This is a genomic window from Streptomyces sp. NPDC107528 (assembly GCF_055639295.1).
In genome coordinates this window covers 685813-801155 of sequence record NZ_JBVKAV010000003.1, presented here as the reverse complement: position 1 = coordinate 801155, position 115343 = coordinate 685813, and the positions used below count along the sequence as shown (strand labels likewise).

The window sequence follows — 115343 nt, the reverse complement described above, 5'->3', positions numbered from 1 at the left end:
CAACGGTCAGCGCCTGCCACTCGTCCCCCTCCTCGGTGCCTTGACTTCGAGAGCTCTCCAAGTGATGGACTCCCCTGCGTCCGAACTGCACACAGAACGTCACACGGAACGACACACAGGGGGATCACCATGACCGACTCACCCGTCGCGCTCATCACCGGCGGTGGCAGCGGCATCGGCGCCGCGGTCGCACGGCAGCTGCTGGAGGCCGGACACCGGGTCACCGTCACCGGCCGGGGCGAGGCGCGGCTTCGTGACTTCGCGGAGGGGCTCGGGAATCCGGAGGGTCTGCTGACGGTCGTCGGGAACGCGGCCGACTACGGCGACGTCCAGGCGGCCGTCGAGGCCACGCTCAAGGCGTTCGGCCGACTGGACACCGTCGTCGCCAACGCCGGTTTCGCGACCCACGACTCGGTCGCCGAGGGGGACCCGGCCGGCTGGACCGAGATGGTGCTGACCAACGTCCTCGGCCCGGCCCTGCTGATCCGCGCCGCCGTCGACGCCCTCAAGGAGACTCGCGGCCGGATCGTCCTCATCGGCAGCGTCGCCGGGTTCGTGCCCGGGCCGGGGAACATCTACGGGGCGACGAAGTGGGCGGTCACCGGGCTCGCCGAGAACACCCGGCGGCAGGTCACCGACTGGGGCATCGGCGTGACCCACATCGCGCCGGGCCGGGTGGAGACGCCTTTCTGGGACGCCCACGGCAGTCTGCCGCCCGGGCATCTGCTGACCGCCGACCAGATCGCCGACTCGGTGGTGTGGGCCGTCCGGCAGCCCGACGGCGTGGACGTCAACACCGTCGTCGTACGGCCGCTCGGACAGCCCAACTGACCTGACGCCCGGCTCGGTCACCGGCCATCAGCCGCCCCCGACGAACTCCTTCGCCAGCTCCTCGCCCAGCGAGGCCGCCGCACTGCGGCTCTCGATGGGCGAGACCTGCGAGTTCTTGAAGAGGATGTACGTCACGCCGGAGGCGGCCCCGCCGGCCGCCGGGTCGGGGTCGATGCCGAGGGCCTCGGCGGCGGCGTAGGAGGCCTCGCCGATGATCTGCTGCGGGCCGGTGTCGCCGACCACGGCGTACAGCACCTGGTCGTCGTGGATGACCGCTGCCACGCTGCCGCCCTTGATGCCGGCGGTGCGATAGTCCCAGGTGGCGCTGGGGCTGGGCACGACGACGTACGGCAGGGTGTCGGACCGCAGGGGCTTGCCGTCGGACTGGTGGAAGGCCGTGTCCGGGAGGAACCAGGGGTCGGTGGTCTCGTTGCAGTCGTCGGTGCGCCGGCCGTCGCAGTCGATGTCCATGTCGGCCGTCCAGAACACGACACGCTTCGTGCCGCAGACGGGCACGGTGGCCGAGGCCGTCTGGTCGGTGCGGTACTTGCTCTTCGAGATCTGTGAGCAGGACGTCACCTTCGCGAGCAGGTCGGCCGCGCTCACGCCGGCTTCTTCGGGTTCCGCCGGCCGGGCACCGGCGGGGAGCGCCGCGGTGGCGAGCAGCGCGGCTCCGGCGGCCGCGGCGAGGATCAGTCTTCGGGTGCGCACTGTGGGGGTGGCCCTTCCGTCGGAAAAGTCCTGGCTGATGGGTGATGGCTGATGGCTGATTGCGACGCCATGCCCCCAGTAGAAGACTGGACGTAGATAAAAGTCCGTATATGCCCCGATCTCCGGGAGGTGTCATGTTCGTACGCGCCGTGTATACGACCGGTGATCCCGCGAAGATCGACATGGCCATCAGGGCGATGAACACCCAGGGGCGCGACCTGCTGGAGGACCGTCCGGGATACCGGGGAGCGAGTGTCTTCGTGGACCGGGTCCTCGGGAAGCTGCTCGCCGCGAGCTGGTGGGAGTCGGAGCGGGCCCGGCGCAACAGCGACGAGGTGTTGCGCGAGCGCCGGTCGGCGATGCTGGAGCCGTTCGCGGGGACCGTTGCGGTCGACAACTACGAGGCGCTGGTCTTCCATCAGGTCCGGCAGCCACAGGCGGGCGGCGGACTGCGGCTCACCAGGCTGGAGTTCGACCCGATGGACACGGACCTGCTCGCCGACACGTTCCGGTCGACGGTGGTGCCCAGGCTGGAGACGCTCCCCGGACTCGCCAGGGCGTCCCTGATGGTCGACCGGGAGCGCGGGCGAGGAATGGCCGCAGCGGTCTTCGTCGACCAGACGTCCCTGGCGGCCTCCCGTGCGGGTCAGGCGGGGGCCAGGCACGAGGGCGCGGCCAAGGCGCACGTGTCCGTGATCGGGCTGGAGGAGTTCGAGGTCGTCCACACCGACGTGCGCGGTGAGTGACGTTGCTGACTGCGATCGGTGACCGGGGCGAGGCGTACGCGTCCGCCCGCCGCTCATACAGCTGAGCGGCGGGCGGAGTGCCGTACGGAAACGGGCGTCAGGCGTCGAACGTCGCCGGGTCGGGACCGAGTCGCCGGTCCTCGTTCAGCGCGCTGATCGCCGCGAGGTCCTCGTCGTCCAGGCTGAAGTCGAAGACTCCGATGTTCTCCTTGATCCGCGCCGGCGTCACGGACTTCGGGATCACGACGTTGTCCAGCTGCAGGTGCCAGCGCAGCACGACCTGCGCCGGGGTGCGGCCGTGCTTCTGCGCGATGGCGACGATCGCGGGAACCTCCAGCAGACCCTTGCCCTGGCCGAGCGGAGACCAGGCCTCGGTGGCGATGCCCTGCCCGGCGTGGAACTCACGGGAGGCGTGCTGCTGCAGATGCGGGTGCAGCTCGATCTGGTTGACCGCGGGGACGACCGACGTCTCGTCGATCAGGCGCTGAAGGTGCTCCGGAAGGAAGTTGGAGACACCGATCGCCCGGACGCGGCCGTCGGCGTGGAGCTTCTCGAACGCCTTGTAGGTGTCGACGTAGGTGCCCCGTGCCGGCAGCGGCCAGTGGATGAGGTACAGGTCGACGTAGTCCAGGCCGAGCTTCTCCAGCGACACGTCGAAGGCGCGCAGCGTGGCGTCGTAACCCTGGTCGCCGTTCCAGAGCTTGGTGGTGACGAAGATGTCCTCGCGGGGGAGGCCGGAGCCGGCGATGGCCTTGCCGGTGCCCTCCTCGTTGCCGTAGATCGCCGCTGTGTCGATGCTGCGGTACCCGGCCTCAAGTGCCGTCGCGACCGCCTGCTCGGCCTCGTCGTCCGGCACCTGCCAGACGCCGAAGCCCAGCTGGGGCATCTCGACGCCGTTGTTGAGGATGATCGGGGGGACCTTGCTGCTCACGAGCTCTTGATCCTTACGGTTGTCGTCAGGTGGTACTCACCATCGTCAACGATCACGGGCCCCCATGCATTCCGGACCGGAGAAAAAGGCGGGACTCACGCCTGATACAGCGCGTCGACCTCGCCCGCGTAAGCGTTCTCGATCGCCTTGCGCTTCAACTTCAGCGACGGCGTGAGCAGTCCGTGCTCCTCGGTGAACGGCTGCGCGAGGATACGGAACGTACGGATCGACTCGGCCTGCGAGACAAGGGTGTTGGCGGCGACGACCGCGCGCCGCACCTCGGTCTCCAGGTCGGCGTCGCGGACCAACTGGGCCGGGGTCATCTGGGGTTTGTCGCGCATCATCAGCCAGTGCTCGACGGCCTCCTGGTCGAGGGTGACCAGGGCCGCGATGTACGGGCGGTCGTTGCCGACGACGATGCACTGGGAGACCAGCGGATGGTCGCGGACGCGCTCCTCCAGCACGCCCGGCGAGACACTCTTGCCGCCGGACGTGACCAGGATCTCCTTCTTACGGCCGGTGATGGTGAGGTAGCCGTCCTCGTCGAGGGATCCCAGGTCACCGGTGGCCAGCCAGCCGTCGTGCAGGGCCTCGTCGGTGGCCTTCTGGTTGTTGAGGTAGCCCTGGAAGACGTTGCCGCCGTGCAGCCAGACCTCGCCGTCGTCCGCGATGTGCACGGTCGTGCCCGGGATGGGCTGCCCGACGGTGCCGTAGCGGGTGCGATAGGGCGGGTTGGCGGTCGCGGCCGCCGTGGACTCGGTGAGGCCGTACCCCTCGTAGACGTGGACGCCGGCGCCCGCGAAGAACAGGCCGAGCCGTCGGTCCATCGCCGAGCCGCCGGTCATCGCCTGCTTGATCCGGCCGCCCATCGCGGCCCGCATCTTGGAGTAGACGAGCTTGTCGAAGAGCTGGTGCTGCATGCGCAGGCCGGCCGACGGGCCGGGGCCGATGCCCCACGCCTTGGCCTCCACGGCGTCCGCGTACTTCACGGCGACCTCGACGGCCTTCTCGAAGGGGCCGGACTTGCCTTCCTTCTCGGCCTTGCGGCGGGAGGCGTTGAAGACCTTCTCGAAGATGTACGGCACGGCGAGGAAGAACGTCGGCTTGAACGCGGCGAGGTCCGGCAGCAGCGCGGCCGCGTTCATCTGCGGCTGGTGGCCGAAGCGGACCTTGCCGCGGATCGCGGCGACCTGCACCATCCGCCCGAAGACGTGCGCGAGCGGCAGGAAGAGCAAGGTCGCCGCCTCGTCGCCCTTCTTGGAGTGGAACACCGGCTCCCAGCGCTCGATGACCGTGTCCGTCTCGTACATGAAGTTGCCGTGCGAGATGACACAGCCCTTGGGGCGGCCGGTCGTGCCCGAGGTGTAGATGATCGTGGCGACCGAGTCAGGCGTGACCGCCTGCCGGTGGCGGTGGACCACCTCGTCGTCGAGGTGGGCGCCGGCGTCGTACAGCTCCTGCACGGCGCCCGAGTCCAGCTGCCACAGCTGGTGCAGCCGCGGCAGCCGGTCGATGACCGTGGCGATCGTCATCGCGTGGTCCTCGTGCTCCACGACCGCCGCCGACACCTCGGCGTCGTACAGCGTCCAGAAGCACTGCTCGGCCGAGGAGGTCGGGTAGATCGGCACCACCTGGGCGCCGATCGCCCACAGGGCGAAGTCGAAGAGCGTCCACTCGTACCGGGTACGGGACATGATCGCGACCCGGTCGCCGAACCGGATGCCGCGGGCGAGGAGGCCCTTGGCGAGGGCGAGCACCTCGTCCCGGAACTCGGCGGCGGTGACGTCCCGCCAGTTCCCGTGGTCGTCCTTGCGGCCGAGGGCGACATGGAGCGGGTCCTCCTGGGCATGCTGGAAGACGACGTCGGCCAGGCCGCCCACCGGCGGTGCCAACGCCAACGGAGGGTTGGTGAACTCGCGCAAACCCCGCTCCCCGCTCCGAATGGCCTCGGCTGACGCTCCGCGCAGCGCCGTGAAAGCTACCCCACCCGCGTTTCGGACGGGAGGGGGCCGGAAATCGACGGGCGCTCGGGTATGCACTGGTCAGGGCCGGAAAATGCGCTCACATAGGGAAGGGTCGGACAGAAAACTGACGGTTGAGTAAGTTTCGGGCCCGTAATCTCCACCGAATCTGTACGACCCGATTACCCGGTACGGGCCCTGTTGATCATGTCATCCCCTGCGAGCCGCCGTCTCCTCCGCCGTCTGTGCCGCCGTCTCCTCCGCCGCCTCCTCTGTCAGCGTGCGAGTGGCCGGAGGTGTCACCCCGGCCTTGGTCGCGGTCGGCCTCCTGACCAGCGCGAGGACCAGCACTCCGGCCACGGCGGCCGTCGAGCCCGCCACCACGGCCACCGAGTCCAGCCCGTCGGCGAATGCGGCGCGCAGGACGCCCTCCCCGAACGCGTCCCGCAGCGCACCGGCGCCGCCGCCCGCGAGGGTGTGGGCCGCATCCGCGGGCAGCGTGTCCTGCATCCGCGAGGTCAGCACCGTGCCGAACAGGGCGATGCCCAGGGCGTACCCGAGTTGCCGGAAGGTGTTCACCGCACCGCCCGCCATACCGGCCCGCTCCGGCGGTACGGCGGCCAGCGCGGCACCCGCGAGACCGGGCGACACCAGCCCCGTACCGGCACCCACCAGCACCAGCCCCGGTATCAGGGCGTTCGCCGTCGACCCGGCGTCCAGGACCGCCATGCAGTACTGGCCCGCCCCGATCAGCAGCAGCCCACCGCCGATGGTGAGCCGCACCGACACCCCGTGCAGCAGCCGCCCGCCGGCCGCCGCGACCACGAACGACGCCAGCGACAGCCACAGGAAGACGACCCCGCCGCGCACCGCGCTCATCCCGAGCAGGGTCTGCAACCAGATCGAGGTGTACGCCATGGCACCGAACGCCGCCGCGTTGAAGGCGAGAGCGCCCGCCATCACTCCGGAGAACGCCGGCCGCAGGAACAGCCGCGGATCCAGCAGCGGATCGGCGACCCGCCGCTCCACCACGAGGAAGCAGGCCAGCGCCAACGCCGCCCCGGCGAACCACACGAGCGTCCCCGTCGCGCCCCACCCCTGGCTTCCGGCCCGCACGGCCCCGTACGTCAGGGCCCCCGCGAACGCCACGAACGTCACCGTGCCCGCCCAGTCGATACGACGACCGCGCGCACCCCGCGACTCCGGCACCACCCGCAGCGTCAGCCACACCGCGGCCACACTGACCGGCAGATTGACGTAGAAGATCCACCGCCAGCCCGGCCCGTCGGTGAGCAGTCCGCCGGCGATCGGCCCCACCGCGGCCGCCGCCCCGCTGACCGCGCCCCATACACCGAGCGCGACCGATCGCCGCTTGCCCTGGTAGACGGAGCCGAGCAGCGGCAGCGTCGTGGCGAACATGGCAGCAGCGCCGATGCCCTGCAGTCCCCGGGCGGCGACCAGCATCCCCGGGCCGGTGGCGAGCCCGCACAGCAGCGACGCCACCGCGAAGACGACGACACCCGCGACATGCACGCGCCGCCGCCCCAGCACGTCGGCCGCGGCCCCCACACCCAGCAGCAGCGCGGCCAGAGCCAGCGCGTACCCGTCCATCACCCATTGCAGATCGCTCAGCGACGCGTCCAGTGCCCGCGCCATGTCCGGCAGCGCGACGATCGCGATCGTCACGTCCAGCAGCAACATGAACGTGCCCAGGCACACTGCCGTGAGCGGCCCCCAAGTACGCATGTCCTCATCTCCTCCTGCGTGCGTCTGTGTGAGTTGCGTATGCCTTCGTACGATGGGCCGCGAGCGGCCGATCGCGGCCATGTGAGGCGTTCAGGCGCCGGAACCCGACAGGAGATGCTGCCGTGAAGATGGAATCCGACATCTTCGACGAGCTCGATCTGCGACTGCTCGACGCGCTGGAGGTGAACGCGCGGGCCTCGTTCGCCCGCCTCGGCGAGGTGCTCGGCGTCTCCGACCAGACCGTCGCTCGCCGCTACCGCCGGCTGTGCGCCGAGGGCGGCCTCAGAGTGGTCGCCGTGCGCGACGCCGTGCGCCTCGGCCAGGACCAGTGGACGCTCCGGCTGCGCTGTGTCCCGGACAGTGCCCAGGCCATCGCGGACGCCCTCGCCAAGCGGCCCGACACCAGCTGGATCGGCATCGCCTCCGGCGGCACCGAGGTCATCTTCGGCACCCGTCCGCGCAGCCCGGGTGACCGGGACGACCTCCTGCTCGGCAAGCTGCCGCGCACGCCACGCGTCCTGGAGATCAGGGCCTACCAGATACTGCACCGCTTCTACGGCGGTCCCACCGGCTGGCTCAGCAAGTTCAGGATGCTCACCGACGACCAGAAGGCCGCGTTGCGGTCCGGCCCCGTCGCCGCCGGACCGGCCCGCATCGACGCGGAGGACGAGCCTCTCGTGGCCGCCCTGGAACACGACGGACGCGCCGGCCACCTCGAACTCCAGCGCGCCACCGGCCGCTCGGAGTCCGCGGTCAAGCGCCGCCTCACGGCGCTGCTGGCGTCCGGGGCGGTGTACGTCGACGTGGAGTACAACTCCGAGACCATCGGCTATCCGGTCGGCGCCGTCCTGTGGATCACCACCACCCCGGCCGCCCTGACCGCGGTGGGCGAGGCCCTCGCCACCCACGACGAGATCGCCCACGCCGCGGCGACGGCGGGGCCGTGCAGCATCGTGGCGACGGCGGTGGTGCGGAACACGGCCGACCTGTACGCGTATCTGAGCGGGCCACTCGGGCGGCTGGAAGGCGTGCAGCACGTGGAGTCGTCGGTGTTTCTGCGGCGTGTGAAGCAGCTGACGTATCAGCGCCCGCCGCGCTGAAGCGCCCCTCGCCCTAACGCCGGTGCAACCGGTCCCCGCCCGTCAGGATCGCCCCCGCCAACGCATCCGCGGCCCCCTGAGCCGCCGTCCGGCGCCGGCCGTGCACCAGCACGAAGTCGACCCGCCCCAGTTCCGGCAGCCCCGATCGTTCGGGCACCCGCACCAGGCCCGGCGGAATCAGGCCACGGGAGTGCGCCATCACGCCGAGCCCGGCCCGTGCCGCCGCGATCAGTCCGTTGAGGCTGCCGCTCGTGCACACGATCCGCCAGTCACGCCCCTGCCGTTCCAGCGCCTCCAGCGCGAGCGACCTGGTGATGCCCGGGGGCGGATAGACGATCAGCGGCACCGGACGGTCCGGTTCCAGGCGCAGCCGTTCCGCGCCGATCCACACCAGCCGGTCGTGCCAGACCAGGTCGCCCCGTCGGTCCTCGGGGCGCCGCTTGGCGAGCACCAGGTCCAGCTTTCCGGCCTCCAACTGCTCGTGCAGGGTGCCGGAGAGCTCGACCGTCAGCTCCAGGTCGACCTCGGGATGGTCGTAGCGGAAGCTCTCCAGGATTTCCGGCAGGCGGGTCAGCACGAAGTCCTCGGACGCGCCGAAGCGGAGCCGGCCGCGCAGCCGGGTGCCGGTGAAGAACGCCGTCGCCTGCTCGTGCACCTCCAGGATCCGGCGGGCGAAGCCGAGCATCGCCTCGCCGTCCTCGGTCAGCTCCACGGAGTGCGTGTCCCGGGTGAACAGCGGCCGCCCCGTGACGTCCTCCAGGCGGCGTACGTGCTGGCTGACGGTCGACTGGCGCAGGCCGAGGCGGCGGGCGGCCTGAGTAAAGCTCAGGGTCTGCGCCACCGCGAGGAACGTGCGCAGATGGGACGGGTCGTACATGCGCCGAGCCTAGCGCGGCTTATCGCGGAACGTGATGGCAGTCAGAGTGGTATGCCGGATTCCCGATCGCTGATCGTCGGAGGACGATGGGGAGGGCACGTCCGTGCCGGGAACCCGAAGTTCAGCGAAGCGACAGCCAGCACGACAGCGAAGTAGTGGAGCACAGTGAAACGCCTGCAATGGCCGCGTTGGATGCCGATAGACCCGTACATCCTGCTGCTGCTCGGAACCGTGGGCCTCGCGGCCCTCTTCCCGGCGCGCGGGACGGCCTCCGATGTGGCGTCCGGTGCCTCCACGGCCGCGATCGCCTTCCTCTTCTTCCTCTACGGCGCCCGGCTGTCCACCCGTGAGGCGATGGACGGCCTGAAGCACTGGCGACTCCATGTCACCGTCCTGGTCTGCACCTTCGTCGTCTTCCCGCTGTTGGGGCTGGCGGCGCGCGGGCTCGTCCCGGTGCTGCTGACGCACCCCCTCTACCAAGGGCTGCTCTTCCTCACCCTGGTCCCGTCGACCATCCAGTCGTCGATCGCCTTCACCTCGATGGCCCGTGGCAACGTGCCCGCCGCGATCTGCGCGGGCTCCTTCTCCTCACTGGTGGGCATCGTCATCACCCCGCTGCTCGCGGCGGCCGTGCTCGGCGGCAGCGGGGGCGGCTTCTCCGCCGACTCGGCGGTCAAGATCGTGCTGCAGCTGCTGGTGCCCTTCGTCGCCGGGCAGTTGCTGCGCCGCTGGATCGGCGGCTTCGTCACCCGGCACAAGAAGGTCCTCGGGCTCGTCGACCGCGGCTCGATCCTGCTGGTCGTCTACACCGCGTTCAGCGCGGGCATGGTCCAGGGCATCTGGCACCAGGTGAGCGCGGTACGGCTGGGCGGGCTGCTCGCCGTCGAGGCGGTGCTGCTGGCCGTGATGCTGCTGCTGACCTGGTACGGCGCCAAGGCGCTGCGCTTCGACCGCGAGGACCGCATCGCGATCCAGTTCGCCGGTTCGAAGAAGTCCCTCGCCGCCGGGCTGCCCATGGCGAGCGTCCTGTTCGGCGCGCACGCGTCGCTGGCGGTGCTGCCCCTGATGCTGTTCCACCAGATGCAGCTGATGGTGTGCGCGGTCATCGCCAAGCGCCGGGCCCGCGACGCCGAGGCCCGCGACGCCGAAGCCCGCGAAACCGAGGGCGCCGCACCCGGCCCCGTCACCGCGTCCGTGCCAGCCGCAGAGTCACGAACCGCGGTCGGTACAGGGACACGTTCCGGTTGAGCTGCGCCGCGGCGCCGCCCGTCTCCAGCCAGTTGACGTCGTAACTCAGGACGAGGCGTCCGTCGTCGCTCAACTCGGGGTGCGTCTGCGGGTTGTAGGCGGCGACCTGGCCGCCCTGCGGCAGCGCCGGGCTGAAATCCTTCGTCGGCCCGTGCCAAGGGCCGGCGGGGGAGCACGCCCAGTACGACGCGACGGTCGTCAGCCCCTTCGTGCCCGCGGCCATCGTGAACAGGACGTACGTCCCCCGCACCCGCACCACCGAGAAGGCGCTCCCCACCCCCGTGCGCTGCCCGTCCCCGAGCACCGCACGCGGCCGGGCACCCGCCCCGGCCCACTCGGAGCCGTTCCAGTACTGCCAGGCACCCGGCTCGCCGAGCCTGCCCTCGGGCACGCGCGCCACGTACGCCTGCGAGGCCGGCCGGGACGCGGCCTGACCGTCGTCGCCGCCGAAGACGTACGTCCAGCCGTCCTCCTCGGCCAGCGTCGTCCCGAACAGCACACGCCGGGAGGGATCCGGCACCAGCTGCTGGTCGAGAACCTTCACCATCGACTCGACCCGCAGGTCGGGCAGCGTGAGCGTGGCGACCTCGGTGGCGGTGGGCACACCGAAGATCCAGGGCGGCTGCCCGGCCGTGCGCACCCACAGCAGCACCCGCAGCACCTGCTCCGACGAGCCGGGGGAGCGGGGCTCGACGCGGGCCGCGACCGGCCAGCGCCACTGGTTCGGGGCGGGGTCGGGGAAGAGCGGCGTGGCCAGCGTGCTCTCCAGGCGTCCGTCGCGCATGACGACCGCCGAGTTCCGCACCAGGGGAGCGGTGGCCTCCCGCCAGGTGTGGGACTCGCCGAACGGGTTGGGCGGCGAGTACACCTGGCCGAGGTAGGTGTCCGAGAACAGCCACAGCACGCGACCGTCCGGCAGCCGCACCGAGTGCGTACCGTCGCCGCCGGTCCAGTCGTCGGTGCGGGACGGGTTGTCGCCGTACCGGGAGAACTCGCCGGTGAGTCTGTCGTCGGCCGACCAGGCCGCGACCGAATGCGGTGCACACGCGCCACCGCCCTCCCGTTCGCCGTCGTCCGGGAGGGCGGTGAGCAGCACGGCCGCGAGAACCAGGGCCAGCAGTACTCCCAGGCCGGTTCCCATGCGCTGCCGTGCTCGTGCGTCGTCGGGCACGCCCGGGACGTTAGTGGCCTCAGCGCACTTGGTCCATGGGCAGCCACAGGACGGTGTCGGAAGTGGCCGAAGACCTACCGCTCGTGCGGGCACGTGCCGCGGCCGTGAGCTCCGAGTCACCGAGCGCCCGGTTCCACACATGGACGTCGTCGATCGCGCCGGTCAGGAACGCCCTGCTGTCCATGCGCTGCCCGACATGCACGCCGAACGGCGAGTTACGGCTGACCGAACCGGCCACGTCCGTGGTGCTGATCGCCCTGCCGTCGACGAACAGCGTCAGCCGGCCCCCGCCGCGCCGCAGCGCGAGATGGTGCCACTCCCCGTCGTTGTGGGCGTCCCCGGCCCACACGGACGCCGTACGCACCGTCCCGAAGCCCTCCCGGGTGGTGATCAGGCCCCGCACCCGGTCGCTGTCCGGCTCGCCGCGCAGCCAGATCTGGGGCTGGGTGCTGCCGATCCCGCCCATCCACAGGAACGGCTGTTCGCCGGAGGCCGCGGAGTAGCGGAAGAACAGCGAGACCGTGAACTCACCGGTGCCGAGCGGGAGCCTGGACCGGTACGGCAGCCGTACGGCGTCGTTGTCGCCGTCGAACTCGAAGGCGTTGCCCAGCACGCCGTCCGTCACCTCGGGGCCGCCGAGCACCGTCGCGCGGGGTGCGCTCGGGGCGAGGTCCAAGGTGGTCGGATCGGCGCCGCGCCGCGGTCCCAGCCAGTCCTCGTTGAAGCGGGCGAAGCGGATCTCGTCGCGCGCGTCCACGGCGCCGCCCTCGTACATCAGGCCCACCGTGGACGCGTCCACGTCCACCATGTCGGAGTAGCCCGACCAGTCCTTGGTGACGACCTTGCCGCGGTCCGCGCTGTCCCAGGTGGCGCCGCCGTCGTAGGAGGACCTGACCATCATGGTCCGCCGGCGGTCGGGGTCGCCGGGGGCGGACAGCAGCATCCGGTTGCCCAGTTGGAGCGTGGCGCCCTGGACCTGGGGCGTGTAGAGGTCCGGAAGGTCGCGGAACGGGCCGGTGAAGGTGGAGCCGCCGTCCTTGCTGTACGTCTGGCTGCGATGGCCGAGATCGGTGCCGTCCTGTTCCCTGCCGCTGATCAGGATCGTGCCGTCCGTGCGCTCGGTGAGGGTCACCTCGGACGGCTTCTGCCGGAAGGTGCCGTCGGCCGCGGAGATGGGCCAGGAGTCGGTGGCGCCGACCTTCCAGGTGTTGCCGCCGTCGTCGCTGACGATGAGCGCGGCGTGGTTGGCGCTGACCCGACTGCCGTCCCAGGTCTCGGTGTTGACGCCGAAGACGAGACGGCCGGCGTGTGTGCCCTTGGTGAGCTGGATGCCGTGCACGGGGCCGGTGGCGTACCAGGAGTTCCACTCCTCCGGCAGTATCTGGTCGCTCAGATCGCGCGGCGCGGACCAGGTCGCGCCGTCGTCGTCGCTGTACTGCAGATGAGGGATGCGATCACACGGCACGGTGCAGCTGCCGCTGTCCGTGCGGCCCGTGTTGTACGTTTCCGCCAGCAGGATGCGGCCGGTCTCGCGGTCCACGATCGGTGCCGGGTTGCCGTGCGTGTCGCCGCCGCCCTTGGTGACGACCTGGAGCGGCCCCCAGGTGCGGCCGCCGTCCGTCGACCGCTTGAGCACGATGTCGATGTCTGCGGCGTCGCCGCAGTTGAGCACCCGCCCCTCGGCGAACGCCAGCAGGGTGCCGTCCTTGGACTTCACGATCGCCGGAATGCGGAAGCAGGCGTACCCGGGATCCTGGGACGCCTTGAAGAGAACCTGTTGCTCGAACGACGGTGTCTTGGTGGCCGGTTGGGACTCGGCCGGACTTAAGGTCGCGGCCGTCGCGAGGGTGGCGACGGCCGCGACCAGGGCAGCTCTGAGACGTGCGCGAACTCTTGAAGGCATGGTGCGGCCCGCCCCTTCATCGTCTGGTCATGCGTCCAGGCATCCGAACATTCGGACATCCCACGTCCAAAGTGCGCATCACAGACGTTAGTTGGGCTATCGCACACATCACAAGAACCGTGCACGTGTCACTCCCGTATGGAGTACTACTTTCCCTCGGTTGGCCCGCGTCTCGACCGCCACATGGGCCTCGAGGGCCTCCTCCAGAGTGAACTCCCCGTGCACGGCAGGCTTGACGGCGCCTGACTCGAACAGCTCCCACAGCTCCCGTCGCCACCGCTCGTACAACTCCGGCTCACCCTGAGCGATCCGGGCCATCTGGAATCCGACGACGGACTTGGCGCCTACAAGAAGGTCGTATGCCTGAATTGTCCCGCCGCCCGAACTGTAGGCCACGAGTCGCCCGCCCGGCGTGATTGCCGCGAGGGCGGGGCTCAGCAGGTCGCCGCCGACGGCATCGAGGACGTAGTCGACGGGGTCCCCCCAGTCCTCGTCCCGGTACGTGACCACCTCGTCGGCGCCGAGGGAGCGCACGAAGTCCGCCTTCGCCGGATCGGAGACGGCGCCCACGACCCGTCCCGCGCCCCGCACCCGCGCCAACTGCACGGCCAGGTGTCCGACCCCGCTCGCCGCCGCGGTGATCAGTGCCGCCTCCCCGCGCTGCGGCCGGGCGGCCTCCAGTGCGCCGAGCGCCACCAGGCCGCTGCGGACGAGGGCGACCGCGTCGACGGCGGTGGCGGTGTCGGGAATGGGGGAGGCCATATTCTCGCGCAGGACCGCGTAGTCGGCGTAACCGTGTCCGAAGCACAGTCCGGTCACGCGGTCGCCGGTGCGGAAGCGGCCGGCTCCGGCACCCACGGCCACGATCTCGCCCGCGACCTCGCCGCCCAGTGGGACGGGCCCGGTCGCCTCGGCGACCTTGCGGACCACGGGCAGCGTGACGCCGACGGCCTCGCAGCGGACGAGCAGCTCGCCGGGGCCCGGTTCCGGGACGGGGGTCTCCTCCAGGAACAGGGGGCCGCCGGTGGATTCGTAGCGGACGCGGCGCATCGCACCTCCAGAAGTCATTGGGAACACCAACGGTTTGGCGGTGCTGACGCTAACTCTCGGTCATGGGGAAGTCCAATGAATTCCAGATAGGCTGGCGGCATGCCCGAAGCGCCTCTCCCCGCGATCCGCTCCCTCCCCAGCTGGCTGCTCGGCCGAGCGGCGGCCCGGGGGCGTGCCCTGGTGGCCGAGGCGCTCGCGGCCGAGGGGATGAAGATGTGGCAGCACGTGGTGCTCTCGGCCGTCCGCGACCTCGCCCCCGTGGCGCAGGCGGATCTCGGCCGCAGCGTCCAGCTCGACCCCAAGGACCTGGTCGGGATCCTCAACGACCTGCAATCCGCCGGTCTCGTCCTGCGCGAGCCGGACCCGAACGACCGCCGCAAGAACGCGGTGTCCCTCACCGACACGGGTGCGCGCCTGCTGGAGCGTTGTGAGAAAGCGGCCCGCGAGGCCAATGACGCGCTCCTCGCCCCGCTGTCACGTGCCGAACGCGACCGGTTCATGGACCTGTTGATCCGGATCTCCGGCACGCGGAGCTGAGCGGGTGTCGTGCGCGAGTTCGGGCTGAGACGGGGCCCCTGTACGGCGCAGGGGGCGCTCCCCGCCGGTCGGGGCCCCGCCGCCGTGTCGCGGGGAACCTGTCAGGCCTGGGCGGCCGCGGTCCGCAGGGCCAGCCGGTGTTCGCCCGCGTACACGTTCATGGAGCTGCCCCGCAGGAAGCCCACCAGCGTCAGGCCCGTCTCCGCGGCCAGGTCCACCGCGAGCGACGAGGGCGCCGAGACCGCCGCGAGCACCGGGATCCCCGCCATCACTGCTTTCTGCGCCAGCTCGAAACTGGCCCGCCCGGAGACCAGCAGGATCGTCCGGGACAGCGGCAGGTCCCCGTTCTGCAGGGCGCGCCCGACCAGCTTGTCGACCGCGTTGTGCCGGCCCACGTCCTCACGGATGTCCAGCAGCTCGCCGTCCTCCGAGAACAGGGCCGCCGCGTGCAGGCCCCCGGTCCGGTCGAAGACCCGCTGGGCCGCGCGGAGCCGGTCGGGGAGGCTCGCCAGCAGTTCGGGTTCGACCCGGACCGGGGGAGTGTCGGCTATCGGCCAGCGCGCCGTCGTGCGGACCGCGTCGAGGCTCGCCTTGCCGCACAGGCCGCAGGACGAGGTCGTGTAGACGTTCCGCTCCAGCGTGATGTCCGGGATCTTCACACCCGGCGCGGTCCTCACGTCCACCACGTTGTACGTGTTGGAGCCGTCCACCGTGGCTCCCGCGCAGTACACGATGTTCTGCAGATCGTCCTGCTCGGCGAGGACGCCCTCGCTGACCAGGAAACCTGCCGCCAGTGCGAAGTCGTCGCCGGGGGTGCGCATGGTGATCGCGAGCGGCTTGCCGTTCAGTCTGATCTCCAGCGGTTCCTCGGCGACGAGCGTGTCCGGGCGCGTGGAGACGGCCCCGTCCCGGATGCGGATCACCTTGCGTCGTTCCGTGACTCGTCCCATGTCGTGTCTCAGCCCCGGTTCTGTACGTGCTGGTAGCCGAAGCGGCCCTTGATGCAGAGGTTGCCGTGGGTCACCGGGTTGTCGTGCGGTGAGGTGACCTTCACGATTTCATTGTCCTGCACGTGGAGAGTGAGGTTGCAGCCCACTCCGCAGTAAGCGCACACGGTGGTCGTCTCCGTCTGCGCCGACTCGTCCCAGGTGCCGGCCGCCCGCATGTCGAACTCCGACTTGAAGGACAGGGCCCCCGTCGGGCACACCTCGATGCAGTTCCCGCAGTACACGCACGCCGAGTCGGTCAGCGGGGCGTCGTGCTCGACCGCGATCCGGGCGTCGAAGCCGCGGCCGGCGACGGAGATCGCGAAGCTGTTCTGCCACTGGTCGCCGCACGTGTCCACGCACTTGTAGCAGAGGATGCACTTGTCGTAGTCACGCACGTACAGATCGTTGTCGACCCTGGGTTCCTCGCCCAGGCGGGCCGCGTCCGGGCCGAAGCGGTCCGGCTTCGCCTCGTACTCCTTGATCCAATCGGCGACTTGTGGAGTCGTCGACAAGTCGACCGAGGACGCGAGGAGTTCGAGGACGACCTTACGGCTGTGGCGGGCCCGTTCCGTGTCGGTCCGCACCTCCATGCCGGGCTCGGCCCTGCGGGAGCAGGCCGGGACCAGGGTGCGGGAGCCCGCCACCTCGACGACGCACACCCGGCAGGCGTTCTTGGGCGTGAGCGTGTCGCCCTGGCAGAGGGTCGGCACGTCCTTTCCGGCGGCCCGGCAGGCGTCGAGGATCGTCGAACCCTCGGGAGCGCGCACCGACTCCCCGTCGATCGTGAACTCCAGCAGCCGGCGCGGGATCCCCAGCGGTATCGCGGTCATTCGTACGCCCCCAGTCGGTCGATGGCGGATTCCACGGCGTTCCACGCGGTCTGCCCCAGACCGCAGATCGAGGCGTCCCGCATCGCGCGGCCGACCTCCCTGAGCAGGGCGATGTCAGCGGCGGCCGCCGCACCCGTGCGCTCCACGATCCGGTGCAGCGCCTCCTCCTGCCGAACGGTCCCGACCCGGCACGGCACGCACTGCCCGCACGACTCGTCGCGGAAGAACTCGGCGATCCGCAGCAGCAGCCGCGGCAGCGGGACCGTGTCGTCGAAGGCCATGACCACACCCGAACCGAGCGTCGTGCCCGCCTCCCGCGTGCCCTCGAAGGTCAGCGGGATGTCCAGCTCGTCGGCCCGTACGAAGCCGCCCGCCGCCCCGCCCAGCAGCACCGCCCGCAGCCCGTCCCGCGCCCCGGCCAGCTTCAGCAGGTCGCCGAGCGTCGCGCCGAAGGGGAGCTCGTAGATGCCCGGCCGCGCGACACTCCCCGACACGCAGAACAGCTTCGGGCCGGTGGACTTCCCCGTCCCGATCGCCGCGTACGCCGGTGCGCCCATGGTCAGGATCGGCAGGACGTTGACCAGCGTCTCCACGTTGTTCTCGACCGTCGGCTTGCCGAAGAGGCCCTTCTCCACCGGGAACGGCGGCTTCGAGCGCGGCTCGCCGCGGTAGCCCTCGATGGAGTTGAACAGGGCGGTCTCCTCGCCGCAGATGTACGCCCCCGCCCCCCGGCGGATCTCGATGTCGAAGGCGTACCCCTGGCCGAGGATGTCGTCCCCGAGCAGTCCCCGCGCGCGTGCCTGCGCGAGGGCGTGTTCCAGGCGGTGCAGGGCCCGTGGGTACTCGCCGCGCAGGTACAGGTAGCCCTGGTGCGCGCCGGTGGCGTACGCCGCGATCGTCATGGCCTCGACCAGCGCGTACGGGTCGCCCTCCATCAGCACGCGGTCCTTGAAGGTACCCGGTTCGGATTCGTCGGCGTTGCAGACGACGTAGTGGGGATGGTCGGGCTGCGACGCCGTGGCCTGCCATTTGCGGCCGGTGGGGAAGGCGGCGCCGCCGCGTCCGACCAGGCCGGAGTCGGTGACCTCGCGGATGACTCCGGCGGGGCCCAGCTCGAAGGCACGGCGCAGGGCGGTGTAGCCGCCGTGGGCGCGGTAGTCGTCCAGCGACGACGGGTCGACGACTCCGACGCGGCGCAGCAGGATCAGCTCGTCGCCGGCCGCCTGGGGAACCGCCAGCGCCGCGGACGGCTCCTCGGGCGCCGAGTCCGGAGCGCTCGCGGCGAGGACGGCGTCGTGCACGGTCGCCGGCGCCGAGACCGCCGTACGCACCGGGTCCCCGGCCTTGATCGCGAGCGCCGCCGGAGCCCGTTCGCACAGGCCCAGACACGGGCTGCGCTGCACGCTCACTCCGCTGCCGAGGCCGAGCCGCGCCTCGATCCCGGCGCACAGCTCGCTCGCGCCGGCCGCCGCGCACGCGAGGTCCGTGCAGACGTGGAGCACGGTGGCGGGGCGCGGCTTGACCGAGAACATGGCGTAGAAGGTGGCGACTCCGTACGCCTCCGCCGGGGGCACGGTCAGTCGCCGGCACAGGTAGTCGAGGGCGCCGTCGCTGATCCACCCGATCCGGTCGTTGATCGCGTGCAGCCCCGGCAACAGCAGGTCGCGGCGGTCCCGGGCCTCGCGGCCGCCCTTGGCCCACCTCAGGTCAGCGTCGGAGCGGTCGGCGCCCTCCCAGGAGGACTCCGGCGGGCCGAGCAGGGCGTCGACGGCGGCCCGTTCGTCGTCCGTCGGTTTGCTGTCGCCGAAGTGCAGGTCCACTTATGTCACCTCACGATGGTCGCGACGGGGAGCTTCTCGATCCGGATCGCCGACGCCTTGAACTCCGCCGTACCCGCGATCGGGCAGTTCGCCTCGATCGTCAGCTGGTTGGTGTCCACCTCGTCGGGAAAGTGCATGGTCATGAAGGCGAGCCCGGGCCGCAGCGCGGTGTCGATCCACACCGGCGCGACGACCGAACCCCGCCGCGAGCTCACCCGGACCTCCTCGCCGACCACCACCCCGTACCGCTCGGCGTCCTCCGGGCACAGCTCGACGAACTCGCCGCGCCGCAACGGCGAGGCGAAACTCCCGCTCTGCACGCCGGTGTTGTACGAGTCGAGCCGCCGCCCGGTGGTGAGCCGGATCGGGAACTCCTCGTCGGTGAGGTCGACCGGCGGATTGTGCTGGACGATCCCGAACGGCGCCGGCATCCCGCGCCGGACCGGGTCCGGCTCCCACAACCGGCCGTGCAGATAGGTCGGTTCGAGCTGCTCCGTGCTCGGGCACGGCCACTGGATGCCCTGGTGCTCCGCCAGGCGTTCGTACGTCATCCCGTAGTGGTCCGGCGACACCGACCTCAGCTCGTTCCAGACGGCCTCGGCGTCGGCGTACTTCCACTCGTGTCCGAGTCGCGCCGCCAGCTCGCAGATGATGTCGATGTCCTCGCGTGCCTCCCCGGGCGGGGTGACCGCCCGACGCACCCGCTGAACCCGCCGCTCGCTGTTGGTGGTTGTGCCGTCGGTCTCGGCCCACCCGGCGGTGGCCGGGAGGATGACGTCCGCCAGCTCGGCCGTCTTCGTCAGGAAGATGTCCTGGACGACGAGGAAGTCCAGCTGCCGCATCCGCCGTACGGCCTGCTCGCTGTCCGCCTCCGACTGCGCCGGGTTCTCGCCGATGCAGTAGACGGCCTTGAGCGTGCCCTCCTCCATCGCCTCGAACATCTCGGTGAGGTTCAGGCCGTAGTGGGGCTGGATCACGGTGTCCCAGGCCGACTCGAACTTCAGACGGGTGTCCGGGTCGAGGATGTCCTGGAAGCCGGGGAGGCGGTTGGGGATGGCGCCCATGTCGCCGCCGCCCTGGACGTTGTTCTGCCCGCGCAGGGGCTGGAGCCCGCTGCCGTAGCGGCCGACGTGCCCGGTCAGCAGCGACAGGTTGATCAGCGCGCGGACGTTGTCGGTGCCGTTGTGGTGCTCGGTGATGCCGAGGGTCCAGCACAGCTGGGCGCGTTCGGCGCGGGCGTAGGCGTGGGCCAGCTCCCGGATGGCGGCGGCCGGTACGCCCGTGACCTTCTCGGCGAGGGACAGCGTCCACGGCTCGACGAGCGCCTTGTACTCCTCGAAGCCGCTGGTCGCCCGCTCGATGAACGCCTCGTTGGCCAGTCCCGCGTGGATGATCTCGCGGCCGATCGCGTGCGCCATCGGGATGTCGGTGCCGACGTTCAGGCCGAGCCAGCTCTCCGCCCACTCGGCGGTGGAGGTGCGGCGCGGGTCGACGGCGTACATGCGGGCGCCGTTCCTGATGCCCTTGAGCGCGTGCTGGAAGAAGATCGGGTGCGCGAAGCGGGCGTTGGAGCCCCACATCACGATGACGTCGGTGTGCTCGATCTCCTCGTACGAGGAGGTGCCCCCGCCCGAGCCGAAGGCCGCCGACAGTCCTGCCACGCTGGGCGCGTGGCAGGTGCGGTTGCAGGAGTCGACGTTGTTCGTGCCCATCACGACCCGGGCGAACTTCTGGGCGACGTAGTTCATCTCGTTGGTGGCTCGGGCGCAGGAGAACATGCCGAACGCACCCCGCGCCGCCGCAAGGCCGCGGGCCGCCCGCTCCAGTGCCTCTTCCCAGGTCGCCTGCCGGAGCGGCTCGTCGCGGGAGTCCCGGACGAGCGGGTGCGTCAGCCGGGTGTACGTCTTCGGAGTACGGTCGCGTTTCCTCATACGGCGCTCCTCATGCGGCGCTCCTCAGCGCGAGCAGGTCCGAGATGGCGTGCACGGTGCGCAGGGTGGGCACCTGAACGCCGGTGATCTCCGCCAACTCGACGACCGCCGCGAGGAGTACGTCGAGTTCGAGCGGCTTGCCGCGCTCCAGGTCCTGGAGCGTGGAGGTGCGGTGATCGCCGACCCGTTCCGCACCCGCGAGACGGCGCTCGATGGAGATGCCGACCTCGCAGCCGAGGGCCTCGGCGACCGAGAGCGTCTCGGTCATCATGATCTCGATGACCTTGCGGGTGCCGCCGTGCAGGCACATCTGCCGCATGGTGGCGCGGGCCAGCGCGCTGATCGGGTTGAAGGAGATGTTGCCGAGCAGTTTGAGCCAGATGTCGTTGCGCAGGTCCGGCTCCACCGGGCACTTCAGGCCACCGGCGATCATGGCCTCGCCGAGGTCCAGACAGCGCCTGGACACGCTGCGGTCGGGCTCGCCGACGGAGAACCGGGTGCCTTCCAAGTGCCGTACGACACCGGGGCCTTCGAGCTCGGTCGCGGCGTACACGACACAGCCGACGGCCCGTTCGGGCGCGAGCACCGCACTGACCGCGCCGTCCGGGTCCACACTTTCGATGCGGTGGCCGTCGTAGGGGCCGCCGTGGCGGTGGAAGTACCACCAGGGGATGCCGTTCTGGGCGGCGACGACCGCTGTGGTGTCGTGCAGAAGGGGCTCCATGAGCGGCCCGCACGCCGCGTACGAGTTGGCCTTCAGGCCCAGAAAGACGTAGTCGACCGGGCCGACTTCGGCCGGGTCGTCGGTCGCGTGGGCGCGGGCGGTGAAGTCGCCGCGCGGACTGAGCACCCGCACTCCGTGCTGCCTCATGGCCGCCAAATGCGGTCCACGGGCGATGAGGTGCACGTCGGCGCCCGCGCGATGGAGCGCGGCTCCGACGTAGGCGCCGATGGCACCGGCGCCGAGGACTGCAACTTTCACTTCGGAACGCTCCGTTCGGTCGAGGGAGTACCGCGGAGGTGGCTGAGAAAGGTCCGACAGCAGTGGAACTCTCAAATCCTGTCGACGGAATATTGTCTACAGTATGGATAAGGGGTCAGCAAGGGTTCGCGCACGTTCCCGCACGCTCCGTGCCTCCCCGGACGGTGTTCGACCGTTCGTCGCTTGCTGCATACCGCTCACCGCATACGGTCGACGTGCCGCCTTCTCAAGTTCCCTCCCACTGCCTACCGTTCGGGATCATGAGTCCACCGGTCGCACCCCCGGGATGGAGCCGCTGGCTGGTTCCGCCCGCTGCTCTGTCGGTCCATCTGTCCATCGGCCAGGCCTACGCCTGGAGCGTGTTCAAGCCGCCGCTCGAATCCGCCCTCGGCCTCAGCGGCACGCAGAGCGCGCTGCCGTTCCAGCTCGGCATCGTCATGCTCGGACTGTCGGCCGCCTTCGGCGGCACGCTGGTGGAGCGCAACGGACCGCGCTGGGCGATGACGGTCGCCCTGATCTGCTTCTCGTCCGGCTTCCTGCTCTCCGCGCTGGGCGCGGCCACCGAGCAGTACTGGCTGATCGTTTTCGGCTACGGCTTCGTCGGCGGGATCGGCCTCGGCATCGGCTACATCTCCCCGGTCTCGACGCTGATCAAGTGGTTCCCGGACCGGCCCGGCATGGCCACCGGCATCGCCATCATGGGCTTCGGCGGCGGCGCGCTCATCGCCTCGCCCTGGTCGGCGCAGATGCTGGAGTCGTTCGGCAGCGACAGCTCCGGGATCGCGATGGCCTTTCTGGTGCACGGGCTGTCGTACTCCGTGTTCATGCTGCTGGGCGTGCTGCTGGTCAGGGTGCCGCGCTCCGAGAAGCCGGTCGGGGACGGGCCCGGCGTCTTCGACGGACCGCAGGTGTCCGCCCGTAACGCGGTGCGCACTCCGCAGTTCTGGTGTCTGTGGGTCGTGCTCTGCATGAACGTGACCGCGGGCATCGGCATCCTGGAGAAGGCCGCCCCGATGATCACGGACTTCTTCGCCAACACCTCCACACCGGTGTCGGTGTCGGCCGCCGCTGGCTTCGTCGCCCTGCTGTCCGCCGCCAACATGGCGGGCCGCATCGGCTGGTCGTCGACCTCCGACCTGATCGGACGCAAGAACATCTACCGCCTCTACCTGGGTGTGGGCGCGCTGATGTACGGGCTGATCGCGCTGGCCGGCGACTCGTCGAAGCCGCTGTTCATCCTGTGCGCGCTGGTGATCCTCTCCTTCTACGGCGGCGGCTTCGCGACGGTCCCCGCCTATCTGAAGGACCTCTTCGGCACCTACCAGGTGGGCGCCATCCACGGGCGGCTGCTCACCGCCTGGTCCACGGCCGGCGTCCTCGGACCACTGATCGTCAACTGGATCGCGGACCGGCAGGAGGAGGCGGGCAAGGACGGCTCGTCCCTGTACACGATGTCCCTGTTCATCATGATCGGGCTGCTCGCCGTCGGCTTCGTCGCCAACGAGCTGGTCCGCCCCGTCCACCCCCGCCATCACGTCCCGTCCCCCACCTCCGCCCCGGCGTCGAAGGAGGCCGCAGATGTCCAGCGACAGCAGTCCGCCTAGCCGGCGGGGTCTGATCGCCCTCGCCTGGGTGTGGGTGGGCGTACCGCTCGCGTACGGGCTCTACGAACTCGTACAAAAGGCGACGCAGCTGTTCACCGGGTAGGTGTTCGAGAAGTGTTCGGGCGTCCGATGGTCTGATGGAAGCCGACAACACGGGCGCCCGATTCCTGTGGCATCACTTGCAGTCGTACCCGCGAGTCACTGATCAGACTGGTGAATCCCGCTACCCGATGTTCGAGGGGACCACCATCGATGAACGGCTCGCGCATTGCCGCAGTCGGCCACTATCAGCCCGCCAGGGTGCTCACCAACGAGGAACTGGCGGGCATGGTCGACACCAGTGACGAGTGGATCACATCCCGGGTGGGCATCCGTACGCGCCACATCGCCGGGCCCGACGAGCCCGTCGACGAGCTGGCCGCGCACGCCGCCGCCAAGGCGCTCGCGGCTGCGGGCCTCGCGCCCGCCGACATCGACCTGGTTCTGGTCGCCACCTCCACCGCCATCGACCGCTCCCCGAACATGGCCGCCCGCGTCGCGGCCCGCATCGGCGTCCCGTCGCCCGCCGCGATAGACATCAACGTCGTCTGCGCCGGGTTCACCCACGCCCTGGCCACCGCCGACCACGCCGTACGGGCGGGGGCCGCGACCCGCGCCCTGGTGATCGGCGCCGACAAGATGTCCGACGTGACCGACTGGAGCGACCGCACGACCTGTGTGCTGGTCGGCGACGGTGCCGGCGCGGCCGTCGTGGAGGCGTCCGGAGAGGCTCACATCGGGCCGGTGCTGTGGGGTTCGGTGCCCGAAATGGGGCACGCGGTGCGCATCGAGGGGCAGCCCCCGCGGTTCGCGCAGGAGGGCCAGAGCGTCTACCGCTGGGCGACGACGCAGCTGCCGGCCATCGCCCGCCGGGCCTGCGAGCGGGCGGGCCTGGCACCCGAGGACCTCGCCGGCGTCGTCCTGCACCAGGCCAACCTGCGCATCATCGAGCCCCTCGCCGCGAAGCTCGGCGCGGTCAATGCCGTGGTCGCGCGGGATGTGTCCGAGTCCGGCAACACCTCGGCGGCGAGCATTCCGCTGGCACTGTCCAAGCTCGTGGAACAGGGGCGGATCACGACCGGGGATCCGGTGCTGCTCTTCGGGTTCGGCGGCAACCTGTCGTACGCCGGGCAGGTCGTGCGCTGCCCCTGACGCCGGTGTGATGTGGCCAACTCCCCGGTTCCCTTGGTCTTGTGCGCCGTAGACTGTAGACGAAAGACAATTGATACTGGCTTTCCGTGACGGTCGGCTACGCGACGCAGTCGCCCGGTGTTCGCCCAGGAGGGGACCGATGTTGTCGACAGGACTGCCGCAGGGTGCGGTGCCCAAGCTCGAACGGCCCGGCCCACTGCGCGACCGCGTGTACGAGGCGCTGCTCGAACTCATCACGACCCGCGCCCTCCAGCCCGGCCAGCATCTGGTCGAGAGCGAACTGGCAGGTCACCTCGGTGTGTCCCGGCAACCGGTGCGCGAGGCGCTGCAGCGGCTGAACACCGAGGGCTGGGTCGATCTACGGCCCGCGCAGGGCGCGTTCGTGCACGAGCCGACGGAGGAGGAGGCCGACCAGCTCCTCACCGTCCGCACCCTCCTGGAGGCCGAGGCGGCCCGCCTCGCCGCCGCCCACGCCGACAGCGCCGGCATCGCCGCCCTGGAGCAGCTGTGCGCGGAGGGCGAGAAGGCCGTCGCCGCCGACGACGTGGACGCCGCCGTCGCCCTCAACGCCCGCTTCCACGCGAAGATCATGGAGCTCGCGGGCAACGCGGTCCTCGCCGAGCTGGCGGCCCAGGTCGACCGGCGCGTGCGCTGGTACTACACGCCCGTCGCCCGCCAGCGCGGGCAGCAGTCCTGGATCGAGCACCGGGGCATGATCGCCGCGATCACCGACCGGGACGAACAGGGTGCCACTCAGCTGATGCGGGAGCACACCGAGCACACGCGGCGGTCGTATCACGACAGGGCCAAGTCCTGAGCCCTGCCGCGGAGTTCAGTACTGCGCGTTGTTCCCCGTGGCATCCGTGCGCGGACTCGCGAGCTGCACCCACGTGCCCATCTCCCGCTGCTCGATGCGGGTGACGCTCACGGCGAGGTTACGGTCCCGGGTCCCTGCGTCGGCGTACGGCTCGGCGCCGGTGTAGTAGAGGCGGCGTTCCGCCTCGACCGCCTCGCGGGCCTCGCTGAAGCGCAGATAGTCGTCCTGCCAGTGGAAGACGGAGCGCAGGCCGGTGATCACCACGACGACGCCGCCCAGGACTGCGGGCACCTCGGCGGTCCCGGGCGAGATGACCGCCGACACCGGGATCGCCGCGGAGATGAGCAGCAGCAGGGTCTCGGTGAGCCGGAAGTTGCGGCGTGCCCTGACGGCGGCGTTGTGATACCAGTCGTACGACCCGTTCGCCACCCGCATCGCATAGCCGGGCCCGGTGTCGGGCGACGAACGTCCGGACCTCGGGGGAGTGGCGGGGAAAGGCGCGGGCGCCCTGGCGGGAACAGGTGGTGAGGGCGTGCCGTCCGCGCTGTCCGCGGCCTGTGTCGATGCCGGTTCGTCGGACGAGGTTCCCTGAGCCATTCGCGCTCCCCCCAAAGCACCGCTGCTGGAGGGACAGGGTAGCCAACGGGAGCCCTTTGCACGGCACTTGCGCACCCTCGACGCACAGAGACGAACGGCGGCGGAGGACGTACCGATCTCGCCTTTGTCCTGTGAGTGGAGAAAGTTGATGGCAATCTCTGCGCAACTTCTTCCCAGCCCCGGCGCCCACTGCTACGTTCCCCTCGAAAGCAGGCCGCGGACGTGGCCGAAACCCGGCGCGCACAGGCCGATTGAGGCGGGGAGGGGCTCGTGAGACGTATGACGGCGCGACCCGCGAACGCCCATCAGGCCAAGCTGCTCAGGCTGCTGCGCGACGGCGGGCCCAACTCCCGGGCCCAGCTGGGTGATCAGATCGACCTGTCACGGTCCAAGCTGGCCGTGGAGGTGGACCGCCTGCTGGAGACCGGGCTGGTCGTGGCCGACGGACTCGCCGCCTCGCGCGGTGGGCGCCGTTCGCACAACGTCCGGCTCAATCCAGGGCTGCGGTTCCTCGGTGTCGACATCGGCGCGACCTCGGTCGACGTCGCCGTCACCAACGCCGAGCTGGAAATCCTCGGCCATGTCAACCAGCCCATGGACGTCCGCGAGGGCCCGGTCGCGGTCTTCGAGCAAGTCCTGTCCATGGCAGCGAAGTTGAGGGCCTCCGGGCTCGCGGAAGGGTACGACGGCGCCGGCATCGGCGTCCCCGGACCGGTCCGCTTCCCCGAGGGCGTACCGGTGGCACCGCCGATCATGCCGGGCTGGGACGGCTTCCCCGTCCGGGAGGCGCTCAGCCAGGACCTCGGCTGCCCGGTCATGGTCGACAACGACGTGAACCTCATGGCGATGGGGGAGCAGCACGCCGGGGTCGCACGCTCCGTGGGCGACTTCCTCTGCGTCAAGATCGGCACCGGCATCGGCTGCGGCATCGTCGCGGGGGGCGAGGTCCACCGGGGCGTAACGGGCAGCGCGGGCGACATCGGGCACATCCAGGCCGTGCCCGACGGCCGCCCCTGCGCCTGCGGCAACCGGGGCTGTCTTGAGGCCCACTTCAGCGGGTCGGCCCTCGCCCGGGACGCTGTCGAGGCGGCCCAGCAGGGACGGTCGGAGGAACTCGCCTCGCGGCTTGAGGCGAACGGCACCCTGACCGCCGTCGACGTCGCCGCCGCGGCCGCCGCGGGCGACTCCACCGCCCTCGACCTGATCCGCGAGGGCGGCAACCGCGTCGGCCAGGTCATCGCCGGACTCGTCAGCTTCTTCAACCCCGGCCTGGTGGTGATCGGCGGCGGGGTGACCGGCCTCGGCCACAACCTGCTCGCCGCGATCCGCACCCAGGTCTACCGCCAGTCGCTGCCGCTGGCGACCGGCAACCTCCCCATCGTCCTGGGCGAGTTGGGCCCCACCGCCGGAGTCATCGGCGCGGCCCGGCTCATCAGCGACCACCTGTTCTCACCCGCGTAAGCCACCTACGTCGTACGGCTCACCCGCACAGCGCCCCGCACCGCCCTGCTCTGCCCCGCACCACCCTGCCCCGCACAGCACCGCGCCCAGCTCCGCCCTGCCCTGAACCGGCCCGCACGCCCGCCAAGGGGACCTCATGGCATCAGAACCACCCCTGCTCAGCATGTCCGGCATCACCAAGTCGTTCCCCGGAGTCCGTGCCCTCGATGGCGTCGACCTCGACGTCCAGGCCGGTGAAGTGCACTGTCTGCTCGGCCAGAACGGCGCCGGCAAGTCCACGCTCATCAAGGTCCTGGCCGGCGCCCACCAGCCCGACACCGGCACCATCCGCTGGGGTGGCGAGGAGGTCACCCTCCGCTCGCCGATCGCCGCGATGCGCCTCGGCATCGCCACCATCTACCAGGAACTCGACCTGGTGGAGCACCTGTCGGTGGCCGAGAACGTCCACCTCGGCCATGAACCGACAGCCGCCGGGTTCGTCGTACGCGGCAAGGTCGCGCGGACGTCGACAGCCCAGCTGCTCAAGCGACTCGGGCATCCCGAGATCGACCCCGCCCGCCTGGTCGGGGAGTTGTCGGCGGCCCAGCAGCAGATCGTCTCCATGGCGCGGGCGCTCTCCCACGACGTACGGCTGATCGTGATGGACGAGCCGTCCGCAGCCCTGGACCCGGACGAGGTCGACAACCTCTTCCGCATCGTCGGCGACCTCACCGCCGCCGGAGTCGCCGTCGTCTACATCTCGCACCGGCTGGAGGAGATCCGCCGGATCGGTGACCGGGTGACGGTGCTGAAGGACGGTCGGGCCGTCGCGGGCGGGCTGCCCGCGAAGTCCACGCCGACGCGCGACGTCGTGGCCATGATGACGGGGCGCAATGTCGAGTACGTCTTCCCCGAGCGGCCGGCGAAAGACGTGGCCGCGGCCGGGAAGCCGCTGCTGGAGGTGCGGGGACTCGCCAGGGACGGCGAGTTCGAGCCGCTCGACCTGACGGTGCGGCCCGGGGAGATCGTCGGGCTCGCCGGGCTGGTGGGCTCGGGGCGCTCGGAGATCCTGGAGACGATCTACGGGGCCAGGAAGCCCACCGCCGGTCAAGTCCTCGTGGACGGACGGGCGTTGCGACCCGGAAGCGTGCGGGCCGCCGTGCGCGCCGGGCTCGGACTCGCCCCCGAGGAACGCAAGGCGCAGGCGCTGCTGATGCTGGAGTCCGTCACCCGCAACGTGTCGGTGTCGTCCATGTCCCGCTTCTCGCGCGGCGGCTGGATGGACCGGACGGCCGAACTCGGGGCGGCGAGGGCCGCGACCCGCGAACTGTCGCTGCGGCCCGACAACCCGTCCGTGCCCGTGCGCACGCTCTCCGGCGGCAACCAGCAAAAGGCCGTCCTGGCCCGCTGGCTGCTCCGCGGCTGCCGTGTCCTGCTGCTCGACGAACCCACCCGCGGCGTCGACGTCGGCGCCCGCGCCGAGCTGTACGCCGTGATCCGGCGACTGGCCGACGAAGGCCTCGCCGTGCTCCTGGTCTCCAGTGAAGTGCCCGAAGTGCTGGGCCTCGCCGATCGCGTCCTGGTGCTGCGCGAGGGCCGTGTCGTACACACCGCTCCCGCGCGCGAACTCGACGAACACCGCGTACTCGACCTCGTCATGGAAGGAAGTCCGGCGTCATGACGCAGCACGCCTCACCGCCCCGGGACAGCACCGGCAAGGTGCAGTCGGCCGGAGCACCGCCCGCCTGGCGGGGCCTGATGGCCCGCGCCGACGTGCGGACCCTGTCCCTGCTCGGCGTCCTCGCCGTGCTCATCATCATCGGCGGCATCACCAAGCCGGACGAGTTCCTGGACACCCGCAACCTCCAGCTCGTCCTCACCCAGGCGTCCGTGATCGGCGTCGTCACCGTCGGCATGACCTTCGTCATCATCTCCGGCGGCATCGACCTGTCCGTCGGCGCGATCGTCGCGCTCGCCTCGGTGTGGGCGACGACGGTCGCGACCCAGGAGTACGGCTTCGCCGGCATCCTGTTCACGGCGGTGATCGTCGGCGTGGGCTGCGGGCTCGTCAACGGGATGCTGATCGCGTACGGCGCGATGGTCCCGTTCATCGCCACCCTCGCCATGCTGGCCTCGGCGCGCGGGCTGGCGTTGCAGATCACCGACGGCAAGACGCAGATCGTCACCATTCCCTCGGTACTCGACCTCGGCGAGCGCGACGCCTACGTCCTCGGCATCCCGCCTCTGGTCATGGTGTTCGCGGTCGTGACGATCATCGGCTGGCTGGTCCTGAACCGCACGACCTTCGGGCGGCGCACGGTCGCCGTCGGCGGCAACGCGGAGGCGGCCCGGCTCGCCGGCATCGACGTCCGCCGTCAGCGGCTCTACCTCTATCTGCTGTCCGGACTGTGCTGCGGCATCGCCGCCTTCCTGCTGATCATCCTGTCCGGCTCCGGCCAGAACACCAACGGCAACCTCTACGAACTCGACGCCATCGCCGCCGCGATCATCGGCGGCACCCTGCTCACCGGGGGACGCGGCACCATCGTCGGCTCCGTGCTCGGCGTCCTGATCTTCACCACGATCACCAACATCTTCGCCCTGAACAACCTGCAGAGCGACGTCCAGCAGATCGCCAAGGGCGCGATCATCGTCGCCGCCGTGCTGGTCCAGCGCCGTACCGCAAGCACGACCTGAGGGTCGTACCGCTTCCGCTTCGCACGACCTGAGGAAAGGGTTCACCGCCATGCCAGAGCTCACCAGTCGCAGAGGGCTGCTGTTCGGATCCGCCGCCATAGGAGCCGGTGCCCTCCTCACGGGTTGCACGAGCAACGAGTCCAAGGACGAGCCGGCCGCGAACGACCAGCCGGCCGCCGACGACAAGCCCGGTAAGCAGGTCACCATCGGCTTCGCCGGACCGCAGGCCGACCACGGCTGGCTCAACGCCATCAACGACAACGCCAAGAGCCGGGCGAAGAAGTACTCCGACGTCACCCTGGAGATCACCGAGGGCTCCAACGACACCGCCGCGCAGATCGGCCAGATCGAGACGCTGATCAACAAGAAGGTCGACGTCCTGGTGGTGCTGCCCGCCGACGGCAAGGCGCTCACCCAGGTCGGCCTGAAGGCCATGCGCGCGAACATTCCGGTCATCAACCTCGACCGGATCTTCAACACCCCGCAGGCCTACCGCTGCTGGATCGGCGGCGACAACTACGGCATGGGTCTCAACGCCGGCCACTACATCGGCGAGAAGCTCAAGGGGAAGTCCGGCGCCAAGGTCATCGAACTCGCCGGCCTCGACAACCTGGAACTCACCAAGCAGCGCACCCAGGGCTTCGACGACGCTCTGAAGAACTACCCGAACATCCAGAAGGTGGCCCGCCAGGCCGCCGAGTTCACGGTCGAGTCCGGACAGGCCAAGATGGCCCAGCTCCTGCAGGCCCAGTCGAAGTTCGACGCGCTCTGGAACCACGACGACGACCAGGGCGTGGGCGCGCTGCGGGCCATCGAGCAGGCCGGCCGCGACGACTTCCTGATGGTCGGCGGCGCGGGTGCCCTGTCCGCCTTCCAGGCGATCAAGGAGGACGACGGCGTTCTCAAGGCCACCGTCCTGTACCCGCCGACCATGGCGGCGTCCGCCATCGACCTGGCCCGCGCGCTCGGCCAGGGCAAGGGCGTGGGTGGCATGGCCGAGTTCGAGATCCCGGCCTCGATCACGCTCTACTCGGCGGTCGTCGACAAAGCCAACGTCGGCCAGTACATGCCCACCGGCTTCAAGTGATCCGTTCCGCCCGCACCCCCCACGTGCGCCACCCCGACCAGGACGAGGAGGACACCCACATGGGACAGCCGCAGGAGCAGTCAGAAGGGACCGAGGCAGGTAAGCCGCCCTTGCGCGTCGGAATGGTCGGCTACGCCTTCATGGGCGCCGCACATTCCCAGGGCTGGCGCACCGCGGGCCGTGTCTTCGACCTGCCGCTGAACCCGGTTCAGGCCGTGATCTGCGGCCGGGACGCCGCCGCCGCGCGGGCGGCGGCCGACCGGCACGGCTGGGCGTCCGTCGAGACCGACTGGCGTGCACTCGTCGAACGGGACGACGTCGACCTCGTCGACATCTGCACCCCCGGCGACAGCCACGCCGAGATCGCCCTCGCGGCCCTGGCCGCCGGCAAGCACGTCCTGTGCGAAAAGCCTCTCGCCAACACGGTCGAGGAAGCCACGTCGATGGCGCGGGCGGCCGAAGAGGCCTTCGAGCGCGGCCAGGTGGCGATGGTCGGCTTCAACTACCGGCGGGTGCCGGCCACCGCCCTGGCCCGCAGCATGGTCGCCGAGGGCCGCCTGGGCACACTGCGGCACGTGCGCGTGACGTACCTCCAGGACTGGCTGGTCGACCCCGAGTTCCCGCTGACCTGGCGGCTGCGCAAGGAGCACGCCGGCTCGGGCGCGCTCGGCGACCTGGGCGCCCACATCATCGACCTCGCGCAGTACCTGGCGGGGGAGCGCCTGACCGGGGTGTCGGCCCTGACGGAGACCTTCGTACGGGAGCGCCCGCTGCCCGGCGGAGCCACGAGCGGCCTGTCCGCCGTCTCCGCCAACGGGTCCGGCCAGGTCACCGTCGACGACGCCGCCCTGTTCACCGGCCGTCTCCCGTCGGGCGCACTCGCCTCCTTCGAGGCCACCCGCTACGCCACGGGCCGCAAGAACTCCCTGCGCATCGAACTCAACGGCGAGCTCGGCTCGATCGCCTTCGACCTGGAGCGGCTGAACGAGCTCTCGTACCACGACGGCAGGGAACCGGGCGCACACGCCGGCTTCCGCCGCATCCTCGTCACCGAACCCGACCACCCCTACCTGGACGCCTGGTGGCCCCCGGGCCACGGCCTCGGCTACGAGCACACCTTCGTCCACCAGGCCCGCGACCTGGTCCACGCCGTCGCCGAGGGCCGCCGGCCCGAACCCTCCTTCGCCGACGGGCTGCAGGTGCAGCGTGTGCTGGCGGCGGTGGAGGAGAGCGCCGAGAAGAACGCCGTCTACACCCCGATCGCGGTCTGACACACCCCGAGCGGCCCGAGGAGGCTGACGCGCATGCCGCGTACGTTCACGCTGTTCACCGGCCAGTGGGCCGACCTGCCGCTGGAGGAGGTCTGCCGGCTCGCCCGCGACTTCGGCTACGACGGGCTCGAACTCGCCTGCTGGGGCGACCACTTCGAGGTCGACAAGGCCCTCGCGGACCCGTCGTACATCGACTCCAGGAAGACACTGCTCGACAAGTACGGCCTCAAGTGCTGGGCGATCTCCAACCACCTGGTCGGGCAGGCCGTCTGCGACGCCATCATCGACGAACGCCACCAGGCCATCCTGCCGGGCGAGGTGTGGGGCGACGGGGACCCGGAGGGGGTCCGGCAGCGCGCCGCGGCCCGCATGAAGGACACCGCGCGTGCCGCGGCGGCCTTCGGTGTCGACACGGTGATCGGCTTCACCGGCTCCGCGATCTGGCACTTGGTCGCCATGTTCCCGCCCGCGCCCGAGTCGATGATCGAACGCGGCTACGAGGACTTCGCGACCCGCTGGAACCCCATCCTGGACGTCTTCGACGAGGAGGGCGTCCGGTTCGCGCACGAGGTCCACCCCAGCGAGATCGCCTACGACTACTGGACGACCTGGCGAGCCCTGGAGGCTGTCGGCGGCCGCCCCGCCTTCGGCCTGAACTTCGACCCGTCGCACTTCGTGTGGCAGGACCTCGACCCCGTCGGTTTCCTCTGGGACTTCCGCGACCGCATCTACCACGTCGACTGCAAGGAGGCCCGCAAGCGCCTCGACGGCCGCAACGGCAGGCTCGGCTCCCACCTGCCGTGGGGCGACCCGCGCCGCGGCTGGGACTTCGTGTCGGCCGGGCACGGCGACGTCCCCTGGGAGGACGTCTTCCGGATGCTGCGCTCCATCGACTACAAAGGCCCGATCTCCGTCGAGTGGGAGGACGCCGGCATGGACCGGCTCCAGGGCGCCCCCGAGGCGCTGACCCGTCTCAAGGCGTTCGACTTCGAGCCGCCAAGCGCGTCCTTCGACGCCGCGTTCAACAACTGAATCACGCACCCGGCGCTGGTCGGGGACGGGGACCGGCAGCACCGCCGGTCCCCCCTCCGACCTGCGCAGATCCTGCTTTGTCCTTTGACGGGAGAAAGTTCAACCGAGTCCGGCGCAAGGGGTGTTCGCCCCGGCCGGACGCGGTTACCGTCCCTGAAGTGTTCAGGACACACACGGAAGCGTTCAGGGCACACAGAAGTGTTCACGGCACGTAGAAGTGCTCACGGCACGTAGAAGTGCTCACGGCACACAGAAATGTCATGGCACAGCCACCTCCGGGGTGACGGCGCACCCCGGCGCCCGCACCGCACGTCTTCGCACCCACCCCGTACGGCCCACCCGTTCCCGGAGGGACTTCGTGCACAGAACCAGACTCCGCAGCACCCGCACCCCGCGCCCCAGACTTCGCACCGCCGTCGCCCTCTTCACCGGCCTGCTCCTGGCCGTGGGCACCCCGGCGACCGTCGCAGGCGCCCACCCAGGCCACCCGGAACACGACGAACCGGCCGCCGAGGGGCAGTTCCAGCAGGTGCCGCTCGCCAAGGGCGAACCCGAGATGGGCGAGCCGATGTCGCTCGCCGTGCTCCCGGACCGCAGCGTGCTGCACACCTCACGCGACGGCACACTGCGCCTCACCGACCAGGGCGGCGTCACCAAGGTCGCCGGCAAGATCCCCGTCTACAGCCACGACGAGGAGGGCCTGCAGGGCGTCGGCATCGACCCGGACTTCAAGAACAACCGGGCGATCTACCTCTACTACGCCCCACCGCTCGACACCCCCGCGGGCGACGCCCCGGAGACCGGCACCGCCGAGGAGTTCAAGAAGTTCGACGGCGTCAACCGCCTCTCCCGCTTCACGCTGAACGCCAATGGCACGCTCAACACGGCCAGCGAGAAGAAGGTTCTGGACGTCGCGGCCTCCCGCGGCACCTGCTGCCACGTCGGCGGCGACATCGACTTCGACGCGGCGGGCAACCTCTACCTGTCCACCGGCGACGACACCAACCCCTTCGCCTCCGACGGCTACACGCCGATCGACGACCGCGAGGGCCGCAACCCCGCCTTCGACGCCCGCCGCAGCTCCGGCAACACCAACGACCTGCGCGGCAAGCTCCTGCGTATCAAGGTCGCCGAGGACGGCTCGTACACCGTCCCGGAGGGCAACCTCTTCGCCCCGGGCACCGAGAAGACCCGTCCCGAGATCTACGCGATGGGCTTCCGCAACCCGTTCCGGATGAGCGTCGACGACAAGACCGGCATCGTGTACGTGGGTGACTACGGCCCCGACGCGGGCGCCGCTTCGGCGACGCGCGGCCCGGCCGGACAGGTCGAGTTCGCCAAGGTCACCAAGGCCGCCAACTTCGGCTGGCCGTTCTGCACGGGCAACAACGACGCCTACGTCGACTACGACTTCGCCACCGGCACCTCCGGCGAGAAGTTCGACTGCGCGGCCCCGAAGAACACCTCGCCGTACAACACCGGCCTCACCGACCTGCCGCCCGCACAGGCCGCGTGGATCCCGTACGACGGCGGCTCCGTGCCCGAGTTCGGCAGTGGCTCCGAGTCCCCGATGGCCGGCCCGGTCTACCGCTACGACCCCGACCTCGACTCCAAGGTGAAGTTCCCCGAGGCCTACGACGGCGACTTCTTCGCGGGTGAGTTCGGCCGCCGTTGGATCAAGCGGATCGAGCAGAACGAGGACGGCTCCGTCGCGAAGATCAACGACTTCCCGTGGACCGGCACCCAGATCATGGACATGGAGTTCGGCCCCGACGGCGCGCTCTACGTCCTCGACTACGGCATCTCCTGGTTCCAGGGTGACGAGCACTCCGCGCTGTACCGGATCGAGAACGCCGAGGACGGCTTCTCGCCGATCGCCGAGGTGAGCGCCGACAAGACGTCCGGAGCGGCCGGACTGAAGGTCGCCTTCACGGCCACCGCCAAGGACGCCGACTCCCCGGACCTCACCTACAGCTGGGACTTCGGCGACGGCACCAAGGGCGAGGGCCTCAAGCCCACTCACCGGTACAAGAAGGTCGGCACCTACACCGCCACCTTCACCGCCAAGGACCCCGAGGGCAACACCGGCAACGCCAGCGCCCGGATCGTGGTCGGCAACACCGAGCCCAAGGTGAAGATCGACATCCCGGGCAACGGCGCTCTGGCCGAGTTCGGCAAGCCCGTGCCGTTCAAGGTGACCGTCACCGACCCCGAGGAGACCGTCGACTGCTCCAAGGTCAAGGTCGCCTACAGCCTCGGCCACGACTCCCACGCCCACGAGCTGACCAGCGAGATGGGCTGCGAGGGCACCCTGACGCCGCCCGCCGGTGACGGCGGCCACGACCCCAACGCCAACATCTACGGCGTCGTCGGCGCCAGCTACACCGACGGCGGCGCGAACGGCCAGGAGGCGCTCACCGGCACCGCTCGCACCGTCCTCCAGCCGCTGCACCGCCAGGGTGAGCACTTCAGCACCCAGTCGGGCGTGTCGGTCATCGACAAGACCGGCGCCAACGGCGGCAAGACCGTCGGCAACATCGACGACGGCGACTGGATCTCCTTCAGCCCCTACCGGTTCGACGGGCAGAAGAAGATGACCGTGCGGGCCTCCTCCGGCGGCGCGGGCGGCTTCATCGAACTGCGCACCGGCTCGCCCGACGGACCGCTGCACGGCTCGGCCTACATCCCGCCGACGGGCGGCTGGGAGACCTTCCAGAACGTCGACGTGCCGCTGCGGTCGCTGCCCAAGGGCACCACGGAGATCTACCTGGTCTTCAAGGGCGGCGAGGGCGCGCTCTACGACGTGGACGACTTCGAGTTCTCCAAGCAGCCCTTCAAGGGCGGCAAGAAGGTCCTGGTCTTCTCCAAGACCGCCGGCTTCCGGCACGACTCCATCCCGGCCGGCATCGCCGCCCTGAAGGAGCTCGGCGCCCCGGCCGGCATCACGGTCGACGCGACCGAGGAGGCCCGGCAGTTCACCACGACCAACCTCGCCAAGTACGACGCGGTGGCTTTCCTGTCCACCACGGGTGACGTGCTCAGCGCCGAGCAGCAGCAGGCGTTCGAGAACTACGTCAAGAACGGCGGCGGTTACATGGGCATCCACGCCGCCGCCGACACCGAGTACGAGTGGGAGTTCTACGGCGGCCTCGTCGGCGCCTACTTCGACTCGCACCCGGCCATCCAGAAGGCCACGGTCCGCGTCGAGGACCACGACCACCCCTCGACCGCGCACCTCGGCGACGCCTGGGAGCGCACGGACGAGTGGTACAACTACCGCACCAACCCGCGTGAGCAGGCCAAGGTCCTCGCCACCCTGGACGAGACCACCTACCAGGGCGGGAACATGAAGGGCGACCACCCGATCGCCTGGTGCCAGAGCTACGGCGGCGGCCGGTCCTTCTACACCGGCGGCGGCCACACCAAGGAGTCCTACGCCGAGGAGGCCTTCCGGGCCCATCTGCTCGGCGGTCTGCAGTACGCCACCGGCCAGGTCAAGGCGGACTGCAAGCCGAGCAAGGACTACCGGAAGATCTTCAACGGCCAGACCATGGAAGGCTGGAAGCAGGCCGGCCCCGGCAAGTTCAACGTCAAGGACGGCACCCTGGAGACCGAGGGCGGCATGGGCCTGCTCTGGTACCAGGCCAAGGAGCTGAAGTCGTACTCCCTCAAGCTCGACTGGAAGATGCAGGGCGACGACAACTCCGGGATCTTCGTGGGCTTCCCGGCCTCCGACGACCCCTGGTCCGCGGTGAACAAGGGCTACGAGATCCAGATCGACGCCACGGACGCGCCCGAGCGCACCACGGGCTCCGTCTACTCGTTCAAGTCGGCGAACATCAAGGCCCGTGACCAGGTCCTGCGTCCGCCCGGCCAGTGGAACTCCTACGAGATCAAGGTCCAGGGCGAACGCCTCCAGGTGTTCCTCAACGGAGTCAAGATCAACGACTTCACCAACAAGGACCCCGAGCGGAGCCTGACCGACGGTCACATCGGCCTCCAGAACCACGGTGCCGACGACCAGGTCTCCTTCCGCAACATCCAGTTGAAGGAACTGCCCACCACGGGCGGCTGAGCGGCGGCGGGCGGGGGACGCCGGACCCCCGCTCGCCGTCTTTGTCCCTCCCCCCGGGGTTCGCGCACGACAAGCACGACACGGAGGCTGCCCATGTCCGCGTCCTTCTCCCGACCGCGTGTGGGAGTGTGGCTGATCGGAGCCCGAGGCTCCGTCGCCACCACCGTCGTCACGGGGTGCGCCGCCGTCACCGCGGGACTGCACCCGCCCACCGGCATGGTGAGTGAGACCCCGGCGTTCACCGACAGCGGCCTGCCCGCCCTGTCCGACCTCGTCTTCGGCGGCCACGACACCCTCGACTGCCCCCTGCCCAAACGCGCCGAGACCCTGACCGCCGGCGGCGTCCTTCCGCCCGGCGTCGCCACCGCCGTCGCCGCCGAACTCGCCGCCGCCGACCGGGAGATCAGGCCCGGAGGCCCTGCCCCGGGCGACACCAGGAGCGAGGCCGAACTGATCACGGCCTTCGCCGATGACATACGCGACTTCATGCACCGCCACGAACTGGAGCGGGCCGTGGTGGTCAACGTCGCCTCCACCGAACCCGCGTCCCACGGGCCCGACGCCCCGCTGCCGGCCAGCACCTTGTACGCGCTGGCCGCCCTGCGCGCGGGCTGCCCCTACGTCAACTTCACCCCCTCCGAGGGCATCCACCACCCCGTCGCCGCCCGCGAGGCGGAGCGGAGCGGCCTGCCGTACGCGGGCCGGGACGGCAAGACCGGACAGACCCTGCTGCGGGCCGTTCTGGGCCCGATGTTCGCGCAGCGGGCGCTCGCCGTCCGCGCATGGTCCGGCACCAACCTGCTGGGCGGCGGCGACGGCGCCGCCCTCGCCGACCCGGCCGCCGCCGCGGCGAAGAACGCCGGCAAGGAACGCGTCCTCGCCGACACCCTCGGCACCGTCCCCGAGGGCGAGGTGCACATCGACGACGTCCCGGCTCTCGGTGACTGGAAGACCGCCTGGGACCACATCGCCTTCGACGGCTTCCTGGGCACCCGCATGATCCTCCAGACCATCTGGCAGGGCTGCGACTCGGCCCTCGCAGCCCCCTTGGTCCTGGACCTCGCCCGCCTCACGACCCGCGCCCACGAAGCCGGCCTGACCGGTCCGCTCGGTGCCCTCGGCTTCTACTTCAAGGACCCGATGGGGGACGGGCCGGCGAGCTTGGGAGAGCAGTACGCAGCACTGGTGGGCCTGGGGGAGCGGCTCCGCCGAGCGGGTGCCGGCGAGACCGCCCTGGGGGCGGGGCACGACGGGGCCGTTGAGGGGGCTGCGGCTCGGAGTGCTGGTCTGCGCGGGTCCGTTGAGGGGGCTGCGGCTCGGAGTGCCGGTCTGCGTAGGCCGGTTGAAGGGGCCGTGGCTCGGGGCGCTGGACTGCGCGGGTCCGTTGAGGAGGCCGCGGCAGGGGGCGCCGGGCACCAGGGTTCGGCCGAGGTGGCTGCCGCACACGGCGGTGATCCGCGCGAGTTGGCCGGGGAGGCTGTGGTGCGGGGTGTTGATGTGCGTGGGTCGGCTGAGGTGCCTGCCGCACACGGCGGTGATCCGCACGAGTCGGCCGAGGAGGCTGTGGTGCGGGGTGTTGATGTGCGTGGGTCGGCTGAGGTGGCTGCCGCGTGGGGCGGTGATCCGCGCGAGTTGGCCGGGGAGGCTGTGGTGCGGGGTGTTGATGTGCGTGGGTCGGCTGAGGTGGCTGCCGCGTGGGGCGGTGATCCGCGCGAGTTGGCCGGGGAGGCTGCGGTGCGGGGCGCTGATCTGCGTGAGTCCGCCGCGGAGGCCGCCGAACGGGCCGTCGATGCGCGCGAGCCCGCTCCGGGGAGCGGCCGTGAGCGGTAGCCGTGCCTGGGCCGAACTGCTGCGGCTGCCCGCCCTGTTCACCGTCCCCGGCGACGCGCTCAGCGGCGCCGTCGCCGGCGGGGGTCGGCCCAACCCCCGCACCCTGCTCGCCATCGGATCCTCCCTCTGCCTTTACGAGGCCGGCATGGCCCTCAACGATTGGGCGGACCGCGCGGAGGACGCCGTCGAACGCCCTCACCGCCCGCTGCCCTCGGGCCGCATCCGACCGTCCTCCGCCTTGACCGCGGCCTGCGTCCTGACCGCAGCCGGGCTCGGCCTGGCCGCCAGGGCCGGACGCCCCGCCCTGGCGGTGGCCGCCCCACTGGCCGCCACCGTCTGGGCCTACGACCTCGCCCTGAAGCACACGCCCGCCGGCCCCGTGGCCATGGCCGCCGCTCGCGGCCTCGACCATCTCCTCGGCGCCGCAACCACCGGCCGACCCCAGCAGGCACTGCCCTCCGCCGCCCTCCTCGGCACCCACACCCTCGCCGTGACGACCGTCTCCCGCCGGGAGACCCAGGGCGGCACGTCCCTGCCATCCCTGGCGGCCCTCGCCGCGACGGCCACCCTCACCGGGCTCGTGGCACGCGGCGCACGCGGAACACGGCGAACCGGGTCGACGGGCGCCGGTAAAAGGACCGCCACCGCCACCACCACTGGCACCGGCTTGGGCGCCGCCACTGGTACCAGCCTCGGTATCGCCACCCGTGCCGGCACGGCAATCGACGCCGGACGGCGGACGCTCGCGCCCGACAGGCCCGGCCTCACGCTCGACATGGCCCTGCGGACCGCCCTGGCCATCGCCTACGCCGCCACCGCCGGCCGCCGCTACACCCACGCCGTGCTCAACCCCTCACCGCCCCTGACCCAGCGAGCCGTCGGCGGCGGTGTCCGCGCCACCATCCCGCTCCAGGCGGCGCTCGCGGCCCGCGCCGGATCGGCGCTCACCGCCGTGGCCATCGCCGCGCTCGCTCCGCTCGGACGGAAGTACGCGAAGAAGGTGAGCGTCACATGAGCCCTCGGCCGCACCCGTGGCGGGACAACGGCGAACCGCTCTCCCCTCGCGTCCCCCTCCGCTTCGGTTACGGCACCAACGGCCTCGCCGACCTCCGTCTCGACGACGCTCTCGCCCTCCTCGCCGACCTCGGCTATGACGGCATCGGCCTGACGCTCGACCACATGCACCTCGACCCCCTCGCCCCGGACCTCGCCGCCCGCACCCGCCGCCTTGCACAACGCCTGGACGCGCTCGGCCTGGACGTCACCGTGGAGACGGGCGCCCGCTATGTACTCGACCCTCGCCGCAAGCACGGCCCCGCCCTGCTGGACCCCGACCCGGACGACCGCGCCCGTCGCGTCGACCTGCTGATCCGCGCCGTCCGGGTCGCCGCCGACCTAGGCGCCCACGCCGTCCACTGCTTCAGCGGCATCACGCCCGCGGGCACCGATCCCGACACGGCCTGGGACCGTCTCGCCGAGGCACTCACCCCGGTCCTGGATGCCGCCACCACCGCCGGCGTCCCCCTCGCCGTCGAACCCGAACCCGGTCACCTCCTCGCCACCCTCGCCGACTTCCACCGACTCCGCCGCACCCTCGGCGACCCGGACCACCTCGGCCTCACCCTCGACATCGGCCACTGCCAGTGCCTCGAACCCCTCTCTCCCACCGACTGCATACGCGCCGCCGCCCCTTGGCTCCGGCACGTCCAGATCGAGGACATGCGCCGCGGCATCCATGAACACCTCCCCTTCGGCGACGGCGAGATCGACTTCCCACCCGTCCTCGCCGCCCTCGCCGCCACCGGATACCAAGGTCTGACCGTCGTCGAACTGCCCCGCCACTCCCACGCGGGCCCTCACTTCGCCGAACTCTCCCTCCCGTTCCTCCGCAGCGCCGAGGCCACGGCCCTCAGATCTCCCCTCCCTGTCCCCTCGCACGGCGATCCCTCCGCCACCCCTGAAGGGAGCACCTCATGACCCAGCCCCGCATCAGCCCGGCGACCCCGGGCGCGGACACCGAGAGCCACCCGCCCACGAACCCCCGGGCCGACACGGAACCCCGGCGCGACACCGTGCCACCGTCCCGTCCCGTGACCACGGGCCTCGCCCTGACCCCGCCGGCCGAGTTGCGCGGCCAGGTCACCGCCCACCTCGACGCCACCGGCCGTGGCTGGCTGCACCGTGCCCTCGACGAGGCCGCCGCCCACCCCGGCACCCACGGGCCCATCTCCGTATGGGAGTTGCGCATCGCCGAGGCGGGCCGCCGCTGCGGTTCCGAGTGCGCCGATGCCGCCCGCGTCCTCATCCTGCACGCGGCCGGCGCCGACACCGACGCCCTCACGCGGGTCTACTTCCAGGGCACCGCCGCCGAACGCCGCGCCGTCCTGCACGCGCTGCCCCACCTCGTGCCCGGCCCCGAGGCCCTCCCCCTCGTCGAGGACGCCCTGCGCACCAACGACACGAGCCTCCTTTCTGCCGCCGTCGGCCCCTACGCCGCCCGGCACCTGGACGCTCACCAGTGGCGCCACGCCGTACTGAAGTGCCTGTTCACCGGTGTGCCGGTCGACACGGTCGCCGAGCTGGACCGTCGTGCCCGCGACGATGCGGAACTCGCCCGCATGCTCGGCGACTACGCGGCCGAACGCACCGCCGCAGGCCGTCCGGTCCCCGAGGACCTGGACCGCGTCCTGACCCTGACCGATCCCACGGCCACAACGCCGGCCCCCCACGGCCCCTGCGGCACCGACGGCACCGACGGCAAGGAGTCCTGATGCGCCTCTTCGACCCCCACATCCACATGACGTCGCGCACCACCGACGACTACGAGGCCATGCACGCCGCCGGCATCCGCGCCGTCGTCGAGCCCTCCTTCTGGCTCGGCCAACCCCGCACCTCTCCGGCCTCCTTCCTCGACTACTTCGACTCCCTCCTCGGCTGGGAGCCCTTCCGCGCCGCCCAGTACGGCATCGCCCACCACTGCACGCTCGCCCTCAACCCCAAGGAGGCGAACGACCCGCGCTGTGTCCCCGTCCTCGACGAACTGCCCCGCTATCTCGTCAAGGACCAGGTCGTCGCCGTCGGCGAGATCGGCTACGACTCGATGACCCCTGCCGAGGACACCGCCCTCGCCGCCCAGCTCCAGCTCGCCGCCGCACACGAACTGCCCGCACTCGTCCACACCCCGCACCGAGACAAGCTGGCGGGCCTGCGTCGCACCCTCGACGTAGTCCGGGAGTCCGTACTGCCCCCGGACCGCGTCCTGGTCGACCACCTCAACGAGACCACGGTCAAGGAGGCCAAGGACAGCGGCTGCTGGCTCGGCTTCTCCGTCTATCCCGACACCAAGATGGACGAGGAGCGGATGGTCGCGATCCTCCGCGAGTACGGACCCGAGCAGGTGCTGGTGAACTCCGCCGCCGACTGGGGCAGGAGCGACCCCCTGAAGACCCGCAAGGTGGCCGACCTGATGCTCGCCGAAGGCTTCGGCGAGGATGACGTCGACCAGGTGCTGTGGCGCAACCCCGTCGCCTTCTACGGACTCAGCGGCCGTCTCACCCTGGACGTCGCGACCCCGGAGACGACCCACGAGGGCAACTCCATCCTCCGCGGCGCCCCGAAGGACCCCCAGGAATCGGCCGCCGCCCCGGCCCCGGGGGCGTGACCCATGCGCTTCCGCCACCCCGACGGCTCCACCGTCCACCTCGCCTACTGCACCAACGTCCACCCGGCCGAGACCCTCGACGGCGTCCTCGCCCAACTCCGCGACCACTGCGAACCCGTCCGCCGACGGCTCGGCCGCGACCGGCTCGGCATCGGCCTGTGGCTCGCCAAGGACGCCGCACACGCCCTCGTCACCGACCCGTCCGCCCTGCGCGGTCTGCGGACGGAACTCGACAGACGCGGTCTCGAGGTCGTCACCCTCAACGGCTTCCCGTATGAAGGCTTCGGTGCCGAAGAGGTCAAGTACCGCGTCTACAAGCCGGACTGGACCGACCCCGAGCGCCTCGACCACACCACCGCCCTGGCCCGGGTCCTCGCCGGTCTGCTCCCCGACGACGTCACTGAAGGCAGCATCTCCACACTGCCCCTCGCCTGGCGCACCGTCTATGACGGGCGCGGTGCCGAGGCCGCCCGCACCGCTCTGCTCACCCTCGCTCAACGTCTTGATGCCTTGCGTGAGTTGACCGGCCGTGACATCCGCGTCGGCCTCGAACCCGAGCCCGGCTGCACCGTGGAGACCACCGGCGATGCCATCGCCCCGCTCACCGCGATCGGCCACGACCGCATCGGCATCTGCGTCGACACCTGTCACCTCGCCACCTCCTTCGAAGACCCGCACACCGCGCTGGACACGCTCGCCGAAGCCGGCGTTCCCGTCGTCAAGTCCCAGCTCTCGGCCGCCCTGCACGCCGAACACCCCCATCTCCCCGAGGTCCGCGAGGCACTCGCCGCCTTCGACGAGCCCCGCTTCCTGCACCAGACCCGCACCGCCACCGCCGCCGGCCTGCGCGGTACCGACGACCTGGGCGAGGCGCTCAAGAGCGACGCCCTGCCCGACGCCTCGCCGTGGCGCGCCCACTTCCATGTCCCGCTCCACGCGGCCCCCGCCGCGCCCCTCACCTCCACACTCCCCGTACTCAAGGCGGCGCTGACCCGCCTGGTCGGCGGACCGCACCCGCTCACCCGCCATCTCGAGGTCGAGACCTACACCTGGCAGGCACTCCCGGCCGAGCTGCGACCCCGTGCCCGCAGTCAGCTCGCCGACGGCATCGCCGCCGAACTCACCCTGGCCCGCGACCTGTTGTCGGACCTCGGCCTGAAGGAGCTGCCATGACCGAGCAACCGGAGGCTGCGCGAACCGAGCGACCGGAAGCCGCAAGTTCCGAACGACCGGATCCGGCAGTCCCGGCCACCGGTCAAGCACCCCTGGCGCAGGACGTCACCGTCGCACGCCAACCCACCCCTCTCCTCGTCCTCGACGTCGTCGGCCTCACCCCCCGCCTCCTCGACCACATGCCCCATCTCAAGACCCTCGCCCAGTCCGGCTCCCATGCGCCGCTGGGCACCGTCCTGCCCGCTGTCACCTGCGCCGCCCAGTCCACGTTCCTGACCGGCACCCATCCGTCGGAGCACGGCATCGTCGGCAACGGCTGGTACTTCCGCGACCTCGGCGACGTACTCCTGTGGCGCCAGCACAACGGACTGGTCGCCGGTGACAAACTCTGGGACGCAGCCCGCCGCGCCCACCCCGGCTACACCGTCGCCAACATCTGCTGGTGGTACGCGATGGGCGCCGACACCGACATCACCATCACCCCCCGTCCGATCTACTACTCCGACGGCCGCAAGGAACCCGACTGCTACACCCGGCCGCCCGCCCTGCACGACGAACTCACCGAGAAGCTGGGTACCTTCCCGCTCTTCCACTTCTGGGGCCCCGGCGCCGACCTCGTCTCCAGTCGCTGGATCATCGACGCGACCCGTCACATCCTCCGCACCCGGCACCCCGACCTGGCCCTCTGCTACCTCCCTCACCTCGACTACGACCTGCAGCGCTTCGGCCCCGACGACCCTCGCTCGCTGAAGGCGGCCGCCGACCTGGACAGGGCCATGGCCCCGCTCCTGGACGACGCCCGAGCGGAGGGCCGTACCGTGGTCGCGCTCTCCGAGTACGGCATCACTCGCGCGGACCGACCCGTGGACATCAACCGGGCCCTGCGGCGGGCAGGCCTGCTGGAGGTGCACACCCAGGACGGCATGGAGTACCTCGACCCGATGGCGTCACGTGCCTTCGCCGTCGCCGACCACCAGATCGCGCATGTCTACGTACGCCGGCCGGAAGACCTCGACGAGACCCGGGCGGCACTGGACGGACTGCCCGGCATCGAGCAACTCCTCGACGACGAGGGCAAGAAGGCCCACCATCTCGACCATCCGCGCTCCGGCGAGCTCGTCGCCGTCGCGGAGCCGGACGCCTGGTTCACGTACTACTACTGGCTGGACGAAGCCCGCGCGCCCGACTTCGCGCGACTCGTCGAGATCCACCGCAAACCCGGCTACGACCCGGTCGAACTCTTCATGGATCCTCTCGACCCCTACGTCAAGGTCAAGGCGGCTACCGCGCTGGCGCGTAAGAAACTCGGCCTGCGTTACCGCATGGCGGTCGTGCCTCTGGATCCGTCACCTATTCGCGGCAGCCACGGCCGCCTTCCTGCGAGCGACGACGACGGTCCGCTCCTCATCTGCTCCACCCCCCGCGCTGTCGGCGACCGCATCGCGGCCACCGATGTGAAGTCACTCCTGCTCCAACTCGCCGGTCTCGGCTGACGGATCAGGGCCGGCACACACCAACTCGCCGGTCCCGTCGACCCGTCTCTTCCGACTGGTCACAAGTGAAGCACTCACCACTGACAACGGCTTTCGATCACAGGGAGTTCCAGGCATGAGCCGCTTTTCCCAGACGGACCCCGAACTCACCCACCGCCTCACCAGACGAGGCATGCTCGGCGTCGCGGCGGGCACCACGGCCGCCGCGCTGCTGGGCGCCGCGGCAGCGCCCGCGACCGCCGCACCGGACACCGCATCCGCAACGGCTTCCGCCGACCGCGGTCACGGGCATGGCCACGGCCGCGGCCGTCCCGTTCTCCCGCCCGGCCGCCTCGGCATCCAGCTCTACAGCCTGCGCGACAAGGTCTCCACGCTCGGCTTCGCCCCCGTCTTCGCGGAACTGGAGAAGTACGGCTACGACGAGGTCGAGTTCGCCGGCTACACCCAGGGCTCGGCCGGCCCGATCACGCTAGCCCAGCTCAAGCGGCTGGCGCGGAACCACGGCCTGAATCCGATCGGCAGCCACGTCGGCTACTACTCCGACGACCCGGGCGCCTACACCTTCGCCCAGAACCTCACCAAGATCCTCGACGACGCCCAGGCCCTCGGCCTGAAGCACATAGGTACCGCCTCCGGGCCGTTCCGCTACGGCTCCACCGTCGACGCCTGGAAGCGCGCCGCCGAGGAGTTCAACACCTACGGCGCGGCGGCGAGGGCGCGCGGCATGAAGTTCTACCAGCACAACCACTCCGAGGAGTTCTCCTTCGCCACCGACAACCCCAAGGTCCGTCTCTACGACGTGCTGCTCGCCGAGACCGACCCCGACCTCGTCTTCCTGGAGATGGACATCTTCTGGGCGTACTCGGGCCAGTTCCGCTTCTCGAAGCGGCCCGACGGCTCGGCGGCTCCCTTCGAGCCGCTCGACTACGTGCTGAAGCAGCCGCACCGCTACCCGCTCTTCCACGTCAAGGACGGTGTGAGCGACCCGTCCAACCAGTACGGTTATGACATGGTCGACGTCGGCGACGGCGACATCGACTACAAGCGGTTCATCTCCGCCGTGACGAAGCTGCGCGGTCAGCGATTCGCCCATCACTGGCAGGCGGAACACGACAACCCGACCGAGTCCCTCACGTTCGCACGCCGTTCGAGCGAGCATCTCCATTCGCTGCGGGAGAAGTGCTGACCGTCATGACGACATGAGGAGGCCCTCCCCAGGACGGGGAGGGCCTCCTGTCGTTCGCGGTCTGTCAGCGTGCGGGATGTGGCATCGCGGTGCGGCCCGGCGCCGGGTTGCGGCCGGGCTGTCGCAACAGCAACGCGATCCCCGCCGCCACGATCGACACGCCGCCGGCGAGCGCGTACGCGCCGTCGTAGCCCCACGCCGCGACCACCATGGAGCCGAGACCGCCGCCGAACAGGCCGCTGATGAGCTTGCCGCTGTAGACGAGGCCGTAGTTGGTTGCGTTGTAGTTCTCTCCGAAGTAGTCCGGGGTGAGCGCCGCGAAGAGCGGGTAGAACGCGCCGCCGCCGAACCCGGAGAGGAAGGCGAAGAACAGGAACAGCCACTCGCTTCTGACGTCGCCCGCCCAGATCACGCCGAACTGGGCGAGGCCCAGGACGACGATCACGAACACCAGGGTCGATTTGCGTCCCCAGCGGTCGGACAGCCAGCCCACGACACCGCGGCCGATGCCGTTGATGACGGCCATCACGCCCATCGACGAGGCCGCGACGAGTGGGCCGAAGCCCACCTCCTTGGCGTAGTCGACCTGGAAGGAGATGCCGAAGATCGAAACGCCGGCAGTCAGGACGATGGACAGCCACATCAGTGGGAGCATGCCTGTCCTGATGGCCTCCCGGGGCGTGTACTGCTTCACCGCCGGAGGGTTCTTGGCCAGGCTCACCGCGTTCTTCCGGTCGCCCGTGTAGCTCAGTGGATCGATGTCGGCGGGCCACCAGTTCTTCGGGGGGTCCTTGAAGAAGAACGCGGATCCGAGAACGACGATCATGATGTAGCAGCCGATCAGGTCCAGCACCCGGTGATAGTTCGCGGTGTCGAACCCGTAGTTGAAGATGAAGATGAACGGCAGAGATCCGTACGCGAACCCGCCATTGACGAACCCGGTCCGGGCGCCGCGCCGCTCGGGGAACCACTTGCCGACCATGTTGATGCAGGTCGCGTAGATCAGGCCGGCGCCGATGCCGCCGATGACGCCGAATCCGAGGATCGCGAGCCAGACGTTTCCCAGGTGCGACAGGGCGAGGAACCCCAGCAGGCACATGCCGGAGCCGATGTACATGGCGGTGCGGGCCGTCAGGATGCCCTTCTCCCGCAGCCAGCCCGCCGGGAAGGCGATGCCGGCCTGGAAGAACACCCAGACGCTGAGGATCCAGAAGGTGTTGCTCTGCGTCCAGCCGTGCGCGTGGGACAGGGTGTCCTCCGCGGAGCCGTACGCGTATTCGAAGACGCTGATGGCCATCATGGCGATCCACGGGAGATACACCATGAACTTGCGGGAGTGACCGAGGATGTCGCGGTCGGTCTCGCCGATGCGGTAGACGCGGCCTCCTGCGTCGGTCACCTCGCGGTAGGGACGGTGTGCGGCGTCGGAGTGTGCTGATGAACTGCTTCCTGCGTACGGATCTGCCGTCATGTCAGGCCATGTCCTCGCCGAGCGGTCGTGGGTTGGCAACGATGCGGGTCTCGTCCTTGTCGCGTCCCGGTGGGCTGAGGAACAACGCCACACAGCCGGCGAAGAGGGAGATGGAGCCGGCCAGGATGAAGGCGCCGGAGTGCCCCCAGGCGCTGACGACCACGGCACCCATGCCCGCGCCCAGGCCCGAGACGAGCTTGGCGCTGTAGACCATGCCGTAGTTGGACGCGTTGTTGTTCTCGCCGAAGTAGTCGGCGGTGAGCGCCGCGAACATCGGGAAGATGGCGCCGCCGCCGAAGCCGGAGATCGCGGAGAAGATCAGGAACAGGGGGAGGTTCTTGCTCTCGGCCGACCAGAGGATGCCGTACTGGGCGAGGCCCAGGATGACGCACACGGCGAGCAGGCACCGCTTGCGGCCGTAGAGGTCGGAGAGCCAGCCGATCACGCCGCGGCCGGTACCGTTGACGACCGCCTTCAAAGACATGGCCGTCGCGACGATGCCGCCCGCGAAACCGGCCTCCTCGCCGATGTCCACCTGGAAGGCGATACCGAAGATGTTCACGCCGGAGGTGCACGCCAGACAGAACCACATCAGCGCCACCCGGCCGGTCTTCCATGCCTCGAGAGGGGTGTACTGGCGCACCGCGGGCGGGTTCATCCGCATCGAGCGGGCAGCACGCGGGTCCTTGGGAGGATTGAGCGGGTCGATGTCCGCGGGCCACCAGTTCTTCGGCGGGTCCCTGAAGAAGAAACCGGCCACGCCCACCATCGCGGCGAGGAAAAGGCCGACCGAGACCAGCACCCAGCGGAAGTTGGTGAGGTCCATGTATCCGGTGAAGAGGAAGACGAAGGGCACCGAGCCGTAGGCGAAGCCGCCGTTGACGAATCCGGTCTTGCCGCCCTTGCGTTCCGGATACCACTTGCCGACCATGTTGACGCAGGTGGCATAGACCATGCCGGCGCCCATGCCGCTGAACATACTGAAGCCGATGTAGGCGACGACGACATGTGGTGCGTAGGCCAGCGAGAGATAGCCCAGCAGTGTGCCCGCCGCACCCAGCATCATGGCGAAACGAGCCGGCAGCTTGCCGGACTCACGCAGCTTGCCGGCCGGAAAGGCCACCGCGGCCTGGAAGAAGACCCAGACCGTCATCATCCAGAAGATGTGGGCACTGGCCCAGTGGTGCGCGGTGTGCAGGGTGTCCTCGGCCGATGCGAACGCGTACTCGGCGGAGGAGATGCCCATCATGCCGATCCAGGGAAGGATCACCATCCACTTGCGCTTGCGACCCATGATGTCGATGTCGGACTCGCCCAAGCGGTAGACGCGTCCGTTCTTGTCGGTCACCTCCCGATAGGCGGCGACCCTTGGAACGTCGGTGGTTGTCACGTTAGTTGCACCCCTTGCGTCGAAAGTTCTGGCCAGCGCCCCCTGTCCAATGCCTTTCGTGCGCGCGCGGGTCCCGGGGCCGGCCGACGCGCACCGTCGGCCGGCCCCCCGCTGCCTCACCTCATGAACCGCCCCCCAACAGTCCGGCCGCCCGCGCCCACCGGTACTTGGCGCCGAGCACCGCCACCGGCTTCTCGGTCGTGTACGGGTACGCCACGACCCCGCGCTCGTACAGGTACTGGCAGGCCTCCTCGACCTCCACATCACCCGCGAGGGAGGCGACGACAGGCTTCTCTATGCCGCGCTCACGGAATTCGGCCACCACGCGCGCGGTGTGCTCCGCGAAGACCATCGGGGGAGTGACGATCGTGTGCCAGTAGCCCAGCACCAGCGCGTGGATGCGCGGATCCTCCAGACCGAGCCGGATCGTCGCCTCGTACGTCGACGGCGGCTCGCCCCCGGTGATGTCCACCGGATTGCCCGCCGCCCCGAAGGGCGGGATGAACTTCCGGAAGGCCTCGTCCAGGTCCGGCGGGATCTCCATCAGGGACAGCCCGTTGTCGGTCACCGCGTCCGACAGCAGTACGCCGCTGCCGCCGGCCCCCGTGATGATCACGACGTTGTCGCCCTTGGGAGCGGGCAGGACCGGCAACCCGCGCGCGTACTCCAGCATGTCGTTGAGCCCGGGTGCCCGGATGACACCGGCCTGCTTGAGGATGTCCTCGTACACGGCGTCGTCGCCGGCGAGGGCTCCGGTGTGCGACCCGGCGGCCTTCGCACCCGCTGCCGTGCGTCCCGCCTTCAGAACCACGACCGGCTTCTTCGGTACGGTCGCCCGCGCGGCCTCGACGAACGCGCGCCCGTCCTTGAGGTCCTCCAGGTGCATCGCGATGCACTCGGTGTGCGGGTCCTCGCCGAACCAGGTCAGCAGGTCGTCCTCGTCCAGGTCCGACTTGTTGCCGAGGCCGACGATCGCCGACACGCCCGTCTTCGTGGTCCGCGCGAAGCCCAGGATCGCCATGCCGATGCCGCCGGACTGCGAGGTCAGCGCCACTCCGCCCTTGACGTCGTACGGCGTGCAGAACGTGGCGCACAGGTCCTGCCACGTCGAGTAGTAGCCGTAGATGTTCGGCCCGAGCAACCGGACGCCGTGCCGCTCGGCGATGGCCACGATCTCCTCCTGGAGTTCGTGCTCACCGGTCTCCGCGAACCCGGAGGGAATCAGCACGGCGTTCGGGATCCCCTTGCGTCCCACCTCCTCCAGGGCCGAGGCCACGAACTTGGCGGGGATAGCGAAGACCGCCACATCCACCTCACCGGGAACGTCCGTCACACTCTTGTACGCCTTGCGGCCCAGAATGTCATCGGCCTTGGGGTTCACCGGATGGATGTCCCCGGCGAAACCACCGTCGATGAGGTTGCGCATGACCGAATTGCCGATCTTGCCCTGTTCGTTGGAGGCACCGATGACGGCGACCGACGACGGCTGCATCAGCCGGCGCATCGAGGTGAGGATCTCCTCGCGCGAGTAGCGGCGACGCGGTTTCGCGGGGGCTTCGGAGAGGATCACGCGGATGTCGGCCGCGACCGCCCCCTCCACGGTCGCGATCACCGGGTTGAGGTCCACCTCGGCGATCTCCGGGAAGTCCGCCACGAGTTGCGAGACACGGCGGATCTGCTCGGCGACCGCCCACCGGTCCACGGCCGCCTGGCCGCGCACCCCGCGCAGGATCTCCGCCGCCCGGATCGAGTCCAGCATGGACAGCGCCTCGTCGGCGTCGACGGGCGCGAGGCGGAAGGTCACGTCCTTGAGGACCTCCACCAGCACTCCGCCGAGACCGAAGGCGACGACCTTCCCGAACGTCGGGTCGGTGACCGCGCCCACGATGACCTCCTGCCCCTGCGGCAGCAGCTCCTGGACCTGCACACCCTCGATGCGGGCATCCGCGTTGTACGCGCGGGCGTTGTCGATGATCTTGTGGAAGGCGGCCCGTACGTCCGTCGCACCCTCGACCCCGACGATCACGCCGCCGGCGTCGGTCTTGTGCAGGATGTCCGGCGAGACGATCTTCATCACCACCGGCCCGCCGAAGCGCGCCGCGTACGCCACCGCCTCGTCGACGTCCGTCGCGAGCTCCTCGCCCGGTACGGCGATCCCGTACGCGTCGGCGATCACCTTGCCCTCGGGTGCGGTCAGCGCGGTACGTCCCTCGTCCCGCACGGAGTCGAGGAGCGTCCGCACCCTCAGGACGCGGTCTTCGGCCATCACGTCAGATCACTCCGTTCGACTTGAGCAGGCGCAGTTCCTCGTCGCCGAGGCCGAGCTCGCCGATGTAGACCTCTTCGTTGTGCTGGCCGAGCAGGGGCGAACTGCTCACCTCGACGGGTGAGTCGGAGAGCTTCAGGGGGCTGCCGACGGTCACGAAGTCGCCCCGCTCGGGGTGCGGCACGGTGACGACCATCTCGTTGGCGACCAGCGAGGAGTCCTCGATGATCTCCTTGGTGGAAAGGATCGGCCCGCACGGGATGTTGTGTGCGTTGAGCCGCTCCAGCACCTCCCACTTGGGCAGGGTCGAGGACCACTCCTCGATCAGCTGGAACATCTTGCCGAGCTTGGGCAGCCGTGCCTCCGGCGTCGCCCACTCGGGGTCGTCGGCGAGTTCGGGCCGGCCGATGAGCTCGCTGAGCGGCTGCCAGCCGACCGGCTGGACGATGACGTACACGTAGTCGTTCGGGCCGCCGGGTGCGCACTTGACCGCCCAGCCGGGTTGACCGCCGCCGGACGCGTTTCCCGAGCGGGGAACTTCCCGGCCGAAGTCCTCGTTCGGATATTCAGCAAGCGGCCCATGTGTCAGGCGTTGCTGGTCCCTCAGCTTCACCCGGCACAGGTTGAGTACAGCGTGCTGCATGGCCACGTTGACCCGCTGCCCACGCCCGGTGTTCTCGCGCTGGAACAGTGCCGCGAGAATCCCCGCGACGGCGTGCACACCCGTCCCCGAGTCCCCGATCTGGGCTCCGGTCGCCAGCGGCGGCCCGTCCTCGAAACCGGTGGTCGACATCGACCCGCCCATGGCCTGCGCGACGACCTCGTACGCCTTGAAGTTGGTGTACGGACCGTCACCGAACCCCTTGATGGAGGCATAGACGATACGCGGATTGATCTCCTGGATGCGGTCCCAGGTAAAGCCCATGCGGTCGACCGCGCCCGGTCCGAAGTTCTCGACCATGACGTCGGAGCGCCGGATCAGCTCGGTGAGGATCTCCTTGCCGCGCTCGGTCTTGGTGTTGAGGGTGATGCTCCGCTTGTTGCAGTTGAGCATCGTGAAGTAGAGGGAGTCGACGTCCGGGAGATCGCGCAGCTGCTTGCGCGTGATGTCACCGGTCGGCGCCTCCAGCTTGACGACGTCCGCGCCGAGCCAGGCGAGCAGCTGGGTCGCGGAGGGCCCGGACTGGACGTGGGTCATGTCCAGGACGCGGATGCCTTCGAGAGCCTTGGTCGGCGTTCCAGTCATGGAGGCCACCTCACTTGTACATGGTCTGGTTCATGGTTCCGGGGGCGTACGCGTCGGGGTCGACCCAGACGTTGATCAGCGAGGGCTTCCCGGACTCGCGGGCGCGCAGCAGCGCGGGGCCGATGTCGGCGGGGTCACGGACCTCCTCGCCGTAACCGCCGAGCATCTGCGCGAACTTGTCGTAGTGGACGTCGCCGAGGGTGTTGCCGACCCGCTCGCGTTCCAGGCCGTACTTCTGGGCCTGGCCGTAGCGGATCTGGTTCATGGAGGAGTTGTTGCCGACGATGCCGACGAAGGGGAGGTTGTAGCGGACGAGCGTCTCGAAGTCCCAGCCGGTGAGAGAGAACGCGCCGTCGCCGAAGAGCGCGACGACCTCCTTGTCGGGCCGGGCCTGCTTGGCCGCGAGTACGAACGGCACCCCGACGCCGAGCGTGCCCAGCGGTCCCGGGTCCATCCAGTGACCGGGCGACTTGGGCTGCACCACCTGCCCGGAGAAGGTGACGATGTCGCCGCCGTCGCCGATGTAGATCGAGTCCTCGGTGAGGAAGTCGTTGATCTCGCTGACCAGCCGGTACGGGTGGATCGGCGAGGCGTCCGACTTCAGGCTCGGCAGCCGCTTCTCCAGGGCGGTCTGCTCGGCCGCGCGCAGCTCGTCGAGCCACTCCTTGCGCTTCGACGCGCCCCCGTTGACGCGCCCGGAGGCGGCCTCGGTGACCGACTTCAGCACCAGCCCGGCGTCGCCCACGATCCCGAGGTCGATGTCGCGGTTCTTGCCGACGGTGCGGTAGTCGAGGTCGATCTGCACGACGGTCGCGTCCGGCGACAGCCGCTTGCCGTAGCCCATGCGGAAGTCGAAGGGCGTGCCGACGATGACGATGACATCGGCGCCTGAGAAGGCGTAACGCCGCGACAGCTGGAAGTGGTGCGGGTCGCCGGGCGGGAGGGTGCCGCGGCCGGCGCCGTTCATGTACGCCGGGATGTTGAGGGTGCGGACGAGCTCGATGGCCGCCTCGGTGCCGCGGGTCGTCCACACCTGGCTGCCCAGCAGGATGGCCGGCTTCTCGGCGTGGACCAGCAGGTCGGCGAGCTTCTCGATGGCCTCGGGGTCGCCGGCCGAGCGGGTGGAGGCACGGTAGGCGCCGGTCTTCGGCACGCGTGCCTTGGCCGCCGGCACCTTGGCGTCGAGGACGTCGCGCGGGATCTCCAGGAAGGAGGGCCCGGGTGCGCCGTGGTAGCACTCGCGGAAGGCCATCGACACCATGTCCGCCGCGCGCGCCGTGTCGGGCACGGCCGCCGCGAACTTGGTGATCGGCGTCATCATGTCGACGTGCGGCAGGTCCTGGAGGGACCCCATCTTGTGCTGGGTGAGGGCGCCCTGGCCGCCGATGAGCAGCATCGGGGACTCGGCGCGGAAGGCGTTGGCGACGCCGGTGACGGCGTCGGTGGTGCCGGGACCAGCGGTGACGACCGCGCAGCCGGGCTTGCCGGTGATGCGGGCGTAGCCGTCGGCGGCATGGGCGGCGACCTGCTCGTGACGGACGTCGACGACCTCGATGCCCTCGTCGACGCAGCCGTCGTAGATGTCGATGATGTGGCCGCCGCACAAGGTGTAGATGCGGTCGACCCCCTCGGCCTTCAGCGCCTTGGCAACGAGATGACCACCGGAAATGACGTCCTGGGTGTCGTCGGGCATGGCGAAGTCCTGTCCCTTCGTAGGGGGGTGGAACGGCTCTCGCGGTACATTGCATACAGTCGACGAATACTGTATGAACCTTGTTATCCCGCATCCAGTGGGTGGTGTCCAGGGGGCGTGCGGCACTTTTGAGTCAGGAGCCGGAATGGACCTGTACGAACACCAGGCAAGGGAACTCTTCGAGGAACACGGCATCTTGGTGCCGCGGGCAGAGGTGACCGACTCACCCAAGGAAGCCCGCGAGATCGCCCGTCGGCTCGGTGGCCGGGTCGTGGTCAAGGCGCAGGTGAAGACCGGTGGCCGGGGCAAGGCGGGCGGTGTGAAGCTCGCCGCGGATCCCGCCGCTGCCGAGCTGACGGCACGCCAGGTCCTCGGTATGGACATCAAGGGCCACACAGTCGGCAAGGTGATGCTCGCCCAACCCGTGGACATCGAGGCCGAGTTCTACGTGTCCTATGTCCTCGACCGGGCGGCCGGCCGCTTCCTCGCGATCGCCTCGGCCGAAGGCGGCATGGACATCGAGGAGGTGGCCGCCAGTCGTCCGGAAGCCGTGGCCCGCATCCCCGTCGACCCCGCCGAGGGCGTCACCTCCGCGAAGGCCGCCGAGATCACGCAAGCAGCCGGACTGCCACCGCAGACCGTCGACGTCCTCATCCGACTCTGGGAGGTACTGGTCCGCGAGGACGCCGTCCTCGTCGAGGTGAACCCGCTGGTCCGTACCGGGCAGGGCCAGATCCTCGCCCTCGACGGCAAGGTCACCCTCGACGACAACGCCCGCTTCCGACAGGCACGTTGGGGCGCCGACCACGTGGAGCACGACGACGCGCTGGAGGCCACGGCGGCCGCAAAGGGCCTCAACTACGTCAAGCTCGACGGCGAGGTCGGCATCATCGGCAACGGCGCCGGCCTCGTCATGTCGACCCTCGACGTCGTCGCGGGCTGCGGCGCCCGCCCCGCCAACTTCCTCGACATCGGTGGCGGTGCATCGGCCCGGATCATGGCCGACGGACTGTCGGTCATCCTGTCCGACCCGGCCGTGAAGTCGGTCTTCGTCAATGTCTTCGGCGGGATCACCGCGTGCGACGCCGTCGCCGACGGCATCGTGCAGGCGCTGGACACCGTCCAGCTGACCAAGCCGCTCGTCGTGCGCCTCGACGGGAACAACGCCGCTCGCGGGCGGGCCATCCTCGACGACCGCGCCCACCCCCTGGTCCAGCAGGCCACCACCATGGACGGCGCCGCGCTGCGGGCCGCCCAACTCGCCACCAAAGCCTGAGGAGACGTGACGACATGGCCATCTACCTCACCAGGGAGAGCAGGGTCCTCGTCCAGGGCATGACCGGCGGCGAAGGCATGAAGCACACCCGGCGCATGCTCGCCGCCGGCACGAACGTCGTCGGCGGCGTCAACCCGCGCAAGGCCGGCCGCGGCGTCGACTTCGACGTCCCTCAGTGCCCTAAAGGCCTGGGAGGTACCCCCATCGCCGTCCCGGTGTTCGGGTCGGTCGCCGACGGTATGCGCGAGACCGGCGCCGACGTGACCGTCGTCTTCGTGCCGCCCGCCTTCACCAAGGCGGCCGTCGTCGAGGCCGCCGACGCCGGGATCGGACTCGCCGTCGTGATCACGGAGGGCGTCCCGGTCCACGACTCCGTCGCCTTCACCTCGTACGCGAAGACCAAAGGCACCCGCATCATCGGCCCCAACTGCCCCGGCCTGATCACCCCCGGCCAGTCCAACGCGGGCATCATCCCGGCCGACATCACCAAGCCCGGCAGCATCGGCCTGGTCTCCAAATCCGGCACGCTCACTTACCAACTGATGTACGAGCTGCGGGATGTCGGCTTCTCGACGTGCGTCGGTATCGGCGGCGACCCCGTCGTCGGCACCACCCACATCGACTGCCTGGCAGCCTTCCAGGACGACCCCGACACCGAACTCATCGTCCTCATCGGGGAGATCGGCGGCGACGCGGAGGAGCGCGCGGCCGCCTACATCCGCGACCACGTCACCAAGCCGGTCGTCGGCTACATCGCCGGATTCACCGCCCCGGAGGGCAAGACCATGGGGCACGCGGGCGCGATCGTGTCCGGCTCGTCCGGCACGGCGGCGGCGAAGCAGGAAGCGCTGGAAGCGGTCGGCGTGGGAGTCGGCAGCACACCCACCGAGACCGCGCGCCTGGTGCTGGACCGCCTGGGCGTCGAGGCGTGACGTCACTCATAGTCGGCGTGAGGTCACTTTCAGGAGTTGCCGCACGCCGCTAACTTCCGCCGTAGCCATCAACGACCGCCCCCGACTGTGCACCGAGAGCGGAGCCCCCATGGCAACAACCCTCACCCTCAAATCCGGCACCTCTTGGAGCGACGCCTGGCAACGCTGCCTCGCGGTCGCCCCCGAGGCGTTCCGGGACGACCGTGTCCTCAACCTCTGGAACTCCACCTGGCAGGCGGACGGCCGGGCCCTGCCCGCCACCAGCCCCGTCGACGGCAGTCCGATCGCCGGCCCGCCGCGCCTGGACCGGGCCACCGCCCACCAGGCCGTGCGCGCGTCCCTTGACCAGCACCGCGCCTGGCGGCACATCCCGCTGGACGAGCGCCGGGCCCGCGTCGCGGCCACGCTCGACGCCCTGACCCAACACCGGGACCTGCTCGCCCTGCTGCTCGTCTGGGAGATCGGCAAGCCCTGGCGGCTGGCCCGCGCGGACGTCGACCGGGCCATCGACGGCGTGCGCTGGTACGTCGACGGCGTCGAGCCGATGGTCGCCGGCCGGACCCCGCTGGACGGTCCGGTGTCCAACATCGCGAGCTGGAACTACCCGATGAGCGTGCTCGTTCACGCAGTGTTGGTACAGGCATTGTCAGGCAACGCGGTCATCGCCAAGACCCCGACCGACGGCGGTGTCGCCTGTCTCACCCTGGCCTGCGCGCTGGCCGCCCGCGAGGGAATCCCCGTCACCCTCGTCAGCGGCAGCGGGAGCGAGCTGTCGGAGGCGCTGGTGCGGGCGCCCGAGATCGGCTGCGTCTCCTTCGTCGGCGGCCGCGACACCGGCGCCGCGGTGGCCACGGCCGTCGCCGACCTCGGCAAACGACACGTACTCGAACAGGAAGGGCTCAACACCTGGGGCATCTGGAACTACACGGACTGGGACGCGCTCACGGCGGTCGTGCCCAAGCTCTTCGACTACGGCAAACAGCGCTGCACGGCGTACCCGCGCTTCGTCGTCCAGCGCGAGCTGTTCGACGAGTTCCTCGCGGCGTACCTCCCGGCGGTGCGCACGCTCAGGGTCGGCCACCCGCTGGCGGTGGAGAAACGGGACGACGACCCCTTCCCACAGCTGGACTTCGGGCCGGTGATCAACGCCGCCAAGGCCAAGGAGCTCCAGGACCAGGTCGCCGAGGCGATCGACCGCGGCGCCGTCCCGCTGCACCGGGGCAGGCCGGCGGACGCCCGCTTCCTGCCCGGCCAGGACACCTCGGCATACGTTCATCCGGTCACGCTGCTCAATCCGCCCCCGTCCTCCCCGCTCCACCACGCGGAGCCCTTCGGCCCGGTCGACACCATCGTCCTGGTCGACACCGAGGCGGAGCTGCTGGCGGCGATGAACGCGTCCAACGGCGCACTGGTCGCCACGCTGTCCACCGACGACCGGGCGACGTACGACCGCCTGGCCCCACAGATCCGCGCGTTCAAGGTCGGCCACGGCAAGCCGCGCTCCCGCGGCGACCGTGACGAGCTGTTCGGTGGCTTCGGCGCGTCGTGGCGCGGGGCGTTCGTCGGCGGCGAGTTGCTGGTGCGCGCGGTGACACAGGGGCCGGCGGGGGAGCGGTTGCCCGGGAACTTCCCGGAGTATCAGCTCGGCCCGTGAGGAGGGGGCGTCGCGTCCGACGCCGGGTTCGCCACGCGGTCCGCCGCACGGGTGCCCGGCGTCGGTCGCCGACGCGCGATGGCGCAGGGGGCCCTGTCTCCCTTGATTGATCCGCAACCGGTCAGCCGATGCCCTGGCGATCCGGATGCAGGGCGAACGCGCGGTCCGAGGGGAACTGCTCGGCGCGGTCCACCGCCTGGTGGAGGAGCTCGCGGTGGCGCATGAGTGGTTCGCTGCGTTCCGGCGGTGCGAGCAGGAGGAGGTCGTCCAGGCCGGCCAGCATGCGCCGTGAGACCTGCGGGCTGCCGACGGCGCAGCCCCGTACCTCGGTGAACCCGAGATCCACCAGTTCGGTCCACCCCGGCACGGGCTGCACCAGCCGAACCACCCCGCGCCGGTCCCGGTGCAGGGCGGCGTCCAGCGGCCGACGGCTCAGCGCGGCCAGGAACTGCACGACACGGTCCAGCGCCTGGACGGCGGTCGTCGGGTCGTTGATCGCGGGCGACAGGGCACGCAGCGCGATGTCGGACAACTGCCGCAGCCCGAAGCCGAGATCCTGGTGGTAGGTCCGCTCCACACCCACCGAGATCGTGTACCGCAGCGCCCGGCGCGGCGGGGCCGCACCGCCGTGCACCGCCAGCAAGGGCGTACCAGGCACCACGAAGTCCCCGATCCGAGGGATCAGTCGCAGCGTCACCCCGTGTTTGCGAGCAGTCCGCACCAGCCGCGTGATGTGCACGTCCCGCAGCACCCCCGCCCGGCCCTCGTGCGGCACCCAAGCGGTGGCGGTGCCGAGGTCGGGCGTGTCGGGTCCGTCCGCCGTCACGGGCATCGACGCGGTCACCCGGAAGGACTCCGCGGCGATCCGTGCGATCACGTAACTGATCCGCATCAACCGCAGAGTGGTGTTCACGTACAGCACGAAGAGCAACAGGCTCAACGCGACCATGCAGAGCGTGAGCACCGACTGCACCAGAGGCACCGTCGTGACGGCACGGGCATCCTCGGCGGTGTCGAAAGAGGTCAGTACGAGCAGGCTCAGCACGAACGTCGCGAGGAAGATGGCGAAGGTCGCCTTGGTGATCCGGCTGCGCACGAAGAGCCGGACCACGCGCGGGGTGAACTGTCCGCTCGCCATCTGCACGGCCACGAGCGAGATGCTGAAGACCACACCGATGAAGGTCATCATCGCCGAGGCGACGGCGCTCACCACGGCCTTCGCGTCGTCCGCGAACCGCAGCAGCTCGTCGAGCGTCTCGTAGTCGCCGTCCTCCTGGAGCGCTTCGACGATGGCTGCGTCGAGCGCCTGAGCCGCCAGCCAGACCACGAAGACGGCCACCATCGCAGCCATCGGGGCGAACCAGAACGTGTCCCGCAGATGCTCCCTGAGGGGCGACAGCGCACGCGGGCGACGTCCTGCGGCAGGACTCTGCGTAACCGTCCAGTCACTCATGATGCGACCCTAAGGGCATCGGGCCGTGCGGTCCCGGACCCCCGCCCGGTGGACGGAAACGCAGGTGAAAGGCACTCCGAAACCTTGGTATTGTTGTCCACGTCGCCGCCGGGAAGACCCTCTGGGAAGACCCCGGCAAGGCGGCAGACACCTAGTCCGGGTGGCGGAATGGCAGACGCGCTAGCTTGAGGTGCTAGTGCCCTTTATCGGGCGTGGGGGTTCAAGTCCCCCCTCGGACACAGAACATCTGCAACCCGTGCGGGTCGAGGGCCACCTCGACCCGCACGGGTTGTTTTGTCGGACGGTTGATCGGTACCGCCTCCAGGCTTAGCCTCGCCGCATGGTGCAGAGCGCGGCGGAGGATGTCGACGGTTATCTAACCGAGGTGCCGATGGAGCGGCGAGAGGCCCTGACGCGGCTCCGGCAGTTGTGCCGCGCGGAACTGCAGGGCTTCAGTGAGGTCATGGCCTACGGCATGCCGACGTACCAGCGCGACGGTGCGGCAGAGATCGCGTTCGCGAGTCAGCGGCAGTACGTCTCCTTCTATCTGATGCGCAGTGATGTCCGTGACGCCTTCCAGGAACGGCTGGCCGGACAGGACATGGGCAAGGGCTGTCTGCGCTTCCGCAAGCCGGAGAAGATCGATTTCGACCTGGTACGGGATCTGCTGCGGGCCACCGCGGCCGACCGGGGCACCATCTGCTGACTGCGCCGGCCGGCCGCCGCGGGCCGTCGTCAGCCGCCCGCGCTCCTCGGCCAAGGGCGGCCGGTGATGCGTTCGATGTCGGTGTTGAACTGCTGCAGATCGGCGATGAACCGGTCCAGGCGCTCGGGAGACCACTCGGCCACCACCGTCGACAGGCCGGTGACGATCCCTTCGCGCTGCTGCGCGAGCAGCCTGAGCCCCTCCCGGGTGATGCGGAACTTGCGGGCCACCCCGCCGGACGGATCGAGGGTTCGCTCCACCAGCCCGTTGCGCAGCAGGGCCGAGGTCTGCCGGGTGAACGTCGACGCCGCGAGCCCGAAGGCCTCGACGAAGTCCGGGATGGACATCGCTCCCTGGGTCTCGAGCCTGGTGAGGATCACGTAGGCGCTCTGGTCCAGCGGGTCCCCGCCGCGCGGGCCCCGAGGTGCCCTCATCTCCTTGTGGCGGGTGAGAATCAGCAGTTCCCGCTCGATGTGTTCAGCGGCCTCTCGGGCGTCCACGCCGATCTCCTTTCCCACGCCGATCGCCTTCCCACGCCGTTCTCCTGTCCCGGGCCGCATCGGCCAAGTCCGCAGCTCCGGAGGTCCCGGAGGCCCCGGAGGTCCCACCCTACGGTGAGATTGCGCCATACACAGAAAGTGCATCATGCACTCTTGATGCATGATGCACTACGTGCGTAGCGTGCCGTGCTGTGAACGCTTCCGTGTCGCTCACCCACCTCCCCCCACCCAAGGTGATGTCAGATGCGCGAGAACGACCTGTTGCGGCTGCCTCTTCCCACCGACAACCCCCTGGAGCCCCCGGCCGAATGGGAGCAACTGCGCGCCCGGTGCCCGGTGGCCACCGTTGAACTCCCCAGCGGGGACAAGGCGGCCTACCTGACCCGCTACGACCACGTCAAAGCCCTGCTGGCCGACCCCCGTTTCACCCGTCCTACGGCCGAGGACGGCGCTGCTCGGATCGCTCCCGAAGGCGCCGGTGGTCCCGCCGCCGACGGAACCACCACCCTCGCCCTGCCCGACCGCGGGGAGCCGCACCTTCGGTGGCGACGGCAGGTGGGCAAGTACTTCACCGCCAAGCGCATGACGGCGCTGCGCCCCCGCATGGCGCGCATCGCCGAAGACCTCGTCGACGACATGGTCCGCAGCGGACAGCCCGCGGACCTCAAGGCCGGCCTCGGCTTCCCCCTGCCCGTCCACGTCATCTGCCACATCCTCGGCGTCCCCGCCGTGGACCGGGACCGCTTCTCGCACTGGTCCGACGCCTTCCTCAACGTCAGTCGCTACACCGGCGATCAGACCGGGGCGGCGTACGCCGAGTTCGCCGAGTACATGTCCGCGCACATCGCGGCGACACGCGCCGCACCCGGCGACGACCTGATCAGCATGGTGATCAGGGAGAGCGAGGGGGAGGGGCAGGGGCTGACCGACGACGAGTTGCTCGGCACCGCCATGGGGCTCCTGGTCGCAGGACACGAGACCACCGCCAACATGATCGGCAAGATGGTCGCCATGCTGCTCGCCGACCGCACCCGTTGGGAGCGGCTGCTCGCCGACCCCGCCCTGGTGCGCACCGCGGTCGACGAGGCGCTGCGCTTCGACGCCAACCTCGGCTTCGGCATCCGGCGTTACCTCACCGAGGACATCGAGGTCGACGGCGAGCTGCTGCCGAGCGGCACGACCGTGGTGTGCAGCATGCCGGCCGCCAACCGTGACGAGCGGGTCTTCGCCGACGCCGACGACATGGTGCTGTCCCGGTCCCCGAACCCCCATCTCGCCTTCGGCGCCGGACCGCACGCCTGCCTGGGCCAGAGCCTGGCACGCACTGAGCTCCAGGTCACGCTCGAGGTACTCCTGCGCAAGCTGCCGTCCCTCCAACTCGACCTACCAGTGGACGAGTTGAAGCGAGTGGAAGGTCTCCTCGTCGGTGGACTGCGCAGCGTGCCCGTGCGGTGGTGACGGCTCCCGCACAGGGAAGGAAGGCAACGGCCGTGAAGGTGAACGTGGACCAGGGCCGCTGTTGCGGCGCCGGACAGTGCGTACTGATCGCACCCGAGGTCTTCGACCAGCGAGACGAGGACGGCATCGTCACGCTCCTCGAACCGAGCCCCGCCGAGGGCCTCCAGGCCGCCGCCCGCGAGGCAGCCGCGGTGTGCCCGGCGTCGGCCATCACCATCGACGGCGACCAGTAGGAGAAAAATCAGCTGCCTCGACTTCGCCAGGCTCCCTACACTCACCACACAAGCACGCGCCGCCCACCACTCGGCGGCGCGTCGTCGTGACGAGTTGAGGGGAGCCGGGCCGTGCGTGACCGCACCGCTGTCGTCGTCTCCCCTTCCCGGTGCAATCGGTACGACCGGTGCAACCGGTACGACGTGATCCTGGTGTCCCTGTCCGTCCGGTGCCCGCTGCGCGGCCGGCACTGGATGTCCGTGACGAACACCTGAGAGCGCCCCAGTACGTCAACGCACCTATGTCGCCCTTTATTTGACTGAGCGACAGGTCACGTCGACGTGCGCCCGCGCCCCCGCGCCATGTGCGTGCACGTATCGTCCGGGAATCGCGCTGCCCCTTTCCGTTCCGCTTACGGATCACCCGAAAGGCCAAAGGCCGTGCGCACGAACATCACCGACCTCACCAACGCCAACACCCTCGCCGCCGTCCGCAACCTCGGCATCCTCGCCCATGTCGACGCGGGCAAGACCACCGTCACCGAGCGGATCCTGTACGCCACCGGGACCACCCACAAGCGGGGCGAGGTCCACGACGGCACGACCGTCACCGACTTCGACCCGCAGGAGCGGGACCGCGGCATCACCATCTTCGCGGCTGCGGTGAGTTGTGCCTGGGACGGTCACCGGATCAACCTGATCGACACCCCCGGGCACGTCGACTTCGCGGACGAGGTGGAGCGTTCGCTGCGTGTCCTGGACGGCGCGGTCGCTGTCTTCGACGCCGTGGCGGGGGTCGAGCCGCAGAGCGAGTCGGTGTGGCGGCAGGCCGACCGGCACGGCGTCCCGAGGATCGCGTTCGTCAACAAGCTCGACCGCGCCGGGGCCGACCTCGACACGGCCGTCGCGTCGATCAGGGAACGGCTGCATCCGGCGCCGCTGGTCGTGCAGTTGCCCATCGGCGCGGAGGACGGATTCCGCGGCGTCGTGGACCTCGTACGCATGCGAGCGCTGGTGTGGGCCGACGGTGCCGAGACGGCAGCGGAAGGGCCGCTGCCGGAGGAACTGCTGGACGAGGCGCACCGGCGTCGACGGCTGCTGGAGGAGACGGTGGCCGAACTGCACGCCGGTGCGCTGGAGGAGTTCTGCGCGCGGTCGGCGGTCTCCGCGCAAACGCTGGTCGTCGCCCTGCGCGAGCTGACCCGCAGCGGTGAGGGCGTGGTCGTGCTGTGCGGCTCGGCCTACCGCAACCGCGGTGTCGAGCCGTTGCTCGACGCGGTCGTGGCGTATCTGCCGTCACCGCTCGACGTGCCGGCAGTACGCGGTCTGCGCGACGGCGTCGACGAGGAGCGGCCGGCCGACCCGTCGGCACCGTTCGCGGCGCTGGCGTTCAAGGTGAGCGCGACCCCGACCGGGCGGCTGACCTACCTGCGGGTGTACTCGGGAACCATCGAGAAGGGAGGCGTGGTGTTCGACGCGGTTGCGCGGCGCACCGAGCGCATCGGGCGGATCCTGCGGGTCCAGGCCGACCGTCATGCCCACGTCGACCGTGCGGTCGCCGGGGACATCGTGGCGGTCGTCGGCCTGAAGTCGGCCCGCCCGGGCTCCACCCTGTGCGCACCTGACGCCCCCCTCGTCCTGGAACCGCCGAGTGTGGCCGACCCGGTGGTGTCCGTGGCGGTCGAGGCCCGCAGGTCCACCGACACCGATCGACTGGCCTCGGCGCTGGCGCGGTTGGCGGAGGAGGACCCGTCGTTGGTCGTGCGGACCGACGCCGAGACCGGCCAGACGGTGCTGTCCGGCATGGGCGAACTGCATCTGGAGGTCGCGGTGGAGAAGATCCGGCGTGACCTCGGGCTGGACGTCAACGTCGGCCGCCCGCGGGTGTCGTATCGCGAGACGGTCGGCCGAGGGGTGTCCGGTTTCGTGTTCCGGCACGTCAAACAGGATGGTGGAGCGGGTCAGTTCGCGCATGTGGTTCTCGACGTCGAGCCCCTGACGGCCCCGGCGACGGCGGCCGAACAGGGCGTCAACGGCTTCGAGTTCCGCTCGACCGTAGTCGGCGGCCGGGTGCCGCAGGAGTACGTCCGCGCCGTGGAGGCCGGCTGCCGCGACGCCCTCGCCGAGGGCCCGCTCGGCGGCCACCCGGTGACCGGTCTGCGTGTCACCCTCACCGACGGGTCGACCCATGTGAAGGACTCCTCCGACACGGCCTTCCGTACGGCCGGCCGACTCGGCCTCCGCGATGCCCTGCGCGCTTGCGCGATGGTCCTCCTGGAGCCGGTCGTCGAGGTCACGGTCACCGTGCCGGAGGACGCGGTCGGCTCGGTGCTCGGTGACCTGGCGGCCCGGCGCGGCCGGGTCTCGGGCTCCGTCACCCGGGCGGGCGCGGCGGTCGTGACGGCGACCGTGCCGCTGGCCGAACTGTTCGGCTACGCGACACGGTTGCGCAGCCGGACCCAGGGACGCGGCACGTTCACGGCCCGGCCCACCGGGTATGCGCCGGCGCCGGTCGCTGCGGTGCCGCAGTAGGGCGACAGGGCCCCGTCCTCGACGGACGGGGCCCTGGTCCGGCCTGCCTCACCTCATGGATACGACACCACGGTCGAAGGCACCGTCGACGTCCCCGACGTCGGCGCCCCCGTGTCGTTGATGACGCACTCGTACTGCCCATTGCCGCCGAGCGAGACCACGAGCAGGTTGTGGAAGCGCACTCCGGACCGCACGGGGGCGGCGAAGCCGTGGTGCTGCACGATCGAGGGGTTGACGTTGTAGTAGCAGTAACTGCCCAGTCCCCAGCCCTCGTGCGACGTCACGCCGTCACCAACCCGGTAGGCGGCGTAGCCCTTGACCGAGCCGTTCTGGATGGCGGCCTGGTTCGGGGCGTCGTACGCCTTCTCGTTCTGGAAGAAGATCGTGCGGCCGCGCTGGCCGAACCACTGCACGTCGTACTTGTTGAAGTGCTCGACGAACAGGCCGGTCGCCAGGACGTCGTCGCCGTTGACCACGACGCCGTAGTCGGCGCGGTTGGTCTCCCAGCCGACTCCCTCGCCGTGGTCGGCCCGCCACACCCACGTGTGGTCGACGATCGTGTGCCGGCTGTTGATCACCATGCTGGTGGTGGCCTTGCCGGCGCCGGGCCCGCCGATGCGGACGAACACGTCCTGGACCGTGATCGGGTTGGCGGAGTGGTCCCTGGACGCGCTCCGCGGCCCGATCTCCACCAGCGTCGCCGAGTTGACGGGGCCGGCGTCGACCAGGAAGCCGGCCAGCCGGACTCCGTCGACGTCGGCGACCTGCACGGCCGCGGCGCCTTTGTCGGGGATCAGGGTCGCGTAACCGAGGCCAAGGACGACCGTGTTCGGCCGGTTGACCTGGATCGGCCGGTCGAGGTGGTAGATCCCCGGGGTGAGCAGGAGGTGCAGTCCCTGGGCGAGGGCCTCGTTGAGGGTGGCCGCAGTGACACCGGGCCGCGCGACGTAGAACTGCGTCAGCGGCAGCGAGGTGCCTCTCGGTGTGCCGTTGCCCCAGGTGACGCCGCGGGCGTTCGTGCGCTTCTCCGGCAGGAAGACCCGGAAGTCGTTTCCCTGGAGGTACAGGAACGGCTTCTCGCGGGAGACGGGTGTCGTGTCGAGCGTGGTGTACGGCGGGTTGGGGAAGCTCTGCGCGGGCGCGCCCTCGACGCCGGAGAACACCATGTTCCACACGCCGTTGAGCCAGCTGCCGATCGCGCTGTCGCGGGTGTACCACTGCTGCTGCGAGTACGGTCCGACCTGGCCGTCGATCCGGCTGTCCGCGATGTAGCCGCCGCTCGCCCAGCCGTAGCCGGTGGGGGAGAGGTTGAGGCCGCCGCGTATGTGCATGCGGCGGAACGGGGCCGCCTGGGCGACCGCCCACCGGTTGGTGCCGTTGACCGGAACCAGGGCCAGGTTCTCCGCCGAACGCCAGAAGTTCTGGGTGGCGTTGCCGTTGAACCAGCCGGCGTCGACGGTGACGTCCCCGTTGATGGTCGTGTCGTCGGGGGACAGACCCAGGCCCGCGATCGAGGTGTAGAAGCCGAGCTGGGCGTTGAGGCCGTGGTAGGTACCGGGCTTGAAGAGCAGGGCGTAGCGGCCGGTGCCGAACTGCGCCGACTCCTGCTGCCGGAACACCTCGTCCAGCCGGGCCTGGATGCCCGGGGTCGACGGGTCGAAGACGAGGACGTTCGGGCCGAGGTCGCCGCCGCCCGGCAGGGCGCGTGGCTTCTTCCGCGCCGACGGGGGCGCCGAAGCCGGCGCGGCAGCCTGGGCGGAGGCTTGCGTGGAGGTCTGTGCGGAGGCCTCGGTCGACAGGCCGAGCACGGCCGGTGCCGAGGCGATCGCGGCGCCGATCAGGGCCCGGCGCCCCATCGAGGACGGCCCGGAGGACGGGGAGGAAGGAAGCATCAGGCGGCTCTCCTGGTTCAGGAAGTGAACGTCATGAGGTGCGGGGAGCGCTCTCTTGCCGCTGAATGGTTCAACTGTGGAACGTGTGAGTCAAGAGCTGCGGCGGAAGTTCTGAGAGTGCGTCAAAGCCCTTGACGCGCCTGCCTTCCAGGGCTTAACTCACGCTCTAAACTAAGACGTGATGCGGCGACCCGTAGCCACCGGGACAGGTGTGACGGGTCGCCCGACCGCGACGGCACGAAGGCATCACAGCACGGAATGCGCACCCTGCGAGGACCCCCTCACATCTCCCAAGGAGAGCCGCATGCCATCCCGTACCCGTACGCGTATCCGCACTCCACGAACCCTTCTGACCGCGCTCACCGCCCTCGCCGTGCTCGGCACCGGCTCGGCGTTCGCCGCGCCGCCCGCAGAGCCCACAGCCGCGGCGGCCGCGTGGGACACCGACCGCGCGGCCGAGGCCCACACCGCCGACCCGAACGCGGTCACCGCGTCCGGCAGTGAGAACGCCGGCACCGCACCCGGCCTCGCCTTCGACGGCAACGGAGCGACCAGGTGGTCCAGCAACTTCGCCGAAGACGCCTGGATCCGCGTGGACCTCGGCGCGACGATGCGTGTCGACCGGGTGGTCCTCGACTGGGAGGCGGCCTACGGCAAGAGATACGTCCTGGAGGTCTCGAAGAACGGCACGGACTGGACCCCCTTCTACACGGAGACCGCCGGCGCCGGAGGCACGGTCACCGCGCACACCTATCCACAGGAGGTGACCGGCCGCTACGTCCGCATGCGCGGCCTCGAACGCGCCACGCCCTACGGCTACTCGCTGTACTCCTTCAAGGTCTACGGCGGTGGACCGGCCCCCGCGTCCACCACCCGCACCAACCTGGCCCTGAACCACCCCGCGTACACGAACTACTACCAGCACGCGGGCAATTCGCCGGCCTTCGTGACGGACGGAGGGTGGCCGGGAGATCTCAAGGCCGACGCCACCCGCTGGTCCAGTGACTGGAACGCGAACCGCTGGATCTCCGTCGACCTGGGCGCCCCGTCGACGATCTCGTCCGTGGACCTGTACTGGGAGGCTGCTTACGCCGTCGACTGCCAGCTCCAGGTCTCCGACGACAACCGCACCTGGCGTACGGTCCACCAGCCCTCCGCGGCCGAAGTCGCCGCCCGCCGCGCGAACGTGCAGTCCCCGGCCCAGGCGGTGGGACTGCACGACACGATCACCCTCTCCTCACCGGTGACCGAGCTGGAGGCGACGCGGGGCCAGTGGGTCTACGACCACAACCAGTACGTGATCCTGAACCTCGCTCTGGGCGGGGCCTACCCGGCCGGCTGGAACCAGGTGACCACTCCGTACTGGGGGCTGCCGCAGTCGAGCGTGGACCGGATCGCGGGTGGGGGAGTGCAGGCCGAGGTGGACTGGGTGCGGGTGGAGCAGAAGCGGTAAGCGCCGGGGGGCCCTTTTTGAAAATGGATGTCATGTGATAAATTGGAGGTGATCTTCGACCACTGTTGAATCGCCTGCCCCGCAAGGGGGTTGTGCGGCAGGGCGAGGTGGACGGAAAGGGCTTGCGGGCTTGATGCATATGATGTGCAAGTGCACGACTACAGCATCAGGGCGGCAAGCCCGGACGACCTCGACGGTGCGCGAGCCCTGATGCTCGACACCGTCTACCGCGACTTCGGTACCGGCTACGTGCCCCGCTGGCACGCGGACATCGTCGACCCGGCCGCCGCCTATCTCGCCTCGCCCCGCCACACCCTCCTCGTCGCGCTCGACCCGCGCGACGGGAGTGTGGTCGCCACCGCCGCCCTCGACTCCCGCGGCCCGGCCCACCCGCCGAACCCGCGCGAGCTCGCCGAGCGTTACCCGTCCGGCGAGACCGCGCAGCTGCGTCGCGTCTACGTCCGGGCCGAGCACCGCAGGCGCGGCCTGGCCCGGCGGCTCGTCGGCGAACTGCTCGCCTTCGCGGCGGCGGACGGCGGCTACCGCGCCGTCTATCTGCACACCGACCCCCATGTGCCGGGCGCCGAGGCCTTCTGGCGTTCGCTCGGCAAGATCGTGCACGACGAGCGCGAGGAAACGGACGGCGGGAACGGCGTCGTCCACTTCGAGATACCGATGGAGCGATAGACCGTGCCACGCCGAATCCGCCCGCTCCTCGCCCTCGCCCTGGCCCCCGTCCTGGCCGGGTGCTTCGCCTCCAGCGGCGGTTCCGACGCCGCGGGCGGCGCACGGGACGGCTCCCGCCTGCGAGTCGCCCTCGCCTTCCCGCCCGCCGAGAACCTCTCGCCGTACGGCGCCGACGCCACCATCCTCAGCCGTCTCGGCGTCACCGAAGGCCTGACCGCGCTGGACGCCAACGGCGCCGCCGCCCCCGCCCTCGCCGCCTCCTGGCGTCAGGAGAACGACCGCACCTGGCTGTTCACCCTGCGCGAGGCCACCTTCCAGGACGGCTCCGCGGTCACCCCCGCCGCGGTCGTCGCGGCCCTCACCCACGCCGCGCAGGCCAAGCCCGTCCCCGCCGCCCTCTCCGACGTCACCCTCACCGCGAAGGCCGAGGGCAGCAAGGGCGTACGGATCACCACCGAGGATCCCGACGCCGTCCTGCCGCTGCGGCTCTCCAGCCCCTCCCTCGCCATCCTCTCCGGCAAGGCCTACGGCACCAAGGACAAGCAGATCAAGGCCGACCCGGTCGGCCATGCCACCGGGCCCTTCGAGCTCACCAAGGTGCTCGGCTCCACGGCCGCCACCCTCGACCGCTACGACGACTACTGGGGCGGCCGTGCCCAGGCCGCCGGCATCGACGTCAAGTTCGTCGCCGACGGCACCGCCCGCGCGAGCGCCCTGCGCACCGACCAGGTCGACCTCGCCGAGGCGATCCCCGTCGCCCAGGCCGCCACCCTCGACAAGGCCGGCCGCGAGGCGACCGCCACCACCCGCACCACGAGCCTGCTCCTCAACACGAAGAAGGGCCCCTTCAAGGACGCCGCTCTGCGGGCCGCCGCCCGGCAGGCCGTCGACACCTCCGCGTTCGCCAAGGGCGTCTACGAGGGATATGCCGACGCCGGCGCAGGCATCTACGGGCCCGCCGCCACCTGGGCCGCCGGCAAGCGGACCGAGCCGGTCGGGCGGGCGAAGGCCGGCAAGCCCGACAAGACCCCGATCCATCTCGCCACCTACGACAACCGGCCCGAACTCCCGGAAGTCGCCCAGGTGCTGAAGCAGCAGCTGGAGAAGGCAGGGTTCGAGGTCACGCTGGAGGTGCGCGAGTACTCGCGGCTGGAGAGCGACGCGCTGGACGGCAGGTTCGACGCGTTCGTCGGCGCCCGCAACAGCCTGGTCGACACCGGCGACCCCGTCGGTGTCCTCGCCAGCGACTACACGTGCGACGGCAGTTACAACCTGGCCCTGCTCTGCGACAAGGACGTCGACCGGGCCGTGGCCAAGGCCGCGGACCTCGCCGGCACCGCCGAGCGACAGGACGCGGCCATGGCGGCCGAGGCCGAGATCCTCGGCACCGACGCCGTCGTACCGCTGGTCCACCAGCGCATCATCACCGGCGTCGGCACCGATGTCCGAGGCGAGCTCCTCGACCCGTACGAGCGCACCCTCGTCGGCATCGGCACCCGGCCCTGACCCGTGCGACGCCAGACAGTCGCGCTCCTGTGGCGTGCGGGGATCGCGGCCGCCCTGGTGTGCGCGATCGGCGTACTGCCCTGGCTGTCGCGCACCGACCCGGCGCTCACCGTGCTCAAGGCCCGGTCGGCGGACCGCGACCCCACGCCCGAGGTGCTGGCGGACATCCGCGCCCAGCTCGGCCTGGACGCGGGCCCGTTGCGTCTCCTCGGTGACTGGCTGGGCGGGCTGGGGCGCGGGGACGCAGGCCGATCGTGGATCTCCGGCAGCGACGTCACCCCCGCCGTGCTCCAGGCCCTCGGCGCGTCCCTCCTGCTGATGGCGGTGGCCCTCCTGGTCGCCGCCGTCACCGCCGCGCTGATCTGCGCCCGCACCCTGTGGCTCGGCGCCCACCGGCGGCTCGACGGCCGGCGTGCCGGAGGCAGCGGTTCCGCCGTCCTCGCCGCGCTCCCCGAGTTCCTCACCGCGTTCGTCCTCGCGACCGTCGTCGGCGTGCAGTTGGGCTGGCTGCCCGCCCTCGGCTGGTACGGCCCCCAGTGGACGATCCTCCCGGCCCTCGCCCTCGGCCTGCCCGCCGGCGCCGTGCTCGGCAGGCTCCTCGACGACCTGCTGCCCGGCGCCTTCGCCGAGCCCTGGGCGCTGGCCGCCACCGCACGCGGACTCCCCGGCCGCAGCGTCGCGCGCCAGGCCCTGCGCCGCTGCCTGCCCGGGCTGCTCCCCAACACCGGCCTGTTCGTCGTGGGCCTGACCGGCGGATCGGTCACCGTCGAGCAGATCTTCGACATCCCCGGCCTCGGCCGCACCACCCTCCAGGCCGCCCTCGCGCAGGACCTGCCTGTCCTCCAGGCCGGCACCCTCGCCCTCGTCCTGCTCGCCGCGGCCGCCGCCGGACTGGCCCACCTCCTCGCCCGCCTGCTGATCGGCCCGGCCCTGCGCGACGGCGCGCTGCCGTCCCTGCACCGGCCGCCTCCGCCCGCACGCAGGTTCCTGCCGCTCGCCTACGGCGGCCTGCTCGTCGGCGTCGTCGCCCTCGGCCTGCCCCGTGACCCGCTGGCCCTCGACACCGCCGAGCGACTCGCGGCCCCTTCGCCGGGGCACCCGTTCGGCACCGACGCCCTCGGCAGGGACATCCTCGCCCGCGTCTCCCACGGCGCCCTCGACACGCTGCTGCTCGCCGGCGCGATCACCGCCGTCACCCTGCTCACCGGAGTGGCGCTCGGCCTGCTGCCCCGGCTGTCCGGCCCGCTCGTCGACACCGTCACGGCGCTGCCGCCGGTCCTCGTCGCCCTGCTCGTCACCGCGGTCGTCGGCAGCGGAACCGCCACGCCCGCACTCGCCGTTGCCGCCGTGGCGTGGGCCCCACTGGCCGCCCACACCTCGGCGCTGCTACGGCAGGAACGCGCCGCCCTCCACCTCACCGCCACCCGCGCCCTGGGCGCCGGCCCCTGGTACCTGCTGCGCCACGAACTGCTGCCCGCCGTCGTGCCGCCCGTCACCCGCCACGCCCTGCTCCGCCTGCCCGGCGTCGCCCTCGCCCTCGCCTCGCTGGCCTTCCTCGGCCTGGGCGCCCAGCCGCCCTCCCCGGAGTGGGGCCTGCTCCTCGCCGAGAACCAGCCCTACGCCGAGCGCGCCCCCTGGGCGGTCCTCGCCCCCGCCGCCGTGCTCGCCCTGCTGGGTGCGCTGGCGGTGACGGCGGCCGGAGGCCTGCGGGGCGGGCGGCGGCGAAGGGACCGGGGCGAGCCTGTCGTGCCGGTGCCCGAACAGCGTTCACCCGCGAAGGAGTTGGTGGGGGCCGGATGACATCGCTGCTGTCGCGTGGCCTCCGCAAGCCGCCGGACCGACCCCGGCTCTCCCCTCTTCTGCGCCTCCTCATCCTCACCCAACTCGCCTTCAACATCGGCTTCTTCGCCGTCCTGCCCTTCCTCGCCGAGCATCTGGGGCAGGCCGTCGGGATGGCGGGCTGGATGGTCGGGTTCGTGCTGGGGTTGCGGACGTTCAGCCAGCAGGGCCTGTTCGTGGTGGGCGGGGCGCTGGCCGACCGGTACGGCATCCGGCCCGTCGTGCTCACCGGCTGTGTGCTGCGGATCGCCGGGTTCGCCTGGCTCGGGTACGCGCGACAGACGTGGGCGGTCATCGGGGCCGTGTTGCTGATCGGGTTCGCCGCCGCGCTGTTCTCACCCGCCGTCGAGTCCGAGGTCGCCCGACAGGCCGTGGTGTGGGAGGAGTCCGGCGGCGGCTCCCGGACCCGCGTCCTCGCGCTGCTGACGGTGGCCGGACAGGCAGGCGCGTTCGTCGGGCCGCTGCTCGGCGCGCTGCTGCTTGCGGTGGACTTCCGTACGGTCTGCCTCGCCGGCGCCGGCATCTTCGTCCTCGTCCTCGCCGGGCACGCGTGGCTGCTGCCGCAGCACATACCCGGGCGAGGGGGTGTACGGCTGCGCGGCGGCACGGGGAAGCTGCTGCGCAACCGCCGCTTCCTCGCGCTGTGCTGCGCTTACGGCGCCTACCTGCTCGCCTACAACCAGCTCTATCTCGCCCTCCCCGACGAGGTGGAGCGCGCCACGGGCTCCCAGTCCGCGCTGGCCTGGCTGTTCGCCCTGTCCGCGCTGCTGGTGGTGGTCGCCCAGCTGCCCGTCACCCGGTGGGTGGGGGAGCGGCTCACCCTGCGCCGGTCCATGGCCGCCGCACTGCTGCTGATCGCCGCGGGGTTCGCGGTGGTGGCGGCGGCCCGGCCCGCCGACCGGAGCGGTACGGCGGGGCTGTTGCCCGCGGCCGGCTTCGTCGTCCTGCTCACCCTCGGCCAGATGCTCGTCGCCCCGGCCGCCCGCGCCTGGGTGCCCGACCTCGCGGAGGAGGGCCGACTCGGCCTCTACACCGGTGCGTTGTCCTCGGTCTCCGGCCTGATCGTCCTGCTCGGCAGTTCGGCCACGGGAAGCCTCCTCGACACCGGCCTGCCCGCCGCCGTGCCGTGGCTGGTGCTGGCGGCCGTACCGGTGGCGGCCATCGGGGTGCTGCCGCGTCGGTAAGGTCCCCGGCATGGATGTTCAGCTGGAGATCGCCCGGGAGGCGGGCGCGGAACTCGTGGCCGCCTTCGGCCGGCTGCTGCCGCAACTGTCCCGCAGCGCCAAGCCCCTCGACCTCGCGGCGGTCGACCGCATCGTGAGGTGCGACGGGAACACCGTGCTCGTGGCTCGGGCGCACGGCGAGATCATCGGCACGCTGACCCTCGTACAGATTCCCGTGCCTTCCGGACTGCGCGCCCGGATCGAGGACGTGGTCGTCGACGGAGCCGCGCGCGGTCACGGAGTCGCGGGACTGCTGATGCGTGAGGCGGTCCGGCTTGCCCGGGAGGCCGGGGCGCGGAGTCTCGACCTCACCTCGCGGCCGGACCGCGCCGCGGCGAACAGGCTCTACGAACGTCTGGGGTTCGTGGCGAGGGACTCGATGGTGTACCGGATGCAGTTCGACGGCTGACTGCGGCTCGTGGCGTCCCGGTGCTGCAGGTGTGTGTGGGAGGCCGGGGTTCGGTTCGTCGTTCTGGCCTCGAGGGTGGACCGGGACTCGGCGAGTGGGCTGTGCGGATGGCTGGGGTTTGTGGCGTGGGGCTCGGCGGTGTTCCGGATGCAGTTCGACGGCTGACTGCGGCTCGTGGCGTCCCCGGTGCCGTGGATGTGTGATTCGGTCCGGCGGGCCCGGGAATCCGGGGCGCGGACCGTCGACCTCACCTCGCGGGTGGACCGGGACTTGGCGAACAGGCTGTACACATGGCTGGGGTTCGCGGCGAGGGGCTCGATGGTGTGCCGGATGCCGCTCCACGGCTGAAAGCCGTCCACGGCATGGCCGGTGCCGCCGAAGGCCGAGCCCTCAGGACGCCACCAGCTCCCGCACCTCCGCCACCGGCGCCCGCCGCACGCGCGACGGACGGTTGCGGTAGAGCCACAGGATGTCCCGGCCGAACGACCAGACCAGCGCCGCCAGCGCCGTCGCGGTGACCGCGAGCGTCGCCAGGTGCGGGAAGAGGCCGGACGCGGCCATGAGCAGGAACACACCCTGCATCGCGGCGACCGTCTTGCGGGCCGTGCTCGGCGGGAGCGCGGCGTTCAGCCAGGGCCAGACGCGGGCGGCGGCGACGAAGCCGTAGCGCATGGCGCCGATGAGGAGCACCCACGGACCCAGCGACATCGAGACGTACACGCTCAACACCAGGATCAGGAACGCGTCCACCTCCATGTCGAAACGCGCGCCCAGGGCGGTCGACGTGCCCGTACGGCGGGCCACCTTGCCGTCCACGCCGTCGAGGATCAGGGCGACCGCAGTCAGGCCGACGAACAACGTCACCGGCGGAGAACTCTGGAAGGAGTCCGCGACCAGCGCCGTGACGCCGCCGACCAGCGTCGCGCGGCCCAGGGTGACCCGGTTCGCCGGCCCGAAGGAGCGGAGCCGGGATCGGTGCAGGGCGAGGGAGAGCAGCGCCCAGGTGGCGACGGCGAAGACGAGGCCGGTCAGCCAGCCCGCCGGCCCCATGCCGATCGCCGAGCCGAGCAGGGCCAGCAACAGGATCTGCACGCCCGCTCCCACAGCGGTCTCCTGCTGGACCAGCCTCGCGTCGTAAGTGTTGTTCAGGGCCACCGCACATTCCTCCGGCCAGGTGACAGAGTCGATCAAGGCCGCGTACTGTGCGCGACCTGTGCATACCTCGGTACGTGAACAGCCCGCAGATCGTTCAGGAGGATTCCCATGAACCGCACCGCACGTGCGTTCTGGCTCAGTTCCCCGGGTGAGGGAGAGATCCGAGAGGTCGCCCTTCCGGAGCCGGCCGAGGACGACGTGCTGGTGCGGTCGCTGTACTCCGGAGTCAGCCGTGGCACGGAGACACTCGTGTTCCGCGGCGGGGTCCCGCAGAGCCAGCACGCGGCCATGCGGGCGCCGTTCCAGGAGGGCGATTTCCCCGCCCCCGTGAAGTACGGCTATCTCAGCGTCGGGATGGTCGAGGAGGGGCCGGCCGCACTGGTCGGCCGTACGGTCTTCTGCCTGTACCCGCATCAGACGCGGTACGTCGTCCCCGCGAGCGCCGTCACCGTCGTACCCGACACCGTGCCCGCCGAACGGGCCGTCCTCGCCGGCACCGTCGAGACCGCCGTCAACGCGCTCTGGGACGCCGCACCCCTGGTCGGCGACCGGATCGCCGTGGTCGGCGGCGGCATGGTCGGCTGCTCGGTGGCCGCACTGCTGGCCCGCTTCCCGGGTGTGCGGCTCCAGTTGGTCGACGCCGATCCGCGCCGGGCCGAGGTCGCCGAGGCCCTCGGTGTCGCCTTCGCCACGCCCGACGAGGCGCTCGGCGACCGCGACCTGGTGGTCCATGCCAGCGCCACCGAGCAGGGCCTCGCCCGGTCGCTCGAACTGCTGCGCCCCGAGGGCACGATCGTCGAACTCAGCTGGTACGGCGACCGGAAGGTGGCTCTGCCGCTGGGCGAGGCCTTCCACTCGCGGCGGCTCGTCATCCGCAGCAGCCAGGTCGGCACCGTCTCCCCGGCCCGCGGTGCCAGCCGTACGTATGCCGACCGGCTCGCCCTCGCCCTCGACCTGCTCGCCGACCCGGCTCTCGACGCGCTCGTCACGGGGGAGAGCGCTTTCGCGGAGCTGCCCGAGGTGATGCCGAAGCTCGCTTCCGGGGAGATTCCGGCGCTCTGTCATCGGGTCAGGTACACGGACACGCCCTGACCGGACCCGGACACGTGCTGACGGACTCGTTCAATCGGGGAAGACAAGAGCGCCTGACCTGAGAAAAGAGTGAGAGACGGCTGAACAACGGGAAGCGAAGAGCCGTACTACACGGCATCCCCGGCAGCCGATCGGCGGGGATGAGGAGCGCACCGCACCTGGAGGGTCGTCCGTTGTTCAGCATCACCGTCCGCGATCACATCATGATCGCCCACAGCTTCCGCGGCGACGTCTTCGGACCCGCGCAGCGTCTGCATGGAGCGACGTTCCTGGTGGACGCCACGTTCCGGCGCGAGCAGCTGGACGACGACAACATCGTCGTCGACATCGGACTGGCCACCCGGGAACTGGGTGCCGTCGTGGGCGAGCTGAACTACAGAAACCTCGACAACGAACCCGACTTCGCCGGGATCAACACCTCCACCGAGTTCCTGGCCAAGGTCATCGCCGACCGGCTCGCCGAGCGGATCGAGAAGGGTGCGCTGGGCGAGGGCGCCAAGGGCCTCGCGGGTCTCACCGTGACGCTGCACGAGTCGCATGTCGCATGGGCGAGCTATGAGCGTGCGCTGTGACCGACGTGACCCTGGAGAAGGCCGTCGCCGTGGAAAAGGCTCCGGAGAAGTCGGAGAACGTGGCGCTCGGCTACGTGCCCGTGCAGCACTCCGCCCTGAAGAACGCCGAGATCATCCCCATGTCCCTGCGCTCCGTGCACTTCGTGATGCCGGGCGGTGTGGACGACGCGTCCGCGCCGAGCGGCGGCAACGCCTATGACCGGCGGGTGAGTCTGGATCTGCCCGGCTTCGGCTGGCAGGTGCACAAGCACGCGGTGGACGGCAGCTGGCCGAGCCCCGGGGCGGTGGCGCGGGCCGAACTCGCCCGCACGCTGGGGGAGTTCCCCGACGGAGCCGTCGTCCTGCTGGACGGGCTGGTCGCCTGCGGGGTGCCCGAGGTCATCGTCCCGGAAGCGGAACGGCTGAACCTCGCGGTCCTCGTCCATCTGCCGCTCGGCGACGAGACGGGCCTGGACCCCGCCGTCGCCACGGAGCTGGACGCCCGGGAACGCACGGTTCTGCGGGCCGTTCCCGCGGTGATCGCCACCAGCGACTGGGCCGTCCGCCGCCTCGTCTCCCACCACGGCCTCGCGCCAGAGCGCGTCCACGTCGCCGCCCCCGGCGCCGACATCGCGCCGCTGGCCTCCGGCACGGACGGCGTGTCCCGCCTGCTGTGCGTGGCCGCCGTGACACCCCGCAAGGGACAGCACCGGCTGGTCGAGGCGCTGGCGTCGGTGACCGACCTGCCGTGGAGCTGTGTCTGCGTGGGCCCGCTGAACCAGGACCCCGAGTACGTGGCCGAACTGCGGTCCCTGATAGCCGAGCACGGGCTCGAGGACCGGCTGGTCCTCGCGGGCCCGCAGGCCGGCGCCGAACTCGACGCCAGCTACAACGCCGCCGACCTCATGGTGCTGACCTCCTACGCCGAGACGTACGGCATGGCGGTGACGGAAGCCCTCGGGCGCGGCATCCCGGTGCTCGCGACGGACGTCGGCGGCCTGCCGGAGGCGGTCGGCCGGGCCCCCGACGGCGGTGTCCCCGGCATCCTCGTCCCGCCGGAGAACTCCGCCGCGATCGCCGCCGAGCTGCGCGGCTGGTTCGGTGAGGCGGACGTACGACGCCGACTGAAGGCGGCTGCCCGGGGACGCCGGGCCGCCCTGAACGGCTGGGCCGGCACGGCCCGCAGCCTGGCCTCGGTACTGGGCCGACTGCCGAACGAACCCCGGAGGGTCGCATGAGGGACACGGCAACGGCGCAGAGCGGAGGGGCGATTCCGGCCCAGCCGGGACCGCGCGATCCCGCACCGCAGAGCGGGATCGTTTCGGCGGAGGACGCCCCGGGCGGCGGGTCCGCAGCGGCGGCGGCCGACCCCGACGCCGTGATCCTCGGGGCGGGGCCCAGCCCCGGTCCCGGCGAGCGCGCGACCGTCCGGCTCAGGGACGCCGGGCCGGACGACCCGCCCCGCTATGCCCCGGAGTGGCTGGAGCTGCGGGAAGGCGCCGACGCCGCCGCGCGGGCGCACGACTTGCTCGACCCGCTGCGGATCCGGCTCGCCAACCGGCCCGGACGGTCCGGAGTGGTGATCCACGACGTGGGATGCGGCACCGGCTCCATGGGTCGCTGGCTCGCGCCCCACCTGGACGGCGCCCAGCACTGGGTCCTGCACGACCGCGACCCCTATCTCCTGCACTTCGCCGCCGTGGCCTCCCCGCGCTCCTCCGCGGACGGCAGCCGCGTCACGGTGGAGACGCGCCGCGGCGACGTCGGCCGCCTCACCCCGGACGGCCTCGCCGGTGCCTCGCTGGTGACCGCCTCCGCACTGCTCGACGTCCTCACCCGCGAGGAGGTCGACACCCTCGCCGCCGCCTGCGCGGGCGCGGGCTGCCCGGCACTGCTGACGCTGTCCGTCGCCGGCCGCGTCGAACTCACCCCGTCGGACCCGCTGGACCAGGAGATCGCGGAGGCGTTCAACGCCCACCAGCGGCGCTCGGGGATGCTGGGTCCGGACGCGATCACCGTGGCGGCGGAGGCCTTCTCCGAGCACGGCGCGACCGTCCAGGTGCACCCGAGCCCCTGGCGGCTCGGCCCCGACGAGTCCGCGCTCACCGCGCAGTGGCTGCGCGGCTGGGTCGGCGCGGCGGTCGAGCAGCGCCCCGACCTGCGCGAGCGCGCCGACCGCTATCTCCAGGACCGTCTCGCCGCCTGCCAGGAGGGCGAGTTGAGTGTCGTGGTCCACCACAGCGACCTGCTGGCGCTGGTGCGACCGACGGGCGGAGCGTCATGAGCGTGGGGACGGTGGCGGGGGCGCGCGTCACGCGGCGGGGCGCCAAGGCCCGAGAACGGCGAGTGAAGGCGTCGGTCGTGAACGGGGCCGTCCTGGTCCCGGAGGCGGGCCCTGCCACCCGACTCGGCGTTGAGCCCGAGGCACGGCCGGGTCGGCCCCGCCTGCGCACCCGCCTTGCCCGTCTCAACACCCCCGCCGTCCGCACCCACCTGGGCACGGTCGTCGGCGTCGCCATCCTCGTCGCGCTGTTCTGGCGCCTCGGTACCGGCGTCTTTCTCGACGGGCTGCGGCGGATCGACGCGACGGCGCTCATAGCGGCGCTCGGGATCGGTCTCGTCACCACCGTGTTCAGCGCGTGGCGCTGGCAGTTGGTGGCACGCGGGCTGCGGATCCGGCTGTCGCTCGGGCCGGCCGTCGCCGACTACTACCGCTCCCTGTTCCTCAACGCCGCCCTCCCCGGCGGCGTCCTCGGTGATGTGCACCGGGCCGTGCGGCACGGGCAGAGCGCCGGTGACATGGGCCGCGGCGTCCGTGCGGTCGTGCTCGAACGCGCTGCCGGCCAGGTCGCCCTCGCCGCCGTCGGTGCCGTCGTGCTGCTGACCATGCCGTCCCCTGTGCTGAACGAGGCCCGCGACCTCACGCCGCTCATCCTGTTCGCCGCCGTGGGCACACTCGCCGTCGTGGCCGCCCTGCACATGAACCGTGCGCCGTCCCGCCGTGACCGGACAAAGCCGACGGCCGTGCGTACCACCCTCGGCGAGGCCCGCGAGGCCCTGCTGTCCCGCCGCAACGGTCCCGGCGTCGCCGTGTCCTCCGGCGTCGTCCTCGCCGGTCACATCGCGATGTTCGTGCTCGCCGCGCGGATCGCCGGGTCCACCGCCTCCGTGGCCGCCCTGCTGCCGCTCGCCGTCCTGGCCCTGCTCGCCATGGGCGTCCCCCTGAACGTCGGCGGGTTCGGTCCCCGTGAGGGCGCCACCGCCTGGGCGTTCGGTGCCGCCGGGCTCGGCGCCGACACCGGACTGGCCGTCGCCGTCGTGTACGGCGTCCTCAGTTTCGTGGCCGCCCTGCCCGGCGCCCTCGTCCTCGTCGCCCGCTGGTACACCGGCCTGCGCACGCGCTCCGGGTCCGCCGCAGCCGTAGCGGCCCCGGAGCCCAGCCGCTATTTTCGTGCGTCTCCCGTGTCCCGTACGGAATCGTCCGCGGAGGTCAGCAGTGACACATATGCGCCGAAGGAATCCGCGAGGCTCGCCAGCAGGCGCTTCCCCTTTTCCGCGGAACCCAGCGAAGGGCGGCCTATGACACCCGAATCGGTATAGGCGGACATACCGAGGGTGAGTAGCTGACGGCGGTCGTCCGCAACGAAATCGGAAGTCTCATAACCGGGTCGGATCAATTCGGGATGAGTGTGCAGAAGGATGGAGGTCTCAATTTCCCCCGCGTGCATGTCGGTGAGCAGCGAGGTCTCCACCCCCGCCCGCTCCCGCGCCTCCTCCCAGTCCTCCGGGGCCGGGAACAGCGCCATTCGCTCGCCCTGCGCGGAGGACTCCTGAACGACATTGCCCAGTACGTAATTTCCGCCGTGCCCGTTGACCAGCACCAGAGCGTCGACGCCGGACCGGTGGAGCGAAGCCGCTATGTCCCGTATCACCGCATGAAGGGTCACGGAGGAGATGCTGACGGTCCCCGGCCAGGCCGCGTGTTCGTGCGAGCAGGAGATCGTCACCGGCGGAAGGAGGTGCACCGGGTGTGCGGCGGCTATCTCACGCGCGATGGCGCAGGCCACGAGCGTGTCGGTCGCCAGCGGAAGGTACGGGCCGTGCTGCTCGAAGCTTCCGACGGGCAGGACCGCGACCTGTCGTGAGACACCCGCGCCCCGCGTCCGTACATCGTCGGAGGTGTCCGCCGGCACCAGCGAGTGTGCCGCCGGCCGCGTCTGCGAATCACTCATCTTTTCCGGCCTTTCGTCTCTGCTTAGGAACTGAAGAATCATGACAGATAAAATTGGCGTCCTCGGCAAGAAGTCCGCACAGCGGACGCAGCGTTCCGGCGTGGAACGCGTGGTGAATGCCCCCTTGCCCACCGTGTACGGGGAATTCCGCGCGATCGGCTACATGGATCACGACCGCGGTGACGAGCAAGTGGCCCTGGTGTACGGGGAGATAGGCGCGGAGAACGTCCTCACCCGACTGCACTCCGAGTGCCTGACGGGCGACGCCTTCGGCTCCCAGCACTGCGAGTGCGGCGACCAGCTGGCCTCCGCACTGCGCGCGGTGGTCGCCGAGGGCAGTGGCATCGTCGTCTACCTGCGGGGCCACGAGGGCCGCGGCATCGGTCTGCTCGCCAAGCTGCGCGCGATGGCTTTGCAGGCGGAGGGCCTGGACACCGTCGAGGCCAACCTCGCGCTCGGCCTGCCCGTGGACGCCCGCGACTACGGCGTCGCCGCCGGGATCCTGCACGACCTGGGCGTGAACAGCGTCCGCCTCATGTCGAACAACCCGCGCAAGCGCGACGCGTTGCTGCAGCACGGCATCCAGGTCGCCGAGCAGGTCCCGCTGCTGATCCCACCGTGCGAGAACAACATCACCTACCTGCGCACCAAGCGTGAGCGCCTCGACCACCACCTGCCCCATCTGGACGCGGTCGCGCACCTGTCCTGATTGCCGCGAGGCCCATCCGGACAGGAAGAGGGAACGACCGACGACTTCCAGGAAGGTGGGCCCGTGAACATGCGTGCGAGTGTCGTCGTCATCGGCGGCGGTGTGATGGGGACCAGCATCGCCTATCACCTCGCCCGTGCCGGGGTACGGGACGTCGTCCTCGTCGAGCGGGACGAACTGGCGTCCGGGTCCACGTCCAAGGCGGCCGGGGGCGTGCGGGCGCAGTTCTCCGACGAGCTCAACATCCAGCTCGGGGCACGCAGCCTGGAGGCGTTCGGCCGGTTCCGGGACGAGACCGGGTACGACATCGGGCTGCACCGGGTCGGCTATCTGTTCCTGCTCTCCACACCGGAGGAGATCGCCGGCTTCGAAGCGGGCGTCCGGCTGCAGAACGCCCTCGGCGTGCCGAGCCGCATGATCGGCCCCGCCGAGGCGCAGCGGCTCTCCCCGCTGATCACCACCGACGGACTGCTGGCGGCCGCGTTCTCGCCGGACGACGGCCACTGCACCCCCGAGTCCGTCGTCCACGGCTACGCGGCCGCAGCCCGTGAGTACGGGGCGCGGCTCTTACGCCACAACGATGTCACCGGCATCGAAGTGCACGGCGACCGGATCACCGCCGTGACCACCACCATCGGGCGCATCGCCACCGACACGGTGATCTGCGCGGCCGGTCCCTGGTCCCGCACGATCGGGGCGATGGTCGGCGTGGACCTGCCCGTGGTGCCGCTGCGCCGCCAGATCGCGGTCACCGAACCGGTCGCCGGACTGCCGCCGCAGCTGCCCATGACGATCGACTTCACGACCAGTCTCTACTTCCACACCGAGGGCCCCGGTCTCCTTCTTGGCATGTCCGACCCCGACGAGCGCCCCGGGTTCGCCACCGACACCCACGACCGCTGGATCCCCCGCCTGACCGAGGCCATGGAGCACCGCGCCCCCGCCCTGCTCGACCTGCGCCGCACGGGAGGCTGGGCGGGCCTGTACGAGGTCACGCCGGACCACAACGCGCTGATCGGCGAGGCGACTTCCGTATCCCGTTTTCTGTATGCGACCGGGTTCTCCGGCCATGGCTTTCTGCAGGGACCGGCCGTCGGCGAGGTCATCCGTGACCTGTACCTCGGCCGCGTACCCTTCGTGGACGTCAGCCCCTTGAGCGCCGGCCGGTTCATGGCCGACGCCCCGCGCCCGGAGGCCAACCGCGTATGACCGATCTCCATCTGTGGCTGCGCCACGAGGTCCGTTCCACCGAACGACGCACTCCGATCGTGCCGGCCGACGCCCGGCGGCTCGTCGAGAGCGGGGTGACGCTGACCGTCGAGCAGTCCTCGCAGCGGATCTTCCCCATCGAGGAGTACGACGTCGCCGGCTGCCGTGTCGCGCCCGCGGGCTCCTGGGTGTCGGCGCCAGAACAGGCCGTGGTCATCGGGCTGAAGGAACTCCCCGACCGGCCCGGCGAGCTCACCCACCGGCACATCTACTTCGGCCACGCCTACAAGCAGCAGCCCGGCGCCGAGGACCTGCTCCGCCGGTTCGCCCAGGGCGGCGGCGTCCTGCTCGACCTGGAGTACCTGGTGGACGACGACGGCCGCCGCCTCGCCGCGTTCGGCTTCTGGGCCGGCTACCTCGGAGCCGCCCTCGCCGTCCTCCAGCATCGCGGGAAGCTCGTCGCGCCGCTCACGCCGACGTCGAAGGAGGAACTGGACGCCACCCTCCAACCCGCCCCCGAAGACGCGGAGTTCACCGCGCTCGTGATCGGCGCCCTGGGCCGCAGCGGACGGGGCGCGCGCCTCGCCTTCATGACCGCCGGGGTCGAGGCGGCCACGCCCTGGGACCTCGCCGAGACCCGCGACCTGGACCGCCCGGCCCTCCTCGCGCACGACGTCCTGGTCAACGCCGTCCTCGCCACCACCCCGATCCCGCCCTTCCTGCGCGAGCAGGACCTCGACGACCCCGCCCGACGGCTGCGCACCCTCTGTGACGTCACCGTCGACGTCGGCTCCCCCCTGAACGTCCTGCCGGTCTACGACCGCACCACCGACTGGACCGACCCCGTGCGCCGGCTGCGCAAGGAACCCCCGCTCGACCTGATCGCCATCGACAACCTGCCCTCCCTGCTGCCCCGCGAGTCCAGCACCGACTTCTCGGCGGCGCTGCTGCCCCAGCTGCTGGACTTCCAGACGGGCGGACCCTGGGGGCGCTGTCGTGACCGGTACCACCAGGCCGCCCGCGAACTCGGCATCGCAGAAGCAGAAGGGGAGTACCGCCATGGCTGACAGCTCCGCACGGGTGCCCGCGAGCGGCACCGTCCACTGGGTCGGCGCCGGACTGTCCACCGGCAGCGGTCTGGCCCGGCTGTGCGACACGGCCGACCGCGTACGGCTGTGGCACCGCACCGCGGACCGTGCCGCCGACGCCCTGAACAGGCTGGGCCTGACCGGACGCGCCGAGCCCCGCGCCTACACCCTCCCCGCGCTCACGGCCGAACTGGCGCCGGGCGACGTGGTCGTATCGATGCTGCCCGCCCCGGAGCACGCCGGGCTCCTCACGGCCTGCATCCGGGAACAGGCTCACTTCGCCTGCTCCAGCTATGTATCGGACGCCGTCCTCGAACAGGTGCCCGCGGCCGAGGCGGCCGGGCTCGTGGTCCTCACCGAGGCCGGCCTCGACCCGGGCATCGACCACCTCTTCGCGCACTGTCTGGTCGGCCGCGCCCGGACGGCCGTCGGTGACGACACGGCCGCCTCGTACAGCCTCACCTCGTACTGCGGAGGAGTCCCCGCAGTCCCGAACGACTTCAGGTACCGCTTCAGCTGGGCGCCCGCCGGTGTTCTCAACGCCCTGCGCGCACCGGCCCGTTACCTCAAGGACGGTGCCGAGACCGTCGCCGAGCGGCCGTGGGAGGTGACACGGCGGCATGTCGTCGACGGGGAGGCGTTCGAGGTCTACCCCAACCGCGACAGCGTCCCGTTCGTCGAGCAGTACGGGCTGCCGCCCGCGTGGAAACCGCAGACCTTTGTGCGAGGCACCCTGCGCCTGGAGGGCTGGCTGCAGGCCTGGGACGCCGTCTTCGAGGAGCTGAAGACCGGCGACGACACCCGAATCGCCGCCCTGGCAGGGGAGTTGGCGGCGGCCTACCCCACCACGGACGCCGACCGGGACCGGGTCGTCCTCGCCGTGTCGCTCGACGTGCGCGGCGGGGGCGGGCAGAGCTGGTCCGGCAGTTACCTGCTGGATCTGGTGGGCGACGAGGAGGAGAGCGCCATGGCCCGCTGTGTCTCCCGCCCCCTCGCCCTCGGCGTCCGGCACATCCTGGACGGCACCCTGCCGGCGGGCCTGAACCGCGCCGCCGAGACGGCGGCCCGCTCGGAGGAGTGGCTGCGCGAACTCGCCCTGGAAGGAGTGGAGTTCACGCTGCGCGTGGACCGGTGACCGCGGCGACTCAGCCTTCCGTGACAGCCTCGTGCACGAGCCGCTTGAGGTCCTGGAACATCGTGTGCGAGGTCTTCGGCCGCACCTGGGTCATGAACTGCACCGTCAGATCGCGGCCCGGGTCGACCCAGAACGTGGTGGTCGCCACTCCGCTCCAGCCGTACGTGCCGAGGCCCGCCGGCGCCTTCGTACGGGTCGGGTCGATCACCACCGAGACGCCGAGGCCGAAGCCGAGGCCGTCGTTGCCGGGCTCGTCATGGGCGGGGCGGCTGCCGAAGGACCGCAGGTCGGCGCCGCCCGGGAGCTGGTTGGACGTCATCAGGTCCACGGTCTCGGGGGTCAACAGACGGGTGCCGTCCAGTTCGCCGCGGCGGCGCAGCAGTTCCATGAAGCGGTGGACGTCGTGCGCGGAGGCCGCCATACCGCCGCTGCCGGACAGGAAGCGGGGCCGGCCGTGCAGCGGGAGGCCGGGGATGGGCTCGATGCCGCCGCCCTCGGTCTCGCCGTACAACTCGGAGAGCCGGTCCTTCTGTTCGCCGCTCACGCAGAACCCGGCGTCGGTCATCCCGAGCGGCCCGAAGATCCGTTCCGCGAAGAACTCGTCGAGCGGCTGCCCGGACACGACCTCGATGACCCGGCCGAGCACGTTGGAGGCGACCGAGTAGTTCCACTGCGTCCCCGGCTCGAACTGCAGCGGCAGGCTCGCGTACACGTCGACCGTCCTGGCCAGGTCGGAGCCGGGCAGCACCGCCGACTCCAGGTTGGCGTCGCGGTAGAGGGCGTCGACGGGATGTGAGTGGTAGAAGGCGAAGGTCAGCCCTGCGGTGTGCGTCATCAGATGCCGGACGGTCAGCGGCCCGTCGGCCGGGCGGGTCACCGTGTCGGCGCCGGATCCGCTGACGTACACCCGGGGCTCGGCGAAGGCGGGCAGATGGCGGCCGACCGGGTCGTCGAGCGACAGCTTGCCCTCCTCCACCAGCAGCAGCGCGGCGACCGAGGTGACCGGCTTGGTCATGGAGTAGATCCGCCACAGCGTGTCCGCCTCGACGGGGAGCCCGGCGGCGACGTCCCGGTGGCCGTGCGTGGCGAGGTGGGCGACGCGTCCACCGCGGGCGACGGCCACCAGGTAGCCGGGTATCCGGCCCTCGTCGACGTAGTGGGCGAAGTGCTGGTCGAGGCGGTCCAGCGCCTTCGCGTCCAGCCCGACCTCACCCGGGTCGACCTCTTGTCTCAGCAGTGCCATCGCTCTCCTCCGAATACGAACGACGAGGTGCGGTCCGGCATACCCCCGCCGGAACGGCCTCAGACTCATCGTCGCGCAGAACGCGTGTACGGTCCCGCGATTGGCCATGATCGTCGATCGTCGCGCCCTCCCGTCCCGGCAACCCCCGGCCCAGTGCCGCACCGGCCAGGGCGAGGGCGGCGAGGACGCTCAGTGGCAGCTCGGGGCCCTCGCCGGACCCCGTGAGAGCGGTCGCGGCGGCCACGCCCAGCACCGGGCCGACGTTCATCGCGGTCTGCTGCAGCCCGCCCGCCACACCGGCCGACTCGACGGCCGCCTCCCGTACGACGACATGGGTCGCCGCGACCATCACCGTGCCGAACCCTGCCCCCACCAGGGCGAACCCGGCGCACAGAGCGGGAGTGGCGCCCGTGCGGGAGAGGGTGAGGATCCCGAGTGCGAGGAGTGCCATCGCGGCCGTGGTCGTACGACGGGCCCCGGCCCGGCGCAGCAGCACCGCGCAGGTGGCCGCCGCGAGGACCATCAGCAGGGCCAGTGGCAGGCTGACCAGGGCGCTGTGGAACGCGTCCATGCCGAGCGTGTCCTGCAACAGGAACGTGCCGACGAACAGTGCGCCGGACAGCGCCGCCGACGCGGCCACCAGCATGCCGAGCGCCGAGCCGACGGCCGGCGAGCCGATGACGTCCGGCGGCAGCAGCGGGCTCACGGTGCGGCGCTCGTGACGGACGAAGAGGGCACCCGTGACGGCTGCGGTCGCGGCGGTCCAGGCCCATCCCGGCAGCCCGACGAGCGCGTGCACCAGACAGGCCAGGGTCACCGCGAGCAGGAGAGCGCCGGGCAGGTCGAGCCGGGCGGGGGAGGCGGTGCGCGGGGGCCGCCGGACGGCGAGGGCGAGGATGCCGAAGACGACGGCGGGCGCGACATTCAGCAGGAACACGGCCCGCCAGCCCGGCCCTGCCACCAGCGCGCCGCCCACCACCGGCCCGGCAGCGGCAGCCACCCCGATCGCGGCGGTCCGCACGGCGATCGGTGTCCGCAGCCGGTCGGGCGGGAACGCGGCCCGCAGCATCCCCAGCGTGGCCGGCTGAAGCAGCGCCCCGAACACGCCCTGCACGACCCGCAGCCCGATCACCCATCCGACGCCGGGCGCGAGCGCGATACCGGCCGACGCGGCCCCGAAGCCGAGCATCCCGACCCCGAAGAGCCGGTGGTGCCCATACCGGTCACCGAGGCGCCCGGCGAACACCAACAGGCTTGCCACCGCGATGAGATAGCCGGTGCTGGTCCACTGGACCTGTGCGAAGGAGGCGCCCAGGTCGCGTTGCAGCATGGGCTGGGCGACGGTCAGGACGGTGCCGTCGAGCGCGACGATCACGGCTCCGACGATGCTGCTCGCGAGGGTGAGACGCGGGTTCACTCGCTCTCCGCCCCGAGGTGGGCGTCCAGCGCCGACCGCAGCAGCGGTACGAAGTCGTCGGCCCCCGTGGCGAGTTGGAGGCTTCCCCAGCCCCACAGCTGGGCGATGCCGTGCAGGTTGGCCCACAACGCCCCCGCGACCAGACGGGCGTCGGCGTCGGGGCGCACCCGGCCGACGAGGTCCACGAGTCGGCCGAAGAGAGGGAGGCTCGTGTCCCGCAGCCCCAAGTGACCGCTCTCCAGCAGGTCATGACGGAACATCAGCTCGTACATGCCGGGGTTGCCCAGCGCGAACTCCAGATAGACGTGCCCCAGCGCGGTCAGCTGCTCTCGCGGAGTCGTCCGACCGTCGGTGTTCGCCGCCGCAGCAGCCGTCGCCCGCTCCGCCAACTCCCCGAAGCCGCGGCGGGCGATCGCCGAGAGCAGCTCCAGATGGGTCGGGAAGTAGCGGCGCGGCGCGCCGTGCGAGACGCCCGCCCGACGGGCGATCTCCCGCAGGGTGAGCGCCTGCACGCCCTCCCGCGCCACGAGTTCCACACCGACGTCGACCAGCCGGGCCCGCAGCCCTGTATCGGATTCCTGCTCGGGAGTAGACATAGACACTGTCTACCATGATCCAGTAGACAGTGTCTACGGCGATGGGCGGGGATGCCGGAATGCCCGAGCAGCCCGACAGGGTTGATGGAGGCATGACTCAGGACGCCACCCAGGACGCCACGCACCACGCACTGCTCACGTTGCTCTCCGAGGGCCACGGCGGGGTGCTGGTCACCCTCAAGCGCGACGGCCGGCCGCAGCTGTCGAACGTCAGCCACGCCTACTACCCCGACGAACGCCTCATCCGCGTCTCGATCACCGACGACCGCGCCAAGACCCGCAATCTGCGCCGGGACCCCCGGGCGTCGTACCACGTCACGAGCCCCGACCGGCGGGCCTACGTCGTCGCCGAGGGCACGGCGGACCTGGCACCGGTCGCCAAGGAGCCGTACGACGCCACGGTCGAGGAGCTGGTCCGGCTCTACCGGGACGTCCTGGGTGAGCACCCCGACTGGGACGACTTCCGGGCGGCGATGGTCCGGGACCGGAGGCTCGTGCTGCGGCTGCGGGTGGAGCGGGTGTACGGCATCCCCGAGGGGGCCAACCGGGGCTGAATCTCCGTCACCTCCCGTATCTGCTGTCAGCCGGCGGCCCTGGGTCGTGTCCGCATAGTCCCGTCGTTCGCCCGGAGGGCGGGCCCGGCGGCGTCTGGTGCGTGCTCTCGGCGTGCTGGGCGGAGGCCCTCGTACTGGACGTACTTGGGCCTTCGCCCGGTGCGGCGGTGGGGGGCCCTCCCGCCGCACCCGGCGAAGAGAGTGGGGGAGCGTGCCAGGCGTCGCGGGGCAGGCGGGGCTTTGCGAACTCGGCCTAGGGCCCTGGGCGGAGGGCCGATGGCCGATGGTCCGGGCGTGAGGGGCCGCCTAGGCTGCCGAGTGGATCACCGGAGTCCCGGGCCTCACGAAGCCCTGACGTCACCAAGTCCGGGACGTGACAAGGAGAGATCGCCATGCCGCTCGACACCCGCAGCCACATCCGCGTCGCCCGCCCGTCCAGGGACCTCGCGGCGGCCGAGCGGTTCTGGGTCGAGGGGCTGGGGCTCGGGGTCGTATGGCGGACGGGCGGCGGCGGGGAGCCCGGCGGGCACGAGCTGTTGATGGTGGGGTGGCCGGACGCGGACTGGCACCTGGAACTCGTCCACGAGCCGGCCCACCCCGTCGAACCCCGGCCGACCGAGGAGGATCTCCTCGTCCTCTACGTGGACGGCCCCGTGCCGGACGACGTGGTGGCCCGGCTGGCACAGCACGGCGGCAAGCGGGTCCTGTCGCCCAACCCCTACTGGAACGAGTGGGGCGTCACGGTCGAGGACCCGGACGGGTACCGGCTGGTGCTGTGCCGGAGGGGTTGGTCGAACTCGTAGCCGGCGCCGGAGGCACGGACGCCTCCTTCACCCAGGACTCCAGGCACATCACGAACTCGGTGGCGTGATCGGCCCAGTTGAGGTCCGACAGCGCCGCCTCCCACCCCCGGGTGGCCGTGCCCAGCCGCAGCTCGGGGTCGGCGCGCAGGCGCCGTACGGCCGCTGCCGCCGAAGCGGGATCCCCGTAGGGGACGACGAGGCCGCAGCCGTACGTTTCGACGAGGTCGGTCGCGAGGGGGGTGGGCGTGGTGATGACGGGGACGCCGTGGGCCATGTACTCCACGACCTTGGTGGGCCGTGAGTGGCGGTAGTTGGGCTGGTCGTGCAGGAGGGAGAGGCCGGCCAGGGCGCCGGAGAGCAGACCGAGGGCGCGGTCGTTGGGCAGGTAGCCGTGCCAGCGCAGTACGCCGTCCCGGTCGGCCTCGGTGAGCGCGCCCCGCACCTCGGGGTCCGCCGCGCCGATGACGTCGACGTGGACGTCGGGACCCAGCAGCCGTGCCGTTTCGATGAGTTCCGGAGCGCCGCGTGCCCGCGACAGGTGCCCGAGGTAGACGACCCGGTCGTCGCCCGGCGGCTCGGGGGCCTCGGGCGGCACCGTCGCGAGGTTCCGTACCACGGGGTGGGGGTGGCGGAAGCGCTGCTGGTAGGCGTCCTCGGCCAGCAGCAGCCGCAGATGCCGTTCGGCGAGGCGCTCCACCGCCCGTACGGCCAACCGCAGTGGCGGCCGCAGGGGCCGTGGCACCCAGCGTTTCATCACCAGCGCCGCCGCCGTGTCCTCGTGCACGTCCCACACGGTGACGGGCGCGCGTCCCCCGCGTCGCCAACGGCGCAGGGTGCCGGGCAGCGCGAGCAGCAACTCCGGGTCGTGCAGCAGCACGACGTCCGCCTTGGGCCCCCGCTCGGCGATCAGGGTGCGGGCCGCGCGCAAGGCTGCACGGCGGTCCCGGCCGGCGGCCCGGGGCAGATCCACGCCTTCGACGTTCGGTCGCGGTGTCATCTGCCGGGCGGCGAACGGCGCCGCGTACACGACCCGGTGGCCGCGCTCCCGCAGGGCGGCGATCTCCCGGTGCAGGATCCGCGCGTCCTCGGGATGGTGGACGACGGTGACGACGAGTATCCGCATCAGAGCACCCTTTTTTCGACGGTCCCGAGAACGGCGGTCACCGGCCATGACCGTCACCGAACGACAGTCGCGGACGGTGACAGCCACCTGTGAACGACAGCCCGGGCATCAGGCGACGGTCACAGCACCTCGACGCCGGGCCGGAAGATCCGCCCCCGTGTGTCGAACAGCATCCGGGCCGTGTCGCCCAGGGCCGGCAGGTCGTAGGCGGAGTGGTCCTGGAGCAGGATCGTCAGGTCGTGCTCGCGCGCCGCCGCCATGACGTCGTCCACGCGCGGGACGCTCGCCCCGTCCACGGACCACACCCGCACATGCGGGTCGTGGAACGAGACCTCGGCCTGCCGCTCCCGCAGCAGCCGCGCCACCGGCAGCGCCGGCGACTCCCGCTGGTCGGCCACGTCCGGCTTGTACGTGACCCCGAGCAGCAGCACCCGGGAACCGTGCAGCGGACGGCCGGCGGTGTTGAGGAGGTCCTGGGCGCGGCGCACCACGTACTCCGGCATCCGCCGGTTGATCTCCTGGGCGAGCTCCACGAAACGGAACTCGTAGCCGAGCGAGGAACGCACCTTGTACGACAGGTAGTTGGGGTCGATGGGAATGCAGTGCCCGCCGACCCCCGGACTGGGGCGGAACGCCTGGAAGCCGAACGGCTTCGTGCCGGCGCAGCGGATCGCGTCCCACAGGTCGACGTGCAACTCGTGGCTGATCACGGCGAGTTCGTTGACCAGAGCGATGTTCACATGCCGGTAGGTGTTCTCCAGCAGCTTGGCCATCTCGGCCTCGCGGGTGCCCTTCGCCTGGACGACGGTGTCGACGAGCTTGCCGTAGAAGGCCACCGCACGCGCCGCACAGGACGGTGTGCAGCCGCCGACCACCTTCGGCGTGGTGCGGAGCCCGTGCGCGGTGTTGCCGGGGTCGATGCGCTCGGGCGAGAACGCCAGCGCGACGTCCACGCCGACGCGCAGCCCCGACTCCTCCAGGAGCGGCCGTACGACCTCTTCGGTGGTTCCCGGATAGGTGGTCGACTCCAGCACGACCAGTTGTCCGGGCCGCAGCCGTCCCGCCACAGTCCGCACGGCGGAGGTGACCGCGGCCAGGTCGGGCCCGCCGTCCTTGCCGAGCGGCGTCGGCACACAGATCACCACGTTCTGCGCATGGGCCAGACATGCCTCGTCCGTGAACGCGCCGAACCCGGCCGCCCGCATCCGGCGGACATCCTCGTCGGAGACGTCGTCGACATGGGAGTGCCCGGTGTTGAGCGCCTCCACGACCCGGGGGTCGCGGTCCAGTCCGACGACTCTCAGGCCCACCGACGCCGCCTCACGCGCAAGCGGCAGTCCTACGTAGCCGAGCCCGATCACCGCCAGATCCACGTGATCGGGCCGTTCTGCTTCCCCGAGCGGTTCGCTCTCTTCCCCGAGCGGTCCGGCCTGTTCGACCTGCATGGGACTCACCCCGCATCAAGGCTTCGCATCAAGGCTGCCCAGAGCGCGGTACGCCTCACGGGTTGTGGCGGCGACGCGCTTCCAGGTGCGGTCACGCGCGACCGTCGCGCGGGCGGCTGCTCCCCACTCAGCGCGCCGTTTTCGACTGTAAAGGAGTATTTCAATCTCATCAGCCCAGGAATATGGTGATTCAGGCTTGATTAGCCTTCCGTTAACCTCCGGTTCGACCAGTTCTCTCAGTGCGGTGACATCGCTCGCGGCCACCGGAACGCCGCTCGCCATCGCCTCGACCGGCTTGAGGGGGGTCACCAGATGGCAGACGCGCTCGTCGGTGCGCGGCACCGCGAACACGTCCAACACGGCGTGGAATTGGCGCACTTGAGCGTGCGGAACCCGGCCGGTGAACAGGGCGACCCCGTCGGCGAGGCCCAGTCGGGCGGCCAGTCGCTCCAGCGCGGGGCGCTCCGGCCCGTCGCCGACGATCAACAGCCGCAGCGGGACACCACGCCGGATCAGCTCTTCACCCGCATGGAGCAATGTGCCGATGCCCTCGAGCGGGGTGAGGCTGCTGACCGTGCCCACGACCAACTCGTCCGGCGCGATGCCGAGCCGGGCGCGCACGGGTGCCCCGTCCGGCAGTGGGGCCAGGAAGTCGTCGTCGACGGCGTTGGGCGCGATCAGGACCCGCTCCTCGGGCACGCCGCGGTCCACGATCTCGGCCTTCATCGCCTCACCCAGCGTCAGCACCAGGTCGGCCTCACGCATACAGGTCGTCTCCAGGGCGCGTCGGGTCCGATACGTCTCGTCGTCCCGGCTGCGGCCCGGCGCCTGCGTCAGCCACGTCTCCTCCAGGAAGCCCCGCACCTCGTAGACCACCGGCAGCCCGTACGTCTCCCGCAGGGCGAGCGCCACGCGCCCGTTGCCGTGGTCGGACGCCGCATGCAGCACCGCGGGCCGCAGCCGCTCCACCAGCCGGGCGGCCAGTTCGGCGTTGCGGGCCAGCAGCGCGGCCTGCCCGTACGGCAGCCGCAGCGGCAGCAGCCGGTGCTGCGGGATGCCGTTCACGCGCTGTGACGGGCGGGCGTCCAACATCCCCTGGGTCACGGGAAAGCCGATCCGGGTCACGACATGCGGATCGAGGCCGGCCGCCAGCTGGGCCTCGGCGAGCTTCTGCGTGCGCACGGTGTAACCGGCGTGCCGGAACGGCAGCCCGTTGGTGACCAGATGGAGGACCCGCCCCGGCACCGGACGAAACGGTCGCCCCTCGGGCGCGGGCACTGGCCCGGCAGCGGGCGTCGCGGCCGGCCCGGCGGCCAGGGCACGCCCCATCAGCCACCGTTCGAGCGGTCGTACCCCAGGCCGGGCACGCCCCGGCACCAGACGTACGGCCAGCAGCCCCGCCCGCACCGGGTCCTGGCGCAGCTCGCCAAGCGCCACGGAGGCGGCCAGACTGAGGGCCCGAGGAACATAACGCAGATAGCGAGACATATCGCCAAGGTAGGCCGCAACGCCGGCCACGGCCCACCCACCTCTACTGGGCCGACGACACCGGCTGAAGCACCCCGCAGGCGTCCGAGCCATCAAATCGGAGGCAACCATTGAACGGCTGCGTACTCCACGTGGTCGGCACCCGGCCGAACTTCGTCAAGGCCGCGCCGGTCGTCGCCGCGCTCGGTGCGGCGGGCTGCGACCAGGTGCTCGTGCACACCGGGCAGCACTACGACGAGCGGATGTCGGACATCTTCTTCCGGCAACTCGGCCTGCCCGAACCCGACACCGACCTCGGCGTCGGCTCCGGCAGCCACGCCCGCCAGATCGCCGACCTGCTGGTGGCCCTGGAGGCCGAACTGACCGCCCGCTCACCCGCGCTGGTCACGGTGTACGGCGACGTGAACTCGACGCTGGCCGCCGCGCTCGTCGCCTCCCGGCTGGGCGTCCCCGTGGCGCACGTCGAGGCCGGACTGCGCAGCTTCGACATGGCGATGCCGGAGGAGACCAACCGTCGGCTGGTCGACCAGCTGGCGGAGCTGCTGTTCGTCACGAGCCCCGAGGCCGTCGGCCACCTCGCCCGCGAGGGCATCGCAGGCGAGCGGGTGCACTTCGTCGGCAACCCGATGATCGACACCCTGCTCACCCATCTGGACCACTTCGACCCGGCGACTGCCCGAACGGCCCATCGGCTGCCCGAGCGCTACGGCGTCGTCACCCTGCACCGGCCCGCCAACGTGGACGACCCGGAGGCCGCCGCGGCCGCAGCCCGTGTCCTGACGGAGGCCGCCCGCCATCTCGACCTGGCCGTACCGCTGCACCCGCGCGGCCGGGCGGCGCTGAGCGCGGCGGGACTCGCGGACGCACCCGGCATCCATCTCCTCGACCCGCTCGGCTACGTCGAGTTCATGAGCCTCGTGCGGGGAGCCGCCGCGGTGATCACCGACTCGGGCGGCGTGCAGGAGGAGACGACCGTCCTGGGTGTTCCGTGCCTGACCCTGCGCACGACGACCGAACGCCCGGTCACCGTCACCCATGGCACCAACCGCCTTGTCACGCACGGGGAGTTGCTGCCCGCGCTGCGCAAGGTGCTGGACGGCGGGGGAGCGGCGGCGAGTGAGGGGCCACCGCTCTGGGACGGCCGGGCGGGCACCCGCATCGCCCGGGTGCTCACGACGTGGCTGGAGCGCCATGGCTGACGACACGCGCACGCACGACGACATGCGCCCGCACGACGGAGTACGCACACACGACGGAGTACGCCCGCACGACGACATGCGGACGTACTGGGACGCCCGGCATGCCGACCACGACGATCTCGCCTCCGGCGGGCACATCGGACTGGACCGTTCGGGCAACGAGATCTTCTACGCCCAGCGGCTCGGCACCCTGCTCACCCTCGTCGGTGACCTGTCCAGCCCCGCCGCCCCGCTCTTCGTGCTCGACGCCGGCTGCGGCAAGGGGTACTTCGCCCGTGCCCTGGCCCGCTGCGGCCATCGGGTGGACGCCTTCGACGCCAGTCCGACCGCCGTGGAGCACGCCCGAGCCGAGGGCGACGGTCCGCGTTACGCCGTCGCGGGGCTCGACGAGTGGCGCAGTCCGTGGCCGTACGACATCGTTGTCTGCGTGGACGTCCTGTTCCATGTACTGGACGACCAGGCGTGGGCGGCCGGTCTGCGCAACATGGCCTCCCTCATCCGCGTTGCCGGCCGCCTGATCGTCACCGACGAAGACACCGCCGATCGCACGACCCGCGGCGACTACATCGTGCACCGCCCGATCGCCGCCTACCGCGCCGAACTAGAGCCGCTCGGCCTGCGGCACACCCTCTTCAGGCCGTACGGCTTCCGGGAGAACCGGGTCGGCTTCCACGTCTTCACGAGGACCCGCTGATGCGCCTGACCGACCTGCTCCATCCGCACCTCGACGGCGTCACGACGGTGGTGGACGCGACCCGAGGCGCGCTGAGTCTGGAGCCGTACCTGCACCTGCCCCCCGGTGTCGCTCTGCGCGGTGACGAGGAACGACCCGTCACCGAGGGGGAGCTGGCCCTCCTGTCGTACGGTCCCCGAGCCGAGCTGCACGGCGGCGAGGACGCCGTTCACGCGGTGCTGGCGCGGATGCGGCCAGGAGCGCGCGGGCTGATCGTGTTCGGCCACGGCGCATCCGAACTCCCCTACCACCGGCTCCTCGACCACCTGGTGGCCCAGCGTTGCCAGGTCCTGCGCGCGGCACCGCTCGACTACGTCCATCTGCACGCCGGCGCGGTCATCGCGCGCACCGACGAGCTCCTGCCACCGCACGACTTCTTCGGCCGGCCCGTGCCGTCCGACGGCTACGCCACGGCCCTGCGGATCGCCGACGAGTACGTCTTCGCCGACCTCGCGTCCCGTTCCCTGCGCGCCCGGGTGCTGGACCTGGAGCGGACCGTCGAGGAGGCGGAGCACACGCGTGCCGCCGCCGGGCAGGACGGGCTCGCCGGGCGGCTCGCCGCCGCCGTACGGGAGAAGGAGCAGCTGGCCGCGGGGCTGCGTGCCGCCCGTGACCGGGTCGATGTGCTGCAGGCGCGGGTGGCCATGCTGGAGGGCTCGACCTCGCTGCGGGTCGGAAAGGCGCTGGTGTCGGCGGCGCGCTCGCCGAAGCGGGGCGCGGCCCGACTGCCGGGGGAGCTGTACGGACTGTGGCGCGGGCGGCGCCGCACCGCGGGGCAGGCGCCCGCGAACGCGCCGCAGGCCCGGACCGAGCCGGACGCGTCTGTAGACGACCGGTTCCACCTCGCCCACCGCGCCCTGACCTCGGCGCCCCGCGACCGTCTCGTCGTCGCCGGGATCCTCACGGCCGCCACCGCCGAGGACTTCGCGGCGGACGCGGTCGTCAACCGGCTGCTGCCCCATGACGGACGGCTGCTCGTGCAGCGCACCGACCCCGACGTGCTCGTCGTGCAGCTGAGCGCCTGCACGGGCGACGGACCCTGGTGGCTCACCGGCACCGGCCTCGCCCCCGACCTGGACCGCACCCTCGCCGAACTCCTGGCCGAACAACGGGTGCTGGGCCGTTCGGCCGTGCTGTGGCGGGACCGTCCCGCCTCCGCCGCGCCCGGCCTCGCCCGGCTCGCCTGGGACGCGGTCATCGACACCGACACCGGCGTACGGCTCGCCCGGCTGGACCCGGCCGCTCAGGGCAGGGAACGGCTGCGCGAGGTGTTCCGGGAGGAGAGCACACGGGTGCGGCTGTCGCAGCTGGCACGGCTCGTCGGAGCCCCCGATCCGCTGGACGAGCGGCGCGTCGCCGTGCTGGCCGCACCCCGGGACCGTACCGATGTCGCCCGGCTCGTCGGGCAGGTGCTCGGCCAGCTGCATCGCCCGGTCGAGGTCGTCGTACCCGATGAGGCGGGGCTGGACGAACTCACCGCCGCCGGAGTGACCGTGCGCCGGGGGCAGCCCCGGGCGACCTGGGTCGCCGACTGGACGGACCTCACCGAGGAGCGGCCGGACACCCTGCTGCTGGACCTGATGTGCGCCCAGGAGTGGTCCGGCGCCGACGCGGTGGGCCATACGCCGACCGCCGACGACTACGTCTTCGTACCGTCGCTGCGTCCGCTGCTGGTACGCCGGTCGCTGCACATGTCCGGCACCGATCCCGGCAGTTGGGCGGGGCATGGACACCGACTGTTCGCCGTGCGCGGGAAGGAGCCGTCATGACCCGTACGCTGCGGGCGCTCGTCTACGGCGACGTCGACCTCAACCTCATCGACGGCTCCGCCGTGTGGGCTCAGTCGACGGTGCAGGCGCTGTCCCGGGCGGGATGCGACACCCGGCTGCTCCTCAAGTCCCCCATCCGTACCGCCCGGTTGACCGATCCGCTGGCCGAGCTGCCCCGGGTCACCCTGGTGCGCCCGCACGAGGAGCGGCTGCTGCCGGGACCGGCCGACCGGCCCATGTCGCCGGTGCAGGCCTCGCAGGTGCTCACCCGGCTCGACGAGGAGGACCCCTGCGACCTGCTGGTACTGCGCGGCCGGCGGCTGGTCACGCGGGTCGTGGCCGACGGCATGTTCGACGGGCGGATCTGGGCCTATCTCACCGACATCCCGCAGTCCGCGGCCGAGATGACCGAGGCGGCCCGCACGGAACTAGGCCGTATCGCCGAGGCCTCGCAGCGACTCCTGTGCCAGACCGAGGAGTTGCGCTGCTTCCTGGAGACCTGGGTGCCCGAGGCATACGGCAAGTATGTGCTGAGCCCGCCCGCCGTGCCAGAGCCGGGCTTCCCGATGCCCGAGAGGGACGCCCCGCACGACCCTCTGCGGCTCGTCTACACCGGCAAGTTCGCACCGCGCTGGAACACCCTGCCCATGACCCGGCTGCCGGAGCTGCTCGCCCGGCGAGGCGTCCCCGCCGAACTGCACACCGTCGGCGACAAGATCCACGACGACCCGGGCCACCCGGACTTCCAGGCGGAGATGGCGCGTGCGCTGGCCGGCACCCCCGGCGTCCTCCACCACGGCGGACAGCCCCGTGAGGAGGCCATGCGCATCGCCGCGGACTGCGATGTGGGCCTCGGCTGGCGGGATCCGGTGCTCGACTCCAGCCTCGAACTGTCCACCAAGGTACTGGAGTTCGGCGCCCTGGGTCTGCCCGTGGTCCTCAACCGCACCCCCGCCCACGAGGCGCTGCTCGGCAGCGACTATCCGCTGTTCGTGCCCGGACGCGCCGGTCTCGACGACGCCGAGGAAGCCGTGGCGAGGGTCGCGCGCGAGCCGGAAGCCCGGCGCCTGGCGGCCGATCGCTGCCGCGAGGCCGCCCGCCACCACACCCTGGACGGAGCGGCCGACCGCTGGCGGGCCCACCTGGACCGCGCGTTCCCCGCCCCGCCCACCGCGGTGACGGCCCGTCAACGGCCCTTGCGGGTGGGAGTCGCCGGGCACGACCTGAAGTTCCTCACCCGGCTCCTCGACCACTTCCGCTCGCTGCCCGGCCTGGAGGTACGGGTCGACGCCTGGCCGGCGCTGTCCCGCCACGACCCGGACGCCAGCCGTGAACTCGCCGACTGGGCGGACGTGGTGATCGTCGAGTGGTGCGGCCCGGCGGCCGTCTGGTACAGCCGCCACAAGCGGCGCGGAAGCCGGCTCGTCGTACGGCTGCACCGCTTCGAGCTGGACGCCGGGTGGCCCCGGCAGGTCGACATCGACGCCGTCGACCGGGTGGTGTGCGTCAGCCCGTACTACGCCCGCCGCACCCGCGAGCACACCGGCTGGCCCGCGTCCAAGGTCGTCGTCGTCCCCAACTGGGTGGACACCGACCAGTTGGACCGCCCCAAGGCACCGGGCGCCCACCACCGCCTCGGCATGATCGGTATCGCGCCCAGCCGCAAACGTCTCGACCTCGGCCTCGACGTGCTGGAGGCGCTGCGCGCCCGCGACCGGCGCTGGCATCTGTCGGTCAAGTCCAAGCCGCCCTGGGAGTACTGGTGGATCTGGAACAAGCCCGAGGAACGTGAGCACTACGACGCCGTGCTGCGCCGCATGCAGACCTCGCCGCTGCTGGAGGGTGCCGTCGTCTTCGACGCGTTCGGCCCGGATGTGGCGGGCTGGCTGCGGCGGGTCGGGCACGTGCTGTCCACCAGCGACGACGAGAGCTTCCACCTGGCGCCCGCCGAGGGGATGGCCTCCGGCGCCGTACCGTCGCTGCTGCCGTGGCCCGGCGCGGACGAGATCTACGACCGGCGGTGGATCCACGACAACCCCGAGGCGATGGCGGAGGCGATCGCCGCGCTCGGGGAGGATGGCTGGCGGTCCGCGGGCGAGCTGGCCCGCACGCAGGTGCGGGAGGGCTTCTCCCTGGAGCGGGTGGCCGAGAGCTGGACGGATCTGCTGGTGTCGGGGTGACACCACTGGTCCAGCGGACAGCCCTGGTCCCCGGAGCCGTCACGGCGTCCGGGGACCAGGGAGCTCAGGCAAGGGCGGCGCGCGGTCGGCGCAGGCTCAGGCGGTGACCTTCTCCGGCTGGGCCGCCTTCCGCGGCTCGCGCTCGCCCAGCAGCTCCGTCGGAACCTTCGCCGTCTCGCGGGCCGAGAGCGCGGCCACGACCGGCGGTACGCACAGGGCCGCCGTGAAGAGCGCCACCGCGGACCAGTCGTCGCCGTCCGGGCCGGCGATCTGCGCGGCGAACGTGACCGCGAAACCGGCGACCGCGAAGCCGATCTGGGTGCCGATCGCCATGCCGGACAGCCGGACCCGGGTGGAGAACATCTCGCCGTAGAAGGAGGGCCAGACACCGTTCGCGGCGCTGTAGACCACCCCGAAGGCGACGACGCCGAGCAGCAGGGTCAGCGGGTAGGAGCCGGTCGAGATCGCCCACAGGTAGAGGAACATCGTCACCGCACTGCCGGCCGCGCCGATCAGAAACACCGGGCGGCGGCCGATGCGGTCCGACAGCGTGGCCCACAGCGGGATCGCGGCGAGCGCGACCAGGTTGGCCAGGGCGCCCACCCACAGCATGGAGGACCTGCTCATCCCGACCGAGTCGCTGGTGGCGTACGACAGCGCCCACACCGTGAAGATCGTGCTGACCGAGGCGACCAGCGCGCCGGCGATCACCCGCAGCACATCCACCCAGTGGTCCCGCATCAGCACCGCGAGCGGCAGCTTGACGACGCCCTCGGCGGCGGCCTGCTGCTCGAAGGCGGGCGTCTCCTCCAGCTTCCGGCGGATCACATAGCCGACGACGGCGACGGCGATGCTCATCCAGAACGGCACCCGCCAGCCCCACGACAGCAGCTGCTCATCCGGGAGCGCGGCGATCGGGATGAAGACCAGGGTGGCCAGCAGCTGCCCGCCCTGGGTGCCGCTCAGCGTGAAACTGGTGAAGAAGCCGCGCCGGTGCGGTGGTGCGTGTTCCAGGGTCATCGAGTTGGCGCTGGCCTGCTCGCCCGCCGCCGAGATGCCCTGGAGCACCCGGCACAGCACCAGCAGCACGGGCGCGAGGGTGCCGACCTGGTCGCGGGTGGGCAGACAGCCGATGAGGAACGTCGACACGCCCATCAGGATCAGCGTGAAGACCATGATCTTCTTACGCCCCAGCCGGTCCCCGAAGTGACCGAGGAACAGCGCGCCGACCGGCCGGGCCGCGTACGCCACACCGAACGTGGCCAGCGACAGCAGGGTGGCGGTCGCCGGGTCGGACTCGTCGAAGAAGACCTCGGGGAAGATCAGCGCGGCGGCGCTGCCGTAGATGAAGAAGTCGTAGTACTCGAGGGCGCTGCCGATCCAGGCGGCGGTCGCGGCTTTCTTCGGTTGCCCGGGCGGGGCCTGGGGGACGGGGACGGACACGGCGTGCTCCTTCGAGGGGGCTCCAACGTAAGCGGAGTGAGCGGAAACGAGGGACTACCAGGGAAGGGGGATGTGCCGGATCCCGGCTAATTAACCCACTGGGTAGTTAGTAGCGGTGGCTACGGATGTTGCGCCGACGTTTCCCGGGTGTCAAGAGGTGCTGCCGTACGACTTCGGTCCGCTGCTTCGCCCCGTCGCCTCAGTCGGCCGCGCGCTCCGCCGTCAGATACGCGATCACCATGTCGCCGAGCATCGCCCGGTAATGCTCGCGCTGGGCCGGATCCACCAGGTCACGGCCGAACAAGGCGCCGAAGGTGTGCCGGTTGGAGACCCGGAAGAAGCAGAAGGAGCTGATCATCGCGTGCAGGTCGACGGCGTCGACATCGGCCGTGAACAGGCCGGACTGCTGTCCCGACTCCAGGATCCGGCGGATCACGTCCAGGGCCGGTGAGCCGATCTTGCCGAGCTTCTCGGAGGCGGCGATGTGCTCGGCCCCGTGGATGTTCTCGATGCTGACCAGGCGGATGAAGTCCGGGTGCTGCTCGTGGTGGTCGAAGGTCACCTCGGCCAGCCGGCGGATGGCCGCGACCGGGTCCAGATGCTCGACGTCGAGCTCCTGCTCGGCCTCCCGGATCACGCCGTACGCCCGCTCCAGCACGGCCGTGAACAGCTGTTCCTTGCCGCCGAAGTAGTAGTAGATCATCCGCTTCGTGGTCCGGGTGCGGGCGGCGATCTCGTCCACGCGGGCGCCGTCGTAACCGGCGCGGGCGAACTCCTGCGTCGCGACGTCGAGGATCTCGGCCTGGGTGCGGGCGGCGTCACGGATCCGCCCGTTGCTGCGTGCCGGCTCTTCGACGCTGGTCATCGGCTTCCTTCGGCGAGGGGTGAGCGCGCCCCGGTGGCCCACCCGCGTGCCGGTGATTCTAGAAGCCCGATCGCTGCGTGCGCCGGGCCAGGTCTTCCCAAGCTCCGGTTCGCCTGCTATTACTAACTCACCAGTTCGTACATTAGTGAGCCGCTCAGGAGGTCCCCGGTGGCCAAGGACGCCAAGGACTCGTATCTCGTCGGGCTGATCGGCTCCGGCATCGGTCCGTCGCTCAGCCCTGCACTGCACGAGAGGGAGGCCGACCGGCTGGGCCTGCGCTATCTGTACCGGCTCATCGACATCGAAGGGCTCGGCGTCCCGCCGGAGGCGGTGGGCGACCTGCTGCGGGCGGCACGCGACCTGGGCTTCGACGGGCTCAACATCACGCACCCGTGCAAGCAGCTCGTCATCGAGCACCTGGACGCGCTCGCCCCGCAAGCCGAGGCACTCGGCGCGGTCAACACCGTCGTCCTAGAGGACGGCCGGTCCGTCGGCCACAACACGGACGTCACCGGCTTCGCGGCCTCCTTCGCCCGGGGCCTGCCCGACGTACCGCTGGAGCGGGTCGTGCAGCTCGGCGCCGGGGGCGCGGGAGCGGCCGTCGCGCACGCCATGCTGACCCTCGGCGCCGAGCGCGTCACCGTGGTCGACGCGCTGGCCGACCGTGCCGCTGGTCTCGCCGCCGCCCTGAACCGGCACTTCGGCGCGGGCCGCGCGGCCGGCGCCGCCCTCGACGCGCTGCCCGCGCTGCTGACCCACGCCGACGGCCTCGTGCACGCCACCCCCACCGGCATGGCCGCCCACCCCGGGCTGCCCCTGCCGGCGGAGCTGCTGCACCCGGGGCTGTGGGTCGCCGAGGTCGTCTACCGCCCGCTGGAGACGGAACTGCTGCGCACGGCACGCTCGCTCGGGTGCGCCACTCTCGACGGCGGCGGCATGGCCGTCTTCCAGGCCGCCGACGCCTTCCGCCTGTTCACCGGACGCGAGCCCGACAGCGCGCGCATGCTCGCGGACATCGCCGAGCTGGCGGACGCCGTGGGAACCCCGAGCCAGTAAGAGCCAGGCGAACAGGAAGAGCCAGGCGAACAGGAAGAGCCAGGAGAAGAGGTACCGGCATGCGTACGTCCATCGCCACCGTCTCCCTCAGCGGATCCCTCACCGAGAAGCTCACGGCCGCCTCCCGGGCCGGCTTCGACGGTGTGGAGATCTTCGAGAACGACCTGCTGGCCAGCCCCCTCACCCCCGAGGAGGTCCGCGCCCGTTGCGCCGACCTCGGTCTGACCATCGACCTCTACCAGCCGATGCGGGACATCGAGGCCGTGCCCGCCGACGAGTTCGCCCGCAACCTGCGTCGCGCCCGGCACAAGTTCGAGCTGATGCGGCGGCTGGGCGCCGACACCGTCCTCGTCTGCTCCAGCGTGCACCCGCGCGCGGTGGACGACGACGCGCTCGCCGCCGAGCAGCTGGGTCAACTCGCGGACCTCTCCCAGGACTTCGGCATCCGCGTCGCCTACGAGGCGCTCGCCTGGGGACGGCACGTCAACACGTACGACCACGCCTGGCGCATCGTCGAGGCCGCCGGCCACCCCGCGCTCGGCACCTGCCTGGACAGCTTCCACATCCTCTCGCGCACCTCGGACCCCAAGGACCTCGAAGAGATCGCGGACATCCCCGGCGAGAAGATCTTCTTCCTCCAGCTCGCCGACGCCCCGCTGCTCGCCATGGACGTCCTGCAGTGGAGCCGCCACTACCGCTGCTTCCCCGGCCAGGGCGGCTTCGACGTCGCCGGGCTGGTACGCCACGTCCTGCACACGGGATACGACGGCCCGCTGTCCCTGGAGGTCTTCAACGACGTCTTCCGCCAGGCCGAGGCCGGCCCGACCGCCGTGGACGCCCTGCGTTCCCTGCTGGTCCTCCAGGAGGAGGTCGGCCGGACCACGCCGCCCGCGCCCGTCGTCCCCACCGGCGTCGCCTTCGCCGAACTCGTCACGCCGGACGCCGGACCTGTCTCGGCCGTCCTGGGCGCCCTCGGCTTCACCCGCACCGCACGGCACCGCAGCAAGCCGGTCCACCTCTGGCAGCAGGGCGAGGCCCGGATCCTGGTCACCACCCAGGGCTCGGCACGCCGGGACGGCACCGGCCTCGCCGCGATCGGCCTGGAGTCCCCGGACCCGACGGGCGCCGCCCACCGCGCCGAGGCCCTCCTGGCCCCGGTCCTGCCCCGCCGCCGCGCTCCGGAGGACGCCCCGCTGGACGCGGTCGCGGCCCCCGACGGCACGGAACTCTTCTTCTGCGCGACGGACCGGCCCGAACTGCCCAACTGGCGCGCCGACTTCACCGGCACAGCCAAAGCCGGGCAGGGCACGGGGCACGCCGAGCAGGGCACGGCAGTCGCCGGGCAGGGCACGCGGGTCCGGGGAGTGACCCGCATCGACCACCTCGCCCTCGTCCAGCCCTGGCACCACTTCGACGAGGCGACCCTCTTTCACCACAGCGTCCTCGGCCTGCACCCCCAGGAGAGCGTCGACGTCGCCGACCCGTACGGACTCATGCGCAGCCGCGCCGTCACCAACGCCGACGGCAGCGTCCGTATCGCCCTGAGCGTCGGCGCGGCACCCACGGACGACACCGTGCACGCCCAGCACATCGCGCTCGCCACGGACGACGTGGTCGCCGCGGCCCGCCGCTTCCGGGAGTCGGGCGGCCGGCTGCTGCCGATCCCCGCCAACTACTACGACGACCTGGCCGCACGGTACGAGTTCGCGGACGGCGACCTGGAGACGTATCGCGAGCTGGGCATCCTCTACGACCGCGACGCGCAGGGGGAGTTCCGGCACTGCTACACCGTGACGGTCGGCCGCGTCTTCTTCGAGCTGGTGCAGCGGGACGGCTACCGGGGTTACGGCGCCCAGAACGCGCCTGTGCGGCTGGCCGCGCAGCACATCGCGCAGCAGTGACGGCCTGACGGCGGGACCGCGGTGGCCTACTGCCGACTGACGGTCCGTGTCACGCCGGCGATGACCGTCGTGGCGAGGATCCAGCCGGTGAGGACGAGGGCGTACGCCAGGGCCTGCTGCCCGCCCTCCGGCGCGAAGGCGGGTTCCTGCCCGAAGGAGATCACCGGCAGCAACAGGTCGAGCGTGTAGAAGACCGGGTTGAACTGCGGTGCCTCGTCCGCCTTCAGGGGCGGCGGCGTGTGCAGCGCGAACGCGACGGACCCGACGGCGAGCAGGGACAGCAGCCAGCCCAGCGCGCGCATCGGGCGGAAGCCGTAGCCGACGGTGGCGTCCTGGACATGACCCCACAGGCGTCCGTACCAGGGGAGCGTGGTGCGGTGGCGGCGCTGTCTGGCCAGCTGGACGAGGCGGGCGCCGTCCTCGTCGCCGGTACGGCGGTAAGCGGCGGTCAACTGCTCGTATCCGTGCGGGTCGAACGTGTCCTCGTCCCGCTCCAGCATGGGCAGCCGAAGCTCGGGCGACACATGCGGCGTCAGGGACGTGTAGGTGAGGTCGAGGAGGCGGACCTGGTCCGGGAGCATCTCCGGATCCAGGTTGAGGTGCTCCACCTGCGAGCGGCGCAGGTTGAGCCTGCCTTCCATCGGGGTGCCCCCGCGCAGCCACACCTCGCCGATGACACAGCTGCTCGCCCGCATCGCGGTGCCGCCGGGATTGGACAGCCTGCTGTACAGCAGGTCGAGTCGACCGGGAATGCGGGCACCCCGCAGGTCGATGCGGCCTCGCGTGCTCAGGCGTCTGCCCAGGACGTTGGCGCCCACTTCGAGGGCCTCGGCGCTCAGGACGAAGCCCTCGGGATGACGGAGCTCGGCGTTCTCCAGCCGGAGCGAGCCGCTGATCGTGGCGCCGTTCAGCCGGATCTCACCGCGGGTGCGCAGCCGGGTCGCGCACAGGTCCTCCCCGACGGTCACCTGGTGGAGCTGGAGGACCGGATCCTCGGTCCCCGTCGGCGCGGTGACCTCGGTCCCCTCCAGGTACAGTGCCCCGGCGATCTGGGCCCCGCCGAGCCGTACCGGTCCTCCGAACCGGCAGCCCATCAGCCGCAGCCCACCGTCGACCCGAACCCGCGCGGACGCCAGACCGGGCAGCTGGGACCCGGTCAGATTGAGGTACTTCAGCTGGGCGCCGGACAGATCGGGCACGTCCTCGAAGTGGCAGTGACTGAGACGCACGATGCTGTCCACCGTCGCGTACCGCAGATCCAGCACACCGGTGATCCGCGCGCCCGCCACCTTGAGGGCGGCCACCTCACCGCTCTGGGTCGGGCCGTCGAGCAGCAGAGCCCGCAACACCGTGGCGCGGACGGTCCGTTGGGGTCCCCAGTCGGCGCCCTCGGCAGCGCCCTCGTCCTCCGCACCGCGGAAGTCCACAGCAGTGCCTTTGGGAAAGGCCTCCCATACGGCGCGCTCGGCCGGTGTCAGATCGTTGATCTCCATCAGCCGGGACTCTGACGCCGGCCGCCGAACCTGTCAACTCACCGCCGCTTCCACCTGGCTCGTTCAGGAAGAACCACAGCCGTGTTCAAGAGTCTCTGCTTGTTCAAGAGTCACTGCCTTGTTCAAGAGCCACTCGCCGGCCGTACCGCCCGCCAGGGCGCGAACGCGCTCGCCCCGCGCGGCAGCAGTGCCGCAAGCTCCGGGCAGTGCCGCAGGATCACGGAGTTCAGGCCGCCCCTCTCGACCCAGTCGATGCCCAGCGGCGTGTAGACCTCGGGCCGGTAGTCGACGGTGAGGAAGCGGTCGGACTGCAGACGTCGGCTCGCCATCAGGATGAACACCCGGAACGCGGTGTCGCTGAAGCCGAACCCCGTCGGCGGATTCTCCCCGAACAGCCCTACGACGGTGTCGATCTCGTCGACCGAGCGGTACACGTCCTTCAGCCGCGCCAGCGTCTCGGCGTTCTCCGTCAGCTCCTCGAAGGACCGCAGGCGCGGCTTGTGCAGCCCTTCCCGGAAGTCGTTGTAGCGCGGGACCCCGCGCCGCCGGGTCCGGACCAGGTCCACCACCGACAGGTCGATGATCTCGCCCTCGCGTTCGAACTGCTGCAAGGAGCGCGGGAAGTTGTGCAGCGTGATCGCGCCGGGGTGGGCGACACCGAACGAGTACAAGGCGTTCGCGAGCCCCGTCTTGCGGATCCGCGCCTCGGCCGCGCCGCCCTGGATGTCCAGGAAGCCCACCGTCTCCAGACGCTGCCCGAGTTGATGCTCGCGCAGCTCGAAGTCGTCGGGGATCAGCGGGTGCATGCGGTAGACGGTGACGAAGTCCTCGGTGAGGGAGTACGGCGCGATGTGGTGGTCCGGCAGGGTCTTCGGAATGCCGGTCAGTGAGTGCGACTCGAACAGCCACAGTCCGAGCTGGTTCAGCCAGTTCCTGGGCGGGCCCTGCCAGTTGGTGTGCAGGGCGATGTCGATCGCCTCGGTGGCGAGGATCGCCGGCGTCCACTCCACGGTGTGGATCTTCGCGATCAGCGCCGAGACCACCAGGCGGGCCCTCTGGTAGATCCGCTCCTCGCTCATCCTCGGATACTCGGCGCGCAGCGCGGCACACACCGCGTTGTGCTCCCGCGCGAACAGCGTGTGCATGGCGCTGAGCCCCATCCACCAGCTGTCGTTGAAGCCCGTCAGCGGAATCCCGCCGTTGCCTCCGTTCGGCAAGTGACCGTCCTCCAGGCGGAGTTCGGCACGACCCTCGGCCTCGCGCAGGAAGCGCGCGGTCTGCTCGTCGGCGCCGTACACCTCGGAGCCGTCCCACCAGTGCGAGGCGGTGTTGGCGAACAGGATCGGCGGGCCGCCCGACGCCTCGATGCCCTGGTTCTCCGCGAACCGCATCACGTCCTCGCCGGGCCCGCCGGGCGTGTTGTGCCACGGTCCGCTGCCGGGCGGCAACGGCACCTCGACACTGCGCTCACCCGGCCGGTGGCGCCGGTGGTTGACCCAGTCGTGCACCTGGAACTGGATCCAGGCCGCGGCCAGCACGTTCAGCGAGGTCGCGGGCAGGAAGCTCTCGCGGTACAGGAGTTGGCGGCTGACCGTGACCGGGTTCGGGGTGTCGAAGAGGTCGGGACGGAAGACCGGCTCCAGATTGCGGCCGAAGGCCGCGCCGACGGCGCCCATGCCCGGGTCCGACAGATCGTTGTACGTCCCGTCGTACGACCGCTCGTCGCGCAGCCGTTCCGGGACCGGCTCGGGCACCGGCTGTGCGCGGGGCGGCGCCTCGCGCGGCTCGGTGTCGATCAGGTTCAGCCGGCGCAGTACCTTGCGCAGGAACACGAGGTTCAGCAGGCTCAGCCGCGTCGGCAGCCGGTGCCAGGGCACGTACTGGTTGAGCAGCGCGAAAGCCGGTTCGAGGGGACGCCCGAGGACCTTGTTGCGGACCGGCTCCTCGGTGACGAACCGCAGGCCGAGCCGGTGCGCGCTGGATGCCTGGTATGCCGCCTTGCGGGCCCGGTTGATGTTGCCGAGCGGTCTGAACTCCTCTGTCGTGTACCAGGGGTTGAAGCTCAGGTCCTCGATGCGGCGGGCGATCGCACGCGCCTCGGCGGTGTCCAGGTCCTGGCCGGGGATGGTGAGCCGGGCGACCGGAAGCGCGGGCGCCACCCCGTCCTGCCATTCCACCGACGCGTCCTCGACCGGGGTGTGCCGCTCGTCCACGAACCGCTGCACGCACAGGTCGTACTCGACGTCGCCCCGCGCCAGCCGGCGGGCGAACTCACGGTGCAGGAAGTCCGGGTCCCGACGGTCCGGCGCGGGCCCCGGCGGGGTGCCCGGCGCGGGACGGAACAGGAACCGCACCGGCCCCGCGTCGCCCCACAGCATCGCGCCCCGGCTCCAGTACGTCTCGTGGGCGAGCGAGTCGACGGTGTGCTTGGCGGCGGCCTGCACATTGCGCCGCATCCGGTTGGCGGTGCCGAGCCCCACGGCGAGCGGCAGCTTCACGAACAGTCCGAACGCCTTCTGCACCGGACTGCGGGCACCCGCCATCGCCTTGGCGAAGGCCACGAACTCCCGGGCGTTGCGGGCGTGCGAGACCGGATGGCCGGTCGCCAGCAGATCGTGGCTCTCCTCCTGCGACACCCGTACACGCACCGCCGCCCCGCGCAGATCCGGCGAGCCGTCGCCCTGCCGGATGCCGCTCGCGTTGGACAGCCGTACTGTGGCCGGATACTCGGCGCCCGGCTGGGCGAACCCCACCCGCAGGGCTGCCGGGAGGTCGTCGTGGAAGCGCAGCCGTGCGTTCTCGACGGCCAGCGGCGCCTTGGCGTGGAAGGTGCGAGTGACCTCCCCGCCCCCGGCCCGGCGGTTCCTGACCTGCACGTCCATCAGCTCACGCGCCAGCCGCTCGAACACCGTGCGTTCCGCCTCGGGACTGCCGCCCTCGTACCGTTCGTAGCGCTGCTCGTGCTGCCCGGACTCGGCCATCAAAGGTCTTCCTTCGTACGACTGCGTACGGGGACCTCAGGATCCCAGGAAGCCCACCGGGCCGCATCCGCAGTTGACGCGAGGTTGACGCCTGCGGTGGATGCGGCCCGGTCCTTCGTCGGTCTAGGCCCTGATGTTCCAGTCCGCGATCACGGGCCGCCCGTGCTCCGTCGACAGGCGGCTCACCGTGGCCGTCGCCAGCTGAAACAGCCGCCCGTCAGCCGGCGCGAGGCCCAGTCGCCTGGCCGTGACGACACGCAGGAAGTGACCGTGCGCCACGAGGATGACATCGCCGTCCAGCAGCGCCACGTCCACCCGTGCCAGCACCCGGTCGGCCCGTGCCCCCACCTCGGCCGGTGACTCACCGGGGTGACCGTCCGGTCCGGGCGGCACTCCGTCGGTCCACAGGGACCAGTGGGGGCGGGAGCGGTGGATGTCGACCGTGGTGACGCCCTCGTAGCCGCCGTAGTCCCACTCGTGCAGATCAGAGTCCGGTACGGCCCCCGACACGCCCGCCAGTTCGGCCGTGCGTACGGCGCGCCGCAGCGGGCTGGTCAGCGCCAGTGAGAAGGTCCGGCCGGACAGCAGCGGAGCCAGGGACTTGGCCTGTTCCTCGCCGTCCTGGGTGAGGGGCAGGTCGGTGAAGCTGGTGTGCTGTCCCGACCTGCTCCACTGCGTCTCACCGTGGCGGACCAGAAGGAGATCCCCCACTGAGCGCTACTCCTTCGACTCGACGGCGTGCCCGCCGAACTGGTTGCGCAGCGCCGCGATCATCTTCATCTGCGGGGAGTCGTCCTGGCGGGAAGCAAACCGGGCGAACAGCGAGGTGGTGATCGCCGGCAGCGGCACCGCGTGGTCGATGGCCGCCTCGACGGTCCAGCGGCCCTCGCCGGAGTCCTGCGCGAAGCCCTTCAGCTTCTCCAGGTGCTCGTCCTCGTCGAGGGCGTTCACCGCGAGGTCCAGCAGCCAGGACCGGATGACCGTGCCGTCCTGCCAGGAGCGGAAGACCTCCCGGACGTTGTCCACGGACTCGACCTTCTCCAGCAGCTCCCAGCCCTCGGCGTAGGCCTGCATCATGGCGTACTCGATGCCGTTGTGAACCATCTTCGCGAAGTGCCCGGCGCCCACCTTGCCCGCGTGGACGTAGCCGTACGGCCCCTCCGGCTTGAGCGCCTCGAAGATCGGCTTGAGCCGGTCGACGTACTCCTTCTCGCCGCCGACCATCAGCGCGTAGCCGTTCTTCAGACCCCACACGCCGCCGGACACGCCGGCGTCGACGAAGCCGATGCCGTGCGCGGCCAGCTCCTTGGCATGCTGCTCGTCGTCCGTCCAGCGGGAGTTGCCCCCGTCGACCACCGTGTCGTAGGGCTTGAGGAGGCTGCCCAGCTGGTCGATCACGAGCTGGGTGGGGTGGCCGGCCGGGACCATGACCCAGACCGTGCGCGGCGCGTCGAGCTGGTCGACGAGGTCGGCCAGGCTCGCGACGTCGGACACTTCGGGGTTGGTGTCGTAGCCGACGACGGTGTGGCCGGCGTTGCGCAGACGCTCGCGCATGTTGCCGCCCATCTTGCCGAGACCAACAAGACCGATCTGCATGTCAGTTCACTTCCTCCTGGACGCCCTGCGCGTCCGATGCGTTCTTGAGCGAGCGGTACGCGGCCACGAGGGCGGCCGTGGACGGATCGAGACCGGGGACCTCGGCCCCTTCGGTGAGAGCGGGCTCGACACGCTTGGCGAGGACCTTGCCCAGCTCGACACCCCACTGGTCGAAGGAGTCGATGTTCCAGACGGCGCCCTGGACGAACACCTTGTGCTCGTAGAGGGCGACCAGCTGGCCGAGGACCGACGGGGTCAGCTCGGGGGCGAGGATCGTGGTGGTGGGGTGGTTGCCGAGGAAGGTGCGGTGCGGGACCTGCTCCTCGGGCACACCCTCGGCGCGCACCTCGTCCGCGGTCTTGCCGAAGGCCAGCGCCTGGCCCTGGGCGAACAGGTTCGCCATCAACAGGTCGTGCTGCGCCTTGAGCTCGTCACTCAGCTCGGCGACCGGCCGGGCGAACCCGATCAGGTCGGCCGGGATCAGCCGGGTGCCCTGGTGGATCAGCTGGTAGTAGGCGTGCTGCCCGTTGGTGCCGGGCGTGCCCCAGACCACCGGCCCGGTCGTCCAGCCCACGACCTCGCCGTTCCGGTCCACCGACTTGCCGTTGGATTCCATGTCCAGCTGCTGGAGATAGGCCGTGAACTTCGACAGGTAGTGCGAGTACGGCAGCACCGCATGGGACTCCGCGGCGCAGAAGTTGCCGTACCAGATGCCCAGCAGGCCCATGATCAGCGGGGCGTTGGCCTCGGCGGGTGCGGTGCGGAAGTGCTCGTCGACGGTGTGGAAGCCGTCGAGCATCTCCCGGAAGCGGTCCGGGCCGATGGCGATCATCAGGGACAGGCCGATCGCCGAGTCGTAGGAGTAGCGGCCGCCGACCCAGTCCCAGAACTCGAACATGTTGTCCGGGTCGATGCCGAAGTCCGTGACCTTCTCGGCGTTGGTCGACAGCGCGACGAAGTGCTTGGCGACCGCCTTGTCCTCGCCGCCGAGCCCGGCCAGCAGCCAGGAACGGGCCGACGTGGCGTTGGTGATCGTCTCGATGGTGGTGAACGTCTTGGAGGCGACGATGAACAGCGTCTCGGCCGGGTCCAGGTCCCGCACCGCCTCATGGAGGTCCGCGCCGTCGACGTTCGACACGAACCGGAGCGTCAACTCCCGTGCGGTGAACGGGCGAAGGGCGTCGTACGCCATCGCCGGACCGAGGTCGGAGCCGCCGATGCCGATGTTGACGACGTTGCGGATCCGGCGGCCGGTGTGGCCGGTCCACGCGCCGGAGCGGACGCGCTCGGCGAAGTCGCCCATCCTGTCGAGCACCGCGTGCACCTTGGGCACGACGTTCTCGCCGTCCACGTCGACCACCGCGTCCCGCGGCGCCCGCAGCGCGGTGTGCAGCACCGCACGGTCCTCGGTGACGTTGATCCTCTCGCCGCGGAACATCGCGTCGCGCAGCCCGAACACGTCGGTGGCCGCGGCCAGTTCCTGGAGCAGGGCGAGCGTCTCGTCGTTGATCAGGTGCTTGGAGTAGTCGATGCGCAGATCACCGACGCGTACGACGTACCGCTCCGCGCGGGAGGGGTCGGCCGCGAACAGCTCACGCAGCCGCGGGCGCTGCAGCGCGTCCTCGCGGTGGTCCTCCAGGGCCGCCCATTCGGGGCGCTGAGTGAGACGGGGTGTGTCGGACAGCGGGTCAGACATGGTCAGGGGTCTCCTTGGTGGCCTCGCCCCGCAGGGCGACGGCGTACATCTCGTCCGCGTCGAGGCGCCTGAGCTCCTCGGCGATGAGTTCGGAGGTGGTGCGGACCTTCAGCGCGAGGGTGCGCGGCGGCTGGTCCGGCAGGGTCAGCGTGGCCAGCGGGCCCTCGGGGCGGTCGATGACGATCTCCCCGCTCTCGGTGCCCAGGCGCACGCCGGTGACGACCGGGCCGGCGGTGACGACCCGCTCGGCGGTGACGTGGAGGCGGGCCTCCAGCCAGCGGGCGAGCAGTTCGGCGGCCGGGTTGTCGGCCTCGGCCTCCACGGCTGCCGAGATGATCGGTACCCGGGCCTGGTCCAGGGCCGCGGCGAGCATGGAGCGCCACGGGGTGAGCCGGGTCCAGGCGAGGTCGGTGTCGCCGGGCGCGTAGGAGCGCGCGCGGGCCTCCAACTCGGCCTGCGGGTTCTCGGTGGTGTACAGATCGGTGATCCGGCGCTGCGCCAGCGCTCCCAGCGGATCCTTCGCGGGGTTCTCCGGCGCCTCCACCGGCCACCACACCACGACCGGCGCGTCCGGCAGCAGCAGCGGCAGCACCACCGAGTCGGCGTGGTCGGACACCTCGCCGTACGTGCGCAGCACGACCGTCTCACCGGTGCCTGCGTCGGCGCCGACCCGGACCTCGGCGTCCAGGTGCGAGCGGGTGCGGTCGCGCGGGGTGCGGGCGTGCCGCTTGATGACCACCAGGGTGCGCGCCGGGTGCTCGTGGGAAGCCTCCTCGGCCGCCTTGATCGAGTCGTAGGCGTTCTCCTCGTCCGTGACGATGACCATCGTCAGGACCATGCCCACGGCCGGCGTGCCGATCGCGCGGCGGCCCTTCACCAGCGCCTTGTTGATCTTGCTTGCCGTGGTGTCGCTCAGGTCGATCTTCATGGCCTGCGCCAGCTCCGTCCGTCTCGTGCGAGCATCTCGTCGGCTTCCTCGGGTCCCCAGCTCCCGGACGCGTACTGCGCCGGCTTGCCGTGCGTGTCCCAGTACGCCTCGATCGGGTCGAGGATCTTCCAGGACTCTTCCACTTCCTGGTGACGGGGGAACAAATTGGCGTCACCGAGGAGGACATCCAGGATGAGCCGCTCGTAGGCCTCCGGGCTGGACTCCGTGAACGACTCGCCGTACGCGAAGTCCATCGTCACGTCCCGGATCTCCATGGACGTGCCCGGCACCTTGGAGCCGAAGCGGACCGTCACGCCCTCGTCCGGCTGGACGCGGATCACGATCGCGTTCTGGCCGAGCTCCTCGGTGGCGGTCGAGTCGAACGGTGAGTGCGGCGCCCGCTGGAAGACGACCGCGATCTCGGTGACCCGCCGCCCGAGCCGCTTGCCGGTGCGCAGGTAGAACGGCACACCCGCCCAGCGCCGGTTGTCGACGTTCAGCCTGACGGCGGCGTACGTGTCGGTCTTCGACCGCGCGTCGATGCCGTCCTCCTGGAGGTACCCGGCGACCTGCTCGCCCCCCTGCCAGCTCGCCGCGTACTGCCCGCGCACGGTGTGCCTGCCCAGGTCCGCCGGCAGCTTGACGGCCTTGAGCACCTTCAGCTTCTCGGTGAGCAGCGACCCGGCGTCGAAGGCGGCCGGCTCCTCCATCGCGGTCAGCGCCATCAGCTGGAGCAGGTGGTTCTGGATGACGTCGCGCGCCGAGCCGATGCCGTCGTAGTAGCCCGCCCGGCCGCCGATGCCGATGTCCTCGGCCATCGTGATCTGCACATGGTCGACGTACGACCGGTTCCAGATCGGCTCGAACATCTGGTTGGCGAACCGCAGCGCCAGGATGTTCTGGACGGTCTCCTTGCCCAGGTAGTGGTCGATCCGGAAGACCTGCTCCGGGTCGAACACGTCGTGCACGATCGCGTTGAGCTCGCGGGCGCTCGCGAGATCGTGGCCGAACGGCTTCTCGATGACCGCCCGCCGCCAGGACCCCTCCGGGGCGTCCGCCAGGCCGTGCTTCTTCAGCTGCTGCACGACCTTCGGGAAGAACTTCGGCGGTACGGAGAGGTAGAAGGCGTAGTTGCCGCTCGTACCGCGGGCCGTGTCCAGCTCGTCGACCGTCTGGCGCAGCTGCTTGAACGCCTCGTCGTCGTCGAAGTCACCCGGGATGAACCGCATGCCCTCGGCAAGCTGCTGCCAGACCTCCTCGCGGAACTCCGTACGGGCGTGCTCGCGCACCGAGTCGTGCACGACCTGCGCGAAGTCCTGGTCCTCCCAGTCCCGGCGGGCGAACCCG

Annotated in this window: 91 protein-coding genes, 1 tRNA gene and 3 pseudogenes (1 of these 95 running past the window's edge); 56 read left to right on the top strand and 39 right to left on the bottom strand. The window is 70.9% G+C overall.

All coding sequences use genetic code 11. The annotated features are described in order from the left end of the window. The first annotated feature begins 129 nt into the window (after positions 1-129). Positions 130-831, top strand: a complete 702-nt coding sequence (locus ACZ7L5_RS13380) for an SDR family oxidoreductase (protein ID WP_471516701.1) — start codon at positions 130-132, stop codon at positions 829-831. A gap of 27 nt (positions 832-858) precedes the next feature. Here the strand turns inward: ACZ7L5_RS13380 and ACZ7L5_RS13375 are convergent, their stop codons facing one another. Next, entirely contained in the window at positions 859-1542 is a 684-nt protein-coding gene (locus ACZ7L5_RS13375) for a glycoside hydrolase family 75 protein (RefSeq protein WP_471516700.1), read from the bottom strand. Positions 1543-1676: 134 nt separating this feature from the next. On the opposite strand from ACZ7L5_RS13375, the gene ACZ7L5_RS13370 reads away from it, so the two are divergent. After that, the gene (locus tag ACZ7L5_RS13370) at positions 1677-2288 is read left to right on the top strand and encodes a hypothetical protein (RefSeq protein ID WP_328878120.1); all 612 of its coding nucleotides are present in this window, start codon (positions 1677-1679) and stop codon (positions 2286-2288) included. Positions 2289-2385: 97 nt separating this feature from the next. Here ACZ7L5_RS13370 and ACZ7L5_RS13365 read toward each other — a convergent pair whose 3' ends face one another. The 3 genes from ACZ7L5_RS13365 to ACZ7L5_RS13355 form a co-directional block, all read right to left on the bottom strand. Next, positions 2386-3219, bottom strand: a complete 834-nt coding sequence (locus tag ACZ7L5_RS13365; RefSeq protein ID WP_471516699.1) for an aldo/keto reductase — start codon at positions 3217-3219, stop codon at positions 2386-2388. A gap of 95 nt (positions 3220-3314) precedes the next feature. After that, positions 3315-5141, bottom strand: coding sequence for an AMP-dependent synthetase/ligase (locus ACZ7L5_RS13360; RefSeq protein ID WP_365053822.1), 1827 nt, complete (start codon positions 5139-5141; stop codon positions 3315-3317). Between the two features lie 249 nt (positions 5142-5390). Continuing rightward, positions 5391-6926, bottom strand: coding sequence for an MFS transporter (locus ACZ7L5_RS13355; protein ID WP_471516698.1), 1536 nt, complete (start codon positions 6924-6926; stop codon positions 5391-5393). Between the two features lie 128 nt (positions 6927-7054). On the opposite strand from ACZ7L5_RS13355, the gene ACZ7L5_RS13350 reads away from it, so the two are divergent. Then, a complete protein-coding gene (locus tag ACZ7L5_RS13350; RefSeq protein WP_471516764.1) occupies positions 7055-8026 on the top strand; it encodes an Lrp/AsnC family transcriptional regulator in 972 nt (323 codons plus the stop codon). A gap of 13 nt (positions 8027-8039) precedes the next feature. Here ACZ7L5_RS13350 and ACZ7L5_RS13345 read toward each other — a convergent pair whose 3' ends face one another. Beyond that, positions 8040-8903, bottom strand: a complete 864-nt coding sequence (locus tag ACZ7L5_RS13345) for a LysR substrate-binding domain-containing protein (RefSeq protein WP_471516697.1) — start codon at positions 8901-8903, stop codon at positions 8040-8042. Positions 8904-9095: 192 nt separating this feature from the next. On the opposite strand from ACZ7L5_RS13345, the gene ACZ7L5_RS13340 reads away from it, so the two are divergent. Further along, complete coding sequence (locus ACZ7L5_RS13340) at positions 9096-10151, top strand: bile acid:sodium symporter family protein (RefSeq protein ID WP_471516696.1); 1056 nt, start codon at positions 9096-9098, stop codon at positions 10149-10151. Here ACZ7L5_RS13340 and ACZ7L5_RS13335 read toward each other — a convergent pair. The 3 genes from ACZ7L5_RS13335 to ACZ7L5_RS13325 all read right to left on the bottom strand — a co-directional run bounded on the left by ACZ7L5_RS13335 (position 10087) and on the right by ACZ7L5_RS13325 (position 14275). Next, positions 10087-11322 carry a DUF4185 domain-containing protein gene (locus ACZ7L5_RS13335; RefSeq protein WP_471516695.1) on the bottom strand — a complete coding sequence of 412 codons (1236 nt, stop codon included), beginning with the start codon at positions 11320-11322 and terminating at the stop codon, positions 10087-10089. The genes ACZ7L5_RS13340 and ACZ7L5_RS13335 overlap by 65 nt on opposite strands. A 19-nt stretch (positions 11323-11341) precedes the next feature. Further along, the gene (locus ACZ7L5_RS13330) at positions 11342-13225 is read right to left on the bottom strand and encodes an exo-alpha-sialidase (RefSeq protein ID WP_471516694.1); all 1884 of its coding nucleotides are present in this window, start codon (positions 13223-13225) and stop codon (positions 11342-11344) included. Positions 13226-13333: 108 nt separating this feature from the next. Beyond that, positions 13334-14275, bottom strand: a complete 942-nt coding sequence (locus tag ACZ7L5_RS13325) for a quinone oxidoreductase family protein (protein ID WP_471516763.1) — start codon at positions 14273-14275, stop codon at positions 13334-13336. Positions 14276-14374: 99 nt separating this feature from the next. On the opposite strand from ACZ7L5_RS13325, the gene ACZ7L5_RS13320 reads away from it, so the two are divergent. After that, complete coding sequence (locus ACZ7L5_RS13320; RefSeq protein ID WP_471516693.1) at positions 14375-14812, top strand: MarR family winged helix-turn-helix transcriptional regulator; 438 nt, start codon at positions 14375-14377, stop codon at positions 14810-14812. 101 nt (positions 14813-14913) lie between these two features. On the opposite strand, the gene fdhD is transcribed toward ACZ7L5_RS13320, so the two are convergent. From fdhD to ACZ7L5_RS13295, 5 genes are read right to left on the bottom strand one after another with little or no spacing between them, the layout of a single operon-like run. Continuing rightward, on the bottom strand, positions 14914-15762 hold the full coding sequence (gene fdhD / locus ACZ7L5_RS13315) for a formate dehydrogenase accessory sulfurtransferase FdhD (protein ID WP_363032772.1): 849 nt from the start codon (positions 15760-15762) through the stop codon (positions 14914-14916). Between the two features lie 8 nt (positions 15763-15770). Next, complete coding sequence (locus tag ACZ7L5_RS13310; protein WP_471516692.1) at positions 15771-16631, bottom strand: 2Fe-2S iron-sulfur cluster-binding protein; 861 nt, start codon at positions 16629-16631, stop codon at positions 15771-15773. Then, positions 16628-18451 carry an NAD(P)H-dependent oxidoreductase subunit E gene (locus ACZ7L5_RS13305; RefSeq protein WP_471516691.1) on the bottom strand — a complete coding sequence of 608 codons (1824 nt, stop codon included), beginning with the start codon at positions 18449-18451 and terminating at the stop codon, positions 16628-16630. Before ACZ7L5_RS13305 ends, ACZ7L5_RS13310 begins: the two co-directional genes overlap by 4 nt. A 5-nt stretch (positions 18452-18456) precedes the next feature. Continuing rightward, positions 18457-20382: a molybdopterin oxidoreductase family protein gene (locus tag ACZ7L5_RS13300; RefSeq protein WP_471516690.1), complete on the bottom strand. Its 1926-nt coding sequence runs from the start codon at positions 20380-20382 to the stop codon at positions 18457-18459. Positions 20383-20392: 10 nt separating this feature from the next. Then, positions 20393-21364: a 2-dehydropantoate 2-reductase gene (locus ACZ7L5_RS13295; protein ID WP_471516689.1), complete on the bottom strand. Its 972-nt coding sequence runs from the start codon at positions 21362-21364 to the stop codon at positions 20393-20395. 260 nt (positions 21365-21624) lie between these two features. On the opposite strand from ACZ7L5_RS13295, the gene ACZ7L5_RS13290 reads away from it, so the two are divergent. The 4 genes from ACZ7L5_RS13290 to ACZ7L5_RS13275 all read left to right on the top strand — a co-directional run bounded on the left by ACZ7L5_RS13290 (position 21625) and on the right by ACZ7L5_RS13275 (position 24976). Next, positions 21625-22968 (top strand): OFA family MFS transporter, encoded by a 1344-nt coding sequence (locus ACZ7L5_RS13290; protein WP_363032782.1) that lies wholly within the window; start codon positions 21625-21627, stop codon positions 22966-22968. After that, positions 22943-23071 carry an MFS transporter small subunit gene (locus ACZ7L5_RS13285; RefSeq protein ID WP_328878106.1) on the top strand — a complete coding sequence of 43 codons (129 nt, stop codon included), beginning with the start codon at positions 22943-22945 and terminating at the stop codon, positions 23069-23071. Before ACZ7L5_RS13290 ends, ACZ7L5_RS13285 begins: the two co-directional genes overlap by 26 nt. Before the next feature lie 149 nt (positions 23072-23220). Next, complete coding sequence (locus ACZ7L5_RS13280; protein WP_471516688.1) at positions 23221-24159, top strand: beta-ketoacyl-ACP synthase III; 939 nt, start codon at positions 23221-23223, stop codon at positions 24157-24159. 139 nt (positions 24160-24298) lie between these two features. Then, positions 24299-24976: a GntR family transcriptional regulator gene (locus ACZ7L5_RS13275; RefSeq protein WP_328878104.1), complete on the top strand. Its 678-nt coding sequence runs from the start codon at positions 24299-24301 to the stop codon at positions 24974-24976. Positions 24977-24991: 15 nt separating this feature from the next. Here ACZ7L5_RS13275 and ACZ7L5_RS13270 read toward each other — a convergent pair whose 3' ends face one another. After that, complete coding sequence (locus ACZ7L5_RS13270; protein WP_471516687.1) at positions 24992-25573, bottom strand: DUF4231 domain-containing protein; 582 nt, start codon at positions 25571-25573, stop codon at positions 24992-24994. A gap of 279 nt (positions 25574-25852) precedes the next feature. On the opposite strand from ACZ7L5_RS13270, the gene ACZ7L5_RS13265 reads away from it, so the two are divergent. From ACZ7L5_RS13265 to ACZ7L5_RS13195, 15 genes and pseudogenes are all read left to right on the top strand, one after another. Next, on the top strand, positions 25853-27034 hold the full coding sequence (locus ACZ7L5_RS13265; protein ID WP_471516762.1) for an ROK family transcriptional regulator: 1182 nt from the start codon (positions 25853-25855) through the stop codon (positions 27032-27034). A 136-nt stretch (positions 27035-27170) separates the two neighbouring features. After that, a complete protein-coding gene (locus ACZ7L5_RS13260) occupies positions 27171-28694 on the top strand; it encodes a sugar ABC transporter ATP-binding protein (protein WP_471516686.1) in 1524 nt (507 codons plus the stop codon). Then, positions 28691-29710, top strand: a complete 1020-nt coding sequence (locus ACZ7L5_RS13255; RefSeq protein ID WP_328878100.1) for an ABC transporter permease — start codon at positions 28691-28693, stop codon at positions 29708-29710. Before ACZ7L5_RS13260 ends, ACZ7L5_RS13255 begins: the two co-directional genes overlap by 4 nt. Positions 29711-29759: 49 nt before the next feature. Further along, complete coding sequence (locus ACZ7L5_RS13250; protein ID WP_471516685.1) at positions 29760-30797, top strand: substrate-binding domain-containing protein; 1038 nt, start codon at positions 29760-29762, stop codon at positions 30795-30797. A gap of 59 nt (positions 30798-30856) precedes the next feature. Continuing rightward, positions 30857-32068 carry a Gfo/Idh/MocA family protein gene (locus ACZ7L5_RS13245; protein ID WP_471516761.1) on the top strand — a complete coding sequence of 404 codons (1212 nt, stop codon included), beginning with the start codon at positions 30857-30859 and terminating at the stop codon, positions 32066-32068. A gap of 33 nt (positions 32069-32101) precedes the next feature. Continuing rightward, the gene (locus tag ACZ7L5_RS13240; protein WP_328878097.1) at positions 32102-33100 is read left to right on the top strand and encodes a sugar phosphate isomerase/epimerase family protein; all 999 of its coding nucleotides are present in this window, start codon (positions 32102-32104) and stop codon (positions 33098-33100) included. Positions 33101-33458: 358 nt separating this feature from the next. Beyond that, positions 33459-37175, top strand: coding sequence for a ThuA domain-containing protein (locus ACZ7L5_RS13235; RefSeq protein WP_471516684.1), 3717 nt, complete (start codon positions 33459-33461; stop codon positions 37173-37175). 93 nt (positions 37176-37268) lie between these two features. Beyond that, a pseudogene (locus ACZ7L5_RS13230) lies at positions 37269-38414 on the top strand (inositol-3-phosphate synthase); the annotation flags it as partial. A 550-nt stretch (positions 38415-38964) separates the two neighbouring features. After that, on the top strand, positions 38965-40020 hold the full coding sequence (locus ACZ7L5_RS13225; RefSeq protein ID WP_471516683.1) for an SCO3242 family prenyltransferase: 1056 nt from the start codon (positions 38965-38967) through the stop codon (positions 40018-40020). Further along, positions 40017-40982: a sugar phosphate isomerase/epimerase family protein gene (locus ACZ7L5_RS13220; RefSeq protein WP_471516682.1), complete on the top strand. Its 966-nt coding sequence runs from the start codon at positions 40017-40019 to the stop codon at positions 40980-40982. The genes ACZ7L5_RS13225 and ACZ7L5_RS13220 overlap by 4 nt, the downstream gene beginning before the upstream one ends. Continuing rightward, complete coding sequence (locus ACZ7L5_RS13215; protein ID WP_471516681.1) at positions 40979-41776, top strand: EboA domain-containing protein; 798 nt, start codon at positions 40979-40981, stop codon at positions 41774-41776. The genes ACZ7L5_RS13220 and ACZ7L5_RS13215 overlap by 4 nt, the downstream gene beginning before the upstream one ends. Continuing rightward, a complete protein-coding gene (locus ACZ7L5_RS13210) occupies positions 41776-42666 on the top strand; it encodes a TatD family hydrolase (protein ID WP_471516680.1) in 891 nt (296 codons plus the stop codon). The genes ACZ7L5_RS13215 and ACZ7L5_RS13210 overlap by 1 nt, the downstream gene beginning before the upstream one ends. Before the next feature lie 3 nt (positions 42667-42669). Then, positions 42670-43839 (top strand): metabolite traffic protein EboE, encoded by a 1170-nt coding sequence (eboE, locus tag ACZ7L5_RS13205; RefSeq protein WP_471516679.1) that lies wholly within the window; start codon positions 42670-42672, stop codon positions 43837-43839. Beyond that, entirely contained in the window at positions 43836-45332 is a 1497-nt protein-coding gene (locus ACZ7L5_RS13200) for a nucleotide pyrophosphatase/phosphodiesterase family protein (protein WP_471516678.1), read from the top strand. The genes eboE and ACZ7L5_RS13200 overlap by 4 nt, the downstream gene beginning before the upstream one ends. A gap of 115 nt (positions 45333-45447) precedes the next feature. Next, positions 45448-46518: a sugar phosphate isomerase/epimerase family protein gene (locus tag ACZ7L5_RS13195; RefSeq protein ID WP_471516677.1), complete on the top strand. Its 1071-nt coding sequence runs from the start codon at positions 45448-45450 to the stop codon at positions 46516-46518. A gap of 64 nt (positions 46519-46582) precedes the next feature. Here the strand turns inward: ACZ7L5_RS13195 and ACZ7L5_RS13190 are convergent, their stop codons facing one another. The 5 genes from ACZ7L5_RS13190 to ACZ7L5_RS13170 all read right to left on the bottom strand — a co-directional run bounded on the left by ACZ7L5_RS13190 (position 46583) and on the right by ACZ7L5_RS13170 (position 54584). Continuing rightward, positions 46583-47989 carry an OFA family MFS transporter gene (locus tag ACZ7L5_RS13190; RefSeq protein ID WP_471516676.1) on the bottom strand — a complete coding sequence of 469 codons (1407 nt, stop codon included), beginning with the start codon at positions 47987-47989 and terminating at the stop codon, positions 46583-46585. Between the two features lies 1 nt (position 47990). After that, positions 47991-49379 (bottom strand): OFA family MFS transporter, encoded by a 1389-nt coding sequence (locus ACZ7L5_RS13185; protein WP_328878087.1) that lies wholly within the window; start codon positions 49377-49379, stop codon positions 47991-47993. 121 nt (positions 49380-49500) lie between these two features. After that, positions 49501-51645, bottom strand: a complete 2145-nt coding sequence (locus ACZ7L5_RS13180) for an acetate--CoA ligase family protein (protein WP_471516760.1) — start codon at positions 51643-51645, stop codon at positions 49501-49503. Positions 51646-51649: 4 nt separating this feature from the next. After that, the gene (gene frc / locus ACZ7L5_RS13175) at positions 51650-52891 is read right to left on the bottom strand and encodes a formyl-CoA transferase (RefSeq protein ID WP_363032806.1); all 1242 of its coding nucleotides are present in this window, start codon (positions 52889-52891) and stop codon (positions 51650-51652) included. A gap of 10 nt (positions 52892-52901) precedes the next feature. After that, positions 52902-54584: a thiamine pyrophosphate-binding protein gene (locus ACZ7L5_RS13170; RefSeq protein ID WP_471516675.1), complete on the bottom strand. Its 1683-nt coding sequence runs from the start codon at positions 54582-54584 to the stop codon at positions 52902-52904. A gap of 145 nt (positions 54585-54729) precedes the next feature. Here ACZ7L5_RS13170 and sucC point away from each other — a divergent pair, with 145 nt between their 5' ends. The 3 genes from sucC (at position 54730) to ACZ7L5_RS13155 (ending at position 58446) form a co-directional block, all read left to right on the top strand. Next, complete coding sequence (gene sucC / locus ACZ7L5_RS13165; protein ID WP_471516674.1) at positions 54730-55860, top strand: ADP-forming succinate--CoA ligase subunit beta; 1131 nt, start codon at positions 54730-54732, stop codon at positions 55858-55860. A 14-nt stretch (positions 55861-55874) separates the two neighbouring features. Next, the gene (gene sucD, locus ACZ7L5_RS13160) at positions 55875-56792 is read left to right on the top strand and encodes a succinate--CoA ligase subunit alpha (RefSeq protein ID WP_471516673.1); all 918 of its coding nucleotides are present in this window, start codon (positions 55875-55877) and stop codon (positions 56790-56792) included. A gap of 109 nt (positions 56793-56901) precedes the next feature. Next, the gene (locus ACZ7L5_RS13155) at positions 56902-58446 is read left to right on the top strand and encodes an aldehyde dehydrogenase family protein (protein ID WP_471516672.1); all 1545 of its coding nucleotides are present in this window, start codon (positions 56902-56904) and stop codon (positions 58444-58446) included. Positions 58447-58567: 121 nt separating this feature from the next. On the opposite strand, the gene ACZ7L5_RS13150 is transcribed toward ACZ7L5_RS13155, so the two are convergent. After that, a complete protein-coding gene (locus tag ACZ7L5_RS13150) occupies positions 58568-59899 on the bottom strand; it encodes a DUF2254 domain-containing protein (protein WP_471516671.1) in 1332 nt (443 codons plus the stop codon). A gap of 154 nt (positions 59900-60053) precedes the next feature. Here ACZ7L5_RS13150 and ACZ7L5_RS13145 point away from each other — a divergent pair. Further along, a tRNA-Leu gene (locus ACZ7L5_RS13145) sits at positions 60054-60138 on the top strand. Positions 60139-60239: 101 nt separating this feature from the next. Beyond that, on the top strand, positions 60240-60605 hold the full coding sequence (locus ACZ7L5_RS13140) for an iron chaperone (protein WP_471516670.1): 366 nt from the start codon (positions 60240-60242) through the stop codon (positions 60603-60605). A gap of 29 nt (positions 60606-60634) precedes the next feature. On the opposite strand, the gene ACZ7L5_RS13135 is transcribed toward ACZ7L5_RS13140, so the two are convergent. Further along, on the bottom strand, positions 60635-61105 hold the full coding sequence (locus ACZ7L5_RS13135) for a MarR family winged helix-turn-helix transcriptional regulator (RefSeq protein WP_471516669.1): 471 nt from the start codon (positions 61103-61105) through the stop codon (positions 60635-60637). A gap of 243 nt (positions 61106-61348) precedes the next feature. Between ACZ7L5_RS13135 and ACZ7L5_RS13130 the strand changes: the two genes are divergently transcribed. The 4 genes from ACZ7L5_RS13130 to fusA all read left to right on the top strand — a co-directional run bounded on the left by ACZ7L5_RS13130 (position 61349) and on the right by fusA (position 65307). Next, positions 61349-62563 carry a cytochrome P450 gene (locus ACZ7L5_RS13130; protein ID WP_471516668.1) on the top strand — a complete coding sequence of 405 codons (1215 nt, stop codon included), beginning with the start codon at positions 61349-61351 and terminating at the stop codon, positions 62561-62563. A 32-nt stretch (positions 62564-62595) separates the two neighbouring features. Next, positions 62596-62796: a ferredoxin gene (locus ACZ7L5_RS13125; RefSeq protein ID WP_363032820.1), complete on the top strand. Its 201-nt coding sequence runs from the start codon at positions 62596-62598 to the stop codon at positions 62794-62796. A 111-nt stretch (positions 62797-62907) separates the two neighbouring features. Then, positions 62908-63051, top strand: a complete 144-nt coding sequence (locus tag ACZ7L5_RS13120; protein WP_363032822.1) for a hypothetical protein — start codon at positions 62908-62910, stop codon at positions 63049-63051. A 165-nt stretch (positions 63052-63216) separates the two neighbouring features. After that, on the top strand, positions 63217-65307 hold the full coding sequence (gene fusA, locus ACZ7L5_RS13115) for an elongation factor G (RefSeq protein ID WP_471516667.1): 2091 nt from the start codon (positions 63217-63219) through the stop codon (positions 65305-65307). A gap of 53 nt (positions 65308-65360) precedes the next feature. On the opposite strand, the gene ACZ7L5_RS13110 is transcribed toward fusA, so the two are convergent. Beyond that, positions 65361-67199, bottom strand: coding sequence for a coagulation factor 5/8 type domain-containing protein (locus tag ACZ7L5_RS13110; protein ID WP_471516666.1), 1839 nt, complete (start codon positions 67197-67199; stop codon positions 65361-65363). Between the two features lie 304 nt (positions 67200-67503). On the opposite strand from ACZ7L5_RS13110, the pseudogene ACZ7L5_RS13105 reads away from it, so the two are divergent. The 6 genes and pseudogenes from ACZ7L5_RS13105 to ACZ7L5_RS13080 form a co-directional block, all read left to right on the top strand. Then, a pseudogene (locus tag ACZ7L5_RS13105) lies at positions 67504-68448 on the top strand (discoidin domain-containing protein); the annotation flags it as partial. A 354-nt stretch (positions 68449-68802) separates the two neighbouring features. Further along, positions 68803-69339: a GNAT family N-acetyltransferase gene (locus ACZ7L5_RS13100; protein ID WP_471516665.1), complete on the top strand. Its 537-nt coding sequence runs from the start codon at positions 68803-68805 to the stop codon at positions 69337-69339. A gap of 3 nt (positions 69340-69342) precedes the next feature. Further along, positions 69343-70845 carry an ABC transporter substrate-binding protein gene (locus ACZ7L5_RS13095; RefSeq protein WP_471516664.1) on the top strand — a complete coding sequence of 501 codons (1503 nt, stop codon included), beginning with the start codon at positions 69343-69345 and terminating at the stop codon, positions 70843-70845. 3 nt (positions 70846-70848) lie between these two features. Next, the gene (locus ACZ7L5_RS13090) at positions 70849-72645 is read left to right on the top strand and encodes an ABC transporter permease subunit (RefSeq protein WP_471516663.1); all 1797 of its coding nucleotides are present in this window, start codon (positions 70849-70851) and stop codon (positions 72643-72645) included. After that, entirely contained in the window at positions 72642-73868 is a 1227-nt protein-coding gene (locus ACZ7L5_RS13085) for an MDR family MFS transporter (RefSeq protein WP_471516662.1), read from the top strand. The genes ACZ7L5_RS13090 and ACZ7L5_RS13085 overlap by 4 nt, the downstream gene beginning before the upstream one ends. A 10-nt stretch (positions 73869-73878) precedes the next feature. Continuing rightward, complete coding sequence (locus ACZ7L5_RS13080; RefSeq protein WP_471516661.1) at positions 73879-74316, top strand: GNAT family N-acetyltransferase; 438 nt, start codon at positions 73879-73881, stop codon at positions 74314-74316. Between the two features lie 390 nt (positions 74317-74706). On the opposite strand, the gene ACZ7L5_RS13075 is transcribed toward ACZ7L5_RS13080, so the two are convergent. Further along, a complete protein-coding gene (locus ACZ7L5_RS13075) occupies positions 74707-75471 on the bottom strand; it encodes a CDP-alcohol phosphatidyltransferase family protein (RefSeq protein ID WP_471516660.1) in 765 nt (254 codons plus the stop codon). Between the two features lie 108 nt (positions 75472-75579). Here ACZ7L5_RS13075 and ACZ7L5_RS13070 point away from each other — a divergent pair, with 108 nt between their 5' ends. The 5 genes and pseudogenes from ACZ7L5_RS13070 to ACZ7L5_RS13050 form a co-directional block, all read left to right on the top strand. Continuing rightward, the gene (locus ACZ7L5_RS13070; protein WP_471516659.1) at positions 75580-76563 is read left to right on the top strand and encodes a zinc-dependent alcohol dehydrogenase; all 984 of its coding nucleotides are present in this window, start codon (positions 75580-75582) and stop codon (positions 76561-76563) included. Between the two features lie 173 nt (positions 76564-76736). Next, complete coding sequence (locus ACZ7L5_RS13065; RefSeq protein ID WP_093747920.1) at positions 76737-77135, top strand: 6-pyruvoyl trahydropterin synthase family protein; 399 nt, start codon at positions 76737-76739, stop codon at positions 77133-77135. Further along, entirely contained in the window at positions 77132-78352 is a 1221-nt protein-coding gene (locus ACZ7L5_RS13060; RefSeq protein WP_471516658.1) for a glycosyltransferase family 4 protein, read from the top strand. The genes ACZ7L5_RS13065 and ACZ7L5_RS13060 overlap by 4 nt, the downstream gene beginning before the upstream one ends. Further along, positions 78349-79398: a class I SAM-dependent methyltransferase gene (locus ACZ7L5_RS13055; RefSeq protein WP_471516657.1), complete on the top strand. Its 1050-nt coding sequence runs from the start codon at positions 78349-78351 to the stop codon at positions 79396-79398. Before ACZ7L5_RS13060 ends, ACZ7L5_RS13055 begins: the two co-directional genes overlap by 4 nt. Continuing rightward, a pseudogene (locus ACZ7L5_RS13050) lies at positions 79395-80408 on the top strand (lysylphosphatidylglycerol synthase transmembrane domain-containing protein); the annotation flags it as partial. The gene ACZ7L5_RS13055 and the pseudogene ACZ7L5_RS13050, both read left to right, overlap by 4 nt. 149 nt (positions 80409-80557) lie before the next feature. On the opposite strand, the gene ACZ7L5_RS13045 reads toward ACZ7L5_RS13050, so the two are convergent. Continuing rightward, positions 80558-81346, bottom strand: a complete 789-nt coding sequence (locus ACZ7L5_RS13045) for a creatininase family protein (RefSeq protein WP_362382010.1) — start codon at positions 81344-81346, stop codon at positions 80558-80560. A gap of 40 nt (positions 81347-81386) precedes the next feature. Between ACZ7L5_RS13045 and ribA the strand changes: the two genes are divergently transcribed. The 4 genes from ribA (at position 81387) to ACZ7L5_RS13025 (ending at position 85487) form a co-directional block, all read left to right on the top strand. Then, on the top strand, positions 81387-82055 hold the full coding sequence (gene ribA / locus ACZ7L5_RS13040; RefSeq protein ID WP_362381753.1) for a GTP cyclohydrolase II: 669 nt from the start codon (positions 81387-81389) through the stop codon (positions 82053-82055). Positions 82056-82124: 69 nt separating this feature from the next. Further along, positions 82125-83264 (top strand): NAD(P)/FAD-dependent oxidoreductase, encoded by a 1140-nt coding sequence (locus ACZ7L5_RS13035; RefSeq protein WP_471516656.1) that lies wholly within the window; start codon positions 82125-82127, stop codon positions 83262-83264. Then, on the top strand, positions 83261-84331 hold the full coding sequence (locus ACZ7L5_RS13030) for a saccharopine dehydrogenase (RefSeq protein ID WP_471516655.1): 1071 nt from the start codon (positions 83261-83263) through the stop codon (positions 84329-84331). The genes ACZ7L5_RS13035 and ACZ7L5_RS13030 overlap by 4 nt, the downstream gene beginning before the upstream one ends. Next, positions 84324-85487, top strand: a complete 1164-nt coding sequence (locus ACZ7L5_RS13025) for a saccharopine dehydrogenase family protein (RefSeq protein WP_471516654.1) — start codon at positions 84324-84326, stop codon at positions 85485-85487. Before ACZ7L5_RS13030 ends, ACZ7L5_RS13025 begins: the two co-directional genes overlap by 8 nt. A gap of 10 nt (positions 85488-85497) precedes the next feature. Here ACZ7L5_RS13025 and ACZ7L5_RS13020 read toward each other — a convergent pair whose 3' ends face one another. The 3 genes from ACZ7L5_RS13020 to ACZ7L5_RS13010 are packed head-to-tail and all read right to left on the bottom strand — an operon-like array spanning position 85498 to position 88743. After that, positions 85498-86730: a serine hydrolase domain-containing protein gene (locus ACZ7L5_RS13020; protein WP_471516653.1), complete on the bottom strand. Its 1233-nt coding sequence runs from the start codon at positions 86728-86730 to the stop codon at positions 85498-85500. Continuing rightward, the gene (locus ACZ7L5_RS13015) at positions 86696-88147 is read right to left on the bottom strand and encodes an MFS transporter (RefSeq protein WP_471516652.1); all 1452 of its coding nucleotides are present in this window, start codon (positions 88145-88147) and stop codon (positions 86696-86698) included. Before ACZ7L5_RS13015 ends, ACZ7L5_RS13020 begins: the two co-directional genes overlap by 35 nt. Further along, positions 88144-88743, bottom strand: a complete 600-nt coding sequence (locus ACZ7L5_RS13010) for a TetR/AcrR family transcriptional regulator (protein WP_471516651.1) — start codon at positions 88741-88743, stop codon at positions 88144-88146. Before ACZ7L5_RS13010 ends, ACZ7L5_RS13015 begins: the two co-directional genes overlap by 4 nt. A gap of 92 nt (positions 88744-88835) precedes the next feature. Here ACZ7L5_RS13010 and ACZ7L5_RS13005 point away from each other — a divergent pair, with 92 nt between their 5' ends. Next, the gene (locus ACZ7L5_RS13005; RefSeq protein ID WP_471516650.1) at positions 88836-89297 is read left to right on the top strand and encodes a TIGR03618 family F420-dependent PPOX class oxidoreductase; all 462 of its coding nucleotides are present in this window, start codon (positions 88836-88838) and stop codon (positions 89295-89297) included. Between the two features lie 392 nt (positions 89298-89689). Continuing rightward, complete coding sequence (locus tag ACZ7L5_RS13000) at positions 89690-90100, top strand: VOC family protein (RefSeq protein ID WP_471516649.1); 411 nt, start codon at positions 89690-89692, stop codon at positions 90098-90100. On the opposite strand, the gene ACZ7L5_RS12995 is transcribed toward ACZ7L5_RS13000, so the two are convergent. The 3 genes from ACZ7L5_RS12995 to ACZ7L5_RS12985 form a co-directional block, all read right to left on the bottom strand. Beyond that, on the bottom strand, positions 90036-91223 hold the full coding sequence (locus tag ACZ7L5_RS12995; protein WP_471516648.1) for a glycosyltransferase: 1188 nt from the start codon (positions 91221-91223) through the stop codon (positions 90036-90038). The two genes, ACZ7L5_RS13000 and ACZ7L5_RS12995, sit on opposite strands and share 65 nt — an antisense overlap. A gap of 119 nt (positions 91224-91342) precedes the next feature. Then, positions 91343-92668, bottom strand: a complete 1326-nt coding sequence (locus ACZ7L5_RS12990; protein ID WP_471018384.1) for a nucleotide sugar dehydrogenase — start codon at positions 92666-92668, stop codon at positions 91343-91345. A gap of 15 nt (positions 92669-92683) precedes the next feature. Further along, the gene (locus tag ACZ7L5_RS12985) at positions 92684-94156 is read right to left on the bottom strand and encodes a glycosyltransferase family 4 protein (protein WP_471516647.1); all 1473 of its coding nucleotides are present in this window, start codon (positions 94154-94156) and stop codon (positions 92684-92686) included. Between the two features lie 131 nt (positions 94157-94287). Here ACZ7L5_RS12985 and wecB point away from each other — a divergent pair, with 131 nt between their 5' ends. Genes wecB through ACZ7L5_RS12965 form a run of 4 tightly spaced genes read left to right on the top strand, consistent with a single transcriptional unit; the run spans position 94288 to position 100037 of the window. Then, a complete protein-coding gene (gene wecB, locus ACZ7L5_RS12980) occupies positions 94288-95355 on the top strand; it encodes a non-hydrolyzing UDP-N-acetylglucosamine 2-epimerase (protein WP_471516646.1) in 1068 nt (355 codons plus the stop codon). Beyond that, positions 95348-96049, top strand: a complete 702-nt coding sequence (locus tag ACZ7L5_RS12975; RefSeq protein ID WP_471516645.1) for a class I SAM-dependent methyltransferase — start codon at positions 95348-95350, stop codon at positions 96047-96049. Before wecB ends, ACZ7L5_RS12975 begins: the two co-directional genes overlap by 8 nt. Then, on the top strand, positions 96049-97857 hold the full coding sequence (locus tag ACZ7L5_RS12970; protein ID WP_471516644.1) for a hypothetical protein: 1809 nt from the start codon (positions 96049-96051) through the stop codon (positions 97855-97857). Before ACZ7L5_RS12975 ends, ACZ7L5_RS12970 begins: the two co-directional genes overlap by 1 nt. Next, positions 97854-100037, top strand: a complete 2184-nt coding sequence (locus ACZ7L5_RS12965) for a glycosyltransferase (RefSeq protein ID WP_471516643.1) — start codon at positions 97854-97856, stop codon at positions 100035-100037. The genes ACZ7L5_RS12970 and ACZ7L5_RS12965 overlap by 4 nt, the downstream gene beginning before the upstream one ends. Before the next feature lie 96 nt (positions 100038-100133). Here ACZ7L5_RS12965 and ACZ7L5_RS12960 read toward each other — a convergent pair whose 3' ends face one another. Both ACZ7L5_RS12960 and ACZ7L5_RS12955 read right to left on the bottom strand, forming a co-directional pair. Further along, positions 100134-101480, bottom strand: coding sequence for an MFS transporter (locus tag ACZ7L5_RS12960; protein ID WP_471516642.1), 1347 nt, complete (start codon positions 101478-101480; stop codon positions 100134-100136). 199 nt (positions 101481-101679) lie between these two features. Beyond that, positions 101680-102345, bottom strand: coding sequence for a TetR/AcrR family transcriptional regulator (locus tag ACZ7L5_RS12955; RefSeq protein ID WP_328878046.1), 666 nt, complete (start codon positions 102343-102345; stop codon positions 101680-101682). Between the two features lie 168 nt (positions 102346-102513). On the opposite strand from ACZ7L5_RS12955, the gene ACZ7L5_RS12950 reads away from it, so the two are divergent. Next, positions 102514-103401, top strand: a complete 888-nt coding sequence (locus tag ACZ7L5_RS12950) for a shikimate dehydrogenase (RefSeq protein ID WP_471516641.1) — start codon at positions 102514-102516, stop codon at positions 103399-103401. Positions 103402-103460: 59 nt separating this feature from the next. Further along, positions 103461-105302, top strand: coding sequence for a bifunctional sugar phosphate isomerase/epimerase/4-hydroxyphenylpyruvate dioxygenase family protein (locus tag ACZ7L5_RS12945; RefSeq protein ID WP_471516640.1), 1842 nt, complete (start codon positions 103461-103463; stop codon positions 105300-105302). Positions 105303-105328: 26 nt separating this feature from the next. Here ACZ7L5_RS12945 and ACZ7L5_RS12940 read toward each other — a convergent pair whose 3' ends face one another. The 7 genes from ACZ7L5_RS12940 to zwf all read right to left on the bottom strand — a co-directional run. Beyond that, positions 105329-106795, bottom strand: coding sequence for a membrane-associated oxidoreductase (locus tag ACZ7L5_RS12940; RefSeq protein WP_471516639.1), 1467 nt, complete (start codon positions 106793-106795; stop codon positions 105329-105331). Positions 106796-106917: 122 nt separating this feature from the next. Next, on the bottom strand, positions 106918-109776 hold the full coding sequence (locus ACZ7L5_RS12935) for a peroxidase family protein (protein WP_471516638.1): 2859 nt from the start codon (positions 109774-109776) through the stop codon (positions 106918-106920). A gap of 123 nt (positions 109777-109899) precedes the next feature. Continuing rightward, a complete protein-coding gene (locus ACZ7L5_RS12930; RefSeq protein ID WP_471516637.1) occupies positions 109900-110487 on the bottom strand; it encodes a histidine phosphatase family protein in 588 nt (195 codons plus the stop codon). A 6-nt stretch (positions 110488-110493) separates the two neighbouring features. After that, complete coding sequence (gene gnd, locus ACZ7L5_RS12925; RefSeq protein WP_471516636.1) at positions 110494-111372, bottom strand: phosphogluconate dehydrogenase (NAD(+)-dependent, decarboxylating); 879 nt, start codon at positions 111370-111372, stop codon at positions 110494-110496. A gap of 1 nt (position 111373) precedes the next feature. Then, positions 111374-113056 (bottom strand): glucose-6-phosphate isomerase, encoded by a 1683-nt coding sequence (gene pgi, locus ACZ7L5_RS12920; RefSeq protein ID WP_471516759.1) that lies wholly within the window; start codon positions 113054-113056, stop codon positions 111374-111376. 4 nt (positions 113057-113060) lie between these two features. Then, complete coding sequence (opcA, locus tag ACZ7L5_RS12915; RefSeq protein WP_471516635.1) at positions 113061-113996, bottom strand: glucose-6-phosphate dehydrogenase assembly protein OpcA; 936 nt, start codon at positions 113994-113996, stop codon at positions 113061-113063. Further along, positions 113993-115343: the 3' portion of a glucose-6-phosphate dehydrogenase gene (gene zwf, locus ACZ7L5_RS12910; RefSeq protein WP_471516634.1), read on the bottom strand. 191 nt of this gene lie beyond the right edge of the window; the window shows 1351 of its 1542 coding nt (coding positions 192-1542); its start codon lies off the right edge, out of view — the gene reads right to left on this strand; its stop codon occupies positions 113993-113995. The genes opcA and zwf overlap by 4 nt, the downstream gene beginning before the upstream one ends.

What these genes read in the sequence shown, in the direction of transcription:
- ACZ7L5_RS13250 (WP_471516685.1), top strand. Translation starts at nt 29,760, where the DNA reads ATGCCAGAGCTCACCAGTCGCAGAGGGCTGCTGTTCGGATCCGCCGCC.
- ACZ7L5_RS12935 (WP_471516638.1), bottom strand. Translation starts at nt 109,776, where the DNA reads ATGGCCGAGTCCGGGCAGCACGAGCAGCGCTACGAACGGTACGAGGGC.
- ACZ7L5_RS13245 (WP_471516761.1), top strand. Translation starts at nt 30,857, where the DNA reads ATGGGACAGCCGCAGGAGCAGTCAGAAGGGACCGAGGCAGGTAAGCCG.
- ACZ7L5_RS13030 (WP_471516655.1), top strand. Translation starts at nt 83,261, where the DNA reads ATGACCGATCTCCATCTGTGGCTGCGCCACGAGGTCCGTTCCACCGAA.
- ACZ7L5_RS13240 (WP_328878097.1), top strand. Translation starts at nt 32,102, where the DNA reads ATGCCGCGTACGTTCACGCTGTTCACCGGCCAGTGGGCCGACCTGCCG.
- ACZ7L5_RS13150 (WP_471516671.1), bottom strand. Translation starts at nt 59,899, where the DNA reads ATGAGTGACTGGACGGTTACGCAGAGTCCTGCCGCAGGACGTCGCCCG.
- opcA (WP_471516635.1), bottom strand. Translation starts at nt 113,996, where the DNA reads ATGAAGATCGACCTGAGCGACACCACGGCAAGCAAGATCAACAAGGCG.
- ACZ7L5_RS13180 (WP_471516760.1), bottom strand. Translation starts at nt 51,645, where the DNA reads ATGGCCGAAGACCGCGTCCTGAGGGTGCGGACGCTCCTCGACTCCGTG.
- ACZ7L5_RS13140 (WP_471516670.1), top strand. Translation starts at nt 60,240, where the DNA reads ATGGTGCAGAGCGCGGCGGAGGATGTCGACGGTTATCTAACCGAGGTG.
- ACZ7L5_RS13350 (WP_471516764.1), top strand. Translation starts at nt 7,055, where the DNA reads ATGGAATCCGACATCTTCGACGAGCTCGATCTGCGACTGCTCGACGCG.
- ACZ7L5_RS13070 (WP_471516659.1), top strand. Translation starts at nt 75,580, where the DNA reads ATGAACCGCACCGCACGTGCGTTCTGGCTCAGTTCCCCGGGTGAGGGA.
- ACZ7L5_RS13215 (WP_471516681.1), top strand. Translation starts at nt 40,979, where the DNA reads ATGACCCAGCCCCGCATCAGCCCGGCGACCCCGGGCGCGGACACCGAG.
- ACZ7L5_RS13355 (WP_471516698.1), bottom strand. Translation starts at nt 6,926, where the DNA reads ATGCGTACTTGGGGGCCGCTCACGGCAGTGTGCCTGGGCACGTTCATG.
- ACZ7L5_RS13220 (WP_471516682.1), top strand. Translation starts at nt 40,017, where the DNA reads ATGAGCCCTCGGCCGCACCCGTGGCGGGACAACGGCGAACCGCTCTCC.
- ACZ7L5_RS13200 (WP_471516678.1), top strand. Translation starts at nt 43,836, where the DNA reads ATGACCGAGCAACCGGAGGCTGCGCGAACCGAGCGACCGGAAGCCGCA.
- ACZ7L5_RS13035 (WP_471516656.1), top strand. Translation starts at nt 82,125, where the DNA reads ATGCGTGCGAGTGTCGTCGTCATCGGCGGCGGTGTGATGGGGACCAGC.
- ACZ7L5_RS13000 (WP_471516649.1), top strand. Translation starts at nt 89,690, where the DNA reads ATGCCGCTCGACACCCGCAGCCACATCCGCGTCGCCCGCCCGTCCAGG.
- ACZ7L5_RS13380 (WP_471516701.1), top strand. Translation starts at nt 130, where the DNA reads ATGACCGACTCACCCGTCGCGCTCATCACCGGCGGTGGCAGCGGCATC.
- ribA (WP_362381753.1), top strand. Translation starts at nt 81,387, where the DNA reads ATGACAGATAAAATTGGCGTCCTCGGCAAGAAGTCCGCACAGCGGACG.
- sucC (WP_471516674.1), top strand. Translation starts at nt 54,730, where the DNA reads ATGGACCTGTACGAACACCAGGCAAGGGAACTCTTCGAGGAACACGGC.
- ACZ7L5_RS13300 (WP_471516690.1), bottom strand. Translation starts at nt 20,382, where the DNA reads ATGAGGAAACGCGACCGTACTCCGAAGACGTACACCCGGCTGACGCAC.
- ACZ7L5_RS13330 (WP_471516694.1), bottom strand. Translation starts at nt 13,225, where the DNA reads ATGCCTTCAAGAGTTCGCGCACGTCTCAGAGCTGCCCTGGTCGCGGCC.
- ACZ7L5_RS13325 (WP_471516763.1), bottom strand. Translation starts at nt 14,275, where the DNA reads ATGCGCCGCGTCCGCTACGAATCCACCGGCGGCCCCCTGTTCCTGGAG.
- ACZ7L5_RS12940 (WP_471516639.1), bottom strand. Translation starts at nt 106,795, where the DNA reads ATGGAGATCAACGATCTGACACCGGCCGAGCGCGCCGTATGGGAGGCC.
- ACZ7L5_RS13345 (WP_471516697.1), bottom strand. Translation starts at nt 8,903, where the DNA reads ATGTACGACCCGTCCCATCTGCGCACGTTCCTCGCGGTGGCGCAGACC.
- ACZ7L5_RS13280 (WP_471516688.1), top strand. Translation starts at nt 23,221, where the DNA reads ATGAACGGCTCGCGCATTGCCGCAGTCGGCCACTATCAGCCCGCCAGG.
- ACZ7L5_RS12985 (WP_471516647.1), bottom strand. Translation starts at nt 94,156, where the DNA reads ATGTCTCGCTATCTGCGTTATGTTCCTCGGGCCCTCAGTCTGGCCGCC.
- ACZ7L5_RS13310 (WP_471516692.1), bottom strand. Translation starts at nt 16,631, where the DNA reads ATGACCGCGATACCGCTGGGGATCCCGCGCCGGCTGCTGGAGTTCACG.
- ACZ7L5_RS13155 (WP_471516672.1), top strand. Translation starts at nt 56,902, where the DNA reads ATGGCAACAACCCTCACCCTCAAATCCGGCACCTCTTGGAGCGACGCC.
- ACZ7L5_RS13020 (WP_471516653.1), bottom strand. Translation starts at nt 86,730, where the DNA reads ATGGCACTGCTGAGACAAGAGGTCGACCCGGGTGAGGTCGGGCTGGAC.
- ACZ7L5_RS13190 (WP_471516676.1), bottom strand. Translation starts at nt 47,989, where the DNA reads ATGACGGCAGATCCGTACGCAGGAAGCAGTTCATCAGCACACTCCGAC.
- ACZ7L5_RS13290 (WP_363032782.1), top strand. Translation starts at nt 21,625, where the DNA reads ATGAGTCCACCGGTCGCACCCCCGGGATGGAGCCGCTGGCTGGTTCCG.
- fdhD (WP_363032772.1), bottom strand. Translation starts at nt 15,762, where the DNA reads ATGGGACGAGTCACGGAACGACGCAAGGTGATCCGCATCCGGGACGGG.
- ACZ7L5_RS13005 (WP_471516650.1), top strand. Translation starts at nt 88,836, where the DNA reads ATGACTCAGGACGCCACCCAGGACGCCACGCACCACGCACTGCTCACG.
- ACZ7L5_RS13260 (WP_471516686.1), top strand. Translation starts at nt 27,171, where the DNA reads ATGGCATCAGAACCACCCCTGCTCAGCATGTCCGGCATCACCAAGTCG.
- ACZ7L5_RS13275 (WP_328878104.1), top strand. Translation starts at nt 24,299, where the DNA reads ATGTTGTCGACAGGACTGCCGCAGGGTGCGGTGCCCAAGCTCGAACGG.
- ACZ7L5_RS13255 (WP_328878100.1), top strand. Translation starts at nt 28,691, where the DNA reads ATGACGCAGCACGCCTCACCGCCCCGGGACAGCACCGGCAAGGTGCAG.
- gnd (WP_471516636.1), bottom strand. Translation starts at nt 111,372, where the DNA reads ATGCAGATCGGTCTTGTTGGTCTCGGCAAGATGGGCGGCAACATGCGC.
- ACZ7L5_RS12955 (WP_328878046.1), bottom strand. Translation starts at nt 102,345, where the DNA reads ATGACCAGCGTCGAAGAGCCGGCACGCAGCAACGGGCGGATCCGTGAC.
- ACZ7L5_RS13025 (WP_471516654.1), top strand. Translation starts at nt 84,324, where the DNA reads ATGGCTGACAGCTCCGCACGGGTGCCCGCGAGCGGCACCGTCCACTGG.
- eboE (WP_471516679.1), top strand. Translation starts at nt 42,670, where the DNA reads ATGCGCTTCCGCCACCCCGACGGCTCCACCGTCCACCTCGCCTACTGC.
- ACZ7L5_RS12990 (WP_471018384.1), bottom strand. Translation starts at nt 92,668, where the DNA reads ATGCAGGTCGAACAGGCCGGACCGCTCGGGGAAGAGAGCGAACCGCTC.
- ACZ7L5_RS13285 (WP_328878106.1), top strand. Translation starts at nt 22,943, where the DNA reads ATGTCCAGCGACAGCAGTCCGCCTAGCCGGCGGGGTCTGATCGCCCTC.
- frc (WP_363032806.1), bottom strand. Translation starts at nt 52,891, where the DNA reads ATGACTGGAACGCCGACCAAGGCTCTCGAAGGCATCCGCGTCCTGGAC.
- ACZ7L5_RS13110 (WP_471516666.1), bottom strand. Translation starts at nt 67,199, where the DNA reads ATGCTTCCTTCCTCCCCGTCCTCCGGGCCGTCCTCGATGGGGCGCCGG.
- ACZ7L5_RS13370 (WP_328878120.1), top strand. Translation starts at nt 1,677, where the DNA reads ATGTTCGTACGCGCCGTGTATACGACCGGTGATCCCGCGAAGATCGAC.
- ACZ7L5_RS13055 (WP_471516657.1), top strand. Translation starts at nt 78,349, where the DNA reads ATGAGGGACACGGCAACGGCGCAGAGCGGAGGGGCGATTCCGGCCCAG.
- ACZ7L5_RS13265 (WP_471516762.1), top strand. Translation starts at nt 25,853, where the DNA reads ATGACGGCGCGACCCGCGAACGCCCATCAGGCCAAGCTGCTCAGGCTG.
- sucD (WP_471516673.1), top strand. Translation starts at nt 55,875, where the DNA reads ATGGCCATCTACCTCACCAGGGAGAGCAGGGTCCTCGTCCAGGGCATG.
- ACZ7L5_RS13170 (WP_471516675.1), bottom strand. Translation starts at nt 54,584, where the DNA reads ATGCCCGACGACACCCAGGACGTCATTTCCGGTGGTCATCTCGTTGCC.
- ACZ7L5_RS13045 (WP_362382010.1), bottom strand. Translation starts at nt 81,346, where the DNA reads ATGAGTGATTCGCAGACGCGGCCGGCGGCACACTCGCTGGTGCCGGCG.
- ACZ7L5_RS12970 (WP_471516644.1), top strand. Translation starts at nt 96,049, where the DNA reads ATGCGCCTGACCGACCTGCTCCATCCGCACCTCGACGGCGTCACGACG.
- ACZ7L5_RS13210 (WP_471516680.1), top strand. Translation starts at nt 41,776, where the DNA reads ATGCGCCTCTTCGACCCCCACATCCACATGACGTCGCGCACCACCGAC.
- ACZ7L5_RS13320 (WP_471516693.1), top strand. Translation starts at nt 14,375, where the DNA reads ATGCCCGAAGCGCCTCTCCCCGCGATCCGCTCCCTCCCCAGCTGGCTG.
- ACZ7L5_RS12975 (WP_471516645.1), top strand. Translation starts at nt 95,348, where the DNA reads ATGGCTGACGACACGCGCACGCACGACGACATGCGCCCGCACGACGGA.
- ACZ7L5_RS13195 (WP_471516677.1), top strand. Translation starts at nt 45,448, where the DNA reads ATGAGCCGCTTTTCCCAGACGGACCCCGAACTCACCCACCGCCTCACC.
- ACZ7L5_RS13340 (WP_471516696.1), top strand. Translation starts at nt 9,096, where the DNA reads ATGCCGATAGACCCGTACATCCTGCTGCTGCTCGGAACCGTGGGCCTC.
- ACZ7L5_RS13010 (WP_471516651.1), bottom strand. Translation starts at nt 88,743, where the DNA reads ATGTCTACTCCCGAGCAGGAATCCGATACAGGGCTGCGGGCCCGGCTG.
- ACZ7L5_RS12995 (WP_471516648.1), bottom strand. Translation starts at nt 91,223, where the DNA reads ATGCGGATACTCGTCGTCACCGTCGTCCACCATCCCGAGGACGCGCGG.
- ACZ7L5_RS12945 (WP_471516640.1), top strand. Translation starts at nt 103,461, where the DNA reads ATGCGTACGTCCATCGCCACCGTCTCCCTCAGCGGATCCCTCACCGAG.
- ACZ7L5_RS13130 (WP_471516668.1), top strand. Translation starts at nt 61,349, where the DNA reads ATGCGCGAGAACGACCTGTTGCGGCTGCCTCTTCCCACCGACAACCCC.
- ACZ7L5_RS13270 (WP_471516687.1), bottom strand. Translation starts at nt 25,573, where the DNA reads ATGGCTCAGGGAACCTCGTCCGACGAACCGGCATCGACACAGGCCGCG.
- ACZ7L5_RS13080 (WP_471516661.1), top strand. Translation starts at nt 73,879, where the DNA reads ATGGATGTTCAGCTGGAGATCGCCCGGGAGGCGGGCGCGGAACTCGTG.
- ACZ7L5_RS13225 (WP_471516683.1), top strand. Translation starts at nt 38,965, where the DNA reads ATGCGCGCGAGCCCGCTCCGGGGAGCGGCCGTGAGCGGTAGCCGTGCC.
- ACZ7L5_RS13085 (WP_471516662.1), top strand. Translation starts at nt 72,642, where the DNA reads ATGACATCGCTGCTGTCGCGTGGCCTCCGCAAGCCGCCGGACCGACCC.
- ACZ7L5_RS12965 (WP_471516643.1), top strand. Translation starts at nt 97,854, where the DNA reads ATGACCCGTACGCTGCGGGCGCTCGTCTACGGCGACGTCGACCTCAAC.